Below are 109,672 nucleotides of genomic sequence, written 5' to 3'. Positions count from 1 at the left end.
TTGATATTCAATGGGCCAAGCCCATTTGACCTGAAATTGAATGAAACCAAACAATGGAATCCAGCTGGCATCGTGAATTCTTTAAGCGCCTGATCATTCTCTGGCCTCTCAAATCATTGGGAACCACGGCATTCATGACGCTGTTCTTCTGGGCCTATTTCACGATTCTCAACAATCCCACCCAAACACCGGTGGTCGTGCCGGCCATCTGGTTGGACCACTGGATCGGTTTCGTTCCGGCTGCCTTCCCCATCTACGCCTCGCTCTGGGTCTATGTCTCGCTTCCACCGGCCCTGATGAAAGACCTGCGCACCCTGCTGCTGTTTGGCCTGTGGATCGCCCTGCTGTGCCTGTTCTGCCTGGCGATATTCTGGGTTTTCCCCACCCGCACACCCGATTTCGGCATTGACTGGAAGGATTACCCAGGATTGGCCATGATCAAGGGTATTGATGCCTCCGGCAATGCCTGCCCTTCATTGCATGTGGCATCGGCGGTATTTTCGGCATTCTGGCTCGACCGGATATTCCGGGAAATGAATGCTCCCCGGCTATTGCGATGGATCAGCGCAATACATTGCGTTGCCATCATCTGGTCGACCATCGCAACTTTGCAACACGTCGCCATCGATGCACTCAGTGGCGCGGTCGTGGGCGTGGCCTTTGCCGCAGCGTCGCTGTATCCGGGCCGCAAACGCCGGGCGCTGACCCTGGCGTGACCCCCCGGTCTTCGGGGCGTCAGTCCCGCAGCACGTGCAGCACCTCGGAGCGGAACTCCCGGCTGTAGAGGATCGCCACCACCGCCAGCGTGCCGAGCACCATGGCCAACGGTGAAACGAACCAGGCCAACGCCGCGAACGAAAAGTAGTACGCGCGCAAGCCATCGTTGAAGGTTTCAGCGGCGGCTCCCACCATGGCGGCCGCCCGGTCGGCGTACTGCTGGCGGTCGAACTTGCCCGATTCGAAGTCCTCCGGCGGCGGCATGGACCCAATGATCAGCGCCACGAAGGTGTACTGCCTCATGCACCAGGAAAATCGGAAGAAGGCGTAGACGAAGATCGCCACCAGCACCAGGATCTTGAACTCGAACACGATCAGCGACGTGGCCTGGGCGAACGGGATTTCGCTCATCAGCTCGGTGGCCTTGTCGGTGGTGCCGAGCAGAGCAAACAGACCCCCGATGACCAGGATGGACGTGGACGAGAAGAACGAGGGCGTGTGCGAGAGCGTTTGCGTGATGACGCCGTCGAGCATGCGCGGGTCGCGCGAGGTGGCCTGCAGCATCCAGTAGGCACGGTACCGATTGGTGGTGGCCAGCAGCGACGCGCGACTGCGACCCCACACGCGAGCGAACCACGCGTACCCGATCCACAAGGCAAAAAAACCGACCAGCGCCAGCCAGTCGGCCCAGGGAATGATGCTGAGAACCTTCATACGCCGATGGTACGACGGCTCCGGTGGTCTCAGGCCTTGGTGAACCTGGCTGCGATGGCCGCCACGCGCTCGCCAAACTGGCGCGCGGTTTCCAGGTCGCCGGGCAGCATCTCGTTGGCGCTTGCGTCCGACGGGCTTTGTGCGATCGCGCCGCTGTACGACACCAGGTAGTTCACGTCGTTGCGCTGCGCGGCCTTGGTGTTGCTGGGCATGAGGCCCTGGCTCACCCAGATCATGCCGTGTTGCATGGCCAGGGTGAACAGGTAGTGCAGCGTGGACAGCTTGTCGCCGTTCATGCCGGCGCTGTTGGTGAAACCGGCCGCGATCTTGTCTTTCCATTGCTGGGAAAACCAGGGTTTGCTGGACGCATCGGCGAATTTCTTGAACTGCCAGCTCACGCTGCCCATGTAGGTGGGCGAACCCATGATGATCGCGTCGGCCGCGGCCAGCGCTTCCCAGCCGCCCTCCGGCAGGTTGCCGTCGGCATCGATCGCGATGAGTTCGGCGTTGGCGCCTTCGGCCACCGATTGCGCCATGCGCTGGGTGTGGCCATAGCCCGAGTGGTAGACAACGACAACTTTGGACATCTGAAACCTCCAGTAGGAATGCGCGGCATGCCGCGCGGGTGGTTGAAATGCGGTGAAGCCGTGGCGGCTCTCAGCCCTTGCGGCGCCCGTCCAGGCTGAACGCGCCGGCACCGAAAGCCACGAAGGCCAGCAGACCGCCGGTGATGGCGACGTTCTTGAAGAACATCAGCTGCTGCATCATCTGCTGCTCGGCCGGCAATGACCAGTAGGCGTGGAAGAAGAAGCTGGCCACCAGCGTGAACACCGCCAGGGCCAGGGCCACCCAACGGGTGCCGAACCCAACCAGCAGCGCCAGCCCGCCCAGCAGCTCGATCGCCAGCGCGGCGGCCACGCCCACCGTGGGCAGCGGCATGCCCATGGAGGCCGCGTAGCCCACGGTGCCGCTGAAGCCGGCGATCTTGCCGAAACCAGCCGGCACAAACAGCACGGCCAGCAGGATGCGGCCGATCAGGGCCAGGGGATTTTGCAGAGTTGAAAGCATGGAAACACTCCTCAGGTAAGCAGTTGAAAAAGAACGGACGGGATGTCAGGACGCAAGATCGAACACCAGCACCTCGGCGTCTTCGCCGTGGGCCAGCGAGAGAAGGCTGTCGCCGGCCAGCACCGCGGCGTCGCCGCCCTGCAGACGCTGGCCATTCACCTCCAGAGCACCGCGCACCAGGTGCACATAGGCTTTGCGCGCTGGATTCAGCGGAAGTTCCGCCTGCTCGTCGCCATCGAACAAGCCGGCGTACATGGCCGCATCGGCGTGGATGGTGACCGAGCCCTGGGCGCCGTCGCCGGAGGCCACGAGCCGCAGCTGGCCTCGCTTTTCCTCATCCGCAAAACGCTTCTGCTCGTAGCCCGGCTCGATGCCGGTCACGTTGGGCTCGATCCAGATCTGCAGGAAATGCGTGGTGCTGTTGGGCGCGTGGTTGAACTCGCTGTGCATCACGCCGCGGCCCGCGCTCATGCGCTGGACGTCACCGGGCGGAATGGCCTTGACGTTGCCCATGCTGTCCTTGTGGGCCAGGCTGCCTTCGAGCACGTAGCTGATGATCTCCATGTCGCGGTGGCCGTGCGTGCCGAAGCCGGTGCCCGGGGCGATGCGGTCTTCGTTGATCACGCGCAGGTTGCCCCAGCCCATCCAGGCCGGGTCGTAGTAGCCCGCGAACGAAAACGAGTGGTGGCTCTTGAGCCAGCCGTGATCGGCCTGACCACGTTCCTGCGAGCGTCGAATCTGCATCATGGTGACGTCCTTTCATCTGGGTTGACCAGCGGCCACCTTGGGTTGGTGGGCTGGCATGGATGAATTGTGGGCGCCTGACCCCCCGTGCGGTTTGCATGGTTTTGATGGCATCATTCAAACCAATTGAATCATTGACCCAAAAAAACCATGGCCAGCCCGACCCCGCGTTCCGCCCTTTCGCCCGAGAACCTGGGCCTGCTCGAAGCCGTGGCGCGGCTGGGCAGCATGGCCGCCGCCGCGCGTGAACTCGGCATGGTGCCCAGCGCCCTCACCTACCGCGTGCGCCAGATCGAGGACGCGCTGGACGTGCTGCTGTTCGACCGCAGCGCGCGGCGTGCCCAGCTCACCCCCGCCGGGGCCGAACTGCTGCGCGCCGGCCAGTACCTGCTCGACGAGCTCGACGCCGTGGCTCAGCGGGTCAAGCGCGTGGCCACCGGCTGGGAACCCCAGCTCACCATCGCCGCCGACGCCATCATTTCCCACGCCACGCAGTTCGAGCTGTGCGAGGCCTTCTACGCCACCGGTGCGCCCACGCGGCTGAAGCTGCGCGCCGAAACGCTCTCGGGCACCATGGAAGCCCTGCAAAGCGGCCAGGCCGATCTGGCGCTGGGGGTGTTCGCCGAAATCTCGCTGCCCGAGATCCAGACCGCGCCACTGGGGCCGCTGCGGTTCGTCTATGCCGTGGCGCCGCACCACCCGCTGGCCGCCGTGGAGCACCCGCTGTGCGACGACGATCTGCGCCACCACCGCGCGGTGGCCGTGGCCGACAGCACCGTGCGCGGCGCGGGCCAGACCTACAACCTGCTGCCCGGCCAGGAGGTGCTCACCGTGCCCACCATGCGGCACAAGCTGGAAGCCCAGCTGCGCGGCATGGGCGGCGGCTTCCTGCCCCAGCCGATGGCACAGCCCTACATCACCGCCGGGCTGCTGGTGGTCAAGACCATGGCGCAACGGCCCAACCACACGATCCGCCTGGCCTACGCCTGGCGTCGCCCACGCTCCGCCGCCGACGCCGGCCAGGCCCTGCGCTGGTGGCTCGACCAGTTGCAGCACCCGACCACCCGCGCCGCCCTGCTGGAAAACCACCACCTCACTTGATCCAAACGGGGCTGTCGGCAGCGGCAGGACTGATAAAGTCAGGCATCCCATCCACCCACCGCACACGAGCCATGAACAACAACAAGACCAGACGCTCCAAAGCCACCGCCCCCACTGCAGCAGCCCCCGCCCGCAAGAGCGCGGCGAAGGCCTCTGCGGCCGCACCCGTGCCCAAAGCACCCCGCCACATCGCCGTGGTGGGCGCGGGCATGGCGGGCGTGGCCTGCGCGCGCACCCTGCTGCAGGCCGGGCACCGCGTCACGCTGTTCGAAAAGAGCCGCAACCTGGGCGGGCGCATGGCCACACGGCGCACCGAGTTCGGTGGTTTTGACCATGGCACGCAATACTTCACGGTGCGCGACAAGCGCTTCGCCACCGCCCTGCTCCCGGCACAAGACGTGGTGCGCCCCTGGAGCGCCAACACCGTGCGCGTGCTCGACGCGTTTGGCCACGTGCTGGCCAGTGCCCCACCGCCCACCGAGCCACATTTCGTCGCAGCGCCCGGCATGAGCGCTCTGGTCGAGCACTGGGCGCAGCCCCTGGTGCACCCCGAACTGCACGGCAACCTGACCGCCCGCACCTTCACCGGAACCCGCGTCACCCACATCGAGCGTGACGTGCTGAACCCCGAGCAGTGGCAACTGCGCGCCGAGGACAGCGACGGCGGCCAGAACGTGCTCGGTGGCTTTGACCAGATCGTGCTGGCCATGCCACACCCGCAGGCCCACGACCTGCTGCTGGTCTCCGGCCACGCCCCCACCCTGCGCCAGAGTCTGGCCGGCGTGCAGGTGGCGCCCTGCTGGACGCTGATGGTGGCCTACCCCAACGCCATGCAGCCAGGCCTGCCCCACCTCGGGCCCCAGTGGAACGCCGCGCGCAGTACCCACCACCGCATCAGCTGGCTCGCCCGCGAGAGCAGCAAGCCGCGGCGCGAGCCTATCGAACGCTGGACCATCCAGGCCAGCCCCACCTGGTCGTCCAAGCACCTGGAAGACGACGAAGAGCGCGTCAAGGCCAAACTGCTCAAAGGCTTCGCCGAGATCACAGGCATCCGCGCCACCCCGACCCATGCCGAGGCGCACCGCTGGCGCTTCGCGCAGACCCAGGTGCCGCTGGGCCAGCCCTACGCCTACGACAAGGCGCTGGGCATCGGCCTGTGCGGCGACTGGTGCCTGGGCCACCGGGTGGAAGACGCCTTCGTCTCCGGACTGGAACTCGCGCTCGCAATGATTTGACCCCCCTGCGCCGCTGCGCGATTCCCCCCCGGGGACCACACCAGCGGTCTGGCGAAGCCAGTCCCGCGGTGTGTGCTGGCACAGACACGCGCTCCGAGTACATGGCTTTGTCGGTTGCTTCGTCCTACCGCGGGCGCTTCGCGCCCTCCCCCACCGGCCCGCTGCACGCGGGCTCGCTGGTCGCGGCGCTGGCCAGTTGGCTCGACGCCCGGGCCCACGGCGGCGTGTGGCTCGTGCGCATCGAGGACGTGGACACCCCGCGCTGCGTGCCCGGCGCCGACCAGCTCATCCTGCAACAGCTCGCCACCTGTGGTCTGGTGAGCGACGAAGCGGTGGTCTGGCAGTCGCAGCGCGGTGCGCTCTACCAGCAGGCGCTGGACGCGCTCATCGCCAGCGGCCGGGCCTACCCCTGCGGCTGTTCGCGCAAAGACATCGAAGCCGCCCTGCAGGCCCGGGGACGGGTCCGCGAACGCCACCACGCCGCGGTCTACCCCGGTACCTGCCGCCCCGAGCACGGCGGCCTGCAGGGCAAGACGGCGCGCGCCTGGCGTTTCTGGCTGGACGCCAGCGCCGGCGACGTGGCCTGGACCGACCGCCGCCTGGGCCCCCAGACGCAGAACGTCGCCACCGACGTGGGCGACTTCATCCTGAAACGCGCCGACGGCCTCTGGGCCTACCAGCTCGCCGTGGTGGTGGACGACGCCGCGCAAGGCATCACCCAGGTGGTGCGTGGCGAAGACCTTTGCGACAACACCGCGCGCCAGATCCTGCTGCAGCGCGCGCTGGGTCTGCCCACGCCGGGCTACCTGCACACGCCCCTGGTGCGGGGTGCCAACGGCGAAAAGCTCAGCAAACAGAACGGCGCCCAGGCGCTGGATCTGGCCGATCCGGTGGCGGCGCTGAACCAGGCGGCCGCCCACCTCGACCTGCCCGGATCGAGCGGGAGCGTGGGCCAGGCGCTGGCTTCCTGGGTCGGGGCGTGGACGTTCGGCGCAGGTCCTGCGAGGCCGTGAAGGGCCGGCCGACCGTGTCTGTCGATCCGTGAGGCTGGATCGGGGTCGAACCCCGCCACCTACAATCTGGCACCCTGTTTCCGCCGTGCCATGACCTCCTCCAGCCCGCCCTCCCCCGCAGAACCCGACCACAACGAGCCCGCCCAGGCCGAGCGCGCCAAGCCTGAAGGCGTGCCCTACATGCGCGTCATCAAGAGCTATGTGTTGCGCGCGGGGCGCACCGGCCCGGGCCAGGCCCGCGCCTACGAACAATTCGGCCCCCGCTTTCTGCTGAACTACGACGCCAATCAGCCACTGGACGTGGCTGCGGCGTTTGGCCGCGAGGCGCCGCTGATCATGGAAATCGGCTTTGGCATGGGGGGCGCCACGGCCCACATCGCCACCGTGCGCCCGGGCGACAACTTCCTGTGCTGCGAAGTGCACGAGCCCGGTGTGGGCGCGCTGCTCAAGCTCGTGGGCGAACAAGGGCTGGAGAACATCCGCATCTTCCGGCACGACGCGGTCGAAGTGCTGGACCACATGCTGCCCGAGGCCAGCCTGGACGGCGTGCACATCTTCTTCCCCGACCCCTGGCACAAGAGCCGCCACCACAAGCGCCGCCTGATCCAGGCACCGTTCGTCAACCGGCTGGCGCGGCACCTCAAGCCGGGCGGCTACCTGCACCTGGCCACCGACTGGGAGCCCTACGCACAGCAGATGCTGGCCGTGCTGAGCGCCGAGCCGCTGCTGAAAAACACCGCCGCACCCGACAGCGACGGCTATGTGCCCAAGCCGGGCTACCGGCCGCTGACCAAATTCGAGAACCGCGGCCTCAAGCTGGGCCATGGCGTGTGGGATCTGGTGTTCCGGCGCGTCTGAGACGCCGCGCGGCGCCCAGAGCAAGCCGACGGCGTGCTCCGCCTCACTCCTCTTCGGGTTCGTCCGGGTCCAGCGCCGCATCGGCGCCGGCGCCGATGATCTTGCCGCCAATGCGCGCCGTGCCCACCGCCGCGTCCACCGCGAGGCCGGCCACGCCCACCACAGCCGACGCGGCCACATCGACCACGGCCACCACGGCACAGCCCCCCAGCAGCAGGGACGACAGGCCCAGCGCAGCCACCAGGCGCAGCCGGCGTGCGTACGGTACGCGCTGGCGTGCGGCGTGGTCCGGGTGCGGTGGGGTAGCGGTGTGGATGGTCAAGGCGGCGTCCTGTGAGCGGGGCCGATGCAGCAGCACGGCGTGGGGGCCCCGAAGGCGCAGAGAATAACCGCATTTCTCTTTCCCATCTCAAGCCGTGGCCCGTCCGTCGAAGAACCCGTTGATCCCCGTGCGCGAGGGCGTCTCGCCCAGTTGCGTGGCGCTGCCGGCCCTCAAGGCCGGTGACCTGCGCTGGCCGGGCGTGATCGACTTTCTGGCCGAGCGTCTGCCCGCAGTGGACCGCGGCGCCTGGGCCGAGCGGCTGACCAACGGCGAGGTGCTGGACGACAGCGGCCTGCCCCTGGCGCCCGACGCTCCCTACCGAGGCGGTGTCCGCCTGTATTACTACCGTGCCCTGCCCGACGAACTGGCCGTGCCGTTTGAAGAAGGCCTGGTGTTCCAGGACACCCATCTGGTGGTGGCGGACAAGCCGCACTTTCTGCCCGTCACGCCGGGCGGACGCTACGTGCAGCAAAGCCTGCTGGTGCGGCTCAAGCGCCGGCTGGGCCTGGAAGACCTGAGCCCGATCCACCGCATCGACCGCGAGACCGCCGGGCTGGTGGCGTTCGCGGTGCGGCCCCAGGAGCGCGCGGCCTACCAGGCGCTGTTTCGCGAGCGCGCGGTGCACAAGGTCTACGAAGCGATCGCACCCTGCCGCGACGATCTGGCGCCAACACAGCTGCGCCGCAGCCGCATCGTGGAAGAAGACGGCGCGTTTTTCCGGATGTGCGAGACCGAGGGTGAGGCCAACAGCGAAACCCGCATCACGCTGCGCGAGCGCCGCGGCGACTGGGCACGCTATGCGCTGGAGCCGGTGACGGGCAAGCGCCACCAACTGCGGGTGCACATGAACGCGCTGGGCCTGCCCATCGCGGGCGACCAGTTCTACCCGCGCGTGCTGCGCGGGCCGCACGAGGCCGAAGACTTCACCGAACCCTTGCGCCTGCTCGCGCAGGCCCTGACCTTTGACGACCCGGTGACCGGTGAACGCCGCAGCTTCCAAAGCCAGCGGGCGCTGGACTGGCCCGCATAGGCCGGTCCAGCGCCCGGGGGTGATCAGGCCTTGATTTCGCGCGCCGAGATCTGGTACTTGAAATCGTCTGGCGCGTAGGAGTCGAGGCGCTCGCCCCCGGTTTCCGCCGCGGGATACATGAAGAAGCCGATCTCGGGCCCCTGGGCGCCTGGCAGCGTGAGGTCGTGCGCCATGTTCCAGCCCATCCAGTTGCCCTCCCAACTGCCGAACAGGGCCTTGTTCACCGGCGACACCAGGGGGTGCTGCGCGGTCTTGATCCAGTCGGGCGCTTCGTGGCGCATCACCTTGGTCACGTCGGCCGGGTCCATGGCCACCCAGCCCAGGCCGTTCAGAAACACCTCGGCGCGGCAGTGCTGCGCGCCCTTGAGGCTGGCCGAGCCGGCGCCCAGCTGCTTGTAGCCAAAGGCCGACGGGGCCAGGCGCACGCCGTACACGTCGCGCGCGGGCACACCCACGGCGCGGCACAGCCCCACGAACAGGGCGTTGAGGTCAGCGCACTTGCCACCCAGGTTGCCGGTCTCCAGCAAGGCCTTGATGTCGCCAGGGCCGCAGCCGCGGGTGGTGGGCTCGCGGTAGGTGTTGGTAACCACCCAGTCGTAGATGGCCTGGGCCTTTTGCACGTCGGTACGGGCACCACGGACGGCCTTCTGCGCGGTGTCACGCACGATGCCGTCGGTGGGCAGCAGCTTGGTCGGCTGGGTCCAGAAACGCAGCGTGGCCGGGTCTTCGCTCACGCCTTTCTGTGCCCAGTCGGCCGCGCGGTTGCGGGTCTGCACACGGCTGGTGAGTTCGACAAAAGGCGCTTTTTCGCCGGCCGCGAATTCCACGTGCAGCATGCGGGCGCCGTAGCGGCCGTCTTCCACCAGCCGGCCCTTGCCGTTGGTGCTGAAGTCGTGCGTCAGGCCACGCTGCCAGTCACTCTCGATGGAGGGCACCGGCAGCCAGGCCTGGGTCTGTCCCTGGGCATCGAGGATGTCCACGCGGGTCGTCACGTCGAAGGTGCGCCAGCCGCTTGGCTGGGGGTTGAAGGCCGGCTGGGCGGCGGCCTGCGCGAACGCGCCAGCGCTGTGAAACAAGGGCACGCTGGCGGCCACGGACGAGGCGGCGCAGCGCAGGAATTGGCGGCGATCGGGGGTCATGAAAGGAACTCCAGAATGATCAGAAGGCCGAGTCGCACACGCAAGGTGCCACGCAAAGCCAGAAAGGCCGGTCAGTGGCTGACCGGGGGGAGCGCGGATTATCCCGTACCGATCAGCGTTGCGTGAGCAGGCGCTCCACCCACCCGAGGGCAGTAGGGCTGCTCCAGTCCACCTCGCCCTGCACCACCTGGCGTGCCCGGCCGTTCGCGTCGATCAGCACCGTGGTGGGAAAGGCGCGTACGCCCCAGGCCTGGGTGATCTCGCCCATCGGGTCCAGCAGCACGGGCAGGGTCAGACCGCTGGCCGCGAGAAAGCGGCGCGCGGTGCGGCCGGACTCCCGGTAATTGAGCGCCAGCACCACCACCTTGTCTTCGCCCAGCCACTCGGGCACGGCCTGCAGGGTGGGCATCTCCGCACGGCAGGGTGGGCACCAGGTGGCCCAGAAATTGAGCAGCACCACACGGCCCTTGAAGTCCGCCAGACGCACGCGCTCGCCTTGCAGGTTCTGCGCCTCCAGCGCCGGCGTGGGCCGCTGCGCGGGCCAGTCGCTCAGCTGGTAGCCCGGGCTTTTGCCAGTAGCGGCAGCGGTCGCGGGCAAAGCGGGGGCGGGCAGCGCGCCGGCCATCAGGCCCAGCGAAGCGCCGAGCAGGCCGCGGCGCGTCAGGCCGTTTTTCACAGGCGCTCGGCCACCCAGCCCTGCACCGAAGCCAGGGCCTTGGGCAGTCCGCCCGCGTCGGTGCCTCCGGCCATGGCCATGTCGGGCTTGCCGCCGCCCTTGCCGCCGACCTGCTGGGCCACGAAGTTCACCAGCTCGCCGGCTTTCACCTTGCCCATGCTGTCGGCCGTCACGCCCGCGGCCAGCTGCACCTTGCCGCCGTCCACCGCGGCCAGCACGATGGCGGCGGTTTTCAGCTTGTCTTTCAGCTTGTCCAGCGTGTCGCGCAGGGTCTTGGCGTCTGCCCCGTTGAGCACGGCGGCCAGCACCTTGATGCCTTTGACATCCACGGCCTGGGCCATGAGTTCGTCACCCTGGCTGGAGGCGAGTTTGCCTTTGAGCGCGGCGACTTCTTTTTCCAGCGCGGCCCTTTCGGCGCGTTCTCTCTGCAGTCGCTCCTCCAGCTTGTCCGCCGTGGTTTGGTAAAAGCTCTGGACAAACCCAACCTGACTTTCCATCTCCTGCAAATAGGTCAAAGCGTTGAACCCAGTGACCGCCTCGATGCGGCGCACGCCCGCGGCCACGCCGCTTTCGCCCACCACCTTGAACAGGCCGATGTCGCCCGTCGCCTTGACGTGCGTGCCACCGCACAGTTCTTTGCTGGAGCCGATGCTCAGCACGCGCACGGTCTCGCCGTACTTCTCGCCGAACAGCATCATGGCGCCGGTCTTCTGCGCCGACTCGATGTCCATCACCTGGGCGTTTGCAGCGGCGTTGGCCAGGATCTCGGCATTCACCTTGGCCTCGATCTGGCGGATCTGCGCGTCGGTCACGGGCGCGTTGTGCGCAAAGTCGAAGCGGGTGCGCTCGGCGTTGACCAGCGAACCCTTCTGCTGCACGTGGCTGCCCAGCACTTCGCGCAGGGCCTTGTGCATCAAATGGGTGGCGCTGTGGTTGCGCACGGTGGCGGCGCGCAGTGCCAGGTTCACGCTGGCGGTCACGGTGTCGCCCACGGCGAGCGTGCCCTGCTCCATCGCACCGTGGTGGCCGAACACGTCGGCCTTGATCTTTTGCGTGTCGCCCACGGCGAACTTCGCCGAGCCGCTGGTGATGACGCCTTCGTCACCCACCTGGCCGCCGCTCTCGGCGTAAAACGGCGTGGTGTCCAGCACCACGACGCCCTGCTGACCGGCCTTGAGCTCGGCCACCGCCGTGCCGTCCAGGTACAGCGCCACCACCTTGGCCGGAGCTTCGAGCTTGTCGTAGCCGACGAAGGTGTTGCCGGCACCGGTGTACTCCAGCGCCTTGTCCATCTTGAACTTGCCGGCGGCGCGGCCCTTGGCCTTCTGCGCTTCCATGGCGGCGTGGAAACCGGCTTCGTCCACGGTCACGCCGCGCTCGCGACAGACGTCTTGTGTAAGGTCCAAAGGGAAGCCGTAGGTGTCGTGCAGCTTGAACGCTAACTCACCACCAACAGTCGCAGTCGGAGTGCCAAAGTTGGATACCACCCCTACAGACGCAGCCGCTCCGATTTGAGCATCGAGAATTTCCATGCCGTTGGCCAGCGTCTCGTAGAAGCGCTCCTCTTCCGCCTTCAGCACCTCGGTGATGCGCTGGGCCTGCGACGCCATGTTCGGGTAGGCCTCGCCCATCATCTTCACGAGGTCGGGCACCAGCTTGTGGAAAAACGGCGTCTTCTGGCCCAGCTTGTAGCCGTGGCGGATGGCGCGGCGCACGATGCGGCGCTGCACGTAGCCGCGGCCTTCGTTGCTGGGGATCACGCCGTCGCTGATCAGGAAGGCCGTGGCGCGGATGTGGTCGGCGATCACCTTGAGCGAAGGGTTCGTGAGGTCGGCGGTGCCGGTCTCGCGGCCGGCGGCCTTGATCAGCGCGTCGAAGATGTCGATCTCGTAGTTGCTGTGCACGTGCTGCAGGATCGCGGCCAGGCGCTCCAGACCCATGCCGGTGTCCACGCAGGGCGCGGGCAGCGGCGTGACGGCGCCGGTCTCGTCCATGTTGAACTGCATGAACACGTTGTTCCAGATCTCGATGAAGCGGTCGCCATCTTCATCGGGGCTGCCCGGAGGGCCGCCGGGAATGTGGTCGCCGTGGTCGTAGAAGATTTCCGAGCAGGGGCCGCAGGGGCCGGTGTCGGCCATCATCCAGAAGTTGTCGCTCTTGTAGCGGCCGCCCTTGTTGTCGCCGATGCGGATCACGCGCTCGGGCGGCAGGCCGATTTCCTTGGTCCAGATGTCGTAGGCCTCGTCGTCCTCGGCGTACACGGTGGCCAGCAGGCGCTCGGGCGGCAGCTTGTAGACCTCGGTCAGCAGTTCCCAGGCCCACTTCAGGCTCTCGCGCTTGAAGTAGTCACCGAAGGACCAGTTGCCCAGCATCTCGAAGAAGGTGTGGTGGCGCGCGGTGTAGCCCACGTTTTCCAGGTCGTTGTGTTTGCCGCCGGCGCGCAGGCAGGCCTGCACCGAGGCCGCGCGCACATAGGGGCGCTTGTCGGTGCCAAGGAACACGTCCTTGAACTGGACCATGCCCGAGTTGGTGAACATCAGCGTGGGGTCGTTGCCGGGAACGAGCGGGCTGGACGCCACCACGGTGTGGCCCTTGGAGGCGAAGAAGTCCAGGAAGGTCTTGCGGATGTCGGCAACGGAAGCGGGACGGGTCATGGTGGCCTTGGCGGATGGTTATCGGTCGGAATCGGGTGGGTGCGCCAGCGCATCGGGCAGCACCGAACCAGCTATTTTCGCAAACTGGCGCGCACTGTCCCGAATCCGCCGGATTCAGGGGCTTTCAGCCCGCCTGGGTCTGGGCAGTCAGGAAAGCCAGCACCTGCGGCTCTTCGGTGAAGGCCACGTTGAAGCGAAACCAGGGGCTGGGCTGCAGGTCGGGCGCGAACAGGTGGCCGGGACCGAGCAGGATGTCCTGCTCGGCCGCCTTGTAGGCCAGTTCGGTGGCATTCGGAATCTCGGGGTGGCGTGCCCACAACAGCATGCCGGCCTTGGGTTCGCAGAACAGCTCGAAACCCAGGTTCTCCAGTTGCTGGGCCACGCGCTGGTGCGCCTGCGCCAGGCGCTCGCGCAGGCCGCGCAGGTGCTTGCGCCAGCGCCCGTCCACCAGCGCGCCATAGGCCAGGCGCTCGCTGAACTCGGACGAGGTCAGGCCCGAGATCATCTTGAGCTGGGCGAAGTCTTCCAGCAGGTCAGGCGGCGCCGCCAGGACGCCGACCCGGATGTTGGGCGAGATGGTCTTGGAAAAACTGCTGATGTAGACGACACGCTGCAACTGGTCCAGGCTGGCCAGCGAGGGGCGCGGCTCGGGGTCGAGGTCGGCGTAGATGTCGTTTTCCACCACGGTGAACCGGTGCTGCTCGGCGAGCTGCACCACCCGGTGCAGGTGCGCCAGGTTGGCCACCGAGCCGGTGGGGCTCTGCAGCCGCGGCTGGGTGAAAAACACCTTGGGCTTGTGTTCGATCACCAGCGCTTCGAGCGCGGCCAGGTCGTAGCCGTTGGGCGTGCGCGGCACGCCGATCAGCCTCGCGCCCAGGAAGCGCAGCGAATAAAACAGGTTGGGGTAGCCAGGGTCGTCCACCAGCACGGCGTCGCCCGGGCGGACCAGGCAGCGCGCCACCAGGTCCATGGCCTGGCTGGAACCTTGTGTGAGCAGCACCTGGTCGGCGCTGACGGCGATCTGCTGTTCGGCCAGCATGTCGCGCACCAGCTGGCGCAGCGGCGCAAAACCCTTGGGTTGGCCGTAGCCACCCAGGTCCACGTTGTCGGCCGCCAAGGTGCGCAGGCTGCGCCGCAGGCCTTCCTCAAACAGCCAATTGCCCGGCAGCCAGCCGCAACCTGGCTTCATGCGCAGCGCACGGGCCTCAAACACCTGCCGCAGGTACCACATGGAGTCGAAGTTGTAGTTCGCGGCCTCGGCGGTCACACCACCGGGCGCCACGCGGGGCACGCCCTCGCGGCGGCGCACGAAGAAACCCGAGTGCGGGCGCGAAACGAAATAGCCCAGCGCGACCAGCCGGTCGTAGGCATCGACCACGGTGTAGACGCTCACGCCGTGGGCGTGCGCGAACTGGCGGATGGAGGGGGCCTTGGAGCCCGGGCGCAGGTTTCCGCTCTGGATCAGGTCGCTAAACCCCTCGACGATCTGCACCACCAGGGGCGTGGTGTTTTTGGGGTTCAGGGTGAACATGCTTGGCGTTTCTGCGTTGTTGTGTACCGGTCGATGCGGCTATACAGTGCATCGCGCCGGGGTCGGTGTCTGTATATGTTAGCGCCGGCCCGGGGCCCCTACAGTGTGCGACAGCCTGAATTCTCTTCACCCTCTGGAGCCCTGTATGCAACGCGAATCCCAAGCCACCAACGCCATGCTCATGGCCCGCCGCCAGGCCGCCATCCCGCGCGGCGTGGGCCAAAGCCATGCCATCTTCATCGCCAAAGGCGAAAACGCCGAAGTCTGGGACGTGGAAGGGCGCCGCTACATCGACTTCGCCGGCGGCATCGCCGTGCTCAACACCGGCCACCGCAACCCGGCCGTGATCGAGGCCGTGAAGGCCCAGCTCGACCAGTACACCCACACCTGCTTCCAGGTGCTGGCCTACGAGCCCTATGTGGAACTGGCCGAGCGCCTGAACGCCAAGGCCCCGGGCGACTTCGCCAAGAAGACCCTGTTCCTCACCACCGGCGCCGAAGCAGTGGAAAACGCGATCAAGATCGCCCGCGCCCACACCGGCCGCGCGGGCGTGATCGCCTTCACCGGCGGCTACCACGGCCGCACCCTGATGACGCTGGGCCTGACCGGCAAGGTCGCGCCCTACAAGACCGGTTTCGGCCCCTTCCCAGGCGAGATCTTCCATGCCCGCTTCCCCAATGCGCTGCACGGCGTGAGCGTGCAGGACGCGATCGACTCGGTCGAGCAGATCTTCAAGAACGACATCGAGGCTCGCCGCGTGGCGGCCATCATCATCGAGCCGGTGCAGGGCGAAGGTGGCTTCAACGTGGCGCCGCCCGAGCTGATGCAGCGCTTGCGCGCGCTGTGCGACCAGCACGGCATCCTGCTGGTCTGCGACGAGGTGCAGACCGGCGCCGGCCGCACCGGAACCTGGTTCGCCTGCGAGCAGACCGGCGTGGCGCCCGACCTGATCACCCTGGCCAAGTCCATGGCCGGCGGTTTCCCGATCTCGGCCGTGGTCGGCCGCGCCGAGGTGATGGACGCGCCCGCCGCCGGTGGCCTGGGTGGCACCTACGCCGGCAGCCCGCTGGCCTGCGCCGCTGCCCTGGCCGTGCTCGACGAGTTTGAAAAACACGACCTGCTGCAGCGCAGCCGCGACGTGGGCCAGCGCATCACCGCCAGCCTGCAGGCGCTGGCGAAGAAGCACAAGTGCATCGCCGACGTGCGCGGCCTGGGCGCCATGGTCGCCATGGAACTGTGCAAGAACGGCGACCCGCACCAGCCCGATGCGGACCTGACCAAGGCCCTCGCCGCCGAAGCCACGAAACGCGGCCTGGTCATCCTGACCTGTGGCACCTACGGCAACGTGGTGCGCATCCTGGTACCGCTGACCGTGAGCGATGCGGTGCTGGACGAAGGCCTGGCCATCATCGGCGCGTCCCTCGAAGCCGCCCTGGCGGGATGAGCCCCACCCCTCCCCGCCCGCTCGCGGGCTTGCGCGTGCTCGACCTCTCGCGCGTGCTCGCCGGCCCCTGGGCCGGCCAGTTGCTGGCCGACTATGGCGCCGAAGTGCTGAAGGTGGAGCGCCCCGGCCTCGGTGACGACACGCGCAGCTGGGGCCCGCCCTGGTGGGACGACGGCGCCGAGCGTGTGGCGGCGTATTTCATCTGCGCCAACCGCGGCAAACGCTCGGTGGCGATCGACATCGCCAGCGCCGAAGGCATACAGCAGGTGCGCGAACTCGCGCGCGAGGCCGACGTGCTGATCGAGAACTACAAGGTCGGTCAGCTCGCCAAGTACGGGCTCGATGCCACCAGCCTGCAGGCCATCAACCCCCGCCTGATCTACTGCTCGATCACCGGCTACGGGCAAAACGGCCCGCTGGCACACAAGGCCGGCTACGACTTCGCGATCCAGGCCGAAGCCGGGCTCATGAGCATCACCGGCAACCAGGGCGAAGAACCCCAGAAGGTGGGCGTGGCCGTGACCGACCTGATGACCGGGGTGTACGCCACCACCGCCATCCTCGCCGCGCTGCACGAGCGCGAGCGCACCGGGCGCGGTCGCCACATCGACGCCGCGCTGTTCGACGTGCAGGTGGCCATGCTGGCCAACCAGGGCGCCAACCAGCTGATCGGGCACCAGACGCCGACCCGCATGGGCAATGCCCACCCGAACATCGTGCCCTACCAGGTGTTTCCCACGCGCGACGGCCACATGGTGCTGGCCGTGGGCAACGACGGCCAGTTCGCCCGCCTGTGCGAAGCCGCCGGGCAACCGGCCGTCTCGCGCGATACGCGCTTCTCGACCAACCCGGCGCGGGTGGAGCACCGCGCCACCCTGGTGCCGCTGATCACGGGCTGGACCCTGCAGCGCGACACCGCCGACTGGGTGCAACTGCTCGACCGCGCCGGTGTGCCCTGTTCGCCGATCCTGGACATTGCCCAGGTGATGGCCCACCCGCACGTGGCCGCGCGCGGCCTGCGGCTCACGCCCGGCAGCGACTCGGTGCCGCCGATGATCGCCAACCCCATGGTGTTCGACGGGCAACGCCCCACCGCCGATCTGCCACCGCCCGCGCTGGACGCCGACCCGGCGCGCTGGGTCGGGTAGGCCCCACGGGGCCGCGCCCTTTCCCGGCCTTCATTTACCGCGCGCCGCCTTCGCGCCACAGGCGCACGGCGACCCACCAGCCCAGGCCCGCGTTGGACAGCGCCAGCAGGCTCAAGCCCAGGCGCAGGCCCTCGGCCGGCTGCGCGAGGTGCACATACCAGACGAGCGCGGACGACAGCAGGTTGAACGCCAGCATGACCCAGAACAGGCCACGGCGCGGCTGCCACAGGCGTCTGAGCGAAGACGGTTGAAAAGGCATGCGGTCATTGTGCCGTGGGCACGGTGGCCGCCGCCTCCTGTTCCTGCAACAGGCGCCACATCACCTTGCCGGTCCCGCTCTTGGGCAGCACATCGACCAGTTGCACCGTGCGCGGGCATTTGTAGACCGCCATGTGCTCGCGGCACCAGTCGATGATCTCCTGCTCGCTGGTGCGGCCGCGCGCGCTCTCGCGCAACACCACCACCGCCTTCACGCTCTCGCCGCGGTAGGCGTCGCGGGTGGCGATCACGCAGGCCTCGGCGATCGCCGGGTGCTTGTACATCAGCAGCTCCACCTCGGCCGGCCAGACCTTGAAACCGCTGGCGTTGATCATGCGTTTGAGGCGGTCGGTGATGAAGAAATAGCCGTCCTCATCCACCCGGCCAAGGTCGCCCGAGCGGAAGAAGCGTTTGCCCGCGAAGCTGATGAACGCGGCCTCGGTGGCCTGCGGCCGTTTCCAGTAGCCGTCGAACACCTCGGGGCCGTTGATGATGATCTCGCCCGCCTCTCCCGGCGGCATCTCCTGCAGCGTGTCGGGATCGACCACGCGTGCATCGGTGCTCATGAACGGCACGCCCAGGCATTGCTGCTTCGGGTGGTCGGGCGGGTTGCTGTGCGAGGGCGCGGCGGTTTCGGTCAGGCCGTAGCCTTCGGCGTAGCGCAGACCGAACTGGTCCAGCAGCCGCTGCGCCACCGCCTGGGGCATGGCCGCGCCGCCACCGCCGATGTAGACCAGGCTGGAGAGGTCGTACTGCTCGAAGCTAGGGCTGGCCAGCAGGTCGATCACCATGGTGGGAATGTTGGTCCAGTGCGTGACGCGCCAGGTCGAGATGAGCCGCCCGGCCAGCTCGCGGTCCCAGCGCGGCATGAGCACGATGGTGGCGCCGAGGTACACCCCGGCGTGCATGCCGGCGACCATGCCGGTGATGTGGAACAGAGGCACCACCAGCAGCTGGATGTTTTCCGGCGTGCCATTGCCCCACAGGCAACTGGCCACCGCGTTGTGCATGAGCGTGCGGTGCGGATGCATGCAGCCCTTGGGCAGGCCGGTGGTGCCACTGGTGTAGGGCAGCACGGCCAGGTCCTCGGGCGAGCGGTTGTGCGCGGGCGGCGTGTCCGCGCAGGCCAGCGCGCTGGCCCAGTCGCTCACGCTGCCGCCGGGCAAGGTAGGCACCGGATGGCGGGTGCCAAGCCAGCCGGCCCAGGCCGGCGGTATTTCTGCCCCGGGGCCCATGGCATCGCTGTAGTGGGACACCACCAGATGACGCAGGCGCTCGGCCTCGGGCAGCGCGGCGCTGGCCTGCAGCAGTTCGCCGGCCAGATCGGCCGCCGCGATGGCCACCCGCGCGTCCGGGTCGCTGATGTAATGCTTGAGCTCTTCGGCGCGGTTCATGGGGTTGACCGGCACCACCACCGCGTTGGCCCGCAGGATGGCGAAGTGCGCCACCACCCACTGCGGGCAGTTCTGCATCAGCAGGATCACACGGTCGCCATCCTGCACCCCCTGTTGCCGCAAATGGGCCGCCAGGCGTTCGGCCTGATCGTGCAGTTGCCGGTAGCTCAGCACCTGGTCGAAGAACACCAGCGCCGGCTTGTCGGGGTAACGCAGGGCACTCACGGCCAGGTTGTGCCACAGCGAGGTGGCGGGCGGGCGCAGCCGGTGCGGCAGGCGCGCGGGCCAGAAACAGTGGTGGGCGCGCGTGTCGTCAGAGTGCGCCAACGCGGGCGCAGCGGGGGCGGTGTGACTCATGGGCTTGTCTCCTGGGTCTGCTTTGCCGGCAAGCATACGGGGCGGGCGCGCAACACGACACCCGGGCTTGTCGCGGTTGGGACCGGGCTCGCTGGCATGGAACCTGCTGACGCTCCAACCCAGGAGCGTGAATGGGGCGCGCGTCGATGGACCCATGTTTTTTTTGCATGAACCGCCCACGTAAACCCCGATGACTCGCCCACGAGGGCGGGGCTACAGTCGCTCTGCGGTCCAGCAGTGCCCTTTCCTGGTGCACGTCTGGCCTGACAAATCAACATTCAACCAGCCAATGGAGAGACCCGAATGAAATTGAATTCCCTGAAACTGACCGCTGCCGCCCTGGGCGCTGCCGCCACTCTGATGAGCCTGCCCGCGCACGCCGGCAAGACGCTGGACGCCATCAAGAGCCGGGGCCAACTGGTCTGCGGCGTGAACGTGGGTCTGGCAGGGTTCTCGGCCGCTGACAGCAACGGCAACTGGACGGGCCTGGACGTGGACTACTGCAAGGCCGTGGCCGCCGCCGTGTTGAACGATGCGAGCAAGGTCAAGTGGGTTCCGCTGACGGCCCAGCAGCGCTTCACGGCCCTGCAGTCGGGCGAAGTGGACATCCTGGCGCGCAACACCACCAACACCCTCTCGCGCGACGCCTCCCTGGGTCTGCACTTCGTGGGCGTGAACTACTACGACGGCCAGGGCTTCCTGGTCAACAAGGGCAAGATCACCAGCGCCAAGCAGCTCAAGGGCGCCACGGTGTGCGTGCAGTCCGGCACCACCACCGAGAAGAACCTGACCGACTTCTCGCGCGCCAACAAGCTCAACATCAAGGCCGTCGTGTTTGAAAAACTCGAAGCCTCCACCGGCGCCTACTTCGCTGGCCGCTGCCAGGCCTATACCACCGACGCCTCGGGCCTGGCCTCGATCCGTGCCAAGGAAGCCAAGGTGCCGGCCGACCACGTGATCCTGCCCGACCTGATCTCCAAGGAGCCACTGGGCCCGATGATCCGCCGCGGTGACGACGAGTTCTTCGCCATCACCAAGTGGGTGCTCAATGGTCTGGTCGAAGCCGAGGAATACGGCATCACCCAGGCCAACGTGGAAGAGATGAAGAAGAGCACCGACCCGCAAGTGGGCCGCATGCTGGGCTCCACCGAAGACCTGGGCAAGCACCTGGGCCTGGACAAGGAATGGCTGGCCCGCTCGATCAAGGCCGTGGGCAACTACGGTGAAAGCTTCGAGCGCAACGTCGGTCCCAAGACCCCGATCAACCTGCCGCGCGGCAAGAACAACCTGTGGAGCGCTGGCGGTTTCATGTACGCGGCCCCGCTGCGCTGATCCGGTCTTCACCGGCACCTGGCCCCGAGCTGGCACAGGCCTTCTGCGAACCTGGTTCGTAGAAGGCTTGTGCCGGTTTTTTTACAGCCCACACTTTTGGAACATCGTCCATGTCCCATTCCCCCATGATTGAAGCGCGGCCTCTGCCCGCCCGCAAGAAGCGCTCCATGTCCTGGAACAGCCGCGAAGGCCGCAGCGTCATCTACCAGGTGGTCGCCATCGCATCGGTGGTGGCCCTGGTCTGGCTGCTGGTGCGCAACACGCTGCGCAACATGCGCGAGCGCGGCATCCAGAGCGGTTACGACTTCATGGGTCAGCCTTTTGGTTTCGACATCAGTGAAGCCATGATCCCGTACGACGTGGCGAGCACGTACTGGACCGCGTTCTCCATCGGCATGCTCAACACCCTCAAGGTCGCCATGATCGGCATCGTGCTGGCCACGATCCTGGGTACCTTGCTCGGCGTGGGCCGCTTCTCGCCCAACTTCCTGCTGCGCAAGATCTGCTACGGCTACGTGGAGTTCTTCCGCAACATCCCCATCTACCTGCAACTGCTGATCTGGTACATCGTCTTCACCGAGGTCCTGCCCAGCTTCGAGAACGCCTGGCAGGTGGGCCACGTCTACCTGAGCAAGGGCGGTTTCTCCTTCCCCTGGCCGATCTGGCAGCTCGGGCAGACGCTGGCCCTCATAGGCCTGCTGCTCGGTGTGGCGGGGTCCTACGTCTACGCCCGCAAGGCTCAGAAGCATTTTGACCTCACGGGTCAGCAAAGACCCGTGCTGCTGGTGTCGCTGGCGCTGATCGTCGGTCTGGCGGTTCTGGGCTGGCTGGCCGGCGGCGCCCCCACCGGCTGGAATCTGCCGGTCAAGGGCGCCTTCCAGATCGAAGAGGGGGCCGCCTTCAGCCCCGAGTTCCTCGCGGTGCTGATCGGTCTGGTGCTCTACACCGCGTCGTTCATCGCCGAGATCGTGCGTTCCGGCATCTCGTCGGTGTCACTGGGCCAGCACGAGGCGGCCGCCTCGCTCGGCCTGGGCAAGCGCCAGGCGATGCGGCTGGTGGTGTTGCCACAGGCCCTGCGCGTGATCATTCCGCCGCTGACCAGCCAGTACCTGAACCTGACCAAGAACTCCTCGCTCGCCGTGGCCGTCGGTTACCCGGACTTGGTCTCCATCGCCAACACCACGCTCAACCAGACCGGCCGCGCCATCGAAGCCCTCTCGATCGTGATGCTGGTCTACCTCACGCTCTCGCTCGTCACATCGGCGTTGATGAACTGGTTCAACGCCAGTGCGGCCATCCAGGAGCGCTAACCATGCAACAGATTTACCAACCGATTGACGCACGCCCGATGCCGGGCCTGAGCACGGGCGTCCTGGCCTGGCTCAAGACCAACCTGTTCTCCAGCACAAGCAACAGCATCAAGACCCTGATCGTGGCGGCGCTGGCGCTGTGGGCCATCTACGGCGCTGCCGGCATAGGAATCGCCCATGCGGTCTTCAGCGCCGATCTGGAGGCCTGCAACAGCATGCGCGGCATCGGTGCCTGCTGGGGTGTGATCGCCGAAAAAGGCCGCCTGATCGTGATGGGCCGTTACCCGGATACCGAACACTGGCGCCCGGTGATCGCCACCGCGCTCATGCTGGGCGTGGTGGGCATCAGCTGCATGCCGCGTTTCTGGAACCGCTGGCTCGGCCCCATCTGGCTGGCCATGCTGGTGGTCTATTTCGTGCTCATGAGGGGCGGCGTGCTCGGTCTGACCCGTGTCGACAACGACCAGTGGGGCGGGCTGCCGCTGACCGTGATGCTGACCGTGGTGTCGATGACGATGGCGTTTCCGCTCTCGATCTTCGTGGCGCTGGGGCGGCGCTCCAACATGCCCGCCATCAAGACCCTGTGCACGCTCTACGTGGAGCTGATCCGCGGCGTGCCGCTGATCACGGTGCTGTTCATGGCCTCGTTCATGCTGCCGCTGTTCATGCCCGATGGCGTGCAGATCGACGTGCTGATCCGCGTGCTGGTGGCGATCACGCTGTTCTCGGCGGCCTACATGGCCGAGGTGGTGCGCGGTGGCCTGCAGGCCCTGCCCAAGGGCCAGACCGAGGCCGCGGCCACGCTGGGCCTCACCTACTGGCAGGCCCAGCGCAAGATCGTGTTGCCGCAGGCGCTGTCCATGGTGGTGCCTTCGCTCATGAACACCTTCATCGGCATGTTCAAGGACACCTCGCTGGTCACCATCGTGTCCTTGTACGAATTGGCTGGCGCGGTTGAGCTTGCGCTCAACGCCGACGCCGACTGGCGCCCGTTCAAGCTCGAAGCCTATTTCTTCATCGCGTTGATCTATTTCGTGTTCTGTTTTGCCATGTCGCGCTACAGCCTGTGGGTGGAAAAACGCACCGCCGTCAGCAAAGTGAGATGACCCCCTGCGCCGCTTCGCGTCTCCCCCCTGAAAGGGGGGCGTCACCAGCCGTCTGGCAAAGCCAGCCCGGCGGTGACTCTGGGAGGAAACCCCTCGCGTGCCATCCATCACACATTGAACAAGTCGAGTCTCTTTTCGAAAGCCTCTCATGACCCAACAAGAAGCCCCCATCATTCATTTCGAAGGCGTCAACAAGTGGTACGCCAGCAATGGCTACCACGTGCTGCGCGACGTCAACCTCAGTTTCGCCAAGGGCGAGAAGGTCGTGATCTGCGGCCCCTCGGGCTCGGGCAAGTCCACCCTGATCCGCTGCGTCAACGCGCTGGAGGAATACCAGGAGGGCAAGCTCACGGTGGACGGCACCCTGGTCGGCGACGACCTCAAGGGTGTCGACAAGGTGCGCCGCGAAGTGGGCATGGTGTTCCAGCAGTTCAACCTGTTCCCGCACTTGACCGTGCTGGAAAACCTGATCCTCTCGCCCACCTGGGTGGCCAAGCTGCCACGCAACGTGGCGATCGAAAAGGCCATGGTGCAGCTGGAGCGCGTGCGCATCGCCGAACACGCCCACAAGTACCCGCTGCAACTCTCGGGCGGCCAGCAGCAACGCGTGGCGATTGCGCGTGCGCTGTGCCTCACGCCCAAGATCATGCTGTTCGATGAGCCCACCTCGGCGCTCGACCCGGAGATGATCAAGGAAGTGCTGGACGTGATGATCGGCCTGGCCGACCAGGGCATGACCATGTTGTGCGTGACGCACGAAATGGGTTTCGCCAAGGCGGTGGCCGACCGCGTGATCTTCATGGACCAGGGCCAGGTGGTGGAGCAGAACACCCCGACCGAGTTCTTCAACCACCCGCAGACCGACCGCAGCAAGGACTTTCTGTCCAAGATCCTCGGGCATTGAGCCCCCTTGCGTTCTGTCACCGTTGGTGACAGCCCGGGGCTCCGCCGCTGCGCGGGTCGCTACTCCGCTCAGACGTGGCGTCGCGGGCCGGCGGGCGGCGATTCGGGCATGGCCGCATCGGCCCGCTGGTGGAGCGCTTCGATGATGTGACAGTGGTCGTCGGAGCCATCGCAGCGGTTGCGCAAGGCGAGCAGGTCTTTCTCCAGCGCGCGCAGCTCGCGCAGCCGCTGCCGCACATGGCCCAGGTGTTCATCGAGTGCGGTGCTGGCGGTGGCGCAGTCGGTCTTGTTGTTCAGGTCCAGCGCCAGCAGGGTGCGCACCTCGTCCTGTGACATGTCCATGGCCCGGCACTGGCGCACGAAGCGCAGGCGGTGGATATCGGCCTCGCTGTACAGGCGGTAGTCGTTGCCGGCGCGGGTCTGGGCCTGCAGCAGGCCCTCGCGCTCGTAGTAGCGGATGTTGGCCGTGCTCACGCCGGATTGCCGGGCGGCCTCGCCGATGCGGTGCTGTGGCGTCGTGGACAAAGATGCTGCCGTCATGCTTGACCTTCAAGTGGCTTCAAGGTTTCCAATCATGGCAGACCTCCCGCCCACCGGCGCACCGCCCTCCACGAAAACCCTCCACCATGGCCTGTTCCTGCTCCACCGGCTGCTCCTCCGAAGCGTCCACAAACCCCACCCTGCTCGACCCGCGCTGGCGCCGTGCGCTGTGGATCGCCCTGATCCTGAACGCCGCGATGTTCGGCGTCGAGCTGGTGGCAGGCCTGCAGGCCGGCTCGGTCTCGCTACTGGCCGACGCGGTGGACTTCGCCGGCGACGCCGCCAACTACGGGCTGTCGCTCGCCGTGTTCGGCATGGCAATGGTGTGGCGCAGCCGCGCGGCCTGGATCAAGGGTGCCACCATGTTCACCTATGGTGTGTTCGTGCTGGCGCGCGCCGGCTGGACACTGCACGCCGGCAGTGTGCCCGAGCCCCTGACCATGGGCGTGGTCGGCTTCGTCGCGCTGCTGGTCAACGCAGGGGTGGCGGTGTTGCTCTACCGCTTCCGCAGTGGCGACGCCAACATGCGCAGCGTGTGGCTGTGTTCACGCAACGACGCGCTGTCCAACCTCGCGGTCATGGGTGCGGCGCTGGGGGTGTTCGGCACCGGTTCGGCCTGGCCCGATCTTGGCGTGGCCGCGGTCATGGCGGCGCTGGCCATCAGCGCGGGCATCTCGGTGCTGCGCCAGGCCCGGGGCGAACTTGCCGGCCTGCCGGCCCGAGCCCAGGGCCACGTGCACTGACCCGCGCAGCCGGGCAGGGCGGCAACCGTCCGTCGGCCCCGGCCGGACCTGCTGAAAGAACGTCGGCCCCCGAACGACCAACGGCCTCCGTCCCCCCAGGAGACCACCATGCCCCGCACCCGCCACCATCCGACCCCAGGCACCCCACCGGGCTGCCCCACCGCGCTGCGGCGGCCAAGGCTGTGGTTGGCGCTGCTGGCCAGCGCCGCCGTCTCGCACAGCGCGAGCGCCCAGACCTGCGAGGCCAGCACCGGCCCGCAACCGCCCGCCGTGGTGGAGCTCTACACCTCCGAAGGCTGCAGCTCCTGCCCGCCGGCCGACCGCTGGCTCTCCGGCCTGAAAGAGCAGGACGGCGTGGTCGCGCTGGCCTTTCATGTGAGCTACTGGGACCACCTCGGCTGGCTGGACCGTTTCGCCACACCGCAGACCACGGCCAGGCAGCACCAGATCAAGGCGGCGCTCGGGGGCCGATACGTCTACACGCCCCAGGTGGTGCTCAACGGCCAGGACCACCGGAACTGGCCCGGGCAGACCGCCCAGCAGTTACCCCGCCTGCCAGCGGCGCAGGCTCCCGGTCTGCGCCTGCGCCGCGAGGGCCACCAGGTCACGGCCCACATCGCCGCCAGCAGCGGCCAGCTCGCGGGCTACTGGGCGGTGCTGCGGGACGGTTTGAGCAGCCGGGTCACGCGCGGCGAAAACGCGGGCGAACACCTGAAACACGACCACGTGGTGGGCCTGTACCGGCCGGTGCCGGCCTGGTCGGCCGCACAGGCGCACAGCGTGCAGCTGGACCTGCCGGCGGCCGCCAGCGGTCTGCGTGTGGCCTTCGTGGTCACCGACAGCGGCGGCAACCGCCCCGTGCAGGCACTGGTGCTGCGCTGCTCATGAGCCCTGCCCCCCCACCCGTGGATCCCGGCATTTGATCTCGCGCATGGAACTTCCCTCCAGCCAGCCGTATCATTCCTGCGCATGCGCCACCTCCTCATCGCCTTCCTGATCGCCCTGCTGCCCCTGCGTGGCTGGGTGGGCGACGCCATGGCGGTTTCCATGCTCACGGCACCAGGCGTTGCGCACGCCGGCTGTGCCGAGCAGGTGGCTCCACCGGATCTGGCAACGGCGCCGCAGGCAGCCGCCTCGCACAACATGGCGCTGCAAGACGCAGCCACCACGCCGGCACAGGACGACGGTGCACAGGCGCACAGCGCCTGCGACGTCTGCAACGGCGCGGCGATGAGCCTGCCGGCCCCGCGCGGCGTGCCCGCACGGCAGGCCCACCCGCGGCCCGCGCCGCACACCGTGTGGTTCGCGAGTTCCGAGCCGCAGCCGGGCCACAAGCCGCCCATTGCCTGAGTTCACACGCCCTGGGTGCGCTTGCCGCCACCCGACGGCGCCAGCCGCCGTTGTCCGCACCGCGTGCGGCCTCCCCGAGCCTTTCGACGCGGACATGCGCGGCACCGTTCGCGCGCAACCCACAGCCCGCCCTGTCCCTTCTTCCATTTCCGGAGTCACCATGCAAAGACGTTCCCTTCTCCTCGCCACCGGCCCCGCCCTGCTGGCCACCGCCCTGCCCGCCTGGGCCGCCCCACCCGCCGCCAAAGACCTGCCAGTGCTGCAGGTCTGGAAAGACCCGAGCTGCGGCTGCTGCAAAGACTGGGTCAGCTACCTGCAGCGCGACGGCTTCCAGGTCCAACTCTTCGAGACCGGCAACACCGCGGTGCGCAAGCGCCTGGGTCTGCCCGACAAATACGCCTCGTGCCACACGGCGCTCATCGGTGGCTACGTGGTCGAAGGCCATGTGAACGCTCGTGAAATCCGCCGCCTGCTGGCGGAAAAGCCCAAGGCCATCGGGCTGTCGGTGCCGGGCATGCCGGTGGGCAGCCCGGGCATGGACGGTGCCGTGTACGGCGGCCGCAAAGACCCCTACGACGTGGTGCTGGTGCTGCCCGACGGCAGCGGCCAGGTCTACCAGTCCTATTTCCGCGGTTGAAGACCACCTGCCTCCCGGAGAACCCCATGAAGAAACTCCTGGCACTCACCGCCACCACCCTCGCCCTGCTGGGCCACGCCGCGCCTGCTCTGGCGCAGAACCCGTCGCCTCCAGCCCCAGCGGCACCCGCCACCACAGCCGCCGCCCCCGCCGCGAGCGGCCTGCCCTGGGTCGCGGCCGAGGTGCGTCGCGTGGATGCCCGCGCGGGCAAGATCACGCTGAAACACGGCGAGATCCCCAACCTGGAGATGCCGCCCATGACCATGGTGTTCACAGTGCGCGACCCGGCCCTGCTGGAGCCGCTCAAACCGGGCGACCGTGTGCGCGTCACCATCGACAAGCAGTCGGGCAGCTACCGGGTGATGGAACTGCAACGCAGCGAATGAAGGCCGCGCGAACCTTAAGAAAACTTAACAGTGGATACCGATAGATAGCCGATCAAAACGGGCGTATTCGGGGTTTTGCGCCGGCGCCGACATCCGATACTGGGTTGGGTAGATCGGCATCCGCACATCAGGGATGCCGTCCATTTCACACAACCTTTCGAGGTGTTCACATGCGCACCAATTTGCCCGTCACGCACCAGGAGTTCGTCATTCCGGACGGGGTCACGCTCGTCTCCACCACCGATCTGCAGAGCCACATCACCTACTGCAATCCGAATTTCGTGGCGGTCAGCGGCTACAGCCGCGAGGAACTGCTCGGCCAGCCACACAACATCGTGCGCCACCCCGACATGCCCGCCGAGGCCTTCCGCGACATGTGGGCCACGCTGCAGAGCGGGTCGCCCTGGTCGGCCATGGTGAAGAACCGGCGCAAGAACGGCGACCACTACTGGGTACTGGCGAACGCCACACCGATCGTTGAAAACGGTCAGCCCGTGGGCTACATGTCGGTGCGCACCAAACCGACACGCCAGCAGGTGGAAGAAGCCGAAGCGCTGTACCAGCGCATGCGCTCGGAAGCCGAAAGCGGCCGGCCACGCATCGCGCTGCACCGCGCCCGGGTGGTGAGCACCGGTTGGCGCGGCGCATTGCAGCACTGGACCCGCCCGACCCTGGGCCGCCGTATGGGAGCCATCACCCTCGCGTTGGCGTTTCTGGTGCAGATGCTCGAAAGCGCCACCGAAGGCATGCCCCAGGCCGTGCACTACGCGGCGTTTGGCGCCACCGCCGCGCTCGCGATCATGGCCTCGGCCTTCATGCGCCGCCTGATGGTGCGGCCCGTGGAAGACGCCGTGCGTTTCGCCAACCAGATGGCCGCTGGCGACCTCTCGGCGCGTTTCCAGGGACAGCTGACCGGTGAACTGGGCGACTTGGCGCGCGCGCTGAACCAGCTCAACGTCAACCTGCAGGCCGTGGTCACCGACGTGCGCCACGAAGTGGAAGGTGTGCAGGTCGCGTCCGGCGAGATCGCCAGCGGCAACCACGACCTCTCGGCGCGCACCGAATCGCAGGCCAGCAGCCTGGAAGAAACGGCGGCTTCGATGGAGCAGCTGACCAATACGGTGGCGCAGAGTGCCAGTTCGGCGCGCGAAGCGGGCGTGCTGGCCGGCCAGGCGACGCAGGTCGCACGCGAAGGCAACGAGGCCATGGGCGCGGTGGTCACCACCATGGACGATATCAGCCGCTCGTCCAGCCGCATCGGCGAAATCATCCAGGTGATCGACAGCATTTCGTTCCAGACCAACATCCTCGCGCTCAACGCCGCCGTGGAGGCGGCGCGGGCCGGTGAGCAGGGCCGCGGCTTCGCGGTCGTGGCCGCCGAGGTGCGCAGCCTGGCGCAGCGCACGTTGGGCGCCGCCAAGGAAATCAAGCTGCTGATCGACACCTCGGCCAGCCAGGTCTCGCAGGGCAGCCAGCTGGTGCACAACGCCGGCAAGACCATGGGCAACATCGTCAGCGCGGTGCAGCAGGTCAACACCCTGATCGGCGAGATCACGGGCGCCACGCGCGAGCAGTCCCTGGGGCTGTCGCAGATCAACCAGGCGGTGGTGCAGCTCGACACCGTGACGCAGCAGAACTCGGCCATGGTTGAAGAACTGGCCGCGGCGGCCAGTTCGCTGCAGAGCCAGGCCCAGGTGATGCACGACGCGGTGCAGATCTTCCGCTTGAGCAAACAGCCCGCACCCAGCCACGCCTGAGCACCTGTTCTCGGTCCTCCCGGGTCGCGTCGGGATGCCGTCGGAGCACCCCCGTGGCGCGTCGAGCGCCACCGGGACGCCGCGGCTGCGTGCTAAGGTAGCGCAATGCCCCACAACATCCGCTACACCCTGCTGTCGCTGCGCGATCTGGCGGTGTCCTTTGGCCCGTTCGCGCTGTTGACCATCGCCCTGCTCGCGCTCACCTACTGGTGGCTCGACCCCAACCCGCCCAAGCGCGTGGTGCTGGCCACCGGCCCGGCGCAAAGCGCCTACGACGAGTTCGGCAAACGCTACGCCGATGCGCTGGCGCGATACGGCATCACCGTGGAACTGCTGCCCTCCGAAGGCTCGTCGGCCAACCTCGAACTGCTGCGCACCGGCCGCGCCGACCTGGGGTTCGTGCAAGGCGGCAGCGCCGACATCGGTTACGACGACGAGGAGTCGATCTCTTCGCTGGGCAGCCTGTTCGTCGAACCGCTGTGGCTGTTCTACCGGGAAGACTCGGCGCAGCGCCTGAACCAGACGGACACCATCACCACCCTGACCGAACTGCAGGGCTGGCGCGTCAACGTGGGCACACCGGGCAGCGGCGTGCCGCGCCTGTTCTCCACCCTGCTCGACGTCAACCGGGTGGAGCGCGACCAGCTCCACCTCAGCGAACTGGAACAGACCCCGGCCACCGTCGCCTTCCTGGACGGCCAGCTGGACGCGGTGGTGTTCGCCTCGGCCCCCGAGTCGCTCATGGTGCAGATGCTGCTGCAGTCGCCGGGCATCAAGCTGCTGGACTTCGCGCAGAGCGAGGCCTATTCGCGCCGCTTCGGGTACCTCACCCCGGTGGTGATGCCGCAAGGGGTGGTCGATCTCTCCAAGAACATCCCCACGCACGACATGCGGCTCGTGGCCTCCACCACCAGCCTGCTGGCCGGCAGCAAGACCCACCCGGCCATCCTGCAGCTGTTCGCCCAGACCGCCACCGGTTTGCACGGGGGCGCTGGCTGGTTCAGCCGGGCCCGCGAATACCCCAGCCTGGAGCACAGCGAGGTGCCGCTGTCGCCCGAGGCGGTACGCGCCATCCGCAACGGCCCACCCTTCCTGCAACGCTACCTGCCGTTCTGGCTGGCCAACCTGGTCGAGCGCATGTGGCTGGCCATGGGCCTGATCATCGCGCTGGCGCTGCCGCTCTCGCGCATCGTGCCGCCGCTCTACACCTTCCGCATCCGCTCACGGGTGTTCCGCTGGTATGCCGAGCTGCGCGACATCGAGCAGCGCAGCGAAGGCTCCGCCGACCCAGGCGGCACGCCGGTACAGGAACTGCTCGACCAGCTCGACGCGATGGAACTGAAAGTGGAAAAAATCGTGGTGCCCCTGTCGCACACCGACGAGCTCTACGCCCTGCGCAACAACATCCACCTGGTGCGCAAGAAGCTGTTGCGCAAAGCCTGAGCAACGCGAGCGACACCCACAACCCGCACCGCAGGCACAACGCCTACTGCTGCCGGGCGCTGTTGATCCAGGCCTGGCGCGCCACGGCGTCCAGCGCGTCGTCGACCATGCCATGGTCGGCCACCACGCGCAGCCGGTCCTGGGCCAGCAGGCGCTCCACGCCCCGCTTCGTCATGGACAGGGAGCGCCCGTCCGCCCCGGTGAACAGGAACATGGTCCCGTGCGGGCTGGCCCAGGTCACCTGGCAACGCAGCGCACGGCCCTCATGCCACACATCCACCCAGGCGCCCACGGGCAGGACCTGCACCTGCTCATCGGCCATTTCCTCTTTGAGATCGGCCCAGTCGCGCGGCAGGATCTCGGTGTCCACAAAGGCCGGCTGCGTGTCCACCAGCGCGTCTTCCATGAAGCCGGTATCGCGCGCTTCACCCGGGTGCATCCAGAGATCGTCGCCGTCCGGCTCGAACTGCACGCTCGGTGGCGTGTCCTCGACGGGCTCGTTGCGCTGGGTCTTGTACGCGGCCTCGTGCAGCCCCATCAGGGCCGCGAAAAACGCCTCGGTCTGGGCGCGCGGGTAGTCGATGGCGTCCAGCCCCTCGCGCAAGGTGCGCAGCAGACCGGGGATGACCTTGATCAGGCGTGGCCGGTTGCGGCTGGCCTGCGCCAGTTGGGAAGACCACAGCAGGTCGGGCAGGATCTCGGTGTAGCGCACCGCAGGCGCCTGGGCCGACGCCAGGGAGGCGGGCGTCGGTGGCTTTTCGGCCGCGTCCATGCGGGCCTGCGCCACCACCTGCGACCAGGGACCGGTCAGGAAACGCCGCACCACACCGGGCGCACGCTCGAAATCGTTGCGCGCGCGGAACTCGGCCGCCACCCGCTCGGCCAGCAGGTTGCGCTGTTCCACACGCATCAGGGTCTGCACGGCCAGCCCGCGGGCCTGCGCCTGCCTGGGCGGCATCGCCTCGGCCTGCGAACGCGTCAGCCGCTCCAGCAAGGCGGGAAAACGGTCCGGCAGATCGGCGCCCGGGGCCTGCAGGGCGCCCACGACGTCGCGCACCTGCGAGGCGAATGCGGCATATCCCGAGTCGTGTTCGCTGGTGAACGCCAGGCCGCGCTCGGCGATAGCGTCGAGCAGGCGGCGCGCGGGGTTGTGCCGGTCGGCAAAAAAACGGGGGTCGCTGCGCGCGAGCTGCAAAAGCGCCGGCTTCAGGCCCTGCAGCATGTCGCGCAAGGGGGCCAGCAGCCGTTCATCGGTGGTCAGGCGCCGAAGCATCAGCGTGACCACCTCGGCCGCCAGGGTGCGCACCATGGCGTTGCCCGAGCCTGAGGCGCCCTGGTCGCTGGGGCTGTTGCCCGCCTGGTCGAGATTGCCCACCAGCAACTGGTGCAGGTGGTCCAGGGTGAGCAGCGCCTCGGGGCCGCGCACCGCTTCCGTCGAAACCGATTCGCCGCGAACACCACCCTCGGTGCCCGCCGCAGCCGGTGCCCGGCCCTGGGGCGTCTGGATCACGGTGTAGCCCGCGGGCACGACGCCCCAGCTGTCGAGCAGCGCGCTCAGGCGCGCGTACATGCCCTGCAACTCCTCACCGAGGGCCACGGCGCCGGTCTGCAACCAGCGCGAACGCACCGCCGGGTCCACATGCAAACCGTTGAGCGCACGCATCAGGGCCGTCACCACCACCTCCGAGCGCAGCGGGTTGGCCTCGATGCGCACCCGCTGCAGGCCACGGGCGCGGCTCATGCGCGCGTTGAGTGCGACCAGTTCCTCGTCGGCCGACATCTTGATCACCTGCTGCACGCGGGCGAGCTCCACCGTCTCCTGCACCTGCTCATCGCCCATGAGCTCCAGCTCGTCGAAGCTCAGCGACTTCAGGCTGCGGACCTTGCTGGCGGTCGATGGCAAAGCGCCTTCCACCGATTCGGCGAAGGCTTCCAGGAAGCGTGCCGCGATCACCTCGCGGTGGCTCTCCAGCGTGGTCCGGGCCTGACCCAGGGCCTGCTTTTCATGCAGATGGCCAGCAGCGCTTTCGCGTTGCTGCAATGTTTCGTGCAATCGGGTCAGCCAGCGGGGGATCCACTCGCGCGTCTGCACGAGGGCTTCTTTCAGGCAGGCGTCAAAGGACTCGTTCGGGCTGCTGTCCATGCGACCGGGTACCTTTCATCTCCGATGAGGAGTGAGGGTTGGCATGCCTTGCATTATGACCACCCGGGCCGGAGCGCGAAACCCGGAGGTGCGCCCCCAAACCCGCCAGTTCAGGGCTTTGCCAGCAGCGCCTGCCATCCCGAGGCGCCCAGCGCTCGCAGGGTCTGGATGTTGCGTTCGACGATCGCGTCGGCGTCCCCGCCATCGGAAGCCACCGCTCGCGCCACGCTGTCCTCGCGCAGCAGGTGCAGCGTGGGATACGGCGCGCGGTTGGTCGCGTTGCTGATGTCGTCGGGCGCCACTCCCTCGAACTGGAACTGGGGGTGGAAATTCGCGACCTGGATCACGCCTTCAAGCTCGTGCTCGGCCACCACGTCGTCCACCACGCCCATGAAGTCGTTGAAGACCTCAAAGTCCGGGAACAGCGTGGGGTGCACCAGCAGCGTGGTATCGACCTCTTCCGCCGGCGTGTTCACCAGCAGGTCCAGTTCACGGTCCAGCTCGTCTAGAAACGCATCCAGATGCCGCGCCCGGCTCACCACGATGCGCACCTGGTTCTTCACATAGACCGACCGCGCGAACGGACACAGGTTCAGTCCGATCACAGCCTTCTCAATCCAGTGGCGGGTGTCGGCAAGAACGGTGGCGTCGGCAATGTCCATGAGAGCAATTGGAGAAAAAGGGAAGTTAACCGGGAACGCCGCGGAACTGGCTTTGCCAGGCCGCAGGCGTTGCCCCCCAGCGGGGGGTGACGCGCCGCAAGGCGCGGCGCGGGGGGCGTCTTACTTCAACGCCTTGTAGCGGAACCGATGCGGCCGCGCACCCTCTTCGCCCAGGCGCTTCTTCTTGTCGGCTTCGTATTCCTGGTAGTTGCCGTTGAAGAACACCCACTGGCTGTCGCCTTCGGCCGCCAGGATGTGGGTCGCGATGCGGTCGAGGAACCAGCGATCGTGGCTGATCACCAGCGCGCAGCCGGCGAATTCCAGCAACGCGTCTTCCAGCGCACGCAGGGTCTCCACGTCCAGGTCGTTCGAGGGCTCGTCCAGCAGCAGCACGTTGCCACCTTCGGCCAGGGTCTTGGCCAGGTGCAGGCGACCGCGTTCACCGCCCGAGAGCGTGCCCACGCGCTTTTGCTGGTCGCCACCCGAGAAGTTGAAGCGCCCGCAATACGCGCGGCTGGGCATCTGGAACTTGCCCACGGTGATCATGTCCAGACCGCCCGAGATGTCTTCCCAGACGGTCTTTTCGTTGGACAGGTCGTCACGGCTCTGGTCCACCACCGCCATCTTGACGGTCTGGCCGATCTTGACTTCGCCGCTGTCGGGCTGTTCTTTACCCGAGATCAGCTTGAACAGCGTGGACTTGCCCGCGCCGTTGGGGCCGATGATGCCGACGATGGCGCCGGCCGGAATCTGGAAGCTCAGGTTGTCGATCAGCAGGCGGTCACCGAAGCTCTTGGAGACGTTCTTGAACTCAATGACTTCGTTGCCCAGGCGCTCGGCCACGGGAATGAAGATCTCGTTGGTCTCGTTGCGCTTCTGATACTCGACGTCGCTCAACTCCTCGAAGCGGGCCAGACGCGCCTTGCTCTTGGCCTGGCGGCCCTTGGGGTTCTGGCGCACCCACTCCAGCTCCTTCTTCATGGCCTTGGTGCGCGCGTCTTCGGTGCGCTGCTCCTGCTCCAGACGGGCTTCCTTCTGCTCCAGCCAGGTGGAGTAGTTGCCCTTGTAGGGGATGCCGTGGCCGCGGTCGAGTTCGAGAATCCACTCGGCCGCGTTGTCCAGGAAGTAGCGGTCGTGGGTGATGGCGACCACCGTGCCCGAGAAGCGCTTGAGGAACTGCTCCAGCCACTCGACCGATTCGGCGTCCAGGTGGTTGGTGGGTTCGTCAAGCAGCAGCATGTCGGGCTTGGACAGCAGCATGCAGCACAGGGCCACACGGCGCTTTTCACCGCCGGAGAGCAGACCGATCTTGGCGTCCCAGGGCGGCAGGCGCAGCGCGTCGGCGGCGATCTCGAGCTGGTGTTCGCTGTCGGTGCCCGAGGTGGCGATGATGGCTTCGAGCTGGGCCTGTTCGGCCGCCAGGGCGTCAAAGTCGGCGTCTTCTTCGGCGTAGGCCGCGTACACCTCTTCGAGCCGCTTCTGGGCGGCGCGCACGCCGCTCATGCTGGCCTCGACCGCCTCGCGCACGTTCTGCTCGGGGTCGAGCTGGGGTTCCTGTGGCAGGTAGCCGATGCGGATGCCCGGCATCGGGATGGCTTCGCCCTCGATTTCCTTGTCGAGGCCGGCCATGATCTTGAGCAGCGTGGACTTGCCCGAGCCGTTGGTGCCGAGCACCCCGATCTTGGCGCCGGGGAAGAAAGAGAGCGAGATGTCCTTGAGGATCTGGCGCTTGGGCGGCACGATTTTGCCGACCCGGTTCATGGAGAAAACGTATTGAGCCATGGCGTATGTCTGTCCGAGTGATCTGCGGCCGAAAGGCCGCGCAACCCATGATTATCCCAGCATGCGACAATACGGGCTGTTGGGCACTTCAGTAGGCCCGGCACCAGCACAATGCTGGGGGTGTGCACCAGCCACTGGCCGCCACCCACCTTGTGAATCCATCAGCCCCAGACTGACCGGCCGCCGCCCTCCTACACAGAGGACAGCAACCGGAGTGGCCGATGCCCCCAGCGCCCTGGACGGGCGCCTCACCAAGCAATGAACTTCGAAGAACTGAATCTGGCCCCGGCCATCGTGCAAGCTGTGCGCGAGCACGGTTACGAAACCCCCACCCCCATCCAGGCCGAGGCGATTCCCGCCGTGCTGGCCGGGCGCGATCTGCTCGGTGGTGCCCAGACCGGCACCGGCAAGACCGCCGCCTTCACCCTGCCCCTGCTGCACCTGCTGAGCCAGGGCGAACGCGCCAAGAACCGTTTCGGCGGCGTGGCGATTCGCGCCCTGGTGCTCACGCCCACCCGCGAGCTGGCCGCCCAGGTCGAAGAGTCGGTGCGCACCTATGGCAAACACCTCTCGCTGACCTCCACCGTCGTGTTCGGCGGCGTGGGCATGAACCCGCAGATCAACGCCATGAAAAAGGGCGTGGACATCCTGGTGGCCACCCCCGGGCGCCTGCTCGATCTGCAGCAACAGGGTTTCCTGGACCTCTCCGGCGTGCAGATGCTGGTGCTGGACGAAGCCGACCGCATGCTCGACATGGGCTTCATCCACGACGTGAAGAAGATCCTGGCCCTGGTGCCAAAAGAAAAGCAGAGTCTGCTGTTTTCAGCCACCTTCAGTGATGAAATCCGCGACCTCGCCAGCGCGCTGCTGAAAGATCCGCTGCACATCCAGGTGACCCCGCGCAACACCACGGTGCAGCGCATCAGCCAGGTCATCCACCCGGTGGGCCGCGGCAAGAAAAAAGCCCTGCTGGTCCACATCATCAATCAGCACAACTGGAGCCAGGTGCTGGTGTTCACCCGCACCAAATTCGGCGCCAACAACGTCGCCGAGTACCTGACGAAGAACGGCATCCATGCCATGGCGCTGCACGGCAACAAGAGCCAGGGTGCCCGCACCCAGGCGCTGGCCGGTTTCAAGAGTGGCGAGATCCGTGCCCTGGTGGCCACCGACATCGCCGCGCGCGGCATCGACATCGACGAGCTGCCGCACGTGGTGAACTACGAGATCCCCAACGTCAGCGAAGACTACGTGCACCGCATCGGCCGCACCGGCCGCGCGGGCAACAGCGGCGAAGCCATCAACCTCGTGAGCCTGGACGAAGAAGGTTTCATGATGGACATCGAGCGCTTCACCAAACAGCAGATTCCGGTGCAGATCTTCCAGGAGTTCATGCCCGAGCCCGGAGAGAAAGCCGAACCCATCGCCATGGGCCGCCAGACCATCTGGGGCGGCGCCGGCAAGCCGCCGAGCCGCGACGTGATGGCCGCCGCCGCCAAGGCCGCGCGCACCGAGATGCTGCAGCGCGTGCGCGAGAAGAAAGCCGATGCGCCACAGGGTGGCCGCGGCAACGGCGGTGGCCAACGCCCGCGCCCGGCCGGTGACGGCGGCCAGGCCGACGGCCCGCGCGGCGAAGGCCGCCGCGCCCAGGGAGGCCAGCGCCCCAACGGCAATGGCAATGGCCAGCCGCGCAACGGCGGCAACCGCAACGGCGCACAGGGCCAACGCCCGCCGCGCCAGGCCCAGGGCGACCGCATGGACCGGGGCGACCGCCCCGAGCGCGGCGACCGCGGCCCGGCGCGTGGTGAAGGGGGTGCCGAGCGCCAGCCCGGACCCAACGCCCACCTGGGCAGCCTGCGCATCCGCGAACCGCGCCCACGCACCGCCGCCCCGGGTGGCCAGCCCGACCCGCTGCGCACCAGCATCGACTCGATGCGCACCGGCAACCGCGGCAACCGCTCCGGCCAGGGCCGTGGCGGCCCGGGCCGCAACAGCGACGCGCCGCGTGGAGGCCCGGCCGACCCGCTGCGCACCAACTTCGGCCGCATTCGGTAAAGCCTCTCTACACTACAGTGCGGTCATGGAACCCGACCGCACGCCTCCCGTCCCGCCCATCCCTGTCGCCCCGTCTGCCATCACCGGCAACGGGGCGCAGTCACGTTTTGCCACCCTCATGGTGGCGACCTGCAACCTGCTCAACCTGGCGCAACCCGGTCGGCACTTCTACGCCGGCCAGGACCCCTACAGCCAGAACGAGTTCGAGCGCAAGGTCGAGTGGCTGGGCGCACGCTTCAAGGTGCTCAACGCCGACGTGATCGCGGTGCAGGAGGTGTGGGACGAGGTTGCATTGCGCGCGGCGGTGGCACACAGCGGCCTGCAATATGGCTTCGTGAGCGTGCCGGGCGCGGAAAACGGCCTCGGCCAACACGGAGCACAGGGCACGCCAAGGGTCGGCATCGTCAGCCGCCTCAAGGTGGAGTCGGTCACATCGCTGGCCGATTTTCCGGCCGCCGCGGTGGTCGATGTACCGGGCATCGGGCCGCACAACCGGTTCGAGCGCCCACCGTTGCTGGCCACCCTGCGCATGAAGCACGGCCAAGCTGTGGGCGTGATCACGGCGCACCTGAAGTCCAAACGGCCGAAGTACCTGCAGGATGCCGAGGGCAGGCCGCTGGAAGACCCGGCCGACCCCGCCGTGCAGGCCATCGGTTCGCTGCGTTCGCTCATCATGCGCGCGGGCGAGGCGCTGGCGCTGCGCCTGAAGGTGGTGGAGCTGCTGCACCGCACGCGGCTGCCGCTGATCGTCATGGGCGACCTGAACGACGGACCGCACAGCGTCACTACCCAGCTCATCGCCGCCACCTCGCAGGTGGCCTACGACAAGGGCGCGCGCGACAACGCACTCTTCAGCGCCTGGGACGTGATGGGCGAGGCCGCGCTGCGCCGCGACGTGGCCTTCTCGCACATCCACCAGGGCTACCCCGAGGTGCTCGACCAGGTGCTGGTGAGCGAGGAGTTCGTGGCCACCAGCCGCGCTTCCATCGGCGACGTGAAGCGCGTCGAGGTGTTCAACGACCACCTGTTCGAGGGCCGCGACCGCAGCCGCAGCGATCACGGGTTTGTGCGCGCGCTGCTGCGCTTGCGCCTGCCGGACCCGGCACCACCGGATTGAACACCGAAACGGACCGCATCGGCGAATCGGTGCCGATGCGTCACCGGCTCTTTTGCTCGTCCACAAAGCAAAACAGTCCTGTTCTAATTGGCGATCGGTACGGAACACGACCCATCCTGCCCCATGAAACTGCTGCTTGCCGAAGACGATGCCATGCTGGGCGCCAGCATGGAAAAAGGCCTGACACTGGCCGGATTCACACTGGACCGGGTACACGATGGCCAGCATGTGCTGAACGCGCTGGAGAGCCACAGCTACGACGTGATCCTGCTCGACATCGGGCTGCCCAAGATCGACGGTCTGCAGATATTGCGGCGCATGCGCCAGCAAGGCCTGCAGACCCCGGTGCTGCTGGTAACCGCGCGGGACGCCGTGCATGATCGGGTGACCGGTCTGAACCTGGGCGCGGACGACTACCTGAGCAAACCCTTCGACCTGGACGAGCTCATCGCCCGCATCCACGCGCTGGCGCGGCGGCAGGCCGGTCGAAGCCAGCCGCAGCTCCAGCTGGGCCGGCTGCAGCTCGACCCGATCGAGAGACAGGCCCGGCTCGGCGACACCGTGCTGGCGCTCTCGCCGCGCGAGTTCGACCTGCTGGAAACACTGATGCGGCAGCCCGGTGCGGTGCTGTCGGTGGATGTGCTGGAAAAGCAGCTCTACACCTGGGGCAACGAAGTCTCCAGCAACGCCGTCGAGGTGCACCTGCACCACCTGCGCAAGAAGCTGGGTGAGCCCTGGATCGTCAACGTGCGGGGCGTAGGCTACAAACTGGTGCAACCCGCTTGAACTCCATCCGCTCGCGCCTGTTGTTCTGGCAGATCTCCGCCCTGCTGCTGACCGCGGTGGTGGTCGGAATTCTGACGTTCCGGCTCGCCTGGGGGGGATTCAACGATGTGCGGGACCAGGGGCTCGAACAGATTGCCCAGACAGTGTTGCGGCACGACAAGACCTTGAAAACCGGTGGTGTCGGCTCCACACCACCTGCGCCATCGGAACCGTCCATTCTCGAGAAAAAGTGGTTCGCCGAAGACGAGTACCTGGACCAGTTCGTCAGCCAGATCTGGAGCGAGCGTGGGCTGTTGCTGTATTCGTCACTGCGCGAGGTCGGGCCACCGATGCAGACACCGGGCCACCACATCGTCACCTGGCACGGTCAGAGCTGGCGTCTCTTCACCTTGCCCCAGGGGGACAACATCGTCCAGGTGGCCGTCACCACCCATGTCCGGCGGCAGCACTTCTATGAGCTGACCGCATGGCTCCTGATCCCGCTGGGCGTTCTGGTGGTGGTGCTGGGCATGCTGATCCACCAGGCGGTGCTGCGCTCGCTGCGCCCGCTCGAAGACATGCGCCGCGAACTGGGCCAACGCGATGTCGCGGACCTGCACGCGGTACCCACCACCGGGCTACCCACGGAGATCGCTCCGCTGGCCGAGACCCTGAATCAACTGCTCACGCGCCTGGACACCCTGCTGGCCAACCAGCGGCGCTTTCTCGCCGACGCCGCGCACGAACTCAACACGCCGCTGGCCGCCGTCAAGCTGCAGGCCCAGCTGGTGCGGCGCACGCCGGAACCCGAACGGAGCGCCGCGCTTGATGAACTGGACCGGGGCATCGAGCGCACCACCCACCTGGTGTCCCAGCTGTTGCAACTGGCACGGCTGGAACCCGACGTCCGACACCCCGAGCATTCCAGGGTGCGGCTCGATGATCTGGTGCGCGAGGTGGTGGTGTCCTTTGCGGCGCGCGCCGTCGAACACCGCATCGATCTGGGGCTGACCTCGGCCGAACCGGCGCTTGTGTGGGGCGATGCGCAGGCGCTGCGGACCATGCTGGACAACCTGGTGGACAACGCCCTGCGCTATGCCGGTGAAGGGGCCCGCGTGGACCTCGCCCTGCGCGTGGAGGACCCGCATGCGGTGGTGGAAGTCATCGACAGCGGCCCGGGCATCGCGGCGGTGGACCGCGAACGGGTGCAGGAGCGTTTTGTCCGGCTCGACCAGGGGCAGTCCACCGGCAGCGGTCTGGGCCTGGCGATCGTGAAGAGCATCGCCGATCTGCATGCGGCCCGGCTTGAGATGACCAATGCGCCCTCGGGGGGCTTGCTGGTGCGGATCCGCTTTCCGATGGCGGCCGACACCCTGCCCCCCAGCTGAGCCCCGATCGCTCAGACCGGCACGCTCGGGCGCTCAGCCCCGCTTCTGGATCGTGCCGCTGAAGTAGCGCTCGCGCACACGCCGGGCCGTGCGCCACAGGATCGGCGGGGCAAAGTCCTGGCCCATGCGCCAGAGAACGCCCTTGAACTCCTCGGTAGGGCGCGCCTTGAAGATGGTGGTGTGGATGCCATCGGCCTCGCCCTTGGGCCGGCCATTGGAGTAGTAATACAGTGCCAGCGACTTGCGGGTCATGTCTTCGGGGCAGTTCAGGGGATCGGGGTGCCCGTGGAACGATTCGCTGGTGGTGGAAAAGATGGCCAAGCGGTTGAACACCGGCAGGATCTTGTCCCCACAGAACGAGGTGTCCTTGTTCCACAGCTCCAGATGGCCGCCGTACTCCTCTTTCCAGTCTTTGTTCAGGTACAGAAGAATGTTCACGCGGCGGTCCAGGAACGTGGCGTCGTGGTGGTTGAAGTCGGCATGCAGCTTGAGCAGGCCGCCCTTGCGGATCTGGTGCAGACCGCCACCGCGCAAGGCGGGGTCGGGAATCAGGTTCGGAATGCCGGTGACTTTTTCCAGGAAGCGCAGGAATGGCAGGGAATGCAACTGGTAGAACAGGTTGCGGGTCACCGGTCCGAATTTGGTTTCGTCGGCACACACCAGCTTGATCTCGGTCTGGCGGTTGTAGTTGTGCCAGTCGATGTCACCGGGCTTGGGGAATTCGCTCAACACCGCTTCCGCCACGTCTTCGGGCAGAAAGTTGTCGAACGCGATATGGGGAAACGGAGACCCCTGCGCGTATTTGTCGGCGCTCTCGGCCGCCAGGGCCGTGTATTTCGGGTCATCAAAAACAAAGCGGGTGCTCAATCCGTGTGCTGCCATTGTGTGCTCCTCGACACTGTTCGTTCACATCCATGCCGCGAGCCCTCCATAGATCCGTGTCAATAGCACCTCCGAGTGAATTGAACGTCTGCCCAAGTCGCAGCCAACCGGGCAATGTAAAGAAACGAAACTTAAGAATCACTTAAGACACATCCAGCCTGGACGCTCCATCCGCAGGGCGTGCATGGAGCCGGGTCGTGCTTCAGCGCCCGCCACATTGACGACGCGGACACTCGCGCCAGCGCAAACCGTGCGATCGGAACGGAAGTAGAGGAAAGGATGGAACGCCTCAGGCGAAGCGCAGCATCGCCACCGGCGGCAGGTCGTTGGACACGCCTTGCCAGTGCTCGCCCGCGTCGGCGCTTAGCCACAGGCCACCGGTGGTCGAGGCCATGGCCAGGGTCTGGCCGTCGGCGCTGACGTCCAGACCGTGCCGATAGACCAGGTGGTACGCATGGGCCTGCGGCAGCCCGCTAGAAAAGGCCTGGAAGCTGGCACCGCCGTCGTCGGTGCGGTTCACCACCATGCGGCCGTCCACCGGGATGCGGCAGGCATCGGCCTGCGCCGGCACGAACCAGGCGCGCCGGGGGTTCTGCGGATCACAGGCCACCGCGAAGCCGAAGCCGGACGGCGCAGGGGCGTCGATGCCCGTCCACTGCTGGCCGCCGTTGTCCGAGCGGTAGATGCCGCAGTGGTGCTGCACCCAGAGCACATCCGGGCTCGCGGCGCACTGCACCAGGCAGTGCGGGTCTTGCGCATTGCCGTCGTCGGCGTTGTCGGCCGGCAGGTAATCGGCCTTCATGCCGCTGGCGGTGAGGGCCCAGTGCTCGCCGCCATCGCGCGTCTGCCAGACGCCGCCGCAGGACACGGCCACGGTCACATGGCGAGAGTCCCTGGGATCCACCACGATGGAGTGGATGCCCGCATGGTCGTAACCGCCACCCATCCAGTCACGGCGCCCAGGCTGTTCCCACAGCGCGGTGTTGAGCGTCCAGTTGGCGCCGAAGTCGGTGGATCGGAACAACCCGGCCGGGATGCAGCCGGCCCACAGAACACCGGGTTCATCGGCGCCACCGGCCGCTAGCGTCCAGATCAGGTCCACGCTCCAAGGCGTGGTGTCATCGGCCAGGGGACCTTCGGTGGGCTTGGGGGGAAAGGCCGGTGCAGCGATCTCTTGCCAAGTCTGGCCCTGGTCAGCGCTGCGGCGCAGCTTGACGCCGAAATGGCCCATGCGCAGCGCGGCGTACCAGGCCCCATCGCGAGCATCGGCCTGCACGCTGGTGACGGGCTCACCCGCAAAATGGTGGGCGGCAATGGCCCAGTCCGTGCCCGCACCGCGCAACACGAACAGACCTTTGCGGGTGGCGACCAGAAGTGGCTGCATGTCGGGCTCCTTGATTCGATGGGGGAACTCAGCCGCCGCTCAGCGCCTGCACAACCAGCACCTTGTCGCCGGCCACCAGCGCCTGGTTCAGCGCCACGCGGTCCTGCACCATCTGCCGGTTGACGAACACCGCCACGTGTTTGCGCACCGCGCGCTGGTCGTCAAACACGTAGTGCGCGAGCTCTGGGGCGGCTCTCAGCGCGGTCTCCAGCACCTCACGCAAAGTGCCGGGCACGACCTGCTGCGGCGCGCAGTCCACATGGCGGCGCAGGCTGGGGGCAAATTCGACGTGGACCATGGTGGCAGACGGGCGGGTCCGCCAGTTTCAGCCATTGCCCGGGCGTGTGCAAGCGGTGCCCGCGGGGCGTGTAAGCCGTGGCCCGGTTTACCTCTCAGCAGGTTGGGCCGCGGGCCGGAATCACCCTCGCACGAACAAGGTCACCAGCGGCTCGTCCCCCACCTGCCGGCTCCAGTGGCCGTGCAGGGTCGGGTCGAACGTGGCGCCCTCGGGCAAGGTGTCGGCGGAATAGAAATGATCGCCCGGGCCAAAGACGCGCGAGCTGCCATCCTGCAGGCCGATCTCCATCTGCCCCTGCAGTACGAACAGCCACTGCGGCGCACCGGTGCAATGGAATGGGCTGCGAAAGCCCACCGGACTCTGGCGCAACTGGTAGCCCCCGCTGGCCATGAGCGGCGACAGCCGGGCCGCGGGCGTGCCCTCGGTCAAGGGCACGACCTCCTCGCGGAATTTCGCCCGGCCATCGCTGTCGGTGTACAGCACCACCTTGTTGAACTGACTCATCACACGCTCCTCGGATTGGAGCCCTGTTGTATCAGATGGCCTGACCAGATGGCCTTTCATGGCCCGCCCGCTGCAGCGGCGCCAGAAACGACAACAGCCTGGTGGCCACAAGCCACCAGGCTGTCAAGCCGGCATCGGGTGATCAGTTCACCGACTTCGCGGAGTAGCGGTTCGGGTACAGCTCGTTGAGCTTCTGGCCGGTTTCGCCATTGGCCACGATGTCGCCCGTGCGCTGGGCTTCAATCAGTTCGGCGCGGACTTCGGCGCGGGTCTTGCCCTGAGCCATCACCTCGGTGGCGTAGCGGCCGGGGTACACCTGGTTCAGCTTTTCGCCGGTTTCGGCGTTGGCCACGATGTCGCCGGTGCGAACCGCTTCGCGCAGCTCGGCCTGAACTTCTGCACGCGTCATGGCCTGGGCCACGGCTTGGGCGGGGTAGTTCTGCGGATGGAGCTGGCTCAGCGTTTCACCGGTTTCGGCGTTGGCCACGATGTTGCCGGTGCGCACCGCTTCGCGCAGTTCGGCCTGGACTTCGGCGCGGGTCTTGCCCTGGGCAAGCACCTCGGCGGCGTAGCGGCCCGGGTACACCTGGTTCAGCAATTCGCCGGTTTCGGCGTTGGCCACGATGTTGCCCGTGCGCTGGGCTTCCAGCAGTTCGGCGCGAACCTGTTCGCGGGTCTTGGCCGTTGCGGGGTCGGCCGCCAGGGCGTGACCGGCGGACAGGGTGGCGATGGCGAGGGTGATGGCGGTGAAGTAAGAGCGTTTCATGACAAGTTCCTTTCAGGGTTGGTGGGGCTGGAAAGGCCGCGAAACACATCAAGGTCTGCCCAGCATCGAAGCGTTGAATGAGGTCTTGCGCTGCGATGGGGTGAACTTTAAAGTTTCCGTTTCCATAGAAAAACAGGCAAATCCTCTTTGATATATTGCTGAAACAGAAATAATGGTCGCTTGAAACTCCGGAGACTGCCCTATGGACCGATTGACCTCCATGCGTGTTTTTCAGCGCGTGATCGACGAAGGCGGCTTTGCCGCCGCCGGTCGTGCCCTGGACATCTCCCCTGCGGTGGTGACCCGTCTGGTGGCCGATCTGGAGGAGCACCTGGGCACCCGGCTGCTGCACCGGACCACCCGCCGCCTGTCGCTCACCGAGGCGGGTGAGACCTACCTGGAGCGGGTGCGCCAGATCCTGCAGGACCTGGACGAGGCCCACGCGCTCGTGAGCTCGCACACGAACGAACTCGCCGGGGTGCTGCGCATCCTGGCCCCGCCGGTGCTGGCCACGCACGTCCTCGCGCCACTGGTGGCCGGTTTCCGCCAGGCCTATCCCAAAATCCAGCTCGACATCGAGGTGAACAACCACCGCGAGCCGCCGATCGAGGACTACGACGTCACCCTGCTCGGCGCCCCCACGTCCTTCGATGCCAACGTGATCGCTCGCAAGATCATCTCCGGCGAGGCCATCCTGGTGGCCTCGCCGGCCTACCTGGCACGCCGGCCCGCGCCCCAGACGCCCGCCGAGCTCGTCCAGCACGAGTGCCTGCGCATCAAACCCGACAACCACCGCAAGCTCGGCTGGCAGCTGTTCCGCTCGGACAAGGCCGATGAGGCGGTCGAAGTCGACGTGCCTGCCGTGCTCTGGACCAACCACACCGACACGCTGCTGCGCGCCGCGCTCGACGGCGCGGGCATCGCGGCGACCACGGTGGAACTGGCGGCGCCCCACCTGGCCAGCGGCGCCCTGGTTCGGGTGCTCGCGCCCTGGATCGCCGGCCGCTACACGCTCTACGCCGCGCTGCCGAGCCGCAAGTTCATGCCGCGGCGCACGCGCGTGTTTCTGGACTACCTGACGGTGCAGACCCAGCTGGCCGTGGTCAACGCCCTGGCCGCCTGCGACGCCTGCTGAAGCGGCAACCGGCCCGAGGGCTTACAACCCGTTTCACAAATATCCGCAGCGGTTCAACCCCGTTCGGCGATCCCGTTCGTTTCAGTGGGCTCCATCCACTTCTTCTGGAGCTTCCATGAAACCCCGTCCTTCCCCTCTTCAGCGCCTGGCCCTGCCCGCGCTTGCCGCCCTGACCCTGTTCAGCGCCCTGCCCGCCCAGGCGGTGGGACGGATCGCCGACGTCCACGTGATCGACCGCGACAGCGGTGAGGTGTTGCCGGTGATCCGGCACCGGGGCGAACATTGGGTGGCCGGCCGGCCGGGCGCGCGTTATGCCGTGTCGGTGCGCAACACCCTGGACACCCGCATCATGAGCGTGGTATCGGTCGATGGGGTGAACGTCGTTTCGGGCGAAACCGCCTCGTGGGGGCAGACCGGCTATGTGCTCAGCCCCTGGCAGCAGTACGACATCACCGGCTGGCGCAAGAGCGATGCCGAGGTGGCCGCCTTCCACTTCACCGCAGCGCCCGCCTCGTACGCCGCGCGCACCGGACGGGCGGCCCAGGTGGGCGTGATCGGGGTCGCTTTGTTCCGAGAAAAGGTGCCGGAGCCCGCCGCGATCGCACCCGAGCCCTACAGCCAGGCTCCCCTGCGTGAGCGTCTGGGCGCGGCGGAATCGGCCCAGGCCATGAACCAGGACAGCAGCGCTGCCCCGGGCAGCGCACCACCCCCACCGGCGCCCGCCGAGGCCACGGCCAAGGCACAGCTCGACGGGGGCCTGGCGCGCGAAGAATCCGTCGCATCGCGTCGCATGGCCCCCGCCCGCCCGGCACCCCGCCTGGGCACCGGCCACGGCGAGCGTGAGGGCTCGTGGGTGGGTCACACCACCTTCGAGCGCCGCAGCCAGCGGCCCGATGAACTGATCCGCATCCGCTACGACAGCCGCGAGAACCTGATCGCCATGGGCGTGATCCCCCCCGACGCGATGCCCCGCCGCCCCAACCCCTTCCCCGGCTCCCCCACCCCGCGCTACGCGCCCGATCCGAACTGAGCCGTGGGGCAGGATGCGCCACGGAGGGCCACACCATAATCGGGCGCATGGACGCGGCCGGTTCCCCCAGCGACGAGCAACTCATGCACGCCTTTGCGGCCGGTGACGCACGCGCTTTCGAAACCCTGTACGACCGCCACACCCTGCCGGTGTGGCGCTTCGTCCAGCGCAGCGTGAACAACAGCGCACTGGCCGACGACCTGGTGCAGGACGTGTGGTTCAGCCTCGCGCGTCAGGCCCCAGCCTACGAAGCCCGCGCGCGCTTCCGGACCTGGCTCTTCACCCTGGCCCACCACCGCCTGGTGGACCACTGGCGCACCCACAAGAACCACACCAGCCTGGACGCACAGACCGAAGAAGGCGCGACGCTGGCCGATACGCTGGCGGCCGCATCCGGCTTCGGCCCCGAGCGCCAGCTGACCTCGCGCGAGCAGGCACAGGCCCTGCTGGACGCGCTCGCGGCCCTGCCCGCCGTGCAGCGCGAAGCGTTCCTGCTGCAGGCCGAAGGCGGCCTGAGCCTGGCCGAGATCGCACAGACCACCGGTGTCAGCCAAGAGACGGCCAAGAGCCGGCTGCGCTACGCCCGCGCCCGCCTGCGCGAAACCCTGGAGGCGCACGCATGAACCGCGACCAGCCACCCCCGCCAGCGCAGGGACCGGCCCCAGAGGACCTGCTGCTGCGCCGCTACCACGAGGCCAATGCGCTCGACGGCGCACGCCCCGGCCCGGCGATGCGCGAGGCCGTGCTGGCCCACGCACGCAGCGTGGCCGCCGCGCAGTCCACAACCCGTGTCGGCGCGCCCGACGTGACACCGCGACCCGCCGCCAACGACCACCGCTGGGTCTGGCGGGCCCTGGGCAGCGTGGCCGTGCTGGGCCTGGTCGGCCTGCTGGCCCTGCAGTTCGACCGCGGCACACCCGAGGAGCGTGAGGCCGCGTTCGGCCCGCCGACATCGCCATCGGCCGCCCCAGCGCCCGAAGCCGCGCCGCCGGCCACAGAAACCTCCCGGGATGCGGTGGAACCCACGCCGACCCAGGAGGTGGCTCCAGCCCCGAGCGCCAAGATGCAGCGTCAACGCGCCGAGCCGGCGTCCAAACCCCGGCCGACGACCGCGACCCCTCCCGCGCCGCCCCCTGCACCGGCTGCGCAGCCGTCACCGCGCGCCGCACCAGGGGGCGCCGACTCCATGCGCTCTGCCCCGGCCAGTCCGCTGGCCCGCGAGGAAGCCCATGCAGACCGCGAGGCTGCCGACGCCGCGGCGCCCGCACCCGCACAGGCCGCGCCCCTGGGCGCATCCCGCCAACAGATGGAGGCCGGGGTCGCCCGCCGCAGCGCATCGCCAGCGGGCCCCGAGCTGCTGAACGCCGCCACAAGGGGCGATGCTGCGGCGGTGCGCAGCCTGCTTGCACAAGGGGTTGACGTGAACAGCACCGACGCCGATGGCCGCACCGCGCTTATGCTGGCCGCGCGGCGCGGTGACGCCGCGCTGATCCGTTCGCTGCTGAGCGCGGGAGCCGACCCTCGGCGCACCGATCGCGATGGGCACAACGCCAGCGACCATGCCCGCGAGGCTGGCAAAGAGGCCGTGTTGCCGCTGCTGCGGGTGGACCCGGACCGCTGAGGCCCACGGGCTGGCCCGCCGGCCAGAGTGCGGCCCGACGGCGGTCAGCGCCCCTGGCCGGCTTGAACCGAAGGATTGAGGGGGGTCAGCGCCTGCCCGGTGCCCAGGTAGGCGATCAGGTTGTCGGCCGCCAGGTTCGCCATCGCCAGACGGGTTGGCAAGGTGGCGCTGGCAATGTGCGGCGTGAGCACCACGTTGGGCACGGTCAGCAAGTCCGGGTGCACCTTGGGCTCACCCTCGAACACGTCCAGCCCGGCAGCGGCGATGCGCTTTTCGCGCAGCGCCACGGCCAGCGCCGCGTCGTCCACGATGCCGCCACGAGCGATGTTGACCAGCGTGGCCGTGGGCTTCATCTGCGCGAGCTCGGCCGCGCCAATGGTGTGGTGCGATTCGGCGCTGTAGGGCACGACGAGCACCAGGTGGTCGGCCTGTTGCAGCAGTTCGGCCTTGCTGACGTAGCGCGCACGGCAGGCAGCTTCGCTCCCGGTGTCGAGCCGGGAGCGGTTGTGGTAGATCACGTTCATGCCAAAGCCGTGTGCGCCGCGCCGGGCGATGGCCTGGCCGATGCGACCCATGCCCAGGATGCCCAGCGTGCTGCCGTGCACCTCGGCGCCGGCAAACATGTCCAGCGCCCAGCGGTTCCACTGGCCGGCGCGCAGGAAATGTTCGCTCTCGCAGATGCGCCGCGCCGTGGCCATGAGCAGGGCAAAGCCGAAGTCGGCCGTGGTCTCGGTCAACACGTCGGGTGTGTTGGTGGCGAGCACACCGGCGGCCGTCATGGCCGGCACATCGAAGTTGTTGTAACCCACCGCGATGTTGGCCGCGACGCGCAGTTGCGGGCAGGCCGCCAGCAGAGCCGCGTCGATGCGCTCGCTGCCGGTGGTCATCACGCCCACCTTGCCCTGCAGCCGTTCGATCAGTTGCGCGGGTGTGAACGGCGCGTCCTGCTCATTGGTCTCGACCTCGAAATGCTCGCGCAACCGCGCCACCACCTCGGGAAACACGGCGCGTGCAATCAGGATGGCGGGGCGTTGGTTCAAGGTATGACTCCGGTTAAACGATTGACCCACGCTCCTCCGGAACGCGAGGACCCACCCAGCACACGCCGAGGATCCGGCTCCGCCGGTCCAAGGGCGTGGTCCCCCTGGGGGGAAGCCGCGAAGCGGCGCAGGGGGGAGCCTTATACAGCGAGCAGATCCACTTCAAACAGCAAGGTCGCGTTGGGCGGAATCACGCCGCCCGCACCGCGCGCACCATAGCCCAGCGCGGCCGGGATGACCAGGCGGCGCGTACCACCCACGGCCATGCCCTGCACACCTTCATCCCAGCCTTTGATGACATGGCCGGCGCCGAGCGGGAATTCGAAGGGCTGGCCGCGGTCCTTGCTGGAGTCGAACTTGGCGCCTTGCACGCCGTCGTTGTAGAGCCAGCCGGTGTAGTGCACCTGCACCGGGCGACCGGCCTGGGCGACTTCGCCGCCGCCGACCACGGTGTCTTCGTACTGCAGGCCGCTGGGAGTGGTGATCATGGAATGTCCTTGGATGAGATGAAAAGGGAAGGGGCGATTATTCCAGCCCCGGTGCAGCCCGCCCCGCTGCCCGCGCGTTGCACCATTGGCAACACGGGTTTACACAAGCTTTTCATCGGCCATGGCAAGCGTTAACGCGCACCGTTTGTACTGCAGGCTCCCAAGCAACACAGGTGTCAGGAGACCCGACATGAACCCCAAGACCTCCCCCCTCACCCGCCGCATGGCGCTCGGCGCCATCGTCGGCTCGGCCTTGCTGACGGCGCTGCCCGCCATGGCCCAACACCAGATGGTCAACGTGCGCGTCATCAACCGCGACAGCGGCGAAATCCTGCCGCTCTACCGCCACCGGGGCGAGTTCTGGGTGGCCGGTGAGCCGGGTGCGCGCTACGCGGTGGAGCTGTACAACCCCACGCGCGGACGGCTGCTCAACGTGGTGTCGGTCGATGGCGTGAACGTCATCACCGGCGAGACCGCGGACTTTGACCAACCCGGCTACGTGCTCGCGCCGGGGCAGCGCTACGACGTGAGCGGCTGGCGCAAGAGCCGCCGCGAGATCGCGGCCTTCGAGTTCACCCGCCTGTCGCGCTCCTACGCCGCGCGCACCGGTCGCCCCGACGACGTGGGCGTGATCGGCGTGGCGGTGTTCCGCGAACGCCGGTTCTACCGCGCGCCCGAGCCGGAGATTCGCCCCTACGAGCGCAGCGCGCCGGTACCGGGGGAGGATACCGGTCCCGCGTTCCAGGGCAAGTCGCATCGCTGGAGCGAGCCATCGGCCGCCGGCCCCCAACTGGGCACGGGCCATGGCGATCGCGAACGCGACCCGGTGGGACGCACCGACTTCGAGCGGCGCAGCTCGCGCCCCGACGAGATCGTGCGCATCCGCTACGACAGCCGCGCCAACCTCATGGCCATGGGCATCATCCCAGCCTACCAGCGCCCGCCGCGTGAATACCACCCCCGCGCCTTCCCCGACGCACGTCCGGGCTACGTCCCTGATCCGGAGTGAGCCTCACACCCCGCGCGTGAAGCACCCCCCTTGGAGGGGGGGTAACGCGAAGCGGCTCGGGGGGGTCAGGTCAACCAGTGTGTGAAGCTCTCGACGGGTTCGCGCGGAGTGATGAAGGTGTTGACCTTGTCGGCCGGGTCCGCGTAGCCCAGCGACATGCCGCAGACCAGCATCTCGTTGTCGCCCGCGCCGATGTGCGGCAGGATGATCTTGGCAAAGCCGTTCCAGGCCGCCTGTGGACAGGTGTGCAGGCCGTGGCCGCGCGCGGCCACCATGAGGTTCTGCATGAACATGCCGTAGTCCATCAACGAGCCGCGACCCATCACACGGTCGATCGTGAACATGAACCCCACGGGCGCGTCGAAGAAACGGAAGTTGCGCTGGTGCTGCGCGTGCATCTTGTCCTTGTCGCCCTTGGTAATGCCGAGCAGGCCATAGAGCCCCCAGCCGTTTTCACGCCGGCGGTCGATGTAGGGGCTGACCCACTTCTCCGGGTAGTAGTCGTATTCCTCGCGGTACTCGGACGCCAGCGACGGATCGGCGCGCAGGGCGTCGTGCGCGGCACAGCATTTCTCCACCAGCGTGTCGCGGCTCGCGCCCTGCAACACATAGACCTTCCAGGGCTGGGTGTTGGTGCCCGAGGGCGCGCGGCTGGCCAGTTGCAGCAGGTGTTCGATGGTCTCGCGTGGCACCGGTTGGGGCAGGAAGGCGCGGACCGACATGCGGCTGGTGATGGCCGTGTCCACGCTGGCGGCGTCGATGGGCGACTCGGTGGCCGAAGACGGGGGATTGAGGGACATGCGTGATCTCCGGTTTTATTGACGTTTACGTAAACGTCAATTATCTCAAGAACCCCGGCAACATGCTGCCGCCGTCACAGGATGGATTCAAGCGCCGACTTGAGCGCGGCCGGCAAAGGCACGGGGCGGCGCGTTTCGCGGTCCACGTACACGTGGACGAAGTGGCCGCAGGCGGCGGCGGAGTCGCTGTCCTGCGCAAAAAGACCCACTTCGTAACGCACGCTGGAGCTGCCCAGATGGGCCACACGCAGGCCGGCCTGCACGGTTTGCGGGAAAGCCAGCGGCGCGAAATAGTTGCACTGGGTTTCCACCACGAGACCAATGACCTCGCCACCATGGATGTCCAGCGCGCCCCGCTCGATCAGCCAGGCGTTCACAGCAGTGTCGAACCAGCTGTAGTAGACGACGTTGTTGACGTGGCCATAGATGTCGTTGTCGCTCCAGCGCGTGCCGATGGTGCGGAAGATGCGGTAGTGGTCCCGGGTCTTGGCCTGGGCGCGCGCGGCGGGGATCGCTGAGGCGTTGGTGTTCATGGCGCGGCATTCTGCCAGCGGGGCCCGGTGCCGGCTGTCGCCCAGGTCGCCACAACCGCGGGGGCATCGGGTGCCGCGCGCCGGGCCAACGCGGCCCAGCGCGCGTGGTAGTCCAGGGCCACGCGGTAGGTGTTCACCTGCGCCTGCACCGTGGCCTCCATGTCGGTGCCGTAGCCACCAGCCATCGCAAAGGCCAGCGGCAGGCGGCGCTGCCAGGCCCAGTCCATCACGCGGCGGTCGCGCGCTTCCAGTCCGTCGAAGCTGAGCTTGAGCCGCCCAAGGCGATCGCCCTCGTGCGGGTCGGCGCCGGCCAAGTAGATCACCAGCCCGGGTTCGAACCGGCGCTCCAGCTCGTCGAGCGCGCGCTCCAGCGCTTCCATGTACTCGGCATCGCCACAGCCGTCGGGCAGTTCCACGTCGAGGTCGCTCGGTTCCTTGCGAAAGGGGAAATTTTTCGCGCCGTGCAGCGAGAGCGTGAACACCGAGTCGTCGGTCGCAAAGATGCTCGCCGTGCCATTGCCTTGGTGCACGTCCAGGTCGATGATGGCCACGCGCAGCGGGCCACCGGCGCGGTGATGGCGCGCGTGTTCGGCCTGCATCAGCCGGGTCGCCACGGCAGCGTCGTTGAAGACGCAGAAGCCGCTGCCCTTGTGGGCATAGGCGTGGTGCGTGCCGCCGGCCAGGTTGGCCGCCAGCCCCTCGCCCGCCATCGCAGCGCGACAGGCCTGGATGGTCGCGCCCACCGAGCGCCGTGCCCGTTCGCACATGGCCGGGCTCCAGGGGAAACCGATTTCTCGCTGCGCGCTGGCGTCCAGCGTGCCCTGGCTGATCGCACCGATGTAGCCCGGCGTATGCGCCAGCGCCAGCTCACCGTCGCTGGCGGGCAGCGCCTGCCCCAGACGCACCTGCGGCCATTCGGCGGCCAGGCGCTCGCGCAAGCGCCCGTACTTGGCCATCGGGAAGCGGTGGCCGCTGGGCAGGGGCAGGATGAAGTGGTCGGCGTAGTAAGCGTGCACGGCGGGTGGGCCCTCGACAGGTGGGCGAGCCCATTGTGTCCGCAGCGGGAAACCGGGGTGGATTGCCCGTGTTTTAGAACACCGACCCTAGATTGCTGCAGTGCAACAAAAACCGCTTGCACTGAATCGGGTTATCCCTATAATTCGGTTCATGTTGCAGCGCAGCAAAGCGAACGAAAACAACAGCGTACAGACAGCGCGGTGTTCTCGAGCAGCTCTCAACTAAACCTGTAAACCAAACTCAAGGAGTATTCACTATGTTGACCGCTGAACAAATCGTTGCCGCCCAGAAAGCCAACATCGAAACCATTTTCGGCCTGACCCAGAAAGCCTTCGAAGGCGTTGAAAAACTGGTCGAGCTCAATGTGCAGGCCACCAAGGCCGCCCTGTCCGAGTCCGCCAACAGCGCCCAAGCCCTCCTGAGCGTGAAAGACGCGCAGGAACTGCTGACGCTGCAAGCCAGCCTGATGCAACCCCTGGCCGAAAAGACCGTGGCCTACAGCCGTCACCTGTACGACATCGCTTCGGGCACCGGCGCCGAATTCGGCAAGGCCGCTGAAGCCCAGGCCGCTGACGCACAGAAGAAATTCATGTCCGTCGTGGACAACGCCTCCAAGAACGCTCCCGCCGGTTCCGAAACCGCCGTGGCCGTGATGAAGAGCGCTGTCTCCGCCGCCAACAACGCCATGGAATCGGTGCAGAAGGCTGTCAAGCAAGCCACCGAAATGGCCGAAGCCAACTTCAACACCGTGACCTCGCAAGCCGTCAGCGCCACCAAGGCCGCTGCCAAGAAGCGTTGAACTGACCCGGGATCGTGCCGTTGATCGGGGTCTTGACTTCGGTCAAAGCGACCACCATATGGTCACGGCATGATGGCGCCAGACCTCGGAAGGCGGCGCCACTCATCTGGTCCGTTTTTTCTGGTTGTCTCCTCGGGTCCTTTTCGAAATTCGATTTCATCGGACCCCTTAAGCCCTCGCTGCAAAGTGAGGGCTTTTTTTATGGCCGCCGGACCTACAGCAACCTCAGTTGCGCCAGCTGTGCCTTCAGCCGCGGCATGGCGGCACGCATCGCCACCCGACCCGCCTCGATGGAGCGCTGTCGGGCCGCGAAATCCGCACTGCCCACGCCTGTCAGTGCCGGGCGCAGCAACACGTCGGCCCCCGCGAGCTCGTACTTGTTGATGGTCTGGCCCATGATGGCAAAGGTCTGCAACAACACCTGCAGGCTGCCATTGGGATGGTTCCCCTCGGGCGCATTGGAAATGTCCACCGCCAGCACCACCTCGGCCCCCATGGCGCGCGCCTGGCTCACCGGCACGGGCGCCACCAACCCGCCATCCACGTAATCGCGGCCCGTGATGCTCACGGGAGTGAAGACACCCGGCACCGCGCTCGACGCCCGCACCGCCTGGGCCGCATCGCCACGCCGGAACAGCACCCCCTGCCCGGTTCCGAGATCGGTGGCCAGAATGCCCAGCGGCAACGCCATGTCTTCGATCCGGCGGCCATCGATGGCCTGGCGCACATAGCGCGCCAGCGCCTCGCCTCGCAGCATGCCGCGGCTGAACAGCGGCATGGTCCAGTCGGTCAGCGCGGCCTCTTCCATGGTGAGCGCGGCGCGTTCGAGTTCGGCGGCGCTCTTGCCGCTGGCGTAAAGCGCCGCCACCAGGCTACCCGCGGATGTACCGACCACCAGATCGGGCCGGATGCCGTGCTGCTCCAGCACCTGGATCACCCCGACATGGGCGAAACCCCGTGCGGCACCACCGCCCAGCGCCAGTCCCAGGCGGGGCGGCCGGCGTGCGGGCGCCACGTCCGGGGGCGCGGTCACCACAGGCCCGGGCTCGGGGGCGCCCATGGGCAGGATGGAGCAGCCACCGAGCACGGCCAGCGCCAGGACATTGACCCAGGTCAACAAAAACTTATTAAGAAGCATTCGTGTTTGTGTTAGCATCATTAACAGTTTAAACGTGCCTGCATCGCTGGAGGTTTCCAGCCATGTGCAGGGTTCCTTGCCATCCAGAAAGCCCCCACCCATGCGAAACACCGTCAAGCTTCCCGTTGTCATGGCCACCGCGGCCTGCGCCCTGGCCATCCAGAGCCAGGCGCTGGCCCAGGACAAGGTGCTCAACCTGTATTCCGCCCGTCACTACCAGACCGACGAGGTGATGTACGACACCTTCACCAAGACCACCGGCATCAAGATCAACCGGGTGGACGCGGACGACGCGGGCATTGTGGCGCGCCTGCGCGCCGAGGGTGCGGCCTCCCCGGCCGACGTGATCATGCTGGTGGACGCGGCCCGCATGGCCAGCGCCGACAGCCAGGGCCTGTTCCAGCCTATCAAGTCGGCCAAGCTGGACGCAGCCATTCCCGCCAACCTGCGCGCGGACGCGTCCAAGGACGGCGTGACCTGGACCGGTTTCTCCACCCGCGCCCGCGTGATCGTCTACGACCCGCTGCGCGTCAAGGCCGCCGACGTGGCCACCTACGAACAACTGGCCGACCCCAAGCTCAAGGGCCTGGTTTGCACCCGCTCGGGCTCGCACCCCTACAACCTGTCGCTGTTCGCCACCGTGGTCGAGCGCCTGGGCGATGCCAAGGGTGAAGAATGGCTCAAGGGCGTGGTCGCCAACATGGCGCGCGCGCCCAAGGGCGGTGACACCGACCAGATCAAGGGCGTGGCGTCGGGCGAATGCGGTGTGGCGATCACCAACTCCTACTATGCGGCGCGCCTGATCAAGTCGAGCAAACCCGAGGACCGCGCGGTGATGGAAAAAGTGCGCGTGGTGTTCCCCAACCAAGGCACCAGCGGCACCCATGTGAACATCGCCGGCGCAGCCGTGGCCAAACACGCCAAGAACAAGGACAACGCCATCGCCTTCATGGAGTTCCTGTCCAGTCCCTTCGCGCAGGACTACTTCGCCAACGGTAACAACGAGTTCCCGGCCGTCAAAGGCCTGAAAGTCGACAACGCAGCCCTCAAGGCCATGGGTGGCGACAACTTCAAGGCCGAGCAGATCCCGCTGGGCGTGGTGGCGAAGAACATGACCAAGGTGCAGCAGATGCTGGACCGCACTGGATATAAGTAACCCCCCTGCGCCGCTTCGCGGCTTCCCCCCGGAGGGGGACAACGCGAGTGGCCCGGCGGAGCCGGTTCCACCGCGTTCTGCGGCAACTACCCCTCTCCCGATCCACCCCCTCACCGGCGCGCGTGCCTACCACCCAGGATGCGGTGGCCCCGGCTCCGCCGGGCCACTCGCATCGCCCCTTGAGGGGCTGAGCGGTTACGCGCAGCGAACAAGCGATGGGGGTGTTCAATTCAACAGTTTGCGCGCCCGGTGCAGGCGCACGAACAGGCTTTCCTGACTGATCGCCAGGCGCTCGCACACCACCTCGGTGTCCTCGTCGTGCAGCACGCGCCAGCGCATCACCTCGCGCAGCCCTTCGGGCAATCTCTCGATGTGACCCAAGGCCAGGGCCAGGCGCTCGCGGTGCTCGGCCAGTTCGTCCGGGCGGGCGGCGGCGCATTCGTATTGCAGGGCTTCGTCGTCGTCGGCATCCATCTCGTGGTAGCGGGCGCGGTCCCGGATCAGGTCGACCAGCTTGTTCTTGAGGATGCCGGTGAGCCAGCTGCGCAGCGCGCTGCGGCCCGAAAACGCGGCGCAGCCGGACATCACCGCCTCGAACACGTCGTGCACCAGGTCTTCGGCCAGCATCGGGTCGTGCAGCTTGCGCTGGGCGAACCGGATCAGGTAGCTGCGGTGGCTCACCATCTCGGTCCAGCAGACGGTACCCGGGTGGGGCATTGACAAGGCAGACAGGTGGGTGGTGTTCATGGCGGGCTCCAGTTCGGGTTCGGTGCCTCCAATGTGGTCAGCCCAGATCACAGCCCGCTATCGAAAGATCACATTTCGATAACAATCGGGTAAGAAATCGCTCACGCAGCGGACCCACTCCCATGAACGCCATGAACGCCATGAAGCAGATCCTGATTGCCGAGGACCAGACCGATATCCGGGACCTGCTGGCCCTGAACCTGCGCGGCGCCGGCTATGGCGTGAGCGAGACCCGCGATGGACCGTCGGCGCTGGCGCTGCAAATCGAAATCGGACACGACCTGCTGGTGCTCGATCTGATGATGCCGGGACTGGACGGGCTGGAGGTGTGCAAGACCTTGCGCTCGCGCGGCGACCACACCCCCATCCTGATGCTCACCGCCAAGTCCACCGAACTCGACCGCGTGCTGGGCCTGGAACTCGGCGCCGACGACTACCTCACCAAACCCTTTTCCATCGCCGAGCTGCTGGCGCGCGTCAAGGCATTGCTGCGCCGCTCGGAGCTGCTGCGTGCGGCACAGGCGGCCCAGAACCAGGCATCGGATGCCGGAGCCCTGCTGGTCAACGGCGAACTGGAGATTCAACCCGTCAAGCGCGTGGCCCGGGTGCGCGGCGTGACGCTCGATTTCACGGCACTGGAGTTCGACCTCCTGCTGTATTTCGCCCAGCACCCGGGCCACGTGTTTTCACGCGGACAACTGCTCAACGCCGTCTGGGGCTATACGCACGACGGCTACGAACACACGGTTACCACCCACATCAACCGCTTGCGGGCGAAGCTGGAGTCCGACCCGCTGCGCCCGGACTTCATCCTCACCGTGCGGGGCGCCGGCTACAAGATGCGTGAGCGCCCAGGGCCCTGAGCCATGAAGGTTCGGATCAAGATCGCCCTCACGATCTTCCTCACCGGTCTGTTCACCGCGCTGGGCGTGGTGATCGCCATCGTGCTGGCCTACGAACGCTTTGAGCACGAGTCGGCCTACTACCGCGCCGACGCGTTCTTGAAGCGCGTGGTCCTGCAGCACAACGACCTGCTGGGCATGCGGGCGCGTTTTGGCGAAGACTTCAACGACTTCCTCGCCAACCTGGTGCTCTATGAGCCCGACACCCAGCTCTACCTGCTGGACACGCAGGGCACCGTGCTCAGCTCCACCGGAAAGGCCCAACTCGCGCCGGGTTTCAAGGTGCGCATCGGGCCGGTCCTGGAGGCCGCTGGCGATACACCCATGCCCTATGTGCTGGGTGACGACCCCGAACACATGGACAAGCGCGTGATCATCGCGGCGCGTCCGCTGCGCCACGCCTCCATACAACCCGACCGGCCCGTCGATGGCTACCTGTATCTGGTCTCGCGCCCCCGCACGTTCGGCGAGGGGCGCATGGCAGCCTTGCGCAGCACGCTGTCCCAGCCCGCTTTGCTGATGGTGCTCGCGGTGGTGGCGTTCGCCACCCTGCTCGCCACCTGGGCCACCGCCACCATCACGCGCCCGCTGTCGCGACTCACCCAATCGGTCGGCCGGGTCACGCAGGAAGGTCTCGACGACATGGCCTCGACCGACCCGGACGGGCCGGGTCCATCGCTTGATCTGCCCGATGCCAGGAGCCACGATGAATTCGGCCAGCTCGCGGGTGGCATCGACGCGATGCTCCAGACCTTGCGGCGGCAGTGGAGCACGCTGCGGCGCCTGGACCACTTCCGCCGCGAGGGCGTGAGCAACCTCTCGCACGATCTGCGCTCGCCGCTGACCGCCACCACCGCCTGCCTCGAAACCCTAGACGCCCGCTGGAGCGGCGACGCCACCCGCGAAGAAGACCGCCGGCTGGTGGCGGTGGCCCTGCGCAACACACACAACGCGGCCCGTCTCGTTCAAAGCCTGGGTGACCTTGCTCGCCTGGACGAACCGGCGTTCAAACTCAACGCCGAGGTGCTGGACCTGGGCGAACTGCTGGACGACGTGGTCATGCGCTTTGCCGAGCGGGCGCGCCTTCAGGGCATTCGCCTGCAGATGGCCGTACGCCCCGACGCCGCGCAACGCCCCGCGCTGGCCGCGGTGGACATCGAGCTGTTCGAGCGCGCGGTGGCCAACCTGGTGGACAACGCGCTCAAGTTCTCAGGCAGCGGCAGCGTGATCCAGCTGAGCGCCGACCGCCACACCGGTGCGCACGGCGAGGTGGTCACGGTCCGGGTGAGCGACAACGGATCGGGCATTCCAGCCCAAGACATTCCCCACCTCTTCGACCGCTTCTACCAAAGTCGGTCCAGCGTGGCACCCGCCACCGGGGAAGGCGGCAAAGGCCTGGGCCTGGCGATCGTGAAACGCATCGTCGATCTGCACGGTGGCTGGCTGCACGTGTCCAGCGAACCGGGCCACGGCACCGCCGTCACGCTGGAACTCCCGGCCGGCCCGGGTCTTCAAAAGACCTGCGGCACGTAAATCTCGCCAGGCACCTGGTGGCGGCGGTAGTCTTCGTGGCGCATGCGTTCGGGCAGCTCGATGCCGGGGCGCTCGATCTCGTGGTACGGCATCTGTGACAGCAGGTGGTGGATGCAGTTGAGGCGTGCCTTCTTCTTGTCATCGGCGGGCACCACCCACCACGGCGACTCGGGGATGTGGGTGCGCTCCAGCATGACTTCCTTGGCCTTGGTGTAGAGCTCCCAGCGGCGACGGCTCTCCAGGTCCATGGGGCTGAGCTTCCATTGCTTGAGCGGGTCGTGGATGCGGCCGAGGAAGCGCAGCTCCTGCTCGGCATCGGACACCGAAAACCAGTACTTGATGAGCTGGATGCCCGAACGCGCGATCATCTTCTCGAACTCGGGCACGTCGCGGAAGAAGGCTTCGTACTGCTCGTCGGTGCAGAAGCCCATCACCTTTTCCACCCCGGCGCGGTTGTACCAGCTGCGGTCGAACAGCACGATCTCGCCGCCCGCCGGCAGGTGCGGCACATAGCGCTGGAAGTACCACTGCGTGCGCTCGCGGTCGCTGGGCGCGGGCAGCGCGACCACACGGGCCACGCGCGGGTTCAGGCGTTGGGTGATGCGCTTGATCACGCCGCCTTTGCCGGCCGCGTCGCGCCCTTCGAACACGATCACCACCTTGTGCCCGGTGGCCTGCACCCAGTCCTGCAGCTTCACCAGCTCGGCCTGCAGCCGGAACAGCTCGCGGAAATACGTGCGCCGGTTTTCCTTCTGCTGTCGCAGCGCCTCGGGGTCCAGCGCGCCGCCGAGCGCGTCCACGTGGCGGTCTTCGATCTCCATCTCCAGCTCTTCGTCGTAGCCGTCCATGAGATCGTGGTGAATGCGGGTCAGCAGCTCGTCGTGGCTGTCAAACATGGGCGGCTCCGTGCGGGGGTCAATGGTCGCTGCAGGCTACCGGCTGTTCATGACAACGGCGTGAAAGCACGGTGCCAGACCGGTGACAAGATCGGTGTCATCGGCTGGGTCATAATTGACGTTTACGTCAACGTCAACTCAACACCCGAGGAGCACACCCATGGACATTCAAGGCAAGGTATTCATCGTCACCGGCGGCGCATCCGGTCTGGGCGAAGGCACGGCGCGCATGCTGGCGGCCAACGGCGGCACCGTCGTCATCGCCGACATGCAGGCTGAAAAAGGCGAAGCGGTCGCCAAGGACATCGGCGGCGCGTTCGTGAAATGCGACGTGAGCAACGAAGTCGACGGCCAGGCCGTGGTGGCCAAGGCCCTGTCCCTGGGCAAGCTCATGGGCCTGGTCAACTGCGCCGGCATCGCGCCGGCCGAAAAGACCGTGGGCAAGAACGGCGCGCACTCGCTGGCCGTCTACACCAAAACCATCATGGTCAACCTGGTCGGCAGCTTCAACATGATCCGCCTCGCTTCGGAAGCCATGTGCAAGAACGAACCCGAGGCCACCGGCGAACGCGGCGTGATGATCAGCACCGCCAGCGTGGCAGCCTACGACGGCCAGATCGGCCAGGCCGCCTACGCCGCCAGCAAGGGTGGCGTGGTCGGCATGACGCTGCCCATCGCGCGCGACCTGGCGCGCAACGGCATCCGCAACATGACGATTGCCCCCGGCATCTTCGGCACCCCCATGCTGTTCGGCATGCCGCAGGAAGTGCAGGACGCGCTGGCCGCCAGCGTGCCCTTTCCCAGCCGCCTGGGCACGCCGCAAGACTATGCCAAGCTGGCCAAACACATCATCGAAAACGACATGCTCAACGGCGAGGTGATCCGCCTGGACGGCGCGATCCGCCTGGCGCCGCGCTGAAGCGACGTGCCCAGCACCCGCCCGGCCTGCGCGCCGGGCTTTTTTGTGTTCAGAGGTACGCCATGCGCGCCTGCTTCAGATCAATCAGCCCTTGCGCCACCTTTTCCAGCGCATCGTGGCGCAGGCTGCGCATGCCCTCGTTCACCGCGGTCTCGAAGATCTCCGACGGCCGGGCACGGTTCTGGATCAATTGCTTCACGGCGCGGCTGTTCTGCAGGATTTCATAGACACCCACCCGCCCCTTGTAGCCTTTGCCGCCACAGTGTTCGCAGCCCACCGCATGGCGGATCTGGAGCTGCCCCTGCGATTCGGCGCCGGTCGCCCCCAGCAGGCGCTCCACGGCCTGCGGGCGGCTCAGTTCACTGCCTTCCATGTACTCCTGCAGCAAGGCCTCCCAGGCCTCTTCGTCCAGCGGAGCGGACTGCGCGCAGTGGTTGCACAGGGCACGCACCAGGCGCTGGGCCACGATGCCCAGCAGCGAGTCGGCGAAGTTCATCGGGTCCATGCCCAGATCGAGCAGCCGCACCACGCTCTCGCAAGCGTTGTTGGTGTGCAGCGTGGAAAGCACGAGGTGACCGGTGAGCGAGGCTTCGATGGCGATCTTGGCGGTTTCCCCGTCGCGGATTTCACCGATCATGATGATGTCCGGATCGGCCCGCAGAAAGCCGCGCATCGCGCTGGCGAAGGTCAGACCGATCTTGGTGTTCATCTGCACCTGACGCAGCCCCGGCTGGGTGATCTCGATCGGATCTTCGGCGGTCCAGATCTTGCGCTCGCTGGTGTTCACCTCCGACAGCATGGAGTGCAGCGTGGTGGTCTTGCCCGAGCCGGTCGGGCCGGCGGCGAGCACCATGCCGTAGGTGCGTTGTGAAAAGCCGGCGATCAGGTCCAGGTCCCGTGGCTGCAGCCCCAGCCGGGACAGCGGCAGCGGCTTGGCCGATTCGAGCAGGCGCAGAACCACGTCCTCCAGCCCGTCGTGCGTGGGCATCACGGCCACGCGCAGCTCGAGGGCATTGCCGCCGAACTCCGAAAAGTCGATTTTGCCGTCCTGCGGGCGACGCCGCTCGGCAATGTCCAGCCGGGCCATGATCTTGATGCGCGAGACCAGTGGCGCTCGCAGCTTGGCGGGCAACCACACATAGGGTTCCAGATCACCGTCACGGCGGAACCGGATCGCCGTGAGCGCATCGCCCGGGTTGGTCTCGATGTGGATGTCGGACGCATGTGTGCGTTGCGCCTCGGCGATCATCTGGTTGATCAGCCGCACCAAGCCGGCCGACTCGCTGGCCGAGGCGAGCTGCTCGGCCTCGGCCCCGCTGCCCGCCTCCAGCATGGCCTGCATCACCAGATCTTCGATCATGGCCTGATCGCCGGACGTGCCTACGGGCGGCGGTGGCGCAGGCATGTGGGACATGTCGCCGGCCATCGAACCGTCGATCTGGCCCAGAGCGGCATGTTCGATGCGGGACTGCAGCTCCAGCCGCCGCGCGATCGCCTCCCGGCTGGCCCAGACCAGGCTGACCGAGTGCCCCGTCAGCGAGCACAGCTGGCGGTGCAGTTCCAGGCTGGTGGGCATGCAGGACGCGACAAACAACTGTTCGTTGGCCATGCCCAGTGGGACCACGTGGTGGGCAAAGGCCTGGCGCAGCGGCAGCAGCTCGAAAGCCTGACGCGACACATCGAACCCCAGCACCTCCACCTCCACCACGCCGGCCACCCGCGCAAGGGCGCGGTGCAGCTCATCGTCCGTCAGCAGCACGCGCCGCACCAGTTCCGGCGCGCGGGAGCGCAGCAGGTCGGGGTCCTCCTCAAGCAGGGCCCTGATGGTGGCTTCATCCAGGATGTGCAGTTGCAACAGGGCCTCGCGCAGGCTCACGATGGGCTGGCTGTGCTGGGCCTGAATGGCCACCATGAGCAAGGACAGGCTGTGCGGATCGGAACGGGGTGCCGTGCCATATGCGCCAGGAACGGTCAGCGGCGGGGACAGCGACATCGAGACTTCTTTCATTTTTCTGGACATGCGGGGATGGCACGACTTTAAACTTCAAGATAGCGCAAGTGAGCCCAGGACCGCTTGATCAGCGGCAATCCGTCACGTGTCCTAGCGACCGCCCATCCGCCAACAGGACCTGCCATGACCAAACACACGTTTTCGCTGCACCGCACTCCCACGAACGGTCGCAGGCTGCGCCCGTTCCTGCCGGCGCTCCTCATCGCGCTGCTGCTCGCGGCCTGTGGTGCGCCGCCCGCCGGGCGTGGCTGGGCCTACCGCGCGCCAGACCTGCCGGTGCAACCCGAAAGCGCCTCCGGCATCACCGACAAGCCGGGCTGGACCACGCGCCACTTCGCCGTGGCGGCGGCCAACCCGCTGGCCACCGACGCGGGCGCCCAGGTGCTGCGCGCGGGCGGCAGCGCGGTGGACGCCGCGATCGCGGTGCAGATGGTGTTGACGCTGGTGGAGCCGCAGTCCAGCGGCATCGGGGGCGGCGCCTTTCTGCTGCACCACGACGGCCGGCGGGTGCAGGCCTTCGACGGGCGCGAAACCGCGCCCACGGCGGTGAACGAGAAGCTGTTCCTGGACACCGACGGCCAACCCCTGCCCTTCGCGCAAGCGGTGGTGGGCGGCCGCTCGGTCGGGGTGCCCGGCGCGGTGGCGATGCTGGCCCAGGCGCACCGCCAGCACGGTCGCCTGCCCTGGGCGCGACTGTTCGAGCCCGCCATTGCGCTGGCCGAACAGGGCTTCGCCGTCAGCCCCCGCCTGCACACCCTGCTGCAGGGCGAAACCGCGCTGCGGCAGGACCCGGTGGCCGCCGCCTACTTCTACCGCGCGGACGGCCAGCCGCACCCCGTGGGCCATGTGCTGCGCAACCCCGAGCTCGCCGCGGTGCTGCGGGCCATCGCGGCACAGGGGCCGCAGGCCTTGTACAGCGGGCCGGTGGCGCAGGCCATCGTGCGCAAGGTGCAGGCGCATCCGGTGAACCCCGGCCGGCTGAGCCTGGACGACCTGGCCGGCTACCGGCCGAAAGAACGCGAGGCGCTGTGCCACGAGCACGCGGCGGCGCAACGCGCGCTGCGCCTGTGCGGCTTTCCGCCGCCCAGTTCCGGCGCGATCGCCATCGGCCAGATCCTGGGCCTGCTCGCGCGCACGCCGCAAGCCACCGCGCCGCTGGCCAACAGCCTGCCCGGCCCCGACTGGCTGCACACCTACGCCGAGGCGTCTCGCCTGGCCTTCGCCGACCGCGCCCAGTACCTGGCCGACCCGGATTTCGTCGCGCCGCCGGCCGGCCGCTGGAGCAGCCTGCTCGACGCCCACTACCTCGACGAGCGCGCCCGCCTGCTGGGCCCCGCGCGTTCGCCGCAGGCCCCGGCCGGCCAGCCCGGCGGCGTGCCCAGCGCCTGGGCGGCGATGCCCGAGCAACCCGAATACGGCACCAGCCACATCAGCATCGTCGACGGCCTGGGCAACGCCCTGGCCATGACAACCACCATCGAAGCGGGCTTTGGCGCGCGGCTGATGGTCAGCACCGACCCCACGCGACCCGGCGGATTTCTGCTCAACAATCAGCTCACCGATTTCAGCTTCGTGCCCGCCGACGCGCAGGGCCGGCCGGTGGCCAACCGCGTCGAGCCCGGCAAACGACCGCGTTCGTCCATGTCCCCCACCCTGGTGTTCGACCGCGACAGTGGTCAGTTGCTCATGAGCGCGGGCAGCCCGGGCGGCGCGTTGATCATCCACTTCACGGCCAAGACGCTGCTGGGCGTGCTGCACTGGGGCCTGCTGCCGCAGGCCGCCATCGATCTGCCCAATTTCGGCACGCTGGGGGGCCCGCTGATGCTGGAGGCCGGGCGCTTCCCCGCCACCACGGTGCAGGCGCTGCAGCAGCGCGGCCACACGGTGAGCGAAACGCCCATGCCCAGCGGACTGCAGGCCATCGTGCGCGGCCAGGCGCACGGCGAGCCGGTGTGGTTCGGCGGCGCCGACCCGCGGCGCGAGGGCGTGGTCATGGGCGATTGATGCCCCGCCCCGCGGCCCTGCGGGGGAGGAGCCACGGGTTTAAGCTAGCGGGTTCGGAACACCCATGGCCATCCCCCAGACCTTCATCCAGGAACTGCTCAACCGCGTCGACGTGGTCGACGTGGTGGGCCGCTACGTCCAGCTGAAAAAGGGCGGCGCCAACTTGATGGGACTGTGCCCGTTCCATGGCGAAAAATCGCCCTCGTTCAGCGTCAGTCCGACCAAACAGTTCTACCACTGCTTCGGCTGCGGAGCGAACGGCAACGCGATCGGTTTCCTGATGGAACACGCCGGCATGAGCTTCATCGAAGCCGTGAAAGACCTGGCCCAGCAGGCCGGTCTGCAGGTGCCGGAAGACGATGCGTCCCCGCAGGACCGCGAGCGCGCCGCGTTGCAGCGCCAGAAGCAGGTGACGCTCAACGACGTACTGGAGAAGGCCGCGCACGCCTACATGAAACAGCTCAAGGCTTCGCCGCGCGCGGTGGCCTATCTCAAGGGCCGCGGTCTCTCAGGCGAGATCGCCAAGACCTTCGGCCTGGGCTACGCGCCCGAAGGCTGGCGCAGCCTGGCCAGTGTGTTCCCCGATTACAGCGATGCGCTGCTGGTCGAGTCCGGCATGGTGATCGTGCACGAAGACGAAAAAGGCCAGGACGGTGAGGCCAAGCGCTACGACCGCTTCCGCGACCGCATCATGTTCCCGATCCGCAACGTCAAGGGCGAGTACATCGGCTTTGGCGGGCGCGTGCTCGACAAGGGCGAACCCAAGTACCTGAACTCGCCCGAGACGCCGGTGTTCAGCAAGGGCCGCGAACTCTACGGCCTGTTCGAGGCCCGCACCGCCATCCGCGTGGCGGGCTACGCTCTGGTCACCGAGGGCTACATGGACGTGGTCGCCCTGGCCCAGCTCGGCTTTGCCAACGCCGTGGCCACGCTGGGCACCGCCTGCACCGCCGACCATGTGCAAAAGCTGTTCCGCTTCACCGACAGCGTGGTCTTCAGCTTCGACGGCGACGGCGCCGGCCGGCGCGCCGCCCGCAAGGCACTCGACGCCGCCCTGCCCCTGGCCACCGACACGCGCAGCGTCAAATTCCTCTTCCTGCCCGCCGAACACGACCCCGACAGCTTCATCCGCGCCAACGGCGAAGAAGCCTTTGCCCAGTGTGTGAAAGAGGCCGTGCCGCTCTCGCGTTTCCTGGTCGACGCCGCCAGCACCGACTGCGACCTCACCACCGCCGAAGGCCGCGCGCGCATGGCCAGCCAGGCCCGCCCGCTGTGGAGCGCCCTGCCCGACGGGGCCCTGAAACGCCAGTTGATCACCGAGCTGGCCAATGGCATCGGCATCGGCATTTCGGACCTGCTGCAGCTCTGGCAACAAACCGGCGGCGGCGCGCGCGCTCAGCGCCCCGCGAGCCATGAGCCTTCAGCGTCGCAGGCGCACGGCTATGACGGCGGCAGCCACACCCAGGACCATGGGGATCCCATGGGTGGCGGCTACACCCAGTCCTACAGCCCATCGGGTGGTGGGGCTTATGGCGGCGGTGGAAGTGGCGGTGGAGGCAGCGGTTACGGCAAAGGCTCCTACGGCAACAAGGGTTATGGCAAATGGCGCAAAGGCCCGCCACCGCCACCGCGCATGCTCGGCCAGCGCCGCGCAGGCGGCAGCCGGGCCGACCGGGCCGTGGGCCTGCTGCTGGCCAATGCCCAGGCCTGGGACAGCCTCTCGGCCGACGACCACAGCATGTTGGCCCATCTGCCGGCGCCGCACGGTCCGGTGTTCGCCTGGCTCGAAGCCCAGTTGCACGAGCACGGCCCCCAGCCCTGGGCGGCCCTGCGCGAGGCCCTGCGCGGCAGCGAACACGAGGCTTTCGCCTGCACCGAGGTGGAACAGGCGACCATCGGCAACGACCCGGCCTCGGAACAGGCCGAACTCGCCGACGTGATGGCCCGCCTGCGACGCGACCGGCTGGAGGAACTGGCCCGCCAGATCGCCGAGCGCGTGGCCCGGGGAGACCCTGGCGCCATGGTGGAATACAAGCGCATCAACGCCGAACTGCAGGCCCTGAAAACCGGTTCAGCGGTATAATCCAAGGCTTTGCACCGCAAGCGCGACAGCAGCACCTCCGGCACCGGCCCGGCCCCTATGCATCGGGGCTCGATGGAACCACTCCTGGCCACCTCAGCGACCCACCCAGGTCCTGACGGAACCCCGCAAGGACTGCACACCAAATGTTCGCCCCAACAGCTTGCAGGCCCACCCTTTCCGGCGAAAGGTGGGTGTAGTGCCCAACAAAATCACCGGGATTGTCCGCAGGCTGCGGCTGTCTGGCGTTTTTTGTGAGTCCTGCCGGTTCTTTTCCTGACATTTTTTTTGAGGTCCTCATGCCTGCGAAGAAGTCCAGTACGTCCGCCGTGTCCAGCAAGAAACCCGTCCAGAAAGCCAGCGCCGCTGCGGCAACCCCCAAAGCGCCCCCGAAGAAAGCTCCTGTGACGACATCCAAGACCCCCACCCCAGCCGCGACCAAAGCCCCGGCGGCCAAGACCACCGCCCGCAAGGCGGCCCCCGAAGCGCTCGACGACGAACTGGACGGCAGCGTGAAGAAAAAAGCCGGTCGCCCCGCCAAGGCCGCGTCCGACAAACCCGCCGCCAAACGTGGCCGCAAGCCCAAGGCCTCGTCGGTCAGCGCTGGCGCCGATCTCGACGACGCCGACCTGAGCGACATTGAAGACGACCTGACGGGCGAAGTCGAAGCCGAGGTGGTGGACGCCACCGCGCAGCCGACCGAAAAGGTCAAGCCGCTGCGCATGAAGATCAGCAAGGCCAAGGAGCGCGCGCTGATGAAGGAATTCGGCCTGGACGAAACCGTCCTGTCCGAAGAAGAAGCCAAGAACCGCCGCGAACGCCTGAAGACCCTGATCAAGCTGGGCAAGACCCGCGGCTACCTGACCCACGGCGAAATCAACGACCACCTGCCCGACAAGCTGGTCGAGGCCGAGACGCTGGAAGTGGTGGTCTCGCTGCTGAACGACATGGGTGTGGCCGTCTACGAACAGACGCCCGACGCCGAAACCCTGCTGCTGAACAACACCGGCCCGACCGCCGCGACCGAAGAAGAAGCCGAGGAAGAGGCCGAAGCGGCGCTCTCCACGGTGGACTCGGAATTCGGCCGCACCACCGACCCGGTGCGTATGTACATGCGCGAGATGGGCACGGTCGAGCTGCTGACGCGCGAAGGCGAAATCGAGATCGCCAAGCGCATCGAAGGCGGCCTGAACGACATGATGGCCGCGATCTCCGAATCGCCCGCCACCATCGCCGACATCCTGGCCATGGCCGAGGAAATCCGCAGCGGCAAGGTCGTGATCTCCACCGTGGTGGACGGTTTTGCCGACGCCAACGCGGCCGACGACTACGTGGCCGAAGAAGACTTCGACGACTACGACGAAGCCGATGACGACGATGGCAAGGGCGGCTCCAAGGCGCTCACCCGCAAGCTCGAAGAACTCAAGCGCGAAGCCCTCACCCGCTTCGACGCCATGCGCGTGCTGTTCGAGAAGCTGCACAAGACCTACGACAAGGAAGGCTACGGCGGCCCGTCCTACCTCAAGACACAGGCGGCCATCACCGAGACGCTGATGTCGATCCGCTTCACCGCCAAGGCGATCGAAAAGCTGTGCAGCACCATGCGCAGCCAGGTCGACGACGTGCGAAAGAAGGAACGCGAACTGCGCCGCATCATCGTGGACAAGTGCGGCATGCCGCAGGAGAAGTTCATCGCCGACTTCCCGGCCAACCTGCTGAACCTGAAATGGGTGGAGAAGCAGGCCGCCGCCGGCAAGCCCTGGAGCGTGGTGATGGCGCGCAACATCCCGCCCATCCAGGAACTGCAACAGGGCCTGATGACGATCCAGAGCAGCGTGGTCGTGCCGCTGACGCACCTGAAGGACATCCACAAGCGGATGAACCAGGGCGAGTCCACCTCGCGCGATGCGAAGAAGGAAATGATCGAGGCCAACCTGCGCCTGGTGATCTCGATCGCGAAGAAGTACACCAACCGCGGCCTGCAGTTCCTGGACCTGATCCAGGAAGGCAACATCGGCCTGATGAAGGCGGTGGACAAGTTCGAATACCGCCGTGGCTACAAGTTCTCGACCTATGCCACGTGGTGGATCCGCCAGGCCATCACGCGCTCGATCGCCGACCAGGCGCGCACGATCCGCATCCCGGTGCACATGATCGAGACGATCAACAAGATGAACCGCATCAGCCGCCAGCATCTGCAGGAGTTCGGTTTCGAGCCCGATGCGTCGATCCTGGCCGAGAAGATGGAGATGCCGGAAGAGAAGATCCGCAAGATCATGAAGATCGCGAAGGAGCCGATCTCGATGGAAACCCCCATCGGCGACGACGACGACTCGCACCTGGGCGATTTCATCGAAGACCAGGCGAACACCGCGCCGATCGAGGCGGCGATGCAGGCCGGTCTGCGCGAGGTGGTGAAGGAGATTCTGGACAGCCTCACGCCACGCGAAGCCAAGGTGCTGCGCATGCGTTTCGGCATCGAGATGTCCACCGACCACACGCTGGAAGAAGTGGGCAAGCAGTTTGACGTGACGCGCGAACGCATCCGTCAGATCGAGTCGAAGGCGGTGCGCAAGCTCAAGCACCCGAGCCGTTCGGACAAGCTGCGCAGCTTCATCGACACGCTGTAATCCGTTTCAGCGTTTCGATTCGACAGACGGGAGCCTTCGGGCTCCCGTTTTTTTGTGCCTGCTTGTGTGGTGTGTCTCGCTGAGGTGGTGTGTACTGCGCAGCGAAGTAAAGGAGGAGGGCTCGGCCGCAGGCCGAGGCCGGGGGACATGAGCGGAGTCAAGCGCCCGGCGCTCTATGCACCCGCCGACCAAGCAGGCGCGAAAAAGGGAGCCAAAGGCTCCCCCTTCAAAAACCAACAAGGCAAGGCCAAGACAAGAAAAACGTCAGACCGTCTCCAGCGCCAACACCCCCGTGGCCGTGTTCGAAATCGGGATGTGGTAATTGCTGTGCACCTTGCGCACCCCCGCCCCGCCCACGGTCAGCGCCGCGCGCATCGCCACCCACATCAGCAACTCCACACCCTGGGTGCCCGCCTTCTCCACGATCTCCAGATCGCTGAACTGCGTCACCCACTCCGGGTTCGTCTCCATGCTGTCCAGGAACTGCAGGTCGAATTTCTTGTTGATGAAGCCCGCGCGTTCACCTTCGAGCTGGTGCGACAAGCCGCCCGTGGCCATCACTGCCACGCGTTTGTTGCTGTCCCAGCTCTGAATGGCCTCACCCACTGCCTTGCCCAGCTTGTAGACCCGCCCGGCCGTCGGTAGCGGGAACTGCACCGTGTTGATGTTGATCGGCACGATCTGCACCGGCGCCACGGCGTCGTTCGGCCAGAACAGCTTCATCGGCAGGCTGCAGGCGTGGTCCACCAGCATCTCCTGGCAGGTCACGACGTCGAACTCCTTGGCGATCAGCTGGTTGATGATGTGCCACGACAGCTCCGGGCAGCCGGCCATCGGTGGCAGCGTCGGAATGCCCCAGCCCTCGTCGGCATTGCTGTAGCTGGCCGCCGCGCCCACCGCGAAAGTCGGCATCTTGTCCAGGAAGAAGTTCAGGCCGTGGTCGTTGTAGAACACCACCACCACCTCGGGCCTGACCTTGCCCAGCCAGGCGTGAATGGGCGGGAAGCCGTCGAAGAACGGTTTCCAGTAGGGCTCGTTCTGCAGGCCCTTGTGGATGGCGCCGCCGATGGCGGGGATGTGCGATGTGGCCAGGCCACCGATGAGTTGTGCCATGTCTGTTCTCCAATGAATTCCGGTTATCGATCCAGCACGCGCCGTGGAACTGGCTTTGCCAGGCCACAGGCGTGGTCCCCCTGGGGGGAAGCCGCGCAGCGGCGCAGGGGGGTCAGCATTGCAGGTTCGCGGCCACAAGCTTGGCCTTGAACTGTTCTTTCGTCATGCCGGTCTGCTGCGCGCCGATGTCCTGCATGTCCAGGCCGAAGATGCCGGCGAACTTGGCCAGGTAGTAGGCGTTGCCGCCCGCGTCCAGCAAGGCCAGCACCTGCTTGGAGCGGATCGCGTCCGCCTGCTGCGGGTTCAGCCCGTACTTCGCCATGTAGGCCTCGGGATCGGCCACAAAGGCTTCGCGGTTGGCTTTCTCGTTGAACGAGAAACACATCTTGTTCAGGGCGTAGCCCTTCTGGGCTATGCCGCCGTCAAAGGGCGTGGTGCCGGGGATGGTGATGCTGGGTGTGCTCACGGGAGTCTCCTGCGTGGGTGGATTGACTTGGGTCAAGTCGCGAGTATTCCCAGCCCATTGCCAAAGATAAACCGATGAATGATCATCAAACACATGAATGATTTCGATTGGTCAGACTTGGACGCCCGCCTGCTGCAACTGCTGGTGGCGGTGGTGGACGCGGGCAGCATCACCGGCGCGGCGCAGTCGCTGGGCGTCACGCAGTCGGCCGTGAGCCACCAGCTCGACAAGCTGCGCAGCATCACCGGCGACGCGCTGTTCGTGAAAAGCGGGCGCGGCATCGTCGCCACGGCGCGCGCGGGTGAGCTGGCCGTGCAGGCGCGCGAGCTGCTGCGCCAGCTGCAGGGCTTTGCGCACACCGGCGCCTTCGACCCCGCGCGCTGGCAAGCCACCATCACCATCGCTGCCAACGACTTCCAGCGCGACGTGCTGCTGCCCGCGCTGGCGCAGGTGCTGCGCGCGCAGGCGCCCGGCGTGGCGCTGCGCGTCATCCCCTCGGACATCCCGAGCCTGGAGATGCTGCGCGACGGCGTGTGCGACATCGCCATCAGCCCGCGCCCGCCCGAGGGCAGCGACATCGTGCAGAAGCGCATCTTCGAAGACCGCTACTGCGTCTACTACGACGCGGCGGTGCGCGCGGCCCCGGCCACGCTGGCCGACTACCTCGCCGCCGATCACATCACCGTGGTCTACGAACCCCGGCGCACGCTCTACCTGGACCGCACGCTCGCCGCGCAGGGCCTGCACCGGCGCTTTGCCGTCATGGTGCCCGGCTTTGGCGGCCTACCCACTTTCCTGCGCGGCAGCCCGCTGCTGGCCACGGCGCCGGCCCTGCTGCACGACAGCTTCATGCGCGAGTTCGCTCGCGCCGAAGTGCCGACGCCCTGCCCCACGCTGCCGATGTACATGATCTGGCACCGGCGCCACCAGGACGACGCTGCCCACCGCTGGCTGCGCGAACGGCTCGACGCCCTGGCGCCTGGCGCAATGGCTGGGGCACCAAGCGTTGATCAGTTCTCCATTGCACCGGAGCGCCGCCCCGACGCATGAAACGGTGCAGCCCAGGACACCGCCGGGCCGGCTTTGCCGGACGGCCAGTGCCGTCCCCTTTGAGGGGGTAGCGCGAAGCGCTGCGGGGGTGTTTCAGTTCACGCCATTGGTGGGCGCTGCGCCTCGCGCCAGCGCTGCGGGCTCAGGCCCCTGCGGCGTTTGAAAAAGCGGGAGAAGTAGGCAGGGTCTTCAAAGCCCAGCTCCAGCGCCAGGCTGGCCGCGGGCGCGGCGATGTACACCAGCCGCCGGCAGGCTTCGCGCGTGAGGCGCTCGTGCACCAGCTCCAGCGCGCTGCGCCCGCTGCCCGCGCGGGCCAGGCGGTTGAGCCGCTGGGTGGACAGCCCCAGGCGCGAGGCGTAACGCTCCAGCGGCCAGTGCTCCAGAAAATGCTGCTCCACCAGCAGCAGGAAGCGCGTGAACAGGGCCTGGTGCTGGTGCGCGCGCTCGCCGCCCTCGCGATGGCCCTGCTCACTCGCGCGGGCCAGGCGCCAGACCACGGCCCGCGCCAGCCACTGCACCACCGGCGCGTCGGCCGAGCCGGGCAAGGCGAACTCGGCGGCCAGCTCGCCGAGCTGCACGCTCAGGCGCTGGGCCTCGCCATCGTCGGGCGAAAAATGCAAGACCCCCGGCGCCGAAAACAGCGCCTGGAACGCCTCGCCCACGGCCTGGAACTCGCCCTCCACCAGAAACCGCGCGCTGAGCGTGAGCACGCGGCCATCGGTTTCGGGCGCAAACACGAAGCCGTGCACCACCCCCGGCGGCACCACGATGGCAGCCGGCCCGGCCACCGAGGCGCGCCATTCGTCCAGCACCACCTCGGCCGAACCCCTTTCCAGCCAGAGGATCTGGTACAGGCCCAGGTGCACATGGGGCTCGATCTCCCAGTGGTAGAGCCGGCTGCGCGACTCCACCGACTCGATGTGCAACATGTCCTGCCCGGGTGCCGCGGCCTCGCCGTAGAGCGCAAAACGCGGGATGGCCAAGGGCTGGCCACGCGAGGGCCGGGCGCGTGGCGGGGATGGGTTCGTCTGCGGCATGGCGGAACACCTTGATCGAAAAGTACAAGAATTATCCCTCCTAAGTGCAGTGCCAATCGGAGCCGGGAGGCCTACAGTCCGTTCCGGATTCCACCCACAGGAGACACAGCCATGAGCTTCCATTTCGACCCGTACTCGCCAGCCATCGACGCCGACCCCTTCCCTTATTACAAGCACCTGCGAGACGAGGCGCCCTGCTTCTGGAGCGAAGAGGCCCAGATGTGGGTCCTCTCGCGCTACGCCGACATCGTCTCCGCTGGCCAGGACTGGCAGACCTACTCCAGCGCCAGCGGCAACCTCATGACCGAGCTGCCCGGCCGCGCCGGTGCCACGCTCGGCAGCTCCGACCCACCGAAACACGATCGCCTGCGCGGCCTGATCCAACACGCCTTCATGAAGCGCAACCTGCTGGCGTTGGAAGAGCCCATCCGCGATGTGGCCCGGCAGGTGTTCGGCCAGCTCCAGGGCACGAAGCAGTTCGACTTCAAGGAAGTCTCGTCGCAATTCACCGTCAAGGTGCTGATGGCCGCACTCGGCCTGCCCATGGGTGAAGACGCGCTGGTGCCCGAACACGAAGTGCGCGAAAACGCCGTGCTCATGGTGCAGAGCGATGCCCGCACCCGCGCCAAAGGCCCGGAGCACATCGCCGCCTACAACTGGATGCAGGAATACGCCAGCAAGGTGATCGCGATGCGCCGCGCCGAACCGTGCAACGACCTCATCAGCAACTTCGCGCTGGCCGAGATCGATGGCGACCGGCTGGACGACCGCGAGGTGCTGCTGACCACCACCACGCTGATCATGGCCGGCGTCGAATCGCTCGGCGGCTTCATGATGATGATGGCCTACAACCTCGCCACGTTCGACGAAGCCCGCCGCGCCGTGGTGGCCAACCCCGAGCTGCTGCCCGACGCGATCGAAGAAAGCCTGCGTTTCAACACCTCGGCCCAGCGCTTCCGCCGCCGCCTGATGAAGGACGTGACCCTGCACGGCCAGACCATGAAGGAAGGCGACTTCGTCTGCCTGGCCTACGGCAGCGGCAACCGCGACGAGCGCCAGTACCCGAACCCCGACGTGTACGACATCACCCGCAAGCCGCGTGGCCACCTCGGCTTTGGCGGTGGTGTGCACGCCTGCCTGGGCACGGCCATCGCTCGCCTGGCGGTGAAGATCGCCTTCGACGAGTTCCACAAGGTGGTGCCCGACTACCGGCGCGTGGCCGACCAGTTGCCGTGGATGCCCTCCTCCACCTTCCGCAGCCCGCTGGTGCTTGAGCTCAGCGTCGCTTAAGCCTGCGGCCCCACCATCGCGCTGCCTGTCACCGGGCAGCGCCTTTTTGTTTTCTGGAGACACCATGGCAAACATCACCTTCATCGAGGCCAACGGCCAGTCCACCACCCTCAACCTCGCCGACGGCTGGAGCCTGATGCAGGGCGCCACCGCCAACGGCGTGGACGGCATCGTGGGCGAATGCGGCGGCTCCTGCGCCTGCGCCACCTGCCACTGCTATGTGGACGAGCTGCTGGCCGGCGTGCTGCCCGCGCCCTCGCAGGGCGAGCTGGACATGCTGGAGAACGTGGTGGCAGAACGCCGGCCCAACAGCCGCCTGGCCTGCCAGATCAAGGCCGGCCCCGCGCTGGAAGGCGGCGTGGTGCACCTGCCGGAGTGCCAGGAATGAACGCCGAAGCCGCAGCCGGCATCGTCATCGTCGGGGCGGGCCAGGCCGGCGTGATGACCGCCGAGGCCCTGCGCAGCGGTGGCTACGAAGGCAGCATCACGATGCTGGGTGACGAACCCCACGGCCCCTACCACCGCCCGCCGCTCTCCAAGGCCTGGATGGCCGGCGAGATCGCCGCGGCCCAGTTGGTGATGCGCGCGCCCGAGATGCTGGCACGCAAGAACATCACGCTGCGCACCGGTGTGACTGTCAAGGCCATCGACCGCAGCACCCAGACCTTGATCCTCGGCGACGGCAGCACCCTGCCCTACGCCGGCCTGGTGCTCGCCACCGGCAGCACGCCGCGCGCCCTGCCCCTGCCCGGCAGCGACGCGCCCGGTGTGCTGGCCCTGCGCACGCGCGACGACGCCAGCACCATCGCCGACCGCCTGGCCGCGTGCATCGAACAAGAGCGCCCGGTGGTGGTCATCGGTGGTGGCTTCATCGGCCTCGAGGTGGCGGCCACCGCGCGCAAGAAAGGCCTGGCCGTCACCGTGCTCGAAGCCGCGCCGCGCCTGCTCGGCCGCGTGCTCGCGCCGGTGCTGTCCGACTGGTACGCCGAGCTGCACCGCGGCCACGGCGTGCAGCTGATGCTGGGTGCGCAGGTCGCCGCCATCGAGACCGGCGCAGACGGTGCGGTCAGCGGCGTGAAGCTGGCCGACGGCAGCGTCGTGCCCGCGGGCCTCGTGGTGGTCGGCATCGGCGTCAGCGCCAACGACCAGCTCGCCCAGGCCGCCGGGCTCGCCTGCGACCGCGGCATCGTGGTCGACGCCTGCGGCCGCACCAGCGACAGTTCAATAGTGGCCGCGGGCGACTGCACCGCGCGCCGCCTGGCCGACGGCAGTCTGCTGCGGCTTGAATCGGTGCAGAACGCCACCGAACAGGGCAAGAGCGCCGCCGCCGCGCTGCTCGGGCAAGAGCGCCCCTTCACCGCCACGCCCTGGTTCTGGAGCGACCAGTACGACAAGAAACTGCAGATGGCCGGCCTGTCCATGGGCGCGGACGGCTGGGCCGTGCGCGGCGACATGGCCGCCGGCACGTTCACCGTCTACCACTTCAAGGGCGAGCAACTCATTGCCGCCGACAGCGTCAACGCCAGCAAAGACCACCTGCTGGTGCGCAAGCTGCTCGACGCCGGCGTCTCGCCCACGCGCGAGCAGGCGGGCGATGTGGGGTTTGATCTGGCGAGTCTGCTGGTGAAGTGAACGGTCGGCGCGAGGCTCAGGCTTCGCGCGCCTTCACCACCAGCTCCGCATGGCCGGTGGCCGCATCCGGCTCGCGCGTGAACGCCCATTCAGGCAACAGCGCCAGCAACACCTCGGCCGTGGTGCGCACCCGGCAACCCGGCGCCACATGGCCGCCAAACACCTCGCCCGTGGCGGCCGCCACGGCCATGTGCAGGTGTGAATGCCCCCGCCCGGCATCGCCCGTGGCGCCCACGCCCACCGTGCCCGACAGACTCAGGATTTCCGAGTCCCCGCAGATGCACAGCGGCTCGTCGGCCCCCGCAAAGCGGATGCGCGCATCCACCAGACTGCCGACGCCCGAGAGCACGAACGCCGCCTGGCAGCCTTGGGCGCGCACGGCGGCTTCGAGCGCTTCGCGCAGGTCTTGGCCGGGGGTGAGGCGGAGGGGGTATGTCTTCATAAATCAGAGGCTCGTAAATTCGCGCAAGGTCTTCACCAGATCTTTCAATCGCCTCTGGCTGGATGCGTCTCCGGGCAGGTGACCTGCCAGCGTGCTCTCAAAGTCAGCCTGTTCAAACAAGGCTTTGAAAGCTTGGGCCAGGTAGGAGCGCAGCTCGGCGGGCATGGCTCTGCACTCGTCCAGCAGCTCTGGACGGCGATCGCTCACCGTGATGATGTCCTCCATGTCGTGGCTGCCCAGAAAGTCGGGCTGTCCACTCGCATCTTTGCCGCGGTCGTTGAAGGCCTCCAGCTTGGTGGCAATAAACACCGGAGCAGCAATCAGCTTGATCTGCAACCCCGAGGGCAGCTCCACCGGCTGCGCTGTGGCAATGGCCAGTGGATACCAGCGGTTGGCGAAACCGAGGATGTCTTTCACCGTGGGCATCACGTCCAGCGTCACGTTTCGATAGACCCAGCGACAGATCGGTGCGCCGGGGCGCATGTCGTTGCTGAAGCCCTGCGCCCTCACCCGCTTTTCCACCGCGTGATAGTCGTGAACAGTCAGCGCCTGCGCCACGATGTCCACGTCTTCCGTGATGCGGATGCGATCCGGCCGCTCCTTGGTGAGCAGCAAGCCCGTGGCGCAGCCGCCCACAAACACCACCTCGCCGCACACAGGCCCGAGCGCTTGCGCCACCAGCTCCAGAATGACCAGGTTCGGATTGCTCATGCTGCGTGCGACTTCAATCGCTCTTCCAGCAGGCCACGCGCCATCTCGCGCTCGCGCGCCTGACCAATGCGCAACGCATCAAACAATGCCAGCAACTCGTACAGGGCCGGGTCCTCCTGCGCGGCCAGAGGCAGCTTGGGGTACAGCGGCAGCAGCGTGGCGCCGCGCGTATTGCCATCTTCGTGTGGCCACACGGGTGGCAATTCGTCGGCAAACAGCACTTTGGATTTCAATGGCTCCACGCCATAGGCCGTGGGGAACCCCACCGTTACCTCACCCCGTACCGCCGGGAAAAAATAAGGAGCCCCCTGCAGCAACAGCGGACGAAACGCCGGCATCACCAGCGCAGGCGCGCCGGCCACTTCCGTCAGCAAGCGCGCGGCGCTCAGCCGCGCGAGGCAGGCATGGGCTTCAAACACCGACAGTCGCATGGCGCGGGCAAGCTCGGCATACGCCTGCTTGCGCCCGGCGAGGCACACCAGCTTCAGCGCCATGGCCAGGTCTTGCGGCTTGAGCGACCACTGCGAGTGACTCAGCCTTGACTGAATACCGGATGAACCCATGACGTCCTCATATGCAATATGCAGATTGCGTATTTTCGAACAATCCTACGAAAAGTGTCAATACATATTCAATATGCATATTGCAGATTCCCATCAACAGTAGCCGCCACTACGGTGTGGGCAGCAAGCATTAGCTGTTCGCGAACAACGAATGCACGAAAGGCTCAGGTGGCAGCCTCCGCCTCCTGCAGCGCCCTCAACGTCCGTCCCTGCGCGTCCTTCCACTCAATGCGCCCGTTGGCGCTGCGGCCCAACACCACGCTGGCGGCCGTGCTGGGCGACGAAAACACATAGTCTTGGGCGAACCGGTGAATGCCGCCATCAATCTTCAGCACTCCTGCTGCAAGCAAGTCTTTTCTCAATCGTTCTACGCTCCCGGTCAAAGATGCACCGGCTGCCGCCGACACCTCCGAACCGGCGAACACGACAAAGCCCTGCGCAGCGTCATTGCCCCGGGCTCTGAAGCCCTTGCCTGAGCAATACAGTTCTGCGGCTGCCGGCTGCTCATGTGCATCCGGCGCTTCTGTGAAAGTCCCGGCTGTTGATAGCTGTGCTGCTGTCTCGGTGAAAGGACGCTTGACCTGCTCAAACGCATGCACCCCCAACACCGGCAGCATGCCCAGCATGTGGCTGAGAAACACCTCCATGTCCGCCCGGTCGGCCTCGCTCAGGGTCGGTTCACCAGGAAAGTTGCCGTTGTCCAGCGGCACGCGCTTGGCCGCGCGGGCCAGCGCGATCAACCGCGCCTCCAGAAACTGCACATGCGCCTTGTTCAGCAGCCCGCCCACCGCCACGAAGCCGATGGCGCGGGTCCAGAAATCTTTCTTCGACTGATGGTCTTGCAGGCGTGGGAGGATCGGGTCGCCCTCGCCCACGTAGAGCAACTCGCCCTCGCCGTCCGGCCGGGGGCCAAGCAACAGGTACACCCCCGTCTGCTGCAGCTCGGGCCGGGCCTTCACTTGCGGCAGCAAGGCCCGCGGGAACACCACGGCGCGGGCGCTGGCGTTGAAGCGCTCGACGATGCGCAGGCCGTCGGGGTCGCCGTCGGCGACGAAGATGCGGAGGGAGAAAGGAGCGCTCACCTCTCATCTCCAACCATCGCCGCCATGTCAACCTTAGCCGCCACCGTTGCCAGATTGATACGCCCCGTTCGACCGCTGCCAATCTGTTTGCAACGCTCATACACATCACTAAGCCGTTGCAATTTCGGAGAGATCTCTTGCCCCTCCAATGCTTTTGACTGGACTTGATCGCGCAAACGAATCATCTCTGCATCGCGACGAGAGCTATTGGGATCACTGATCCGCATATAGGCCTCCAGCCACAAACTTGCTTCATGGGAAGAATAGTCGCTCTGATCAGCCCCAAAGCTCCCAAGCCATTTCATTACATCGTCCGGCCCCACTCTTCCGTTCGCAAGTCCAGTGAAAAGATCGCGATCTTTCATACGCAGAATGACCAGTAGAGCAACCAGACTTGGATCAAGTGTTCTGCCATCTGGAGTCTGGGACAAGACAACCGCCATGCTAGTGACGCAGCGATCCATCATCCTCAATGACAACTCAAAGTGACGGGCCAACGCACTAAACGTTTCGGAAAACTCCTCTCTCTCGGTCTCCCCGCCATTCTTGCGTTGAGCAAATTTTTCAGTGATGTGATAACGCGAAAGCAAGGTACTCGTGTAGCGCTCAGCCGAAACGGCGGGGATACCAAATTCAAGTTCAAAAAATCTCCGCAGATAGTCCGACGCATCAATGCGCTCGCCGTACACAGCAGCAGTGATGGCCTCCAACTGCTTCTTGTCGACTGACAGCACGAACACTAAGTTCTTCACGTCGAACAGGTGCTTGACGCGCTCCAATAGCTCAATTGCGAATGTCGGTCGGCAGCGATCCAGCTCGTCAATAAAGAACACCAACGGTTTCGAGGAGTCCTCTGACTGAACCGCCTTCACCGCACCTTCCAGTGCCTCACGGAAGTGCTCTAAAGATTTCTTCTCCTGCTTGAATGCTGAGACCAGGTCATCAGCAGCGTCGCCCGCTGCTGACGAGAGGACATCCTCGGCGACCTCATCCAAGTCGAGCGCGTTCATCGTTCCCAACTTCACGGCTGCGACGACACCTCGTTTGGCGACCTTGGATGCGACCCTCCTGAGGGTGGTCATGCGTTCACTGAATCGTTTCCCAGCTTCGGGGTCTGCCACCTTGAGCTCATCAATCGTGGCGACCATGGCGATCAAAGGGTCGCTGACGTAGTCCTCTTTCCAGGCGTTGAAATAGACGCTGGCGAACCCTTCACTCTTCAGGGATGCGCGGAGCATTCGGACCACCGTGGTCTTTCCTGTTCCCCACGGTGAATCCAGCGCTAGAACGAACGGCCCTTCGAGCTGCTTGATCAAGTCCCGAACGAACTCGACAACCGGCTGCCGGTTGAGGGCGTCGTACTTGAACGGTTCGTCTTCAGGAACCTCGATTTCTTCCAGTCGAAACTTCATGCTTTTCTACCCTGATTTATGTGGTCGAGCCCGTTGGTGAAGCCTGTTCCACCCCGGCGAAATCGAACACAAAGGGCAGCGGCCTGCGCCAGACGTAGAGCAGGTAGTCGGCGAAGCCGTGGCCGGGGTTGAGCGGGAACTCGCGGATGGCGACGCCTTTGACGGCGCCACTGCCCGCATGGAGGTTGGCGCTGGCCACATCGCAGACGTGCCAGCCCGCTGCGGTGAGCAACGCGTCGATGGTCTGGCGGGCGCGGGCCTCGGGCGTCATGGGTGGCGTTTTGTCGTTGTTTCCTCTTGTTGCATTCTAGGGGCGCCCACCGAGCCTCTAGACCAACCGTGCCAGCGCATCCACCCCCACCGGCGGCTCCGGCAGCCAGGGCAGCACAAACGTGCGCTTCGCCAGCCCGCCCGCAATCCGCTCGGTCTGCCGTATTTCCCCCGCCAGTCGCGCCTGCAGCAGCGGGTCTGTCGTGCCTGTGGCGGCGATGCTTTTGTTGATGACCCAGGCCCAGGGTTCGATCTGGGCGCGGCGCAGGTCGTCTTGCAGCGCGGCGGCCTGGCTGACCGGGGTGACTTCGGGCAGGGTGACGATGATCACGCGCGTCATGTTGCCGTCTTGCAGGCGCATGAGCGGCGTGATGATGTGCAGGCCTTTGCTCTCTGCCTTGCCTTCGTATTGCTGCACCATCTGCCGGTGGTAGGCGCCGGTGGCGTCCATGAGCAGCAGGCTGTGGCCGGTGGGCGCGGTGTCGAGCACCACGAAGGCGCTGCGCGCTTCGTTGACCACGCGACTGAAGGCGTGGAACACGGCCACCTCTTCGGTGCAGGGCGATTGCAGGTCTTCGAGCAGCAGGGCCTGGCCTTGTTCGTCCAGTGCCTTGCCGCGGGTGGCCATGATCTTGGCGATGTAGGCCTCGGTCTCGGCCTTGGGGTCGATGCGGCCGACCTTGAGGCCTTCGAGGTTGCCGTTCAGCGCGTCGGCCACGTGGGCCGCTGGGTCGGTGGTGGTGAGGTGCACGCTGTGGCCGCGCTGCACCAGGCCGACGGCGAGCGCAGCGGCGATGGTGGTCTTGCCCACGCCGCCTTTGCCCATGACCATGATGAGGCCGTGGCCGATGGCGGCGAGTTCGTCGGCCATGCGGCTGAGCGGTTCGGCGGGCAGCGCGGGCCTTGCCGCCTGGGGCGCAGGGGCGGTCACCTCACCGCCTTGCAGCAGCGCACGCAACGCCGGCAGGCCCACGGTGTCGAAGGCGCGCAGCGGCACTTCGTCGCGCGGCAGGCGGGCGAGCGCGTCGGGCATCTCGTTCAGGGCCTGACGGCCCAGGGCCTCGATGGCGTTGGCAATCGGGTCGTTGGCCTCGGTGGCGTGGAACACGCCGTTGATGGCCAGGCGCTGGTTGGCCAGGCCGAGCTGGCGCAGCTCTTCGGCGGTGCGCGCGGCTTCCTGCATGGGGCGCGGGTCGGGCCGGGTGACGAGCACCACGGTGGTGAGCGCGGGGTCACTCAGGGCCTGCAGCGCGGCGTTGAAGCGCGCTTCCTGCATCTTCAGGCCGGAGTGCGGGCCGAGGCAGGAGGCGCCGCGGTCGTTGCCGGCGAGGAAACCGGTCCAGGCCTTGGGCAGGCTCAGCAGGCGCAGGGTGTGGCCGGTGGGCGCGGTGTCGAAGACCACGTGGTCGTAGCCGCCGTCGATGCCCTCGCCCGCCAGCAGCGCGGCGAATTCGTCGAAGGCGGCGATCTCGGTGGTGCAGGCGCCCGAGAGCTGTTCGCGCACGGTCTGGCGCTCGTCGTCGCTGGCGCCGGCTTCGAGCTGCGCGAGCACGCGCTGGCGGTAGGCTTCGGCGGCTGTGTCGGGGTCGATATTGAGCATCTGCAGCCCCGGCACGCCGGGCACGGGCACCGGCCGGTTGGACAGCGGCACGCCGAGCATTTCGTCGAGGTTCGACGCCGCGTCGGTGCTGACCAACAGCACGCGCTTTCCCGCGTCGGCCAGCGCGATGGCGGTGGCGGTGGAGAGCGATGTTTTGCCGACACCACCCTTGCCGGTGAAGAACAGGAAACGGGTGGGCGCGGTGGCGAAGCCGGGGAGCGTGGGGGTGTTCATGCCCGCAGCATCGCATACCCCCGGCCCGCCGACCATGACGTACAACAAGCCAGGGGAAGCTGTGGCGCCCACTCCACTTCAGTTTGCTATGGTGCCGGAGCGCCACCCGCGCCGTATGAAACGGCCCAACCCAGGGCACCGCCGGGCCGGCTTTGCCGGACGGCCAGTGCCGCCCCCCTTGAGGGGGGTGACGCGAAGCGGCGCGGGGGGTGTTTCATCCTAGCGGACGGGTTTCGCAGGCGAGCGCATGAAAGGCGACTCGACCCACATCTGCCAGTAGAACTGGATGGGCCCGGTGACGCCGTTGATGTTGGTGCGGTAAGCCACGGGCTCAAAGAACTGTCCGAGGATGCCCACGGCGGCGTCGTCGACGATGCGCTGCTGCACTTTCTCGGCCACGGCCTTGCGGTCGGCGGCCGTCATGGCCCGGCTGAAGGCGGCGCGCTGTGCCTCGAGCTCGGCGTCCTTGAGCCAGCCGAACCAGCCGGTTTCGGGATCGCCCGAGTAGGCGATGGCCGAGGGGTCGAGCAGGTCACCGGCGAGCCACCAGGTGTGGAACATGCTCCAGCCCCCGTCTTTCACCGGCCCACGGTTCACGCGGCGCTGCGTGAGCGCGGCCCAGTCCATGTTCTGCACCTGCACCGTCATGCCGATGGCGCGCAGTTTCTCGGCGGTGACCTGCGTGAGTGTGGAGATCACCGGGCTGTCCACCGGGTTGAGGATCACGACCGGTGTGCCGTCGTATTTGGCTTCCTGCAGGGCCTTGCGGGCCGCGTCCAGGCCGGGCGCCTTCATCGTGGCACTGCCCGCGTCGTTGGACAACGGGGTACCGCAAGGGAAGATGGAGTAACAGGTGCGCCAGTACTTGGGGTCCCCCAGCGCGGCGCGCATGTAGTCCTCCTGCTGCATCACCATGAGGGCGGCCCGGCGCACGGCCAGGTTGTCAAACGGGGGCTGCAACATGTTGAAGCGCGCCATGGCGATGTTGCCCAGCGGATCGGTGGAGTTCACCACGATCTTTTCCTTGCCTTCGAACATGGGCAACACCCGGGCCGAGGGCGACTCGATGTAGTCCACGTCGCCCCGGATCAGCGCGTTGGCCATGTCTTCCTGCGTGTCGTGGTAGATCCACTCGATGCGGTCGGCCTGGCCGGCCTTGTTGCCCGCGGTCATCGACAGCGGTTCCGTGCGTGGCACGTAGCGCTTGTTTTTGAGATAGACCGTCTTGAAGAAGGGCGTCGACTGTGCCCAGCTGTAAAGATAAGGGCCAGACCCGACCTTGCTCTTGATCGGTTTGAAAGGGTCGGTTGCAGCGACCGCCTTGGGCATCATGAAGGGCACATTGGCCGACACCTTCGCCAGGGTCTCCAGCACCCGGCCATTGGGTTCGCGCAGTTTCAGGGTGAAGCTGCGGGCGTCCTGGGCGGTGAGACTCTCCACGTCGCGAAACAGCAGTTGGCCCGCGCCGTCGCGCTTGCTCCAGCGCTGCAACGAGGCCACGCAGTCCTCGGCGGTCACGTCGGTGCCATCGTGCCACTTCAGGCCTTCGCGCAGGGTGAAGGTCCAGGTCTTGTTGTCGGCCGAGACGGTCCACTTGTCCACCATCTGCGGCTGGGGTTCGAAGTTCTCGTCCATCGCGAACAGGGTGTCGTAGATCAGGTAGCCGTGGTTGCGCGTGATGTACGCGGTGGTCCACACCGGATCAAAGACCTTGAGTTCGGCGTGTGGTGCCACGCGCAGCACGTTGGCGCAACCCGTCAGCACCAGGGGCACGGCCAGAGCGGCCAGCGCCAATGCGGATTTTCTTTCCAGCTTCATCTTCATGATGGCCTCCATCAGGGTTGACACAAAAGGAAAAGACCTTCCGCTCTGCCAACACCCTCAACCCAGGGGCGCGGGCTCAAAAGACAGCAAGCGGAAGGTAAGAACCCCGGTCGCAAATTCGGCCTGGAGCTTCACGGGCCCCCGCAGGGGCGCAAACTGACACATGAGCCTGCGCGGCCCGGATGCACCGGGTGTCCGCACCGTGCTCACCCACGCCAGCGTCGAACCGCTCGGGCCTGGCTCCGCGATGGCGGTGCAGGCGCAGTGGACGACGGGAAACGGATGGGGCCGGTATGGCGCGAGCAGCAGCGACCAGGGCCGCCACCAGCCGCCCCCGGGCACCACCGGCGCGACGTCGCTCCAGCGGGTGCCCACGCGCGCCGCGTACGGCATGGACGTGGCCCCCATGGCCAGCAGGCGCAGCAATGGCGCACTCGCATCGTCCAGCGCCATCACGCGCAGCGCATCGGGATCGAGGGCCAGCACCAGGCGCCCCTGTTCTCCCGCGTCCAGCACCTGCTCACCCAGGCTGTCGATGCGCACCTGGATCTGTTGCACCCGGGCCTGCCCGGGTTTGAACGCGCGTGGAATGTCGCCCTCCATCTCGCAGGTCCACACCGCGGTGCCCGGGGCCATGCTGGCCAGGGTGTTGTAGACCACCGGATGGGCCTGGGCCTGCGCCAGAACCTCACCCTCGGGGGGAACGGCCGAAGCGTGCCAGCGTGTCAGTGCGGTGGCGGGCGCCTCGGCGGTGAAATAGTTGGCCAGCCGAAACGGGCGCGTGGCCGCCCCGGGCTCGGGGGAGCCCTGCAACTGCAGGTGCAGGTGGGGCATCGGTGAACGACCGGAATTGCCCACCCGGCCGAGGTAGCTTCCGGTTTCGACCCGGGCACCCGGCACCACCGCCACCGAGCCCAGCTGCAGGTGCGCGAGCATGGCCCAGCCGCCGGCGTCGAGGCGGATCACCACATGGTTGCCCCACTTTTCGGCGTAGTTGGAAACGCCCAGTGGGTTGTCCGCCACACCGTCGCGCACCCGCTCGATCGTGCCGGGCGCCGGCGCCGTGACGGCGGCCCCCCAGATCGAACCGACCATGGCCTCGGCCGCGGGGGAGCGCTGAAAGTCCAGCGCATGACGGTACATGCCCCTGTGGCTGATGCGCCCGTCAAAACCCTGGGAAATCTGCAGTTCACCGCTCACGGGCACGGCAAACAGCGGCACCGTGCGACCGTAGCGCGCGCGCCAGCAAGCCTCTTTCCACCAGCGCTGTTCGGGCGGCTCGCCCGGCGTGGCGTTGCGCTCCACGATGGCCCGCTCGCCTGCGAGCGTGAGCGCGCCCATGCCCACCCAGATGACCAGCGCCGAGGACACCGGCAGGTAGCTGGTGGCCGACCAGCCCAGCACGTACTGCAGCACCAGCCCGAAGAAGGCGGTGAGTGCGCCGGCCACGGCAGCCACCAGCAGGCAGAGCCGCCCCGGCAGGAAGATCACCGCGCCCAGCGCCATGCCGGCAATGAAATAGTTGTACGACAGTGGCAGCCAGACAAAGCTCAACCCCAGCCGCTGGAAACCCAGCGACAGCAGCACCCCGCCGAGCCAGCCCGCCAACCCGGCCAGGAACATGGCGCGCGACCACAGCACCAAGGCGATGCACACGAGCACGCCGGCCACGGCATGCGGCGAATACATGAGCGACGCCATGGAACGCAGGAAGCTGCCCAGCCAGCCCCGGGCATCGGTGGGCATCGGCCAGACGGGCATGGCGTAGGCGGCGCGCACGGTGCAATCCGGGCAGACACTGAACAACATCGCCGCGACCAGGCAATAGCCCCAGAGCAGCACAGGCAGAAAGCTGCGGGCCAGCATGCGCGTGAGGGCCGCAGTCACCAGCGATGCGGCGATCGCGGCGGCGATGGCCAGCACCAGTTGCTGTGCCCAGGGCATGCCCATGGGACCGCTCATCCAGCCCGAGACCACCGCCGTCAGCAGCGCATTGGCCTTGATGCCACCCCCCAGGCCCGGCGCGTCCGGGACACGCAGGACCCACTGGACCAGCACGCCCGCCAGCAGGCCGCACAGCGCAAACAAGGCCAGCGCAGGGCGGCTCAGCAACGCAGCCCAGAGCAGCAGCCCCAGCCAGGGCTGCCCGATGAAAAAGACGTTGCCCAGCGACTGCCCGAAAGCCTCGACCCAACCCCGCACCGACGCACGCAGGGCCCGGAACGTCGCACCCATGGGTGCGGCGGCGTCCAGGCGTCTGGCGATGGGGTGGAGAGCCTGGGTCATGGGTGCACCAGGTGAGCAGGCAGGCGCTCGGGACCGTCCACATCGTGCAGCACCTCGCGCGCACGGATGAGTTCGGGCTTGCCATCCATGCCGACGAGCACCACCGCCGGGCGGTAGTCGATGAACTGCATGGCCTGCGACACGTTGTAGGCACCCACCGGGTGCAAGGTGAGGAGGTCACCCACCTTCAACGGCGGCAGATCGACGCTGTAGCGAAGCACATCGATCACCATGCACAGGGGCCCGTACAGACGCGACGGCGCTGGCGGTGCTTCGATGGTGCGCGCGGGCAGCACATCCATCTGGTACCAGGCCGCGGTGTAGAGCAGGTTGATGCCGGCGTCCATGACGTAGCTGGTCTGGGCGGCCTCGCCCACGAGCAGTTGCTCCTTGTAGTCGCGCAGACCGGCCGGCTCGGTCATGGGGTGCCGAATGCCCTTGATGGTCACCACGGAGGTGAGCAGATAACCGGCCTCGTCGACCAGGTGGCGCCCGCTCTCGAAGCGCAGTTGCGGCCGCTGCTCGGGGGGCAGGCGGTTGAGCACTTCGGTGATGGCCTCGGCGTAGGCGTCTATGGGCGGCACGACCTGTTCGGCAGGCCCGGTCATGCCGTGCAGCAAGCTGTTCGAGGGAAAGCCCCCACCCAGGTTGATGCAGGGCACCCAGTGCTGCTGGCCGGCATGGAGTTGCTCGCGCAGGGCCAGCAGTTTGGTGACGGCCACGCGGTAGGCATTGGGATCGAGGACGTAGGTTCCGATGTGCGTGTGCAGCGTGTGCAACGAGAGCTTCCGGTTCGCCTGGATGCGTTGCGCCGCGCGCGCCGCTTCGCCGTTTTCCACCGCGAAGCCGAATTTCGACCAGATCGGCCGGATACCGGCATCGAGCCAGACGCGGATACCCACCTCCAGCGGTTCATCGAGATCCCGGGCCAACGCCTCGACGAGGCCGAGCTCGTCCCAGTTGTCGATCTGGATCAGCGCCCGCTCGCGAATGGCTTGCTCCAGGATCGGACGTGGCTTGAACGGTCCATTGAAAATGATGTCCTTGCCATCAATGCCCAGCTTGCGGGCCTTCTGGTATTCAAAGTCCGAAACCACCTCGGCCATCCAGCCCTCGTCGTGAAACACCTGGCAGATGGCGGAGAGGTAGTTCGTCTTGTACGACCAGGCAAACCGGGTGTTTTCGTAGCGGCTGGTGAAAGCCGCCCGCAGGTGGCGGGCCTTTTCACGCAGGTCGTGCTCGGAGAACACGAACAGCGGCGAGCCGAACTGCTGCACCAGCGCAGCCACGGGAATGCCGTCGATCTCGAACAGGGTGGGCGCGCGTGTGCCGCGTGCGTACAGGTTGCGATCAGCGGCAGCTTCCAGCGCGTGCCGCCCCAGCTCGGCGCTGATGGTCGGCGGAAGGTAGTTGTTGTTCATGGTGTGACCTGCTCTGGTGTCTGAAGGGGTCGGAAGATGCGCTCTCCGCTGCTGGCCATGGCCGCAAAGTCGGCGAAGTCCCCCACGAGATCCAGGCTGTGGCGCACGAACATCTGGCCGGGTTTGCAGACCGGTGGTGGCTTGACGGCATGCCCGAGCAGGCGCTTGAACAGCAGCGCGGGCAGGTTGCACCCGATCTGTGAAGGAAAGTCGATCCAGGCCGGAAAGCGCGGATTGATCTCCATCAGCGCGTGTGGATGGCCTGGCACCTTGATGAACTCGAGTTCGAAGGGACCGTTCCAGCGCAGCGCGTGGATGATGCGCGCGGACAGCGCATCCATGGCCGGGTCCTGCACGACGATGCCGGCGAACCCCTTTCCGTGAGAGGTGCGCAGGAGCTTTCGAATGGAGCAGCTTTGCACGATGCCGCCCTCGCCATCGCCCACGCCCGCCACGTCGTACTCCTCTCCACTGAGGGCTTCCTGCACCATCACGGGCCAGCCCCAGGCCTGCACGATCTCGTCGTATCCGGCCACCAGCCCCTCGCGCGAGTGAACCAGCTCGGCGTGGTAGAGCCGCCCCTTCACATAGACCGGATAGCCGACCTCGGCCGCACAACGCTCCACCGCCAGCGCGTCATGGGCGGTGAGGGTGACCGGACTCGGTATGCCATGGCGCAGACAGAAGTCGTAGAGCGAAGCCTTGTGGCGTTCCTCGAACGAGCGCCGGGTGGGCAGAATGCAGCGGATGCCACGCTCCCTCAGCGGCTCTTCGAGTTGCAGGTAGCTCTCGATTTCAGAGTCGAGACAGGGAATGATGTAGCCGATGTCTTCGCTCTGGCGAATCATGTCCAGCCGGTCGAGCAAGGCCCGCGCGCCCGCTCGGGGAAAGGGGATCAGGTAGGCCGCATCGGGGTGATCACCGCCCTGCCCGTACAGGCTGCTCTCCAGCGGATCGTAGGAAAGGCCGACCGTGCGCAACCCTGGAAACTGGCGGCGCAAACTGGCCACCACGGAAGCCCCGGGCTGAGGGTTCTCGCCGCGGTGCATGCCGGTGACCGCCACGCTGCGCAGGGGAACGCTCATACCTTCGCCTCTTGGCGGCACTGCTGGGGCTTCGGGTCCAGCAAGCCCAGGGAGGCCATCTGGTTGCACAGCAACTCGACATCGCGCGCGGCGCTGACCGCATCAATGCCGTAGCGCTGCCGCAAGAGCCCGGGAAACTGCCGGGTCCGCACACCCCGTTCATGGGCCTGCAGCACGAGATGGGCCGCCGGTGTGAGCCGGTAGAACAGACCCGACGCCGTGTCGAGCACGAACTCTTCGCCGAAGAACCGAAGTCGCCCCGAGCCCTTTGACGGGGCTTGACCAGGGCCCGCGGCATCGGCGGCCGGCCCGTTTGTGTCTTTCATGAAGGCTCCTTTGATTCAATCCGCTCGATGCCTGCCCACGTTCGTACCTAAATACGAAATGACTAGCCATCTTCAGCTTCCCGAGTCTCAGTGCCTATCAATTTTAATAAAAATGCATTCACATTTATAGCCAAAAATCACACGAAAGATTGCTTTTTTACGTGCATCCCATGCGGACGACGGCACGCCGTTCGCTCGGAAATGAACGCCTTCTGGCCGGTTGCACCTTCAGATGCCGAGAGCGGTACCGAAAATTCAGGCATTGGATCGACCCATGACGGGGCGCCCAGACAACGCAACGCCATGGAGTCGAACGATTTGAAGCACACAGACGGTCTCGCCAAACGCGCCCTGCCATGCAGGCTGCCACTGTGGCTGGGCACACTGATCCTCGGCGTGCTGCTGTCCCACTCGGCATTTGCCAGCGAACGGGTGACGTTCGAGGCCACACAGGCCCACAGTTCGAACAAGGTCACCCTGCGGGCCGAGCTTTCCCGGCCGGCCGGCGATGGCCCGTTTCCAGCGGTGGTGCTGATGCATGGCTGCGGTGGCTGGCAACCGCCGGTTCGCTTCACCATGAACCGCTATGCCGAGCATCTGGTGAGCAAGGGTTTCGTGGTGCTCAACCTCGACAGTTTCGGGCCCCGCAATCAGGGCGGCGGCAAGGTGTGCGAGAGCTTCGACCGGCTGGCGGACGCCCGCGACTACCGCACCTACGACGCCCACGATGCGCTGCGCTACCTGCAGGCACAACCCTTTGTCGACCGTGGCAGCGTGTTCCTCATGGGCCAGAGCAACGGCGGCAGCGTGGCGATCAAGGTGGCCAAAGGCGATGGTCCGCACGGCCAGGCCGGTGCCACCGACGGCTTTCGCGGGGTGGTGGCCTTCTACCCCTGGTGCGGCGCCTTCGAGCGCAACTCCGTGTCACTGAAAACACCGCTGCTGGTGTTCGGCGGCGGCCAGGACGACTGGGTGCCCGCCAGCGAATGCGAAGGCGTGCGCTCCACGGGTGCAGACCTGCAGCTGGTCATCTACCCCGAAGCGGCCCATTCCTTCGACCTGGACATCCTGCCCCAGCGCTACCTGGGCAAGCTGGTGGGCCGGAATGCTCAGGCCGCCGACGACAGCCGGGATCGCATGCTCGCGTTCTTCGTGGCGCTCAGCCGCCACCCGGGCGGCGAAGGCGACCGCCTGGCACAGAAATAGGCGTCCTTCCCGCCGTCAACGCGGCGGCAGATTCACCACCACCGCCAACCCGGGCCGTGCGTTGCGCACGGCGAACGTGCCGCCGTGCGCCTGCGCCACCAGCTTGCACAGGTACAGGCCCAGGCCCACGCCGCCCTGCGCGCGAGTGCGGGCGGTGTCGGGTCGGAAGAAGGGTTCGGCCAGATGGGGGATCTGCCCGTCCGGCACGCCGGGGCCGTGGTCGCGCACCTCGATCTGGATGCCTTCGCCCTCGGCACGCAGGTGCAGCTCGGGCGGCAGCGGTGCTTCGGCGCTGTGACGCAGGGCGTTGTCGAGCAGGTTGCGCAGCAGCAATCGCATGCGCGTGGGGTCGAGCGCCAGTGTGGGCAGGCCGGGTGCGGCGTGCACGGCGATGTGGGCCGCCTCGGGGTGGCGGGCCTGCAGTTCGCCGATGACGTCGCGCGCCAGCGCCTCCAGCGCCACGGGCTCGGTCTGCAACGCAGCGTGGTTGGCGGCCAGGCGTTCGCTTTCCAGCAGGTCGGTGATGAGGCGGGCCATTTCCTGCAGGTCGCGCAGCAGGGCTTCGCGCTGCGGATTGACCTCGGCGTTTTCGGGCAGCAGCTCGGTATTGAGCCGGGCGCGGGTGAGCGGGCTGCGCAGCTCGTGGCTGATGGCGAGCAGCAGCGCGCGCTTGGCGTCGAGCATCTGGCGGATGTCCTGCCCCATGGTGTTGATGGTGGTGGCGAGCTGGCCGAGCTCATCAGGTTTGCGCGGATGGCGCACGGGAATGGGCTGGCCGAAATCGCCGGCGCCGAAGCGCTGCGCACCGGCCTGGATGTCGTCGAGCGGGCGCAGCAGGCGGCGCACGTACAGGAACGCCAGCAAGGTGAGCAGCAGCAGCGCACCCAGGGTGTAGCCCAGCAGGCGCGGGCGGCGCTCGAAGGCCGCGTCGTTGAGGCCGAACTCGATGGTGTGGCCATCGGCCGTGGTGCGCGAGAGCAGGCGCTGCCAGTCTTTCTCGCCACCCCAGCGCTCGCTGCTCCCGTCGCCCGGGCCGGCGTTGCGCTCGCTGCCCAGGTGGTCGCGCAGCCATTCAGGCTTGCCCTGATCGGGGTGCGAGCGCCAGGTGACGCGCGGGCCGGTGATGTCGATGGTGAGCGGCAGGCGCCGGGTGATGGCCTGCGCGCGCTCGATGTCCGGTGTGCCGCCGGCGGTGGCGTCGGCGGCGAGGCGGTCCACGTAATCCATGAGCAGCGGGCGCGCGGCCTCGCGCCAGCCGAGCGAAAACGCCTTCTGCGCACCGCCGACGAAGGTGAAGGCCATGGCCAGCGCGAGCAGCACGAACACCAGCACCAGCCGCAGCTTGATGGAGTGGCTCAGGCGCTGGCGCGCGCGGCGGTGCCAGGGCTTGCGCGCGTGGGGGGCGGTCGCGTCGCGCGCGTGGGGCGTGGCCCGGTGGTTCATGGCGTGAGGCGGCGCAGCGCGAGCGAGTAGCCGGCGTTGCGCAGGGTCTTGATGCAGTCCAGTGGCTCCAGCTTCTTGCGCAGGCGGCTCACCACGATGTCCACCGCGCGGGTGTAGAGATCGGCCTCGTGGCCACGCAGCTGATTCAGGATGTCGTCGCGGCTGTGCACGCGGCCCGGCTCGCGCGCCAGCAGCATCAGCAGCTCGAATTCGGTGCCGGTGAGTTCCACCGGCTCGCCCTGGCGGATGACGCTGCGGCGCGCGGGGTCGAGCGTGAGGCCTTCGAAGCGCAGCTCGCCCTGCCCCGCATCGCCCACGGCGGGCGACTGCGGCGCCAGACTGGCGCGGCGGCGGCGCAGCACGGTCTGCAGGCGCGCCACCAACTCGCGCGGCTCGAAGGGTTTGGGCAGGTAGTCGTCGGCCCCGATCTCCAGGCCGACCACGCGGTCCATCACGTCGCCACGCGCGGTGAGCATGACGATAGGGATGTCGCTCTCCTTGCGGATGGTGCGGCAGAGTTCGAAGCCGTCCATCTCGGGCAGCATCACGTCGAGGATGGCGGCGTCGAACCCGCCCGCGCGCAGCCGCTGCAGGCCCTCGCTGGGCCGCAGGGCGTGGGTCAGCGAGAGTTCGAAGCGCTGGAAATACGTGGCCAGCGGCGGGCCCAGCTGTTCGTCGTCGTCGATGAGCAAAACGCGGTGCATGCGCGATTCTTACATTGCCGCCGCGCCCAGCGTCTGGTGGCGCACGATGAGGCGGCGCAAGCGCTGCTGCACCGGCGTGCCCAGGGCGTCGAAGCGGTCGGCCGCCGACAGCAGGGCCGGCAGCACCGGCACCGCTTCACCGGGCCGGCGTTGCGAGAGCCGGGCCCACAGGCCGAGCGCGTGCTCGCGGTCGAAGCGCGGGCCCCACACCATGGCCAGCAGTTCGGCGTGGGGGTCGTCGGCATCGGCCAGCAAGGCCGGGCCGAAGACCCGGCTTTGCTGGGCCAGGTGGTGGATGGGTTCCAGTCGGGGTGACATGGCCGTCATCCCCACGCTCAACCCCGGCCCCACCAGCCGCGGCGCTGCTCCATGCGCTCGCGCACCTGCTTCTGCTGCTCGGGGTTGAGGCTGTCGTAGAAATCGGCCAGCGCGGCGATCACCTTCGGGCCATTGCCCTGCACGGCCTGTGTCTTCTGGTCCAGCAGGGCCTGGGCGCGGGCGCGGTCGAACTTGTCGCCGGCGATCAGGGCCTTGAAGTCGGCGCGCGGGTCGGCCCCTTGGCCACGGAACGCGGTGCGCTGGGCAATGATCTCGTCGGCCAGCACGCCCAGCTTCTGCTTCTGGGCCTCGTTGAGTTCGAGGTTGCTGCTGATCTTGTCCACCACCTTGCCGCGCACCTCGGTCACGCGCTCGGGGCTCCAGTCGCCGCCGTGGTGGTGGCTGCGCGATCCGCAGGCCGTGAGGCCACCGACGAGAAGGGTCGCGCCGAAGACGCCGACGAGGGTTTTCTTGATCCAGGGTTTCATGACGGGGGTCCTTTCAGAACCTTGTTGAACATGTCCGTCATGGTGCCGGGGCAACGCCCGTCGGTGGTCTCGGCGCAGTTTCGGTTTATTGCGTTTTGTATCGACAAGCGCGCTGCAGGACAAAGCAGGTGTCGTTCACCCGCCGGCCTTTCACGGGGTGCTCCATCGATGGCGGATCGGTCCGCTCAACCGGCCTGCATGATGCGGCCCAGCACGCCGGGCGCGATGCGCTGCAGCCACGGAATGCCCCTGGCCTTGCCGACCCAGATGTCTTGCCGCCCGACGCGCAAGCCCTCCAGGATTTGCGCGGCGGCGGCTTCGGCCGGGAGCTTGTCGCGACCACGGCCTTGGGTCATGGGTGTATCCACGAGGGGCATGATGGCCTCCACCACCCGCACGGACTGCCCCTGCATCTGCAGCCGCAGCGCCTGGGTGAACAGGTGCAGACCGGCCTTGGTGGCGCTGTACACCGCCGCACCGCGCTTGGGAGCGAATGCCAGCCCCGACGTGACATTGACCACCCAGGCAGCAGGCCGCGACCGCAGATGGGGAAGCAAGGCACGGGTCAGGGTGATGGGCGCCGTGAGATTGACGTCGATCTCCTGGCGGATGCTTTCGGCGGTGGACCCGCTCTCGTCGAAAAGTAGGTTGTGCTGCAGGCCTGCGTTGTTGATCAGACAGGCCAGGTCGGGGTGCGCCGCCACCAGATCGGTGGCGAAGGCACTCAGCGACGCCAGATCCGACAGATCGCAACGGACGAACACGAGGTGGGGATGCTTCGCTTGCAACGGCGCCAGTGCCCCCGCGTTGCGTCCCAGCGCGAGGACAGGCGTACCCGATTCGGCAAGCAAGCGCGTGAGCGCCAGACCGATGCCCGAAGTGGCGCCGGTGACCAGCGTCCTGGGCCAGGATCGGCCCATGAAGGGGTTGGGGTTCTGTGGAGAATGTTTCATGCCAACGGACTGTAGGGACGCTTTGGAATGGTGTCGTTAACCGAAGTTAATCGTGCGGCGGACGCGTCAGACGGCTTGCAGCCGCTGCATAGCACCGCAGTCAGATGCCTTCTTCCCGCCCGGGATCGGGTCGCCATCGAGATCGATCGATGCGCGCTGCCGGTGCCAGCGACAACACCTCGCCCGCGAACACCTCAAGCGCTCGGCAATCCTTGGGCTTCGTAGGTCTGATAGCCGTCTTCAATTGTCGAGACGATGTTCAACACCTCGAAGTACGGCACGCTGAACAGCGGTGAATCGCGCAGTTGCTCCATGAAAAAGTAGTGGTGCCGGGGATCCCGGGTTTCGACCATCACCACCTCGCTGCAAGGCGAGGAGAACGCCTCGGCATCGAAGTAGCGCATGGTCAACAACCCCTCGCTGCGGGCCAGCGCAGCGCCCATGTGCTCATCGGCCAGAGACTTCCGGGCCTCGCGGCTGAGCTGCAGCCACGCCGGCAATGCACGCAGCATGACAAAGAAGGTGTAGTTCATGGGTGAGTCCTCAACGTGTTTTGACGATGTCGGCGGCATTCAATGCCCGTGCATGCATCGGACCTTTGGCATCCAAACCAACAGCGGGCTGCGCTGCCGGCCATCGCCGATGGTTGCTGCTGTGGTTCAATGACAAGTTCCTCATGCAGGCGTGACTCTAGAAAACACCCTGCGCGTTGTCATTAACCTCAGTCAATCCGCCGTTTCCCATGACATCCGTGTTGCGGCAACTGCTGGAGTCGGCAGCGGGCCAACCTCTCCCGGAATGGGATCGCGTGAGCACGCACATTCGGGAACTCGGATTCCCTGCGGGTGCCACCGTGTTTCACCAGGACGTGCAGCACCCCTACCTCTACGCCGTGCGTGAAGGTCTCATCAAGCTCTGTTATCTCGACGAATCGGGCAACGAGTGGATCAAGTCATTTGCCGAAGAGGGGCGCTACTTCGCCAGCATCACAGCGCTTGAGCCCCGCGGAAAAACCAGCTTTGCAACCGTCGCTATGGAAAAGAGCCGGCTGGAGCGCCTTGATTTTCCGCTTGTGGAGGAGCTGGCCAACCGCCACCTTGCGTGGGGCCGCGCCATGCAGCGGTTGACGATGGCATTTGCCGCCCGCAAGGAGGCACGAGAACGCAGCTTGCTGACGCTCTCGCCCGAAAACCGCTACCGGGCCTTTCTCGCGGAATGCCCTGCGCTGGAGAAGCGCATCCCGCAAAACAACCTCGCACGCTACCTGGGCCTCACGCCGGTGGGTTTGAACCGCATCGTGAGCCGCGTGCGAAGCGGTGCCGGTTGAGCGCCGTGCCCCGGGACGTCAGAACACCTCGGTGTCCACCTCGCTGCTGCCCTGCGCGTTGTAGCGCTCGCCCTTCACGGTGTGCTGGTTGATGTGGTCGTTGAGCCGCGCCATGACCGAGGCATCGAGCTTCACGTTCGCCGCGCCCAGGTCGTCCTTCAGGTGTGCCAGGCTGGTGGTGCCGGGGATAGGCAGGATGTTCTCACCACGGTGCAGCAGCCAGGCAATGGCGAGTTGGGCCGGGGTACAGCCCACCTCGTTGGCCATGGCCAGGTAGCCGGGCAGCAGCGTGAGATTGGTGGCGTAGTTCTCGGGAGCGAAACGCGGCATGCTGCGGCGGATGTCCTTGGCATCGAAGGCCCCCACGTTGAGTTCGCCGCAGAGGAAGCCGCGCGCCACCGGGCTGAAGGCCACGAAGGCGATGCCGAATTCGCGGCAGGTGTCGAGCACGGCGATCTCGGGATTGCGCGTCCACAGGGAGTACTCGGTCTGCACGGCTGTGATGGGGTGCACCGCCTGCGCACGGCGCAAGGTGGGGGCCGACACTTCGGAGAGGCCGATGGTCTGGATCTTGCCCGCTCGCACCAAGTCGCTCAGGGCGCCCACGCTGTCCTCGATGGGCACCTGCTTGTCCCAGCGGTGCAGGTAGTACAGGTCGATCACGTCGGTCTTGAGGCGTTTGAGCGCCTCTTCACAGGTGGCCTTGATGGTCTCGGGCCGGCCATCGATGACGCGCACCTTCACGCCGTCGGCGTTGGGCACGCCCTGCATGCCGCACTTGCTGGCGAGCGTGAATTTCGAGCGGTGCGGGCTGAGGTATTTGCCCACCAACGTTTCGCTGGCGCCAAAACCATAGAGCGCCGCGGTGTCGAAGTGGGTCACGCCCGCGTCCAGCGCGCCGAGCAGCACGCGCTCAGCCTGCTGCTCGGACACGGGGGCGCCGTAGGCGTGGCAGATGTTCATGCAGCCCAGGCCGATGGCTGAGACTTTGAAGGGGCCGAGTTGGCGTTGTTGCATATCGAAAGTCCTGTGGTGGCGTCGTGGCACGCAAAACGGGGTCAGAGCACATCACCGCTGCGCGGCGAGTGGTCTGACCCCATTGTGCTTTGGGCGATCCATCCGCTGGGATCCATCAGGCTTTCAGTTGTTGCTCCAGCTGGTTCAGCACCTGGTAGCAGTTGAACACCTTGGCCACGCTCGAATTGGGCTCGCGGCCCTCTTTGATGGCGGCGAAGAACTCGCGGTCCTGCAACTCGATGCCGTTCATGGACACCGCCACCTGGGACACGTCGATCTTCTCTTCCTTACCGGTGAACAGGTCGTCGTAGCGCGCAATGTAGGTCGCGGTGTCGCCGATGTAGCGGAAGAAGGTGCCCAGCGGACCGTCGTTGTTGAACGAGAGGCTCAGCGTGCAGATGGCGCCGTTGGCGGCCTTGAGCTGGATGCTCATGTCCATGGCGATGCCGAGCACGGGGTGGATCGGGCCCTGGATGGCGTTGGCCATCACGATGGGGCTGTTGCACTGGTAGGCGAACAGGTCCACGGTGTGGGCGGCGTGGTGCCACAGCAGGTGGTCGGTCCAGCTGCGGGCCTGGCCCAGCGCGTTGGTGTTGGTGCGGCGGAAGAAATAGGTCTGCACATCCATCTGCTGGATGTTGAATTCGCCGGCCTGGATCTTGTTGTGCACGTACTGATGGCTGGGGTTGAAGCGGCGGGTGTGGCCGCACATGGCCACCAAGCCGGTCTGCTTCTGCAGCGCCACCACGTCTTCGGCGCCCTTGAGGCTGTCGGCCAGCGGAATCTCCACCTGCACGTGTTTGCCGGCCTTCAGGCAGGCCAGCGTCTGCTCGGCATGCATCTGCGTGGGGGTGCAGAGGATGACGGCGTCCACGTCCTTCATCGCCAGGCTGTCGGCGAGATCGGTGGTGACGTGGCCGATGCCGTATTTGTCGGCGACTTCTTTGGTCTTCTCCAGGTCGCGGCTGATCAGCGAAACCACTTCAACGCCGTCAATATTTTTGATGCCGTCGAGGTGTTTGATGCCGAAGGCGCCGGCGCCGGCGAGGGCTACTTTGATGGTCATGTCAGTTGTTCTCCAGGATGAGATGGCCCACGGCCGTGTTGGATGCGGGCACATGGTAGAAGCGATGCTTCACGGTCGGCGCAGGGCCTTGCACCTTGCCGTCGACGATGTCGGACATGGCGCCGCGGGCGATCAGCCACATCACGAGTTCAATGCCCTCGCTGCCCGCTTCGCGCACGTAGTCGATGTGCGGCGTGTTGGCGCAGCCCACGGGGTCGGCAATCATCTTGTCGAGCCAGGCGTTGTCCCACTCGCGGTTGATCAGGCCGGCGCGCGCGCCCTGCAGCTGGTGGCTCATGCCGCCCGTGCCCCAGATGTGCACGTTCAGGTCTTCGTCGTAGCTTTCCACGGCCTTGCGGATGGCCTGGCCGAGCATGAAGCAGCGCTTGCCCGAAGGCACCGGGTACTGCACCACGTTGACCGCGAATGGAATCACCGGGCAGGGCCAGGCGTCTTTCTTGGGGTCGAGCTCGCCGCACATCAGCGACAGCGGCACGGTCAGGCCGTGGTCCACGTCCATCTTGTTGACGATGGTGAGATCGAAGTCCTGCTGGATGACCGACTGCGCGATGTGCGAGGCCAGGTCCGGGTGGCCGATGACCTTGGGCACGGGGCGCGGGCCCCAGCCCTCATCGGCCGGCGTGAACTCGGCCGCGGTGCCGATGGCGAAGGTGGGAATCATCTCCAGGCTGAAGGCCGTGGCGTGGTCGTTGTAGACGAGGAAGACGACGTCGGGCTTGTTCTCCTTCATCCATTGCTTGGAATACTCGTAGCCTGCGAACACGGGCTTCCAGTAGTCCTCCTGCGTCTTGTGGAGGTCCATGGCCGCGCCGATGGCGGGCACGTGCGAGGTGAAAACGGATGCGGTGATCTTTGCCATGGTCAAGCCTTCTTTCCTGCGGCGCCTTGCGGCTGGTTCTGCACTTGCGCATCCCCGTTCTCACCAAGGTAGCGGTTGCCTTCGACGGAGCGGCCGCCCTTGATCATCATGTTGCGGTATTCCTCTTCGGTCATGCCGGTCATGGAGCCCGCCATCTGCTGGAAGCTCTTGCCGTCGGTGGCGCCGATCTTCGCCAGGAAGTAGATGTTGCCCCCGGTGCGCATGCACCAGTTGAGGTCGCGTGCCAGCACGGCCTGCTTCTGCTCTTCGGTCATGGGCCACTGGTCGAGGTAGGCGCGTTCGTCGGCCTTGAACTTCTCGCGGTTCTCGGCCTTCATCAGGCTCATGCAGAACTGGTTGAGCCAGAAGCCTTTGCGGCTCTGCTCGGCGTCGAAGATGATCGTGCCGGGCACGTCTTTGTAGGGTTTATCGAGTGCCATGTCAGACCTCCTCGGGCCAGTAAAGCTTCATGGGGTTGGTCACGAGCAGCTTCTGCTGCAGCTCGGCCGTCGGCGCGATGTGCGGGATGAAATCCACCAGCAAGCCGTCGTCGGGCATGTGGTCCTTCAGGTTGGGGTGCGGCCAGTCGGTGCCCCAGAGCACGCGGTCGGGGAACTGCTCGACGATGCGTTTGGCGAACGGGATCACGTCGGTGTAGGCGTTCTGCTCGCCGTTCAGGGCCTTGGGGCCGGTGACCGACAGGCGCTCGGGGCAGCTCACCTTGCTCCACACGTTGCTGTGTTCGCGCATGAACTTCTGAAACAGCGCGAACTGCGGGCCGTCCACCGGCAGGCTCACGTCCGGGCGGCCCATATGGTCCACCACCACGGTGGTGGGCAGCGCGGTGAAGAAGTCCCACAGCTCGGGCAGGTCCACCGCCTCGAAGTAGATGACCACGTGCCAGCCGAGCTTGGCAATGCGGCCGGCGATCTCCATCAGCTCGTCCTTGGGGGTGAAGTCCACCAGGCGCTTGACGAAGTTGAAGCGCACACCGCGCACACCGGCGTCGTGCAGGGCCTGCAGCTCTTCATCGCTGATGGAGCGCTTGACCGTGGCCACGCCACGCGCCTTGCCGCCCGATGACAGACAGGCGTCGACCATGGCGCGGTTGTCGGCGCCGTGGCAGGTGGCCTGCACCACCACGTTGCGGGCGAATCCCAGGTGGTCGCGCAGCGCGTACAGCTCGTGCTTGCTCGCGTCGCAGGGCGTGTACTTGCGCTCGGGCGCGTAGGGAAATTCCGCGCCCGGGCCGAACACGTGGCAGTGCGCGTCCACAGCGCCAGCGGGCAGTTGGAAGGTCGGCTTGGACGGACCGGTGTACCAGTCCATCCAGCCAGCGGTTTTGGTGAAGTCACCCGACGTGGGTTTGTCCATGGGTTTGCTCATGGTGTTCTTTCAGTCCTTGTAGACCAAACCCGCAGCGGCCAGCGGCTCGCGCATCTTGTACATGTCCAGGCCCAGGATGCCCGAGGCGAGCTTCTCGCGCTTCTCGCCCTCGAAGCTCTCGCGCTTGATGGCAGCAGCCAGCGTTGCCGCCGCACGCGCGGCCGGCACACAGACCACACCGTCGTCGTCGGCCACGATCACGTCGCCGGGCGTGACCAGCATGCCGGCGCAGACGATGGGGATGTTCACCGAGCCCAGCGTGGCCTTGATGGTGCCCTTGGAAGAGATTGCCTTGGACCACACCGGGAAGTTCATTTCCTTGAGTGTCTTCACGTCGCGCACACCGGCGTCGATGACCAGGCCGCGAGCGCCGCGCGCTTGGAAGCTGGTGGCCAGCAGGTCGCCGAAGTAGCCGTCGGTGCATTCGGCCGTGACGGCCGCGACCACGATGTCGCCGGGCTGGATCTGCTCGGCTGCCACGTGCATCATCCAGTTGTCGCCGGGCTGCAGCAGCACGGTGATGGCCGTGCCCGAGACCTGCACGCCGGTCTGGATCGGGCGCATGTAGGGCTTCAAGAGCCCAACGCGGCCCATGGCTTCGTGCACGGTGGCCGAGCCGAGCGCGGCCAGACCGTCGGCGGCTGCGCGGTCGGCACGGGTGATGTTGCGGTAAACGACGCCGAGTTCGTACATGGTCAGATTCCTTTTTGTTTCAAAGCGGCGTCCAGCCGCGGGAACACGCGCCGCGCATTGCCTTCATAAATCTTGTAGCGGTCATCCCCCACGACGATGGTGCTCGCTTCGATGAAGCGCTTGGTGTCGTCGTAGTAGTGACCGGTCTCGGGGTCGATGCCGCGCACGGCGCCGATCATTTCCGAGGCAAACAGGATGTTGTCCACCGGGATCACCTTGGTCAACAGGTCGATGCCGGGCTGGTGGTACACGCAGGTGTCGAAGAAGATGTTGTTCAGCAGGTGGTCTTTCAGCAGCGGCTTCTTCAGCTCCTGCGCCAGGCCACGGAAACGGCCCCAGTGGTAGGGCACCGCGCCGCCACCGTGGGGGATGATGAACTTCAGCGTGGGGAAGTCCTTGAACAGGTCGCTGGTCAGGCACTGCATGAAGGCCGTGGTGTCGGCGTTCAGGTAGTGGGCTCCGGTGGTGTGGAAGCAGCTGTTGCAGCTGGTGCTTACGTGCACCATGGCCGGGATGTCGTACTCGACCATCTTTTCGTAAATGGGGTACCAGTGGCGATCGCTCAGCGGAGGCGAGGTCCAGTGGCCACCCGACGGATCGGGGTTCAGGTTGATGCCCACGTTGCCGTATTCCTTGACGCAGCGCTCCAGCTCGGGGATGCAGGTGGCCGGGTCCACGCCCGGGCTCTGCGGCAGCATGGCGGCGGGAATGAAGTTGTCGGGGAACAGCTGGCTCACGCGGTAGCAGAGCTCGTTGCAGATGGCGGCCCAGGTGGAGCTGATGTTGAAGTCACCGATGTGGTGGGCCATGAAGCTGGCGCGCGGCGAGAAGATGGTGAGGTCGGAGCCGCGTTCCTTCATCAGGCGCAGCTGGTTGGTCTCGATGGACTCGCGCAGTTCGTCGTCGCTGATCTTCAGGTCCGACACCTTCGGCATCGAAGCCGGGTCCTTGATGCCGGCGATCTGCGCGTTGCGCCAGTTCTCCAAGGCCTTGGGCGCTGTGGTGTAGTGGCCGTGGCAGTCGATGATGAGGGGCTTTTGCTGGCTCATGGGGGAAGTCTCCTGTCGAATGTGGGCCTGTGCGGATGGAAGATCAGGCCGGGTCCATGCCCTGGCGCCGCTTGGCCTCGGCCGCGTCGGGCGAGGCCATGAAGGCGATCAGGTCGCGCGCGGCGTCCGGCTGTGTGGCGCTGGCGCAGACGCCGGCGGAAAAGGTGGTGGTGATCTGGATCGCGGGGGGCAAGGCGCCCAGCAACTCGATGCCCTCGACGTGCAGCAGCTCGCTGAGTTGCTGGAAGCCCAGTTCCACCTCGCCGCGCGCCACCAGGGTGCCCACTGGCACGCCGGGGGGCGCCTGGACGATGCGGTCCTGAATCTGCCCGGCGATGCCCCAGCGCTCGAACAGCCGGGCCAGCGCCACGCCGCTGGGGCCGGTGGAGTAACTGAGGCTGCGCGCGGCCAGCACAGCGCTGCGCACCGCGTCTTCCGATCCGATGTCGGGCCGGGCCGCGCCGGCGCGCACCGCCACCGCGACCCCCGAATGCACCAGGTCCCGCTGGCTGCCGGCCACAAGCTTGCCCGCGGCGAGCAGCTTGTCGATGGCGTCGGACGCGAGCACCACCAGATCAAAAGCCTCGTCGGCCATCACGCGCTTGGCGGCGTCCACGCCGCCCACCGATTCGATCAGCACCCAGGCGCCCGAACGCTGCTCGTAGGCCGACACCAGATCGGCCAGCACCTGGCGCGTGGCCATGGAGGAAATGCCGCGAATCGGCCCGGGCGGCGTGCCGGCGGCAGGGGTGGATGCAAAGGATGGCATGAGCCGGATTGTGCTCAGGCACCGGAAAACCACAAGCGGCATACCGTACTATTAGCCATTCCCTTTTGATATATCTCCGCCCCGGGCCATGGATCTCAAGCAACTGGAATATTTCGTGCGCGTCGCCGAGCTGGGCAGCTTCACCCGGGCCGCGCTCGCGCTGGACGTGGCCCAGCCCGCGCTCTCGCGCCAGGTGCGGCTGCTGGAGGTGGAACTGCGGCAAAACCTGCTGGTGCGCAACGGCCGCGGCGCCACGCCCACCGAGGCGGGCAAGCTGCTGCTGGAACATGCGCGCGGCATCCTGCACCAGGTGGAACGGGCGCGGGAAGAGCTGGGCCGGGTGCGCGGCGCACTGGCCGGCCGGGTCGCGATCGGCCTGCCGCCCAGCCTGGCGCGGGTGCTCACGGTGCCGCTCACGCGCGCCTTTCGCCAGCAGTTGCCGCAGGCCAGCATCTCCATCAGCGAAGGCCTGTCGACCCACATGCAGGAGTGGCTGCAGACCGGGCGACTGGACATCGCCGTGCTCTACAACGCGATGCCCGCGCCCGACATCGAGATCGCGCCGCTGCTGGACGAAGACCTGCTGCTGGTGCTTCCGCGCCCGCCGGGCCTGCCCGAAGACCCGCCCCCTCCCCCGATTGCGCTGGCCGAGGTGGCGAAGCTGCCGCTGGTGATTCCGAGCCGGCCCAACGCGATCCGCATGCAGGTGGAAAGCGAAATGGCCAACATCGGCTGCCGCCCGCTCATCGCGCTGGAGATCGACGGCGTCTCCGCCATCCTGGACCTGGTGGCCGACGGCGCCGGTGCCGCCCTGCTCTCGCGCAACGCGGTCGCCAGCTCGATCCGCCCCTCGGCCTACCAGACGCGCGCCGTGTGCAACCCGACCCTGCGCACCCGCCTGTGCCTGGCCACGAGCTCACAGCGACCCGCCACCCTGACCCAGCAGACCACGCTGGCGCTGATCCGCCAGACGCTGGAGGCGATCAACGCGGCGGTTTGAATAGCCCCCCCGCAGCGCTTCGCGCTACCCCCCTCAAGGGGGCGGCACCACCGTCATCCCGTCAGCCAGCCCGCGCTGTGACGCATCAGCCAGAGGATGGCGCTGAGCGAGAAGAAGGACGCGGCCGTGGTGGCCAGCAATGCCGCCGCGGTGAAGCCCTCGAAACCATGGCGCTGCGCCAGGATGGGATAGATGCCCAGCATGGGCATGGCGGCCGAGAGAACGGCCGCGACACGCAGATCGCCGTCCACCGCCGGCAGGCCGAGCAGGGGCAGCAAGACGATGGCGCCAAACACCGCCAGAGGGTGCAGCAACAGCTTGCCCACCGCGATCAGCGACACCTGTCGGCGCAGCCCCCTGACCTGCAGGCCCACCAGCGTGCCGCCGATGATGAACAGCGCCAGGCCGCTGCTGGCCGCCGAAAACAGGGTCACAGTGCGGGTGATCACCGAGGGCAATGACCAGCCCAGCAAGGCGACCAGGAAGCCGGCGAAGATGGCCACGATCATGGGGTTGCGCACCAGGCGGGCGCCGGTCTGCGTCAGCGCCCGCCGCAACGAAGGCCGCTCGCCCTCGTGCGCGCCGACGTCGGCCGCGGTGAACAGCAGCGGCAGCTTGACCAGGTTTTCCACGATCAGGTTGAGCGCAAGGACCACACCGCTCAACGGCCCGAACAGGAGCAGCATCACCGGGTATCCCACATAGCCGCTGTTGGAACAGGTCATGCCCATGGCCATGTAGGCGCTCTCGGTCAGGCCCTTGCGCTGCACGGTGCAGGCAAACCACAGGGCACCCAGGATCAGCACCAGCGAACCGGCGGCGTAGGCCAGCAGGTAGCCCGTGTGCACCACCTCGTCCAGGCGGCGCGAGGCCAGCGCGTTGAACAGCAGCGCCGGCAGAGCCACCTGGATGACGAACCGGCCGAACACGCGCATGTCGGCCTTGGTGAACAGGTTCCAGCGCACGCTGGCGTAGCCGGCCGCGATGCAAAGGTAGATCGGGCCGGTGATGGCCAGGATATCGAGCATGAGAGCAATCAGGTGTTCGGCGCCGGGCCACCCCGGGCGCAAACCGCTGCCCCTGGGAGGACGCGGCATGCGTGGCGGTGGGGCCCCGGTTGTCGCCGGAGGTGGCGTGGCGCTGTGGTCAGGCGGTGTCGTCGTTGGCGGCCGGAGCGCGGTGGGCCAGCAGGCGGTCGGCGTAGGCCTGCCAGGGCGGCGACTTGCCCAGGTCCGCGAACAGACCGGCGCGGGCCTGCGCGGCCATCCAGTCGTGTTTTTCGGCGATGGCCGAGGCCATGAACGGCTCGAAACCGGCTTCGCACACGGTGTTGGCCACCTCACGCATCTCTTCGGCGCGGCGCTTGCCGTGCTGCGCCACGCGGCTGAAGAAATAGCTGCCCTGGGCCGGCCAGTCGATGCCGGGAAAGGTTTCCTGCAGCGTGGCGATCATGGCGTCTTCCACGCCGTAGGCACGCGCCGTGGTGTAGCTCTCCAGCACCAGGGCCTCCAGCCCCTTGATCATGATGCTGCGGCACACTTTGGTGGCGGAGGCCACGCCGACGCGCTCGCTGGCCAGTTGGGGCGCCATGCCCAGGGCCTGCAGCGTGGGCAGCAGGCTGGCCGCGTACGCGCCGCCCAGCAGCATGGGCACGCGGATGCCGTAGGGCGGCACCGAGGTCATCACGCCGGCCTCCACATAGCGGCCACCGGCGGCGTCGATCAGCGCGGCAGCCCGCTGCTTGGTGCCGGGCGACGCGGAGTTGAGGTCCAGGAAATAGCTGCCGGGGCGCAGGTGGGGCGCGGCGGCTTGCGCCACCGCCAGCGCGCTGGACGCGGTCACGGCCGAGATCACCAGCGTGGATTTCGCGCACAGGCTCGCCACGCCGTCGCAGGCCTCCACGCCCAGCGCCGCGGCGTGGGCCAGCGGCTCCTCGCGTTGCGCCGGGTCGGCGAACTTCAGATCCCAGGCCGCCGTGGCCTTGAGCCCGGCGCTGAAGATGCGGCCCACTTCACCGTAGCCGATGAGTCCGATGCGCAAGTTGTCCATGAAAACCTCCATTCAAAAAAGCCGCCCGTTGCGATGGTCGCGGGGGGTCACTGCCTCTCTGTCACTGCCTCTCTATGCCGGCGCGCTGGATCACAGCGCCCCAGCGCTGGATGTCGCTGACCAGCAGCTCGGCGGCCTGCTCGGGCGTGCTGCCACTGGCGTCGATGTTGAGGTCGGCCAGTTTCTTCTGTACCGCGGGCAAGGCAAGCGCGGCGTTGATGTCCTTGTTCAGCCGGTCGATCACCGGGCGTGGGGTCTTGGCCGGCGCGGCCAGGGCGTTCCACGACGAGGCCACGAAGCCCTTGACGCCCTGCTCGACGGCGGTGGGCACGTCGGGCAACGCGTTCGAGCGCTTCTGCCCGGTCACGGCCAGAGCGCGGAAGGCACCGGCCTTGATCTGCGTGAGCGCCGGGCCGAGGATCTCGACCGCCACGTCCACCTGCTTGCCACGCAGCGCACCGATCAGGTTCGGCGTGCCGTTGAAGGGCACCACCTGCGCGTCGATGCCGGCGCTGGTCTTGAACAGTTCGGCCGCCAGGTTCTGCGTGCTGCCGATGTTGATGCTGCCGATGTTGAGTTTGTTGGGGTTGGCCTTGGCAAACGCCACCAGATCGCCGAGGGTCTTGTGCGGCGAGTCGGCCGGCACCAGCACCGCGATGTCGAACGTGCCCAGGGTGGACACGGGCGCGAAACTCTTGACCGTGTCGTAGGGCAGGCTCTTGAACAGGCCCGCCGTCACCGCCGTGCCGTTGGACATGAGGAACAGGGTGTGGCCATCGGGCTCGGCGCGCGCCACCGTCTCGGCCGCCACCACACCGCCGGCCCCGGGCCGGTTCTCGACGGTCACGGGCTGCCCGAGCGATTGGCTCATCTCGGCCGCCACGATGCGCGCCGTGAGATCGCCCACGCCACCGGCACCAAACGGCACCACGATGCGCAGGCCCTTGCTCGGGAAGCCCTGGGCCATGGCGGGCGACGCCAGCGCCAGCACCGAGGCCGACAACACGGCCCCGAGCAGGCCGCGGCGGTGGAAAAGACGGAACAAGGTCATGGGATGTCTCCTGTTGTCGGTGGTGCCAAGAAAAACCACTGTAGCCACCAGAAAAAAGGCCTGCAACAGTGTGCAGGCCCTATCTGGTATGCCGAAATGCGTGAGCGCAGACCGCGTGGCCTCAGAGCCGCAGCACGAACAGCGTGATGCCGGGGAAAGCCACCAGGATCGCCGTGCGGATGAAATCGCTGGCCACGAACGGCATGATGGCGCGGTAGGTTTGCGTGATCGGGGTGTCGCGCGCCATCGAGTTGATGACGAACAGGTTCATACCCACCGGCGGTGTGATCAGCCCCACCTCCACCACGATCAGCACCAGGATGCCGAACCAGATGGCGAACTCTTCGGGCGGCAGGCCGAAGTCGAGTGCGGTCACGATGGGGAAAAACACGGGAATGGTCAGCAGGATCATGGACAGCGAGTCCATGAAACAACCCAGGATCACGTACAGCACCAGGATCGCCACCAGCACCCACATGGGGCTCACACCCCAGCCGGCCACCGCAGTGGCGGCTTCCTGAGGCAGTTGCGACAGCGCCAGGAAGGTGTTGTAGACCCCGGCGCCCAGCACGATCATGAAGATCATGCCGGTGGCGACGGCCGTGCCCAGGATGGCGCCCAGCAAGGTCTTGCGGGTCAGGCCGCCAGCGAACCAGGCCGCCACACCGGTACCGAAGGCACCGATGGCCGCACCCTCGGTGGGCGTGAACAGGCCGCTGTAGATACCGCCGACCACGGTGATGAAGATCACCATCACCGGCCAGACCTTCACGGTGGCGATCCAGCGCTCCTTCATGGGCATGGGGGGCATGGAACCGACGTCCTGCGGTTTCACCCGGGCGTAGATCGCGATCACGATCATGTAACCCACGGCCGCCAGGATGCCGGGCACGAAAGCGGCCAGGAACAGCTTGGCGATGTTCTGCTCGGTCAGGATGGCGTAGATCACCAGCACCACCGACGGCGGAATCAGGATGCCCAGCGTGCCGCCCGCGGCCAGCGCCGCGGTGGAGATGCCCCCGGCGTACCCCGCTCGCTTGAGCTCGGGCAGGGCCACCTGGCCCATGGTGGCCGCCGTGGCCAGCGAGGAACCGCAGATGGCGCCAAAACCGGCGCAGGCACCCACGGCCGCCATGGCCACGCCGCCCTTGCGGTGCCCGATCCAGGCCTCGGCGGCCTTGAAGAGGGCCTGCGAGAGGCCGCCGAGCGCGGCAAACTGTCCCATCAGCAGGAACAGCGGAATCACCGAGAGCGAATAGCTGGAGAAGGTGCTGAACGTGACCTGCTTGAGCTGGTTGAGGATGGGATCGACCGATCCGTACACCATCCAGGCGCCCACCAGGCCACACACAAGCATGGACAGGCCGATGGGCACACGGATGAAGATCAGCAGCAGCAGGATCGGGAAAGACCAGAGGGCGAGTTCGACGGTTGACATATTCAGTGCCCTGCGTTGGATTCGGTGGTCCAGCCCTGGGGAGCGGAGGCCAGGCCCAGCTCGGTCAGGGTCTTGGCGGCATAGGAGACGCAGCCGATCACGGCGCCGACGAAACACAGGGCGTAAGCCCACCACACCGGCATCTGCAGGATGAAGGTGGTTTCCATGTATTCCTTTTTCTCCAGCAGACCGGCCCAGAGTTCCCAGGTCAGCACCAGCCAGATCAGCAGCATCAGGATGTCGCTCACGATGACCACCCCCCGCTGTGCCCACTTGGGCATGTGCATGTAGAGCAGATCCACCGTGGCGTGCCCGCCGCGCAGGTAGCACCAGGGCATGAAGAAAAAGATCGCGATGCCCACGCCGAGCTCGACCAGCTCGAAGTCGCCGGGCACGGGCCCCAGCCCGATGCCGATCATGGCCCGCCCGGCCACGCTGGCCACAACCATCAAGGTCAGGGCGGTCAATACGATGCCGCCAAACAGGGCCGTCCATCGGGCGGTCCGGTAGATCCAGTCAATCATCCTCGGGTCCTTTTCATGGGTGGTTCCATGGTCCGATTGTCTCCCATGGTTTTATGTGCCGGCGAGCCGCGCGGATTGCGCCGCGACTGTATCCGAAGTTTTCTATTGTTGAATGCATTTCACCCATCGAAACCTCATTCGTGCTCCGCAGGGCATGGGCGGTTCGCGAACACCGGTCGTCTCCTTGCAGGCAGGACGACCGGCGGTAAACCTACTTCGCGTGCTTGGCGATCAACGCGCGAGCCTCCGAGGCCAGCTTGGCGCCGTCGATGTTCTTGCCCTTCATCTCGTTGACCCAATCGCTCTCCACCGCGCCGGCGGTA

General features: G+C 66.9%; 107 protein-coding genes. 44 read left to right on the top strand and 63 right to left on the bottom strand.

Translation table 11 applies throughout. The features are described 5' to 3' along the window. Positions 1–53: 53 nt before the first annotated feature. Complete coding sequence (locus HTA01S_RS18655) at positions 54–716, top strand: phosphatase PAP2 family protein (protein ID WP_068174250.1); 663 nt, start codon at positions 54–56, stop codon at positions 714–716. Between the two features lie 19 nt (positions 717–735). Here HTA01S_RS18655 and HTA01S_RS18650 read toward each other — a convergent pair whose 3' ends face one another. The 4 genes from HTA01S_RS18650 to HTA01S_RS18635 form a co-directional block, all read right to left on the bottom strand. Then, a complete protein-coding gene (locus HTA01S_RS18650; protein ID WP_068174249.1) occupies positions 736–1,431 on the bottom strand; it encodes a DUF599 domain-containing protein in 696 nt (231 codons plus the stop codon). Positions 1,432–1,460: 29 nt separating this feature from the next. Continuing rightward, a complete protein-coding gene (locus tag HTA01S_RS18645; RefSeq protein ID WP_068174248.1) occupies positions 1,461–2,018 on the bottom strand; it encodes a flavodoxin family protein in 558 nt (185 codons plus the stop codon). 70 nt (positions 2,019–2,088) lie between these two features. Next, positions 2,089–2,499 (bottom strand): DoxX family protein, encoded by a 411-nt coding sequence (locus HTA01S_RS18640; protein WP_068174247.1) that lies wholly within the window; start codon positions 2,497–2,499, stop codon positions 2,089–2,091. A 45-nt stretch (positions 2,500–2,544) separates the two neighbouring features. After that, a complete protein-coding gene (locus tag HTA01S_RS18635; RefSeq protein ID WP_068174246.1) occupies positions 2,545–3,246 on the bottom strand; it encodes a pirin family protein in 702 nt (233 codons plus the stop codon). Between the two features lie 147 nt (positions 3,247–3,393). Between HTA01S_RS18635 and HTA01S_RS18630 the strand changes: the two genes are divergently transcribed. The 4 genes from HTA01S_RS18630 (at position 3,394) to trmB (ending at position 7,450) form a co-directional block, all read left to right on the top strand. Further along, entirely contained in the window at positions 3,394–4,344 is a 951-nt protein-coding gene (locus HTA01S_RS18630) for a LysR family transcriptional regulator (RefSeq protein WP_068174245.1), read from the top strand. Between the two features lie 71 nt (positions 4,345–4,415). Beyond that, positions 4,416–5,579, top strand: a complete 1,164-nt coding sequence (locus HTA01S_RS18625; protein WP_084236263.1) for an NAD(P)/FAD-dependent oxidoreductase — start codon at positions 4,416–4,418, stop codon at positions 5,577–5,579. 101 nt (positions 5,580–5,680) lie between these two features. Continuing rightward, positions 5,681–6,592, top strand: coding sequence for a tRNA glutamyl-Q(34) synthetase GluQRS (gluQRS, locus tag HTA01S_RS18620; protein WP_068174244.1), 912 nt, complete (start codon positions 5,681–5,683; stop codon positions 6,590–6,592). A gap of 90 nt (positions 6,593–6,682) precedes the next feature. Further along, a complete protein-coding gene (trmB, locus tag HTA01S_RS18615; protein WP_068174243.1) occupies positions 6,683–7,450 on the top strand; it encodes a tRNA (guanosine(46)-N7)-methyltransferase TrmB in 768 nt (255 codons plus the stop codon). Positions 7,451–7,493: 43 nt separating this feature from the next. On the opposite strand, the gene HTA01S_RS18610 is transcribed toward trmB, so the two are convergent. Beyond that, complete coding sequence (locus HTA01S_RS18610) at positions 7,494–7,772, bottom strand: hypothetical protein (protein ID WP_245638138.1); 279 nt, start codon at positions 7,770–7,772, stop codon at positions 7,494–7,496. 94 nt (positions 7,773–7,866) lie between these two features. Here HTA01S_RS18610 and HTA01S_RS18605 point away from each other — a divergent pair, with 94 nt between their 5' ends. Next, complete coding sequence (locus HTA01S_RS18605) at positions 7,867–8,802, top strand: pseudouridine synthase (protein WP_068174242.1); 936 nt, start codon at positions 7,867–7,869, stop codon at positions 8,800–8,802. A gap of 23 nt (positions 8,803–8,825) precedes the next feature. Here HTA01S_RS18605 and HTA01S_RS18600 read toward each other — a convergent pair whose 3' ends face one another. From HTA01S_RS18600 to HTA01S_RS18585, 4 genes are all read right to left on the bottom strand, one after another. Further along, positions 8,826–9,941: a transglutaminase-like domain-containing protein gene (locus HTA01S_RS18600; RefSeq protein ID WP_068174241.1), complete on the bottom strand. Its 1,116-nt coding sequence runs from the start codon at positions 9,939–9,941 to the stop codon at positions 8,826–8,828. 112 nt (positions 9,942–10,053) lie between these two features. Continuing rightward, positions 10,054–10,617: a TlpA family protein disulfide reductase gene (locus HTA01S_RS18595; protein WP_068174240.1), complete on the bottom strand. Its 564-nt coding sequence runs from the start codon at positions 10,615–10,617 to the stop codon at positions 10,054–10,056. Next, positions 10,614–13,271 (bottom strand): alanine--tRNA ligase, encoded by a 2,658-nt coding sequence (alaS, locus tag HTA01S_RS18590; RefSeq protein ID WP_068174239.1) that lies wholly within the window; start codon positions 13,269–13,271, stop codon positions 10,614–10,616. The genes HTA01S_RS18595 and alaS overlap by 4 nt, the downstream gene beginning before the upstream one ends. Positions 13,272–13,395: 124 nt before the next feature. Beyond that, entirely contained in the window at positions 13,396–14,802 is a 1,407-nt protein-coding gene (locus HTA01S_RS18585; protein WP_068174238.1) for an aminotransferase-like domain-containing protein, read from the bottom strand. 145 nt (positions 14,803–14,947) lie between these two features. On the opposite strand from HTA01S_RS18585, the gene gabT reads away from it, so the two are divergent. Then, the gene (gabT, locus tag HTA01S_RS18580; protein ID WP_068174237.1) at positions 14,948–16,246 is read left to right on the top strand and encodes a 4-aminobutyrate--2-oxoglutarate transaminase; all 1,299 of its coding nucleotides are present in this window, start codon (positions 14,948–14,950) and stop codon (positions 16,244–16,246) included. After that, positions 16,243–17,394 (top strand): CaiB/BaiF CoA transferase family protein, encoded by a 1,152-nt coding sequence (locus HTA01S_RS18575; RefSeq protein WP_068174236.1) that lies wholly within the window; start codon positions 16,243–16,245, stop codon positions 17,392–17,394. Before gabT ends, HTA01S_RS18575 begins: the two co-directional genes overlap by 4 nt. A 34-nt stretch (positions 17,395–17,428) precedes the next feature. On the opposite strand, the gene HTA01S_RS18570 is transcribed toward HTA01S_RS18575, so the two are convergent. Then, the gene (locus HTA01S_RS18570; protein ID WP_068174235.1) at positions 17,429–17,653 is read right to left on the bottom strand and encodes a hypothetical protein; all 225 of its coding nucleotides are present in this window, start codon (positions 17,651–17,653) and stop codon (positions 17,429–17,431) included. Positions 17,654–17,657: 4 nt separating this feature from the next. Then, complete coding sequence (locus tag HTA01S_RS18565) at positions 17,658–19,403, bottom strand: long-chain fatty acid--CoA ligase (RefSeq protein WP_068174234.1); 1,746 nt, start codon at positions 19,401–19,403, stop codon at positions 17,658–17,660. 303 nt (positions 19,404–19,706) lie between these two features. Here HTA01S_RS18565 and HTA01S_RS18560 point away from each other — a divergent pair, with 303 nt between their 5' ends. From HTA01S_RS18560 to HTA01S_RS18545, 4 genes are all read left to right on the top strand, one after another. Further along, entirely contained in the window at positions 19,707–20,735 is a 1,029-nt protein-coding gene (locus tag HTA01S_RS18560) for an amino acid ABC transporter substrate-binding protein (RefSeq protein WP_068174233.1), read from the top strand. Between the two features lie 110 nt (positions 20,736–20,845). Beyond that, on the top strand, positions 20,846–22,045 hold the full coding sequence (locus HTA01S_RS18555) for an amino acid ABC transporter permease (protein ID WP_245638137.1): 1,200 nt from the start codon (positions 20,846–20,848) through the stop codon (positions 22,043–22,045). A 2-nt stretch (positions 22,046–22,047) separates the two neighbouring features. Then, a complete protein-coding gene (locus tag HTA01S_RS18550; protein ID WP_174545206.1) occupies positions 22,048–23,151 on the top strand; it encodes an amino acid ABC transporter permease in 1,104 nt (367 codons plus the stop codon). Positions 23,152–23,299: 148 nt separating this feature from the next. Then, positions 23,300–24,055 carry an amino acid ABC transporter ATP-binding protein gene (locus HTA01S_RS18545; RefSeq protein ID WP_068174231.1) on the top strand — a complete coding sequence of 252 codons (756 nt, stop codon included), beginning with the start codon at positions 23,300–23,302 and terminating at the stop codon, positions 24,053–24,055. Between the two features lie 68 nt (positions 24,056–24,123). On the opposite strand, the gene HTA01S_RS18540 is transcribed toward HTA01S_RS18545, so the two are convergent. Beyond that, entirely contained in the window at positions 24,124–24,594 is a 471-nt protein-coding gene (locus tag HTA01S_RS18540) for a Cd(II)/Pb(II)-responsive transcriptional regulator (RefSeq protein ID WP_068174230.1), read from the bottom strand. A gap of 86 nt (positions 24,595–24,680) precedes the next feature. Between HTA01S_RS18540 and HTA01S_RS18535 the strand changes: the two genes are divergently transcribed. The 7 genes from HTA01S_RS18535 (at position 24,681) to HTA01S_RS18505 (ending at position 30,910) form a co-directional block, all read left to right on the top strand. Then, positions 24,681–25,337: a cation transporter gene (locus HTA01S_RS18535; protein ID WP_068174229.1), complete on the top strand. Its 657-nt coding sequence runs from the start codon at positions 24,681–24,683 to the stop codon at positions 25,335–25,337. A 108-nt stretch (positions 25,338–25,445) separates the two neighbouring features. Then, positions 25,446–26,225: a DUF1223 domain-containing protein gene (locus HTA01S_RS18530; protein ID WP_084236261.1), complete on the top strand. Its 780-nt coding sequence runs from the start codon at positions 25,446–25,448 to the stop codon at positions 26,223–26,225. Positions 26,226–26,306: 81 nt separating this feature from the next. Continuing rightward, positions 26,307–26,687, top strand: a complete 381-nt coding sequence (locus HTA01S_RS18525) for a hypothetical protein (RefSeq protein ID WP_068174227.1) — start codon at positions 26,307–26,309, stop codon at positions 26,685–26,687. A 160-nt stretch (positions 26,688–26,847) separates the two neighbouring features. Continuing rightward, the gene (locus tag HTA01S_RS18520) at positions 26,848–27,324 is read left to right on the top strand and encodes a DUF411 domain-containing protein (protein WP_068174226.1); all 477 of its coding nucleotides are present in this window, start codon (positions 26,848–26,850) and stop codon (positions 27,322–27,324) included. Positions 27,325–27,350: 26 nt separating this feature from the next. Further along, positions 27,351–27,710 carry a copper-binding protein gene (locus HTA01S_RS18515; RefSeq protein ID WP_084236258.1) on the top strand — a complete coding sequence of 120 codons (360 nt, stop codon included), beginning with the start codon at positions 27,351–27,353 and terminating at the stop codon, positions 27,708–27,710. A gap of 170 nt (positions 27,711–27,880) precedes the next feature. Further along, positions 27,881–29,467: a methyl-accepting chemotaxis protein gene (locus tag HTA01S_RS18510; RefSeq protein ID WP_068174225.1), complete on the top strand. Its 1,587-nt coding sequence runs from the start codon at positions 27,881–27,883 to the stop codon at positions 29,465–29,467. A gap of 105 nt (positions 29,468–29,572) precedes the next feature. Continuing rightward, complete coding sequence (locus HTA01S_RS18505) at positions 29,573–30,910, top strand: TAXI family TRAP transporter solute-binding subunit (protein WP_068174224.1); 1,338 nt, start codon at positions 29,573–29,575, stop codon at positions 30,908–30,910. A gap of 43 nt (positions 30,911–30,953) precedes the next feature. On the opposite strand, the gene HTA01S_RS18500 is transcribed toward HTA01S_RS18505, so the two are convergent. From HTA01S_RS18500 to ettA, 3 genes are all read right to left on the bottom strand, one after another. Then, positions 30,954–33,053, bottom strand: coding sequence for a DUF1631 family protein (locus tag HTA01S_RS18500; protein WP_068174223.1), 2,100 nt, complete (start codon positions 33,051–33,053; stop codon positions 30,954–30,956). 110 nt (positions 33,054–33,163) lie between these two features. Then, positions 33,164–33,715, bottom strand: coding sequence for a DUF1415 domain-containing protein (locus tag HTA01S_RS18495; protein ID WP_157572181.1), 552 nt, complete (start codon positions 33,713–33,715; stop codon positions 33,164–33,166). A 120-nt stretch (positions 33,716–33,835) separates the two neighbouring features. Continuing rightward, positions 33,836–35,497 (bottom strand): energy-dependent translational throttle protein EttA, encoded by a 1,662-nt coding sequence (gene ettA / locus HTA01S_RS18490; RefSeq protein WP_068174222.1) that lies wholly within the window; start codon positions 35,495–35,497, stop codon positions 33,836–33,838. Between the two features lie 258 nt (positions 35,498–35,755). Between ettA and HTA01S_RS18485 the strand changes: the two genes are divergently transcribed. From HTA01S_RS18485 to HTA01S_RS18470, 4 genes are all read left to right on the top strand, one after another. Continuing rightward, positions 35,756–37,552, top strand: coding sequence for a DEAD/DEAH box helicase (locus HTA01S_RS18485; RefSeq protein WP_068174221.1), 1,797 nt, complete (start codon positions 35,756–35,758; stop codon positions 37,550–37,552). Between the two features lie 118 nt (positions 37,553–37,670). Beyond that, positions 37,671–38,669, top strand: coding sequence for an endonuclease/exonuclease/phosphatase family protein (locus HTA01S_RS18480; RefSeq protein WP_068174220.1), 999 nt, complete (start codon positions 37,671–37,673; stop codon positions 38,667–38,669). 123 nt (positions 38,670–38,792) lie between these two features. After that, positions 38,793–39,455: a response regulator transcription factor gene (locus HTA01S_RS18475; RefSeq protein WP_068174219.1), complete on the top strand. Its 663-nt coding sequence runs from the start codon at positions 38,793–38,795 to the stop codon at positions 39,453–39,455. Beyond that, on the top strand, positions 39,452–40,822 hold the full coding sequence (locus tag HTA01S_RS18470) for a HAMP domain-containing histidine kinase (RefSeq protein ID WP_068174218.1): 1,371 nt from the start codon (positions 39,452–39,454) through the stop codon (positions 40,820–40,822). Before HTA01S_RS18475 ends, HTA01S_RS18470 begins: the two co-directional genes overlap by 4 nt. A 33-nt stretch (positions 40,823–40,855) precedes the next feature. Here HTA01S_RS18470 and HTA01S_RS18465 read toward each other — a convergent pair whose 3' ends face one another. The 5 genes from HTA01S_RS18465 to HTA01S_RS18445 all read right to left on the bottom strand — a co-directional run bounded on the left by HTA01S_RS18465 (position 40,856) and on the right by HTA01S_RS18445 (position 44,656). Continuing rightward, complete coding sequence (locus tag HTA01S_RS18465) at positions 40,856–41,704, bottom strand: 2OG-Fe(II) oxygenase (protein WP_068174217.1); 849 nt, start codon at positions 41,702–41,704, stop codon at positions 40,856–40,858. A gap of 289 nt (positions 41,705–41,993) precedes the next feature. Further along, positions 41,994–43,088 carry a WD40/YVTN/BNR-like repeat-containing protein gene (locus HTA01S_RS18460; protein ID WP_068174216.1) on the bottom strand — a complete coding sequence of 365 codons (1,095 nt, stop codon included), beginning with the start codon at positions 43,086–43,088 and terminating at the stop codon, positions 41,994–41,996. A 28-nt stretch (positions 43,089–43,116) separates the two neighbouring features. Continuing rightward, positions 43,117–43,386, bottom strand: a complete 270-nt coding sequence (locus tag HTA01S_RS18455) for a MoaD/ThiS family protein (protein ID WP_068174215.1) — start codon at positions 43,384–43,386, stop codon at positions 43,117–43,119. A 120-nt stretch (positions 43,387–43,506) separates the two neighbouring features. Then, on the bottom strand, positions 43,507–43,890 hold the full coding sequence (locus tag HTA01S_RS18450; RefSeq protein ID WP_068174214.1) for a cupin domain-containing protein: 384 nt from the start codon (positions 43,888–43,890) through the stop codon (positions 43,507–43,509). Positions 43,891–44,032: 142 nt separating this feature from the next. Then, a complete protein-coding gene (locus HTA01S_RS18445; RefSeq protein ID WP_068174213.1) occupies positions 44,033–44,656 on the bottom strand; it encodes a DUF4148 domain-containing protein in 624 nt (207 codons plus the stop codon). Here HTA01S_RS18445 and HTA01S_RS25405 point away from each other — a divergent pair. From HTA01S_RS25405 to HTA01S_RS18425, 5 genes are all read left to right on the top strand, one after another. Next, entirely contained in the window at positions 44,655–44,807 is a 153-nt protein-coding gene (locus tag HTA01S_RS25405; protein WP_157572180.1) for a hypothetical protein, read from the top strand. The two genes, HTA01S_RS18445 and HTA01S_RS25405, sit on opposite strands and share 2 nt — an antisense overlap. 51 nt (positions 44,808–44,858) lie before the next feature. Next, entirely contained in the window at positions 44,859–45,791 is a 933-nt protein-coding gene (locus HTA01S_RS18440) for a LysR family transcriptional regulator (RefSeq protein ID WP_068174212.1), read from the top strand. A 115-nt stretch (positions 45,792–45,906) separates the two neighbouring features. After that, positions 45,907–46,821 (top strand): hypothetical protein, encoded by a 915-nt coding sequence (locus HTA01S_RS18435; protein ID WP_068174211.1) that lies wholly within the window; start codon positions 45,907–45,909, stop codon positions 46,819–46,821. A 47-nt stretch (positions 46,822–46,868) separates the two neighbouring features. Next, positions 46,869–47,444 carry an RNA polymerase sigma factor gene (locus HTA01S_RS18430; RefSeq protein ID WP_068174210.1) on the top strand — a complete coding sequence of 192 codons (576 nt, stop codon included), beginning with the start codon at positions 46,869–46,871 and terminating at the stop codon, positions 47,442–47,444. After that, complete coding sequence (locus tag HTA01S_RS18425) at positions 47,441–48,442, top strand: ankyrin repeat domain-containing protein (protein WP_068174209.1); 1,002 nt, start codon at positions 47,441–47,443, stop codon at positions 48,440–48,442. Before HTA01S_RS18430 ends, HTA01S_RS18425 begins: the two co-directional genes overlap by 4 nt. A 44-nt stretch (positions 48,443–48,486) precedes the next feature. Here the strand turns inward: HTA01S_RS18425 and HTA01S_RS18420 are convergent, their stop codons facing one another. Together HTA01S_RS18420 and HTA01S_RS18415 are read right to left on the bottom strand one after the other, a co-directional pair. Continuing rightward, the gene (locus HTA01S_RS18420) at positions 48,487–49,482 is read right to left on the bottom strand and encodes a 2-hydroxyacid dehydrogenase (protein WP_068174208.1); all 996 of its coding nucleotides are present in this window, start codon (positions 49,480–49,482) and stop codon (positions 48,487–48,489) included. Between the two features lie 140 nt (positions 49,483–49,622). After that, positions 49,623–49,970: an FKBP-type peptidyl-prolyl cis-trans isomerase gene (locus HTA01S_RS18415; protein ID WP_068174207.1), complete on the bottom strand. Its 348-nt coding sequence runs from the start codon at positions 49,968–49,970 to the stop codon at positions 49,623–49,625. Between the two features lie 190 nt (positions 49,971–50,160). On the opposite strand from HTA01S_RS18415, the gene HTA01S_RS18410 reads away from it, so the two are divergent. Continuing rightward, positions 50,161–50,979, top strand: a complete 819-nt coding sequence (locus tag HTA01S_RS18410; RefSeq protein ID WP_068174206.1) for a hypothetical protein — start codon at positions 50,161–50,163, stop codon at positions 50,977–50,979. A 65-nt stretch (positions 50,980–51,044) separates the two neighbouring features. Here HTA01S_RS18410 and HTA01S_RS18405 read toward each other — a convergent pair whose 3' ends face one another. The 3 genes from HTA01S_RS18405 to HTA01S_RS18395 all read right to left on the bottom strand — a co-directional run bounded on the left by HTA01S_RS18405 (position 51,045) and on the right by HTA01S_RS18395 (position 53,328). Further along, a complete protein-coding gene (locus HTA01S_RS18405; protein WP_068174205.1) occupies positions 51,045–51,779 on the bottom strand; it encodes a nitroreductase in 735 nt (244 codons plus the stop codon). Between the two features lie 74 nt (positions 51,780–51,853). Further along, the gene (locus HTA01S_RS18400) at positions 51,854–52,312 is read right to left on the bottom strand and encodes an acyl-CoA thioesterase (RefSeq protein WP_068174204.1); all 459 of its coding nucleotides are present in this window, start codon (positions 52,310–52,312) and stop codon (positions 51,854–51,856) included. Further along, on the bottom strand, positions 52,309–53,328 hold the full coding sequence (locus HTA01S_RS18395; RefSeq protein WP_068174203.1) for a histone deacetylase family protein: 1,020 nt from the start codon (positions 53,326–53,328) through the stop codon (positions 52,309–52,311). The genes HTA01S_RS18400 and HTA01S_RS18395 overlap by 4 nt, the downstream gene beginning before the upstream one ends. A 257-nt stretch (positions 53,329–53,585) precedes the next feature. On the opposite strand from HTA01S_RS18395, the gene HTA01S_RS18390 reads away from it, so the two are divergent. Continuing rightward, a complete protein-coding gene (locus HTA01S_RS18390; RefSeq protein WP_068174202.1) occupies positions 53,586–54,128 on the top strand; it encodes a phasin family protein in 543 nt (180 codons plus the stop codon). A 214-nt stretch (positions 54,129–54,342) separates the two neighbouring features. Here the strand turns inward: HTA01S_RS18390 and HTA01S_RS18385 are convergent, their stop codons facing one another. Next, a complete protein-coding gene (locus HTA01S_RS18385; protein ID WP_068174201.1) occupies positions 54,343–55,266 on the bottom strand; it encodes a patatin-like phospholipase family protein in 924 nt (307 codons plus the stop codon). Positions 55,267–55,366: 100 nt separating this feature from the next. On the opposite strand from HTA01S_RS18385, the gene HTA01S_RS18380 reads away from it, so the two are divergent. Then, on the top strand, positions 55,367–56,422 hold the full coding sequence (locus HTA01S_RS18380; RefSeq protein WP_084236255.1) for an extracellular solute-binding protein: 1,056 nt from the start codon (positions 55,367–55,369) through the stop codon (positions 56,420–56,422). 225 nt (positions 56,423–56,647) lie between these two features. Here HTA01S_RS18380 and HTA01S_RS18375 read toward each other — a convergent pair whose 3' ends face one another. After that, positions 56,648–57,169 (bottom strand): RNA polymerase sigma factor, encoded by a 522-nt coding sequence (locus tag HTA01S_RS18375; RefSeq protein WP_068174199.1) that lies wholly within the window; start codon positions 57,167–57,169, stop codon positions 56,648–56,650. A 131-nt stretch (positions 57,170–57,300) separates the two neighbouring features. Between HTA01S_RS18375 and HTA01S_RS18370 the strand changes: the two genes are divergently transcribed. Together HTA01S_RS18370 and HTA01S_RS18365 are read left to right on the top strand one after the other, a co-directional pair. Further along, a complete protein-coding gene (locus HTA01S_RS18370) occupies positions 57,301–58,032 on the top strand; it encodes a response regulator transcription factor (RefSeq protein WP_068174332.1) in 732 nt (243 codons plus the stop codon). A gap of 3 nt (positions 58,033–58,035) precedes the next feature. After that, positions 58,036–59,604: a sensor histidine kinase gene (locus tag HTA01S_RS18365; RefSeq protein WP_068174198.1), complete on the top strand. Its 1,569-nt coding sequence runs from the start codon at positions 58,036–58,038 to the stop codon at positions 59,602–59,604. Here HTA01S_RS18365 and ppk2 read toward each other — a convergent pair. Then, positions 59,583–60,500: a polyphosphate kinase 2 gene (gene ppk2, locus HTA01S_RS18360; protein ID WP_068174197.1), complete on the bottom strand. Its 918-nt coding sequence runs from the start codon at positions 60,498–60,500 to the stop codon at positions 59,583–59,585. The genes HTA01S_RS18365 and ppk2 overlap by 22 nt on opposite strands. 160 nt (positions 60,501–60,660) lie before the next feature. Here ppk2 and HTA01S_RS18355 point away from each other — a divergent pair, with 160 nt between their 5' ends. Next, the gene (locus HTA01S_RS18355; RefSeq protein ID WP_068174196.1) at positions 60,661–61,419 is read left to right on the top strand and encodes a 3-hydroxyacyl-CoA dehydrogenase; all 759 of its coding nucleotides are present in this window, start codon (positions 60,661–60,663) and stop codon (positions 61,417–61,419) included. Between the two features lie 49 nt (positions 61,420–61,468). Here the strand turns inward: HTA01S_RS18355 and HTA01S_RS18350 are convergent, their stop codons facing one another. Continuing rightward, positions 61,469–63,439: a GspE/PulE family protein gene (locus HTA01S_RS18350; RefSeq protein ID WP_084236253.1), complete on the bottom strand. Its 1,971-nt coding sequence runs from the start codon at positions 63,437–63,439 to the stop codon at positions 61,469–61,471. A 114-nt stretch (positions 63,440–63,553) separates the two neighbouring features. Between HTA01S_RS18350 and HTA01S_RS18345 the strand changes: the two genes are divergently transcribed. From HTA01S_RS18345 to rpoD, 3 genes are all read left to right on the top strand, one after another. Then, positions 63,554–65,434 (top strand): gamma-glutamyltransferase family protein, encoded by a 1,881-nt coding sequence (locus HTA01S_RS18345; RefSeq protein WP_068174194.1) that lies wholly within the window; start codon positions 63,554–63,556, stop codon positions 65,432–65,434. A 64-nt stretch (positions 65,435–65,498) separates the two neighbouring features. Continuing rightward, a complete protein-coding gene (dnaG, locus tag HTA01S_RS18340) occupies positions 65,499–67,517 on the top strand; it encodes a DNA primase (protein ID WP_068174193.1) in 2,019 nt (672 codons plus the stop codon). A 296-nt stretch (positions 67,518–67,813) separates the two neighbouring features. Further along, complete coding sequence (rpoD, locus tag HTA01S_RS18335) at positions 67,814–70,144, top strand: RNA polymerase sigma factor RpoD (RefSeq protein ID WP_068174192.1); 2,331 nt, start codon at positions 67,814–67,816, stop codon at positions 70,142–70,144. Positions 70,145–70,408: 264 nt separating this feature from the next. Here rpoD and HTA01S_RS18330 read toward each other — a convergent pair whose 3' ends face one another. Together HTA01S_RS18330 and HTA01S_RS18325 are read right to left on the bottom strand one after the other, a co-directional pair. Continuing rightward, positions 70,409–71,257 (bottom strand): class III extradiol dioxygenase family protein, encoded by an 849-nt coding sequence (locus HTA01S_RS18330; protein ID WP_068174191.1) that lies wholly within the window; start codon positions 71,255–71,257, stop codon positions 70,409–70,411. A 112-nt stretch (positions 71,258–71,369) separates the two neighbouring features. Next, entirely contained in the window at positions 71,370–71,723 is a 354-nt protein-coding gene (locus HTA01S_RS18325) for a protocatechuate 4,5-dioxygenase subunit alpha (protein WP_068174190.1), read from the bottom strand. A gap of 93 nt (positions 71,724–71,816) precedes the next feature. On the opposite strand from HTA01S_RS18325, the gene HTA01S_RS18320 reads away from it, so the two are divergent. After that, positions 71,817–72,773, top strand: a complete 957-nt coding sequence (locus HTA01S_RS18320; protein WP_068174331.1) for a LysR family transcriptional regulator — start codon at positions 71,817–71,819, stop codon at positions 72,771–72,773. A 98-nt stretch (positions 72,774–72,871) separates the two neighbouring features. Here HTA01S_RS18320 and HTA01S_RS18315 read toward each other — a convergent pair whose 3' ends face one another. Beyond that, the gene (locus tag HTA01S_RS18315; RefSeq protein WP_068174189.1) at positions 72,872–73,810 is read right to left on the bottom strand and encodes a helix-turn-helix domain-containing protein; all 939 of its coding nucleotides are present in this window, start codon (positions 73,808–73,810) and stop codon (positions 72,872–72,874) included. A gap of 111 nt (positions 73,811–73,921) precedes the next feature. On the opposite strand from HTA01S_RS18315, the gene HTA01S_RS18310 reads away from it, so the two are divergent. From HTA01S_RS18310 to HTA01S_RS18300, 3 genes are all read left to right on the top strand, one after another. Beyond that, the gene (locus HTA01S_RS18310) at positions 73,922–75,100 is read left to right on the top strand and encodes a cytochrome P450 (protein WP_068174188.1); all 1,179 of its coding nucleotides are present in this window, start codon (positions 73,922–73,924) and stop codon (positions 75,098–75,100) included. A gap of 64 nt (positions 75,101–75,164) precedes the next feature. Beyond that, positions 75,165–75,488, top strand: a complete 324-nt coding sequence (locus tag HTA01S_RS18305) for a 2Fe-2S iron-sulfur cluster-binding protein (protein WP_068174187.1) — start codon at positions 75,165–75,167, stop codon at positions 75,486–75,488. Then, positions 75,485–76,732, top strand: coding sequence for an NAD(P)/FAD-dependent oxidoreductase (locus tag HTA01S_RS18300; protein WP_068174186.1), 1,248 nt, complete (start codon positions 75,485–75,487; stop codon positions 76,730–76,732). The genes HTA01S_RS18305 and HTA01S_RS18300 overlap by 4 nt, the downstream gene beginning before the upstream one ends. Positions 76,733–76,748: 16 nt before the next feature. On the opposite strand, the gene HTA01S_RS18295 is transcribed toward HTA01S_RS18300, so the two are convergent. From HTA01S_RS18295 to HTA01S_RS18240, 12 genes are all read right to left on the bottom strand, one after another. Beyond that, positions 76,749–77,174 (bottom strand): PPC domain-containing DNA-binding protein, encoded by a 426-nt coding sequence (locus tag HTA01S_RS18295; RefSeq protein ID WP_068174185.1) that lies wholly within the window; start codon positions 77,172–77,174, stop codon positions 76,749–76,751. Positions 77,175–77,177: 3 nt separating this feature from the next. Next, the gene (locus tag HTA01S_RS18290; protein WP_068174184.1) at positions 77,178–77,885 is read right to left on the bottom strand and encodes a hypothetical protein; all 708 of its coding nucleotides are present in this window, start codon (positions 77,883–77,885) and stop codon (positions 77,178–77,180) included. Further along, entirely contained in the window at positions 77,882–78,448 is a 567-nt protein-coding gene (locus HTA01S_RS18285) for a hypothetical protein (protein WP_068174183.1), read from the bottom strand. The genes HTA01S_RS18290 and HTA01S_RS18285 overlap by 4 nt, the downstream gene beginning before the upstream one ends. A gap of 164 nt (positions 78,449–78,612) precedes the next feature. Then, positions 78,613–79,530 (bottom strand): GIY-YIG nuclease family protein, encoded by a 918-nt coding sequence (locus HTA01S_RS18280; RefSeq protein WP_068174182.1) that lies wholly within the window; start codon positions 79,528–79,530, stop codon positions 78,613–78,615. Continuing rightward, positions 79,527–80,942, bottom strand: a complete 1,416-nt coding sequence (locus HTA01S_RS18275; protein ID WP_068174181.1) for a KAP family P-loop NTPase fold protein — start codon at positions 80,940–80,942, stop codon at positions 79,527–79,529. The genes HTA01S_RS18280 and HTA01S_RS18275 overlap by 4 nt, the downstream gene beginning before the upstream one ends. A 16-nt stretch (positions 80,943–80,958) precedes the next feature. Continuing rightward, positions 80,959–81,213 carry a hypothetical protein gene (locus tag HTA01S_RS18270; RefSeq protein ID WP_068174180.1) on the bottom strand — a complete coding sequence of 85 codons (255 nt, stop codon included), beginning with the start codon at positions 81,211–81,213 and terminating at the stop codon, positions 80,959–80,961. A 57-nt stretch (positions 81,214–81,270) separates the two neighbouring features. After that, positions 81,271–83,046, bottom strand: a complete 1,776-nt coding sequence (gene arsA, locus HTA01S_RS18265) for an arsenical pump-driving ATPase (RefSeq protein ID WP_068174179.1) — start codon at positions 83,044–83,046, stop codon at positions 81,271–81,273. 219 nt (positions 83,047–83,265) lie between these two features. Beyond that, a complete protein-coding gene (locus HTA01S_RS18260; RefSeq protein WP_169804793.1) occupies positions 83,266–84,870 on the bottom strand; it encodes an ABC transporter substrate-binding protein in 1,605 nt (534 codons plus the stop codon). Positions 84,871–84,927: 57 nt separating this feature from the next. Beyond that, on the bottom strand, positions 84,928–87,156 hold the full coding sequence (locus HTA01S_RS18255) for an urea transporter (RefSeq protein WP_068174177.1): 2,229 nt from the start codon (positions 87,154–87,156) through the stop codon (positions 84,928–84,930). Continuing rightward, a complete protein-coding gene (locus HTA01S_RS18250) occupies positions 87,153–88,577 on the bottom strand; it encodes an alanine racemase (RefSeq protein ID WP_068174176.1) in 1,425 nt (474 codons plus the stop codon). Before HTA01S_RS18250 ends, HTA01S_RS18255 begins: the two co-directional genes overlap by 4 nt. Continuing rightward, on the bottom strand, positions 88,574–89,662 hold the full coding sequence (locus tag HTA01S_RS18245) for an ATP-grasp domain-containing protein (RefSeq protein WP_068174175.1): 1,089 nt from the start codon (positions 89,660–89,662) through the stop codon (positions 88,574–88,576). The genes HTA01S_RS18250 and HTA01S_RS18245 overlap by 4 nt, the downstream gene beginning before the upstream one ends. Then, positions 89,659–89,988 carry a PqqD family protein gene (locus HTA01S_RS18240; RefSeq protein WP_068174174.1) on the bottom strand — a complete coding sequence of 110 codons (330 nt, stop codon included), beginning with the start codon at positions 89,986–89,988 and terminating at the stop codon, positions 89,659–89,661. The genes HTA01S_RS18245 and HTA01S_RS18240 overlap by 4 nt, the downstream gene beginning before the upstream one ends. A 318-nt stretch (positions 89,989–90,306) precedes the next feature. On the opposite strand from HTA01S_RS18240, the gene HTA01S_RS18235 reads away from it, so the two are divergent. Beyond that, positions 90,307–91,194: a dienelactone hydrolase family protein gene (locus tag HTA01S_RS18235; RefSeq protein ID WP_169804792.1), complete on the top strand. Its 888-nt coding sequence runs from the start codon at positions 90,307–90,309 to the stop codon at positions 91,192–91,194. A gap of 15 nt (positions 91,195–91,209) precedes the next feature. Here HTA01S_RS18235 and HTA01S_RS18230 read toward each other — a convergent pair whose 3' ends face one another. From HTA01S_RS18230 to HTA01S_RS18205, 6 genes are all read right to left on the bottom strand, one after another. After that, entirely contained in the window at positions 91,210–92,637 is a 1,428-nt protein-coding gene (locus tag HTA01S_RS18230) for a HAMP domain-containing sensor histidine kinase (RefSeq protein ID WP_068174172.1), read from the bottom strand. Then, a complete protein-coding gene (locus tag HTA01S_RS18225; protein ID WP_068174171.1) occupies positions 92,634–93,341 on the bottom strand; it encodes a response regulator transcription factor in 708 nt (235 codons plus the stop codon). Before HTA01S_RS18225 ends, HTA01S_RS18230 begins: the two co-directional genes overlap by 4 nt. Before the next feature lie 9 nt (positions 93,342–93,350). Next, positions 93,351–93,659: a hypothetical protein gene (locus HTA01S_RS18220; RefSeq protein WP_068174330.1), complete on the bottom strand. Its 309-nt coding sequence runs from the start codon at positions 93,657–93,659 to the stop codon at positions 93,351–93,353. A 17-nt stretch (positions 93,660–93,676) separates the two neighbouring features. Continuing rightward, the gene (locus HTA01S_RS18215; RefSeq protein WP_068174170.1) at positions 93,677–94,147 is read right to left on the bottom strand and encodes a Spy/CpxP family protein refolding chaperone; all 471 of its coding nucleotides are present in this window, start codon (positions 94,145–94,147) and stop codon (positions 93,677–93,679) included. Positions 94,148–94,332: 185 nt separating this feature from the next. Further along, a complete protein-coding gene (locus HTA01S_RS18210) occupies positions 94,333–95,100 on the bottom strand; it encodes an SDR family oxidoreductase (protein ID WP_084236249.1) in 768 nt (255 codons plus the stop codon). 194 nt (positions 95,101–95,294) lie between these two features. Beyond that, on the bottom strand, positions 95,295–95,633 hold the full coding sequence (locus tag HTA01S_RS18205) for a darcynin family protein (RefSeq protein WP_068174168.1): 339 nt from the start codon (positions 95,631–95,633) through the stop codon (positions 95,295–95,297). Between the two features lie 209 nt (positions 95,634–95,842). Here HTA01S_RS18205 and HTA01S_RS18200 point away from each other — a divergent pair, with 209 nt between their 5' ends. Then, entirely contained in the window at positions 95,843–96,427 is a 585-nt protein-coding gene (locus HTA01S_RS18200) for a Crp/Fnr family transcriptional regulator (RefSeq protein ID WP_084236245.1), read from the top strand. An 18-nt stretch (positions 96,428–96,445) separates the two neighbouring features. Here HTA01S_RS18200 and HTA01S_RS18195 read toward each other — a convergent pair whose 3' ends face one another. The 8 genes from HTA01S_RS18195 to HTA01S_RS18160 all read right to left on the bottom strand — a co-directional run bounded on the left by HTA01S_RS18195 (position 96,446) and on the right by HTA01S_RS18160 (position 103,221). Continuing rightward, positions 96,446–97,444 (bottom strand): aldo/keto reductase, encoded by a 999-nt coding sequence (locus tag HTA01S_RS18195; protein ID WP_068174166.1) that lies wholly within the window; start codon positions 97,442–97,444, stop codon positions 96,446–96,448. Positions 97,445–97,559: 115 nt separating this feature from the next. Then, positions 97,560–98,510 (bottom strand): Gfo/Idh/MocA family oxidoreductase, encoded by a 951-nt coding sequence (locus HTA01S_RS18190; RefSeq protein WP_068174165.1) that lies wholly within the window; start codon positions 98,508–98,510, stop codon positions 97,560–97,562. Position 98,511: 1 nt separating this feature from the next. After that, complete coding sequence (locus HTA01S_RS18185; protein ID WP_068174164.1) at positions 98,512–99,390, bottom strand: class III extradiol dioxygenase subunit beta; 879 nt, start codon at positions 99,388–99,390, stop codon at positions 98,512–98,514. A 2-nt stretch (positions 99,391–99,392) separates the two neighbouring features. Then, positions 99,393–99,830, bottom strand: coding sequence for a protocatechuate 4,5-dioxygenase subunit alpha (gene ligA / locus HTA01S_RS18180; protein ID WP_068174163.1), 438 nt, complete (start codon positions 99,828–99,830; stop codon positions 99,393–99,395). A 1-nt stretch (position 99,831) separates the two neighbouring features. Beyond that, positions 99,832–100,764, bottom strand: a complete 933-nt coding sequence (locus tag HTA01S_RS18175) for an amidohydrolase family protein (protein WP_068174329.1) — start codon at positions 100,762–100,764, stop codon at positions 99,832–99,834. A gap of 21 nt (positions 100,765–100,785) precedes the next feature. After that, positions 100,786–101,469, bottom strand: coding sequence for a 4-carboxy-4-hydroxy-2-oxoadipate aldolase/oxaloacetate decarboxylase (gene ligK, locus HTA01S_RS18170; RefSeq protein ID WP_068174162.1), 684 nt, complete (start codon positions 101,467–101,469; stop codon positions 100,786–100,788). 2 nt (positions 101,470–101,471) lie between these two features. Then, entirely contained in the window at positions 101,472–102,518 is a 1,047-nt protein-coding gene (locus HTA01S_RS18165; RefSeq protein WP_068174161.1) for an amidohydrolase family protein, read from the bottom strand. A gap of 43 nt (positions 102,519–102,561) precedes the next feature. Continuing rightward, positions 102,562–103,221: a substrate-binding domain-containing protein gene (locus HTA01S_RS18160; protein WP_068174160.1), complete on the bottom strand. Its 660-nt coding sequence runs from the start codon at positions 103,219–103,221 to the stop codon at positions 102,562–102,564. A gap of 154 nt (positions 103,222–103,375) precedes the next feature. On the opposite strand from HTA01S_RS18160, the gene HTA01S_RS18155 reads away from it, so the two are divergent. Beyond that, a complete protein-coding gene (locus tag HTA01S_RS18155; protein ID WP_068174159.1) occupies positions 103,376–104,287 on the top strand; it encodes a LysR substrate-binding domain-containing protein in 912 nt (303 codons plus the stop codon). Positions 104,288–104,340: 53 nt separating this feature from the next. Here the strand turns inward: HTA01S_RS18155 and HTA01S_RS18150 are convergent, their stop codons facing one another. The 5 genes from HTA01S_RS18150 to HTA01S_RS18130 all read right to left on the bottom strand — a co-directional run bounded on the left by HTA01S_RS18150 (position 104,341) and on the right by HTA01S_RS18130 (position 109,349). Beyond that, positions 104,341–105,315: an AEC family transporter gene (locus HTA01S_RS18150; protein ID WP_068174158.1), complete on the bottom strand. Its 975-nt coding sequence runs from the start codon at positions 105,313–105,315 to the stop codon at positions 104,341–104,343. A gap of 118 nt (positions 105,316–105,433) precedes the next feature. After that, a complete protein-coding gene (locus tag HTA01S_RS18145) occupies positions 105,434–106,336 on the bottom strand; it encodes an NAD(P)-dependent oxidoreductase (RefSeq protein WP_068174157.1) in 903 nt (300 codons plus the stop codon). A gap of 61 nt (positions 106,337–106,397) precedes the next feature. Next, positions 106,398–107,387 (bottom strand): Bug family tripartite tricarboxylate transporter substrate binding protein, encoded by a 990-nt coding sequence (locus tag HTA01S_RS18140; protein ID WP_068174156.1) that lies wholly within the window; start codon positions 107,385–107,387, stop codon positions 106,398–106,400. A 121-nt stretch (positions 107,388–107,508) separates the two neighbouring features. Continuing rightward, entirely contained in the window at positions 107,509–108,825 is a 1,317-nt protein-coding gene (locus HTA01S_RS18135) for a TRAP transporter large permease (protein ID WP_068174155.1), read from the bottom strand. A gap of 2 nt (positions 108,826–108,827) precedes the next feature. Further along, complete coding sequence (locus tag HTA01S_RS18130; RefSeq protein ID WP_068174154.1) at positions 108,828–109,349, bottom strand: TRAP transporter small permease; 522 nt, start codon at positions 109,347–109,349, stop codon at positions 108,828–108,830. Positions 109,350–109,672: the final 323 nt, after the last annotated feature.

Source organism: Hydrogenophaga taeniospiralis CCUG 15921, from assembly GCF_001592305.1.
Taxonomy (GTDB): domain Bacteria; phylum Pseudomonadota; class Gammaproteobacteria; order Burkholderiales; family Burkholderiaceae_C; genus Hydrogenophaga; species Hydrogenophaga taeniospiralis.
The sequence above is the reverse complement of the archived record's forward strand: the minus strand, read 5'-3'. Positions and strand labels throughout refer to the sequence as shown.

What these genes read in the sequence shown, in the direction of transcription:
- HTA01S_RS18390 (WP_068174202.1), top strand. Translation starts at nt 53,586, where the DNA reads ATGTTGACCGCTGAACAAATCGTTGCCGCCCAGAAAGCCAACATCGAA.
- ligA (WP_068174163.1), bottom strand. Translation starts at nt 99,830, where the DNA reads ATGGCACTCGATAAACCCTACAAAGACGTGCCCGGCACGATCATCTTC.
- HTA01S_RS18455 (WP_068174215.1), bottom strand. Translation starts at nt 43,386, where the DNA reads ATGGTCCACGTCGAATTTGCCCCCAGCCTGCGCCGCCATGTGGACTGC.
- HTA01S_RS18565 (WP_068174234.1), bottom strand. Translation starts at nt 19,403, where the DNA reads ATGAGTCACACCGCCCCCGCTGCGCCCGCGTTGGCGCACTCTGACGAC.
- HTA01S_RS18450 (WP_068174214.1), bottom strand. Translation starts at nt 43,890, where the DNA reads ATGAGTCAGTTCAACAAGGTGGTGCTGTACACCGACAGCGATGGCCGG.
- HTA01S_RS18625 (WP_084236263.1), top strand. Translation starts at nt 4,416, where the DNA reads ATGAACAACAACAAGACCAGACGCTCCAAAGCCACCGCCCCCACTGCA.
- HTA01S_RS18640 (WP_068174247.1), bottom strand. Translation starts at nt 2,499, where the DNA reads ATGCTTTCAACTCTGCAAAATCCCCTGGCCCTGATCGGCCGCATCCTG.
- HTA01S_RS18530 (WP_084236261.1), top strand. Translation starts at nt 25,446, where the DNA reads ATGCCCCGCACCCGCCACCATCCGACCCCAGGCACCCCACCGGGCTGC.
- HTA01S_RS18440 (WP_068174212.1), top strand. Translation starts at nt 44,859, where the DNA reads ATGGACCGATTGACCTCCATGCGTGTTTTTCAGCGCGTGATCGACGAA.
- HTA01S_RS18655 (WP_068174250.1), top strand. Translation starts at nt 54, where the DNA reads ATGGAATCCAGCTGGCATCGTGAATTCTTTAAGCGCCTGATCATTCTC.
- HTA01S_RS18570 (WP_068174235.1), bottom strand. Translation starts at nt 17,653, where the DNA reads ATGCCTTTTCAACCGTCTTCGCTCAGACGCCTGTGGCAGCCGCGCCGT.
- HTA01S_RS18510 (WP_068174225.1), top strand. Translation starts at nt 27,881, where the DNA reads ATGCGCACCAATTTGCCCGTCACGCACCAGGAGTTCGTCATTCCGGAC.
- HTA01S_RS18410 (WP_068174206.1), top strand. Translation starts at nt 50,161, where the DNA reads ATGAACCCCAAGACCTCCCCCCTCACCCGCCGCATGGCGCTCGGCGCC.
- HTA01S_RS18310 (WP_068174188.1), top strand. Translation starts at nt 73,922, where the DNA reads ATGAGCTTCCATTTCGACCCGTACTCGCCAGCCATCGACGCCGACCCC.
- HTA01S_RS18385 (WP_068174201.1), bottom strand. Translation starts at nt 55,266, where the DNA reads ATGCTTCTTAATAAGTTTTTGTTGACCTGGGTCAATGTCCTGGCGCTG.
- HTA01S_RS18315 (WP_068174189.1), bottom strand. Translation starts at nt 73,810, where the DNA reads ATGCCGCAGACGAACCCATCCCCGCCACGCGCCCGGCCCTCGCGTGGC.
- HTA01S_RS18630 (WP_068174245.1), top strand. Translation starts at nt 3,394, where the DNA reads ATGGCCAGCCCGACCCCGCGTTCCGCCCTTTCGCCCGAGAACCTGGGC.
- HTA01S_RS18505 (WP_068174224.1), top strand. Translation starts at nt 29,573, where the DNA reads ATGCCCCACAACATCCGCTACACCCTGCTGTCGCTGCGCGATCTGGCG.
- ligK (WP_068174162.1), bottom strand. Translation starts at nt 101,469, where the DNA reads ATGTACGAACTCGGCGTCGTTTACCGCAACATCACCCGTGCCGACCGC.
- HTA01S_RS18485 (WP_068174221.1), top strand. Translation starts at nt 35,756, where the DNA reads ATGAACTTCGAAGAACTGAATCTGGCCCCGGCCATCGTGCAAGCTGTG.
- HTA01S_RS18305 (WP_068174187.1), top strand. Translation starts at nt 75,165, where the DNA reads ATGGCAAACATCACCTTCATCGAGGCCAACGGCCAGTCCACCACCCTC.
- HTA01S_RS18140 (WP_068174156.1), bottom strand. Translation starts at nt 107,387, where the DNA reads ATGACCTTGTTCCGTCTTTTCCACCGCCGCGGCCTGCTCGGGGCCGTG.
- HTA01S_RS18245 (WP_068174175.1), bottom strand. Translation starts at nt 89,662, where the DNA reads ATGAGCGTTCCCCTGCGCAGCGTGGCGGTCACCGGCATGCACCGCGGC.
- HTA01S_RS18190 (WP_068174165.1), bottom strand. Translation starts at nt 98,510, where the DNA reads ATGACCATCAAAGTAGCCCTCGCCGGCGCCGGCGCCTTCGGCATCAAA.
- HTA01S_RS18650 (WP_068174249.1), bottom strand. Translation starts at nt 1,431, where the DNA reads ATGAAGGTTCTCAGCATCATTCCCTGGGCCGACTGGCTGGCGCTGGTC.
- HTA01S_RS18500 (WP_068174223.1), bottom strand. Translation starts at nt 33,053, where the DNA reads ATGGACAGCAGCCCGAACGAGTCCTTTGACGCCTGCCTGAAAGAAGCC.
- HTA01S_RS18255 (WP_068174177.1), bottom strand. Translation starts at nt 87,156, where the DNA reads ATGACCCAGGCTCTCCACCCCATCGCCAGACGCCTGGACGCCGCCGCA.
- HTA01S_RS18145 (WP_068174157.1), bottom strand. Translation starts at nt 106,336, where the DNA reads ATGGACAACTTGCGCATCGGACTCATCGGCTACGGTGAAGTGGGCCGC.
- HTA01S_RS18545 (WP_068174231.1), top strand. Translation starts at nt 23,300, where the DNA reads ATGACCCAACAAGAAGCCCCCATCATTCATTTCGAAGGCGTCAACAAG.
- HTA01S_RS18460 (WP_068174216.1), bottom strand. Translation starts at nt 43,088, where the DNA reads ATGCAGCCACTTCTGGTCGCCACCCGCAAAGGTCTGTTCGTGTTGCGC.
- HTA01S_RS18130 (WP_068174154.1), bottom strand. Translation starts at nt 109,349, where the DNA reads ATGATTGACTGGATCTACCGGACCGCCCGATGGACGGCCCTGTTTGGC.
- HTA01S_RS18210 (WP_084236249.1), bottom strand. Translation starts at nt 95,100, where the DNA reads ATGAAACATTCTCCACAGAACCCCAACCCCTTCATGGGCCGATCCTGG.
- gabT (WP_068174237.1), top strand. Translation starts at nt 14,948, where the DNA reads ATGCAACGCGAATCCCAAGCCACCAACGCCATGCTCATGGCCCGCCGC.
- HTA01S_RS18205 (WP_068174168.1), bottom strand. Translation starts at nt 95,633, where the DNA reads ATGAACTACACCTTCTTTGTCATGCTGCGTGCATTGCCGGCGTGGCTG.
- HTA01S_RS18165 (WP_068174161.1), bottom strand. Translation starts at nt 102,518, where the DNA reads ATGAGCCAGCAAAAGCCCCTCATCATCGACTGCCACGGCCACTACACC.
- HTA01S_RS18330 (WP_068174191.1), bottom strand. Translation starts at nt 71,257, where the DNA reads ATGGCACAACTCATCGGTGGCCTGGCCACATCGCACATCCCCGCCATC.
- HTA01S_RS18220 (WP_068174330.1), bottom strand. Translation starts at nt 93,659, where the DNA reads ATGTCACCCCGACTGGAACCCATCCACCACCTGGCCCAGCAAAGCCGG.
- arsA (WP_068174179.1), bottom strand. Translation starts at nt 83,046, where the DNA reads ATGAACACCCCCACGCTCCCCGGCTTCGCCACCGCGCCCACCCGTTTC.
- HTA01S_RS18435 (WP_068174211.1), top strand. Translation starts at nt 45,907, where the DNA reads ATGAAACCCCGTCCTTCCCCTCTTCAGCGCCTGGCCCTGCCCGCGCTT.
- HTA01S_RS18155 (WP_068174159.1), top strand. Translation starts at nt 103,376, where the DNA reads ATGGATCTCAAGCAACTGGAATATTTCGTGCGCGTCGCCGAGCTGGGC.
- HTA01S_RS18405 (WP_068174205.1), bottom strand. Translation starts at nt 51,779, where the DNA reads ATGTCCCTCAATCCCCCGTCTTCGGCCACCGAGTCGCCCATCGACGCC.
- HTA01S_RS18270 (WP_068174180.1), bottom strand. Translation starts at nt 81,213, where the DNA reads ATGACGCCCGAGGCCCGCGCCCGCCAGACCATCGACGCGTTGCTCACC.
- HTA01S_RS18275 (WP_068174181.1), bottom strand. Translation starts at nt 80,942, where the DNA reads ATGAAGTTTCGACTGGAAGAAATCGAGGTTCCTGAAGACGAACCGTTC.
- HTA01S_RS18365 (WP_068174198.1), top strand. Translation starts at nt 58,036, where the DNA reads ATGAAGGTTCGGATCAAGATCGCCCTCACGATCTTCCTCACCGGTCTG.
- HTA01S_RS18185 (WP_068174164.1), bottom strand. Translation starts at nt 99,390, where the DNA reads ATGGCAAAGATCACCGCATCCGTTTTCACCTCGCACGTGCCCGCCATC.
- HTA01S_RS18200 (WP_084236245.1), top strand. Translation starts at nt 95,843, where the DNA reads ATGACATCCGTGTTGCGGCAACTGCTGGAGTCGGCAGCGGGCCAACCT.
- HTA01S_RS18175 (WP_068174329.1), bottom strand. Translation starts at nt 100,764, where the DNA reads ATGGACAAACCCACGTCGGGTGACTTCACCAAAACCGCTGGCTGGATG.
- HTA01S_RS18540 (WP_068174230.1), bottom strand. Translation starts at nt 24,594, where the DNA reads ATGACGGCAGCATCTTTGTCCACGACGCCACAGCACCGCATCGGCGAG.
- HTA01S_RS18320 (WP_068174331.1), top strand. Translation starts at nt 71,817, where the DNA reads ATGAATGATTTCGATTGGTCAGACTTGGACGCCCGCCTGCTGCAACTG.
- HTA01S_RS18575 (WP_068174236.1), top strand. Translation starts at nt 16,243, where the DNA reads ATGAGCCCCACCCCTCCCCGCCCGCTCGCGGGCTTGCGCGTGCTCGAC.
- HTA01S_RS18445 (WP_068174213.1), bottom strand. Translation starts at nt 44,656, where the DNA reads ATGAAACGCTCTTACTTCACCGCCATCACCCTCGCCATCGCCACCCTG.
- ppk2 (WP_068174197.1), bottom strand. Translation starts at nt 60,500, where the DNA reads ATGTTTGACAGCCACGACGAGCTGCTGACCCGCATTCACCACGATCTC.
- HTA01S_RS18495 (WP_157572181.1), bottom strand. Translation starts at nt 33,715, where the DNA reads ATGGACATTGCCGACGCCACCGTTCTTGCCGACACCCGCCACTGGATT.
- gluQRS (WP_068174244.1), top strand. Translation starts at nt 5,681, where the DNA reads ATGGCTTTGTCGGTTGCTTCGTCCTACCGCGGGCGCTTCGCGCCCTCC.
- HTA01S_RS18285 (WP_068174183.1), bottom strand. Translation starts at nt 78,448, where the DNA reads ATGGGTTCATCCGGTATTCAGTCAAGGCTGAGTCACTCGCAGTGGTCG.
- HTA01S_RS18430 (WP_068174210.1), top strand. Translation starts at nt 46,869, where the DNA reads ATGGACGCGGCCGGTTCCCCCAGCGACGAGCAACTCATGCACGCCTTT.
- HTA01S_RS18160 (WP_068174160.1), bottom strand. Translation starts at nt 103,221, where the DNA reads ATGGCCACGCGCCAGGTGCTGGCCGATCTGGTGTCGGCCTACGAGCAG.
- HTA01S_RS18475 (WP_068174219.1), top strand. Translation starts at nt 38,793, where the DNA reads ATGAAACTGCTGCTTGCCGAAGACGATGCCATGCTGGGCGCCAGCATG.
- HTA01S_RS18555 (WP_245638137.1), top strand. Translation starts at nt 20,846, where the DNA reads ATGTCCCATTCCCCCATGATTGAAGCGCGGCCTCTGCCCGCCCGCAAG.
- HTA01S_RS25405 (WP_157572180.1), top strand. Translation starts at nt 44,655, where the DNA reads ATGACAAGTTCCTTTCAGGGTTGGTGGGGCTGGAAAGGCCGCGAAACA.
- HTA01S_RS18355 (WP_068174196.1), top strand. Translation starts at nt 60,661, where the DNA reads ATGGACATTCAAGGCAAGGTATTCATCGTCACCGGCGGCGCATCCGGT.
- HTA01S_RS18600 (WP_068174241.1), bottom strand. Translation starts at nt 9,941, where the DNA reads ATGACCCCCGATCGCCGCCAATTCCTGCGCTGCGCCGCCTCGTCCGTG.
- rpoD (WP_068174192.1), top strand. Translation starts at nt 67,814, where the DNA reads ATGCCTGCGAAGAAGTCCAGTACGTCCGCCGTGTCCAGCAAGAAACCC.
- HTA01S_RS18240 (WP_068174174.1), bottom strand. Translation starts at nt 89,988, where the DNA reads ATGAAAGACACAAACGGGCCGGCCGCCGATGCCGCGGGCCCTGGTCAA.
- HTA01S_RS18370 (WP_068174332.1), top strand. Translation starts at nt 57,301, where the DNA reads ATGAACGCCATGAAGCAGATCCTGATTGCCGAGGACCAGACCGATATC.
- HTA01S_RS18195 (WP_068174166.1), bottom strand. Translation starts at nt 97,444, where the DNA reads ATGCAACAACGCCAACTCGGCCCCTTCAAAGTCTCAGCCATCGGCCTG.
- HTA01S_RS18525 (WP_068174227.1), top strand. Translation starts at nt 26,307, where the DNA reads ATGCGCCACCTCCTCATCGCCTTCCTGATCGCCCTGCTGCCCCTGCGT.
- HTA01S_RS18535 (WP_068174229.1), top strand. Translation starts at nt 24,681, where the DNA reads ATGGCCTGTTCCTGCTCCACCGGCTGCTCCTCCGAAGCGTCCACAAAC.
- HTA01S_RS18635 (WP_068174246.1), bottom strand. Translation starts at nt 3,246, where the DNA reads ATGATGCAGATTCGACGCTCGCAGGAACGTGGTCAGGCCGATCACGGC.
- HTA01S_RS18520 (WP_068174226.1), top strand. Translation starts at nt 26,848, where the DNA reads ATGCAAAGACGTTCCCTTCTCCTCGCCACCGGCCCCGCCCTGCTGGCC.
- dnaG (WP_068174193.1), top strand. Translation starts at nt 65,499, where the DNA reads ATGGCCATCCCCCAGACCTTCATCCAGGAACTGCTCAACCGCGTCGAC.
- HTA01S_RS18250 (WP_068174176.1), bottom strand. Translation starts at nt 88,577, where the DNA reads ATGAACAACAACTACCTTCCGCCGACCATCAGCGCCGAGCTGGGGCGG.
- HTA01S_RS18415 (WP_068174207.1), bottom strand. Translation starts at nt 49,970, where the DNA reads ATGATCACCACTCCCAGCGGCCTGCAGTACGAAGACACCGTGGTCGGC.
- HTA01S_RS18550 (WP_174545206.1), top strand. Translation starts at nt 22,048, where the DNA reads ATGCAACAGATTTACCAACCGATTGACGCACGCCCGATGCCGGGCCTG.
- HTA01S_RS18515 (WP_084236258.1), top strand. Translation starts at nt 27,351, where the DNA reads ATGAAGAAACTCCTGGCACTCACCGCCACCACCCTCGCCCTGCTGGGC.
- alaS (WP_068174239.1), bottom strand. Translation starts at nt 13,271, where the DNA reads ATGACCCGTCCCGCTTCCGTTGCCGACATCCGCAAGACCTTCCTGGAC.
- HTA01S_RS18300 (WP_068174186.1), top strand. Translation starts at nt 75,485, where the DNA reads ATGAACGCCGAAGCCGCAGCCGGCATCGTCATCGTCGGGGCGGGCCAG.
- HTA01S_RS18400 (WP_068174204.1), bottom strand. Translation starts at nt 52,312, where the DNA reads ATGAACACCAACGCCTCAGCGATCCCCGCCGCGCGCGCCCAGGCCAAG.
- HTA01S_RS18380 (WP_084236255.1), top strand. Translation starts at nt 55,367, where the DNA reads ATGCGAAACACCGTCAAGCTTCCCGTTGTCATGGCCACCGCGGCCTGC.
- HTA01S_RS18260 (WP_169804793.1), bottom strand. Translation starts at nt 84,870, where the DNA reads ATGAAGATGAAGCTGGAAAGAAAATCCGCATTGGCGCTGGCCGCTCTG.
- HTA01S_RS18465 (WP_068174217.1), bottom strand. Translation starts at nt 41,704, where the DNA reads ATGGCAGCACACGGATTGAGCACCCGCTTTGTTTTTGATGACCCGAAA.
- HTA01S_RS18560 (WP_068174233.1), top strand. Translation starts at nt 19,707, where the DNA reads ATGAAATTGAATTCCCTGAAACTGACCGCTGCCGCCCTGGGCGCTGCC.
- HTA01S_RS18345 (WP_068174194.1), top strand. Translation starts at nt 63,554, where the DNA reads ATGACCAAACACACGTTTTCGCTGCACCGCACTCCCACGAACGGTCGC.
- ettA (WP_068174222.1), bottom strand. Translation starts at nt 35,497, where the DNA reads ATGGCTCAATACGTTTTCTCCATGAACCGGGTCGGCAAAATCGTGCCG.
- HTA01S_RS18215 (WP_068174170.1), bottom strand. Translation starts at nt 94,147, where the DNA reads ATGAAACCCTGGATCAAGAAAACCCTCGTCGGCGTCTTCGGCGCGACC.
- trmB (WP_068174243.1), top strand. Translation starts at nt 6,683, where the DNA reads ATGACCTCCTCCAGCCCGCCCTCCCCCGCAGAACCCGACCACAACGAG.
- HTA01S_RS18295 (WP_068174185.1), bottom strand. Translation starts at nt 77,174, where the DNA reads ATGAAGACATACCCCCTCCGCCTCACCCCCGGCCAAGACCTGCGCGAA.
- HTA01S_RS18645 (WP_068174248.1), bottom strand. Translation starts at nt 2,018, where the DNA reads ATGTCCAAAGTTGTCGTTGTCTACCACTCGGGCTATGGCCACACCCAG.
- HTA01S_RS18480 (WP_068174220.1), top strand. Translation starts at nt 37,671, where the DNA reads ATGGTGGCGACCTGCAACCTGCTCAACCTGGCGCAACCCGGTCGGCAC.
- HTA01S_RS18135 (WP_068174155.1), bottom strand. Translation starts at nt 108,825, where the DNA reads ATGTCAACCGTCGAACTCGCCCTCTGGTCTTTCCCGATCCTGCTGCTG.
- HTA01S_RS18375 (WP_068174199.1), bottom strand. Translation starts at nt 57,169, where the DNA reads ATGAACACCACCCACCTGTCTGCCTTGTCAATGCCCCACCCGGGTACC.
- HTA01S_RS18425 (WP_068174209.1), top strand. Translation starts at nt 47,441, where the DNA reads ATGAACCGCGACCAGCCACCCCCGCCAGCGCAGGGACCGGCCCCAGAG.
- HTA01S_RS18230 (WP_068174172.1), bottom strand. Translation starts at nt 92,637, where the DNA reads ATGAACCACCGGGCCACGCCCCACGCGCGCGACGCGACCGCCCCCCAC.
- HTA01S_RS18290 (WP_068174184.1), bottom strand. Translation starts at nt 77,885, where the DNA reads ATGAGCAATCCGAACCTGGTCATTCTGGAGCTGGTGGCGCAAGCGCTC.
- HTA01S_RS18350 (WP_084236253.1), bottom strand. Translation starts at nt 63,439, where the DNA reads ATGTCCAGAAAAATGAAAGAAGTCTCGATGTCGCTGTCCCCGCCGCTG.
- HTA01S_RS18585 (WP_068174238.1), bottom strand. Translation starts at nt 14,802, where the DNA reads ATGTTCACCCTGAACCCCAAAAACACCACGCCCCTGGTGGTGCAGATC.
- HTA01S_RS18150 (WP_068174158.1), bottom strand. Translation starts at nt 105,315, where the DNA reads ATGCTCGATATCCTGGCCATCACCGGCCCGATCTACCTTTGCATCGCG.
- HTA01S_RS18225 (WP_068174171.1), bottom strand. Translation starts at nt 93,341, where the DNA reads ATGCACCGCGTTTTGCTCATCGACGACGACGAACAGCTGGGCCCGCCG.